The 114036-nt window shown below is 72.4% G+C and carries 99 protein-coding genes and 1 pseudogene (2 of these 100 running past the window's edge); 44 read left to right on the forward strand and 56 right to left on the reverse strand.

Translation table 11 applies throughout. The annotated features are described in order from the left end of the window. Positions 1–11, forward strand: the final stretch of a protein-coding gene (locus ACFY9V_RS19480; RefSeq protein ID WP_391162085.1) for an MFS transporter. It extends 1426 nt beyond the left edge of the window; 11 of the gene's 1437 nt are visible here — the last part of the coding sequence; the start codon falls outside the window, past its left edge; its stop codon occupies positions 9–11. Positions 12–117: 106 nt separating this feature from the next. Here ACFY9V_RS19480 and ACFY9V_RS19485 read toward each other — a convergent pair whose 3' ends face one another. Continuing rightward, positions 118–633, reverse strand: a complete 516-nt coding sequence (locus tag ACFY9V_RS19485; RefSeq protein ID WP_355345675.1) for a hypothetical protein — start codon at positions 631–633, stop codon at positions 118–120. 337 nt (positions 634–970) lie between these two features. Between ACFY9V_RS19485 and ACFY9V_RS19490 the strand changes: the two genes are divergently transcribed. Then, positions 971–2593 (forward strand): hypothetical protein, encoded by a 1623-nt coding sequence (locus ACFY9V_RS19490; protein WP_391162087.1) that lies wholly within the window; start codon positions 971–973, stop codon positions 2591–2593. Positions 2594–2850: 257 nt separating this feature from the next. Then, positions 2851–4848, forward strand: a complete 1998-nt coding sequence (locus ACFY9V_RS19495) for a hypothetical protein (RefSeq protein ID WP_391162089.1) — start codon at positions 2851–2853, stop codon at positions 4846–4848. Positions 4849–4931: 83 nt separating this feature from the next. Here the strand turns inward: ACFY9V_RS19495 and ACFY9V_RS19500 are convergent, their stop codons facing one another. Further along, the gene (locus ACFY9V_RS19500) at positions 4932–5405 is read right to left on the reverse strand and encodes a hypothetical protein (protein WP_391045438.1); all 474 of its coding nucleotides are present in this window, start codon (positions 5403–5405) and stop codon (positions 4932–4934) included. Further along, positions 5402–5965: an ATP-binding protein gene (locus tag ACFY9V_RS19505; protein WP_391162091.1), complete on the reverse strand. Its 564-nt coding sequence runs from the start codon at positions 5963–5965 to the stop codon at positions 5402–5404. Before ACFY9V_RS19505 ends, ACFY9V_RS19500 begins: the two co-directional genes overlap by 4 nt. A gap of 244 nt (positions 5966–6209) precedes the next feature. Between ACFY9V_RS19505 and ACFY9V_RS19510 the strand changes: the two genes are divergently transcribed. From ACFY9V_RS19510 to rpsN, 5 genes are all read left to right on the forward strand, one after another. Then, a complete protein-coding gene (locus ACFY9V_RS19510; RefSeq protein WP_391162093.1) occupies positions 6210–7091 on the forward strand; it encodes a Scr1 family TA system antitoxin-like transcriptional regulator in 882 nt (293 codons plus the stop codon). Position 7092: 1 nt separating this feature from the next. Beyond that, the gene (locus ACFY9V_RS19515) at positions 7093–7332 is read left to right on the forward strand and encodes a DUF397 domain-containing protein (protein WP_317452483.1); all 240 of its coding nucleotides are present in this window, start codon (positions 7093–7095) and stop codon (positions 7330–7332) included. 56 nt (positions 7333–7388) lie between these two features. Beyond that, positions 7389–8204 carry an SAM-dependent methyltransferase gene (locus tag ACFY9V_RS19520; RefSeq protein WP_391162095.1) on the forward strand — a complete coding sequence of 272 codons (816 nt, stop codon included), beginning with the start codon at positions 7389–7391 and terminating at the stop codon, positions 8202–8204. Between the two features lie 269 nt (positions 8205–8473). After that, positions 8474–8710 (forward strand): 50S ribosomal protein L28, encoded by a 237-nt coding sequence (gene rpmB, locus ACFY9V_RS19525; RefSeq protein ID WP_355345697.1) that lies wholly within the window; start codon positions 8474–8476, stop codon positions 8708–8710. Beyond that, complete coding sequence (gene rpsN / locus ACFY9V_RS19530; RefSeq protein WP_391162096.1) at positions 8710–9015, forward strand: 30S ribosomal protein S14; 306 nt, start codon at positions 8710–8712, stop codon at positions 9013–9015. Before rpmB ends, rpsN begins: the two co-directional genes overlap by 1 nt. 23 nt (positions 9016–9038) lie before the next feature. Here the strand turns inward: rpsN and ACFY9V_RS19535 are convergent, their stop codons facing one another. The 6 genes from ACFY9V_RS19535 to ACFY9V_RS19560 all read right to left on the reverse strand — a co-directional run bounded on the left by ACFY9V_RS19535 (position 9039) and on the right by ACFY9V_RS19560 (position 13778). Then, on the reverse strand, positions 9039–9476 hold the full coding sequence (locus ACFY9V_RS19535; protein ID WP_391162097.1) for an NUDIX domain-containing protein: 438 nt from the start codon (positions 9474–9476) through the stop codon (positions 9039–9041). 157 nt (positions 9477–9633) lie between these two features. Continuing rightward, positions 9634–10635 (reverse strand): transporter substrate-binding domain-containing protein, encoded by a 1002-nt coding sequence (locus tag ACFY9V_RS19540; RefSeq protein WP_391162099.1) that lies wholly within the window; start codon positions 10633–10635, stop codon positions 9634–9636. 119 nt (positions 10636–10754) lie between these two features. Then, positions 10755–11507 carry an amino acid ABC transporter ATP-binding protein gene (locus ACFY9V_RS19545; protein WP_355345777.1) on the reverse strand — a complete coding sequence of 251 codons (753 nt, stop codon included), beginning with the start codon at positions 11505–11507 and terminating at the stop codon, positions 10755–10757. A 17-nt stretch (positions 11508–11524) separates the two neighbouring features. Then, a complete protein-coding gene (locus ACFY9V_RS19550; protein WP_391162100.1) occupies positions 11525–12568 on the reverse strand; it encodes an ABC transporter permease subunit in 1044 nt (347 codons plus the stop codon). Between the two features lie 215 nt (positions 12569–12783). Next, positions 12784–12915, reverse strand: coding sequence for a putative leader peptide (locus ACFY9V_RS19555; RefSeq protein ID WP_355345712.1), 132 nt, complete (start codon positions 12913–12915; stop codon positions 12784–12786). Between the two features lie 143 nt (positions 12916–13058). Then, positions 13059–13778 (reverse strand): TetR family transcriptional regulator, encoded by a 720-nt coding sequence (locus ACFY9V_RS19560; protein ID WP_391162101.1) that lies wholly within the window; start codon positions 13776–13778, stop codon positions 13059–13061. An 81-nt stretch (positions 13779–13859) separates the two neighbouring features. Here ACFY9V_RS19560 and ACFY9V_RS19565 point away from each other — a divergent pair, with 81 nt between their 5' ends. After that, complete coding sequence (locus ACFY9V_RS19565; protein ID WP_391162103.1) at positions 13860–14312, forward strand: anthrone oxygenase family protein; 453 nt, start codon at positions 13860–13862, stop codon at positions 14310–14312. A gap of 206 nt (positions 14313–14518) precedes the next feature. Here ACFY9V_RS19565 and ACFY9V_RS19570 read toward each other — a convergent pair. From ACFY9V_RS19570 to ACFY9V_RS19610, 9 genes and pseudogenes are all read right to left on the reverse strand, one after another. Further along, positions 14519–16079: pseudogene (locus tag ACFY9V_RS19570) on the reverse strand (oleate hydratase). A 145-nt stretch (positions 16080–16224) separates the two neighbouring features. Then, positions 16225–16905: a class F sortase gene (locus tag ACFY9V_RS19575; protein WP_391162105.1), complete on the reverse strand. Its 681-nt coding sequence runs from the start codon at positions 16903–16905 to the stop codon at positions 16225–16227. A 263-nt stretch (positions 16906–17168) separates the two neighbouring features. Next, positions 17169–17609, reverse strand: a complete 441-nt coding sequence (locus tag ACFY9V_RS19580) for a hypothetical protein (protein ID WP_188279498.1) — start codon at positions 17607–17609, stop codon at positions 17169–17171. Between the two features lie 338 nt (positions 17610–17947). Then, positions 17948–18250, reverse strand: coding sequence for a hypothetical protein (locus ACFY9V_RS19585; RefSeq protein ID WP_391162106.1), 303 nt, complete (start codon positions 18248–18250; stop codon positions 17948–17950). A gap of 80 nt (positions 18251–18330) precedes the next feature. Then, positions 18331–18474, reverse strand: coding sequence for a hypothetical protein (locus ACFY9V_RS19590; RefSeq protein ID WP_391162107.1), 144 nt, complete (start codon positions 18472–18474; stop codon positions 18331–18333). A gap of 211 nt (positions 18475–18685) precedes the next feature. After that, entirely contained in the window at positions 18686–21145 is a 2460-nt protein-coding gene (locus tag ACFY9V_RS19595) for a glycoside hydrolase family 3 N-terminal domain-containing protein (protein ID WP_391162108.1), read from the reverse strand. Next, positions 21142–21975, reverse strand: coding sequence for an ABC transporter permease subunit (locus tag ACFY9V_RS19600; RefSeq protein WP_391045476.1), 834 nt, complete (start codon positions 21973–21975; stop codon positions 21142–21144). Before ACFY9V_RS19600 ends, ACFY9V_RS19595 begins: the two co-directional genes overlap by 4 nt. Beyond that, on the reverse strand, positions 21975–22916 hold the full coding sequence (locus ACFY9V_RS19605; protein WP_391162227.1) for an ABC transporter permease subunit: 942 nt from the start codon (positions 22914–22916) through the stop codon (positions 21975–21977). The genes ACFY9V_RS19600 and ACFY9V_RS19605 overlap by 1 nt, the downstream gene beginning before the upstream one ends. A 19-nt stretch (positions 22917–22935) precedes the next feature. Further along, positions 22936–24255 (reverse strand): extracellular solute-binding protein, encoded by a 1320-nt coding sequence (locus tag ACFY9V_RS19610; protein WP_355345733.1) that lies wholly within the window; start codon positions 24253–24255, stop codon positions 22936–22938. A 409-nt stretch (positions 24256–24664) separates the two neighbouring features. Here ACFY9V_RS19610 and ACFY9V_RS19615 point away from each other — a divergent pair, with 409 nt between their 5' ends. Beyond that, positions 24665–27256, forward strand: a complete 2592-nt coding sequence (locus tag ACFY9V_RS19615; RefSeq protein ID WP_391162109.1) for an alpha-L-rhamnosidase C-terminal domain-containing protein — start codon at positions 24665–24667, stop codon at positions 27254–27256. Between the two features lie 77 nt (positions 27257–27333). On the opposite strand, the gene ACFY9V_RS19620 is transcribed toward ACFY9V_RS19615, so the two are convergent. From ACFY9V_RS19620 to ACFY9V_RS19635, 4 genes are read right to left on the reverse strand one after another with little or no spacing between them, the layout of a single operon-like run. Continuing rightward, on the reverse strand, positions 27334–28638 hold the full coding sequence (locus tag ACFY9V_RS19620; protein WP_391162110.1) for an alanine racemase: 1305 nt from the start codon (positions 28636–28638) through the stop codon (positions 27334–27336). After that, positions 28635–30458 carry an IucA/IucC family protein gene (locus tag ACFY9V_RS19625; RefSeq protein WP_391162111.1) on the reverse strand — a complete coding sequence of 608 codons (1824 nt, stop codon included), beginning with the start codon at positions 30456–30458 and terminating at the stop codon, positions 28635–28637. The genes ACFY9V_RS19620 and ACFY9V_RS19625 overlap by 4 nt, the downstream gene beginning before the upstream one ends. Beyond that, positions 30458–32296 (reverse strand): IucA/IucC family protein, encoded by a 1839-nt coding sequence (locus tag ACFY9V_RS19630; protein ID WP_391162229.1) that lies wholly within the window; start codon positions 32294–32296, stop codon positions 30458–30460. The genes ACFY9V_RS19625 and ACFY9V_RS19630 overlap by 1 nt, the downstream gene beginning before the upstream one ends. 2 nt (positions 32297–32298) lie before the next feature. Further along, positions 32299–33501, reverse strand: coding sequence for an ATP-grasp domain-containing protein (locus tag ACFY9V_RS19635; protein WP_391162112.1), 1203 nt, complete (start codon positions 33499–33501; stop codon positions 32299–32301). A 473-nt stretch (positions 33502–33974) separates the two neighbouring features. On the opposite strand from ACFY9V_RS19635, the gene ACFY9V_RS19640 reads away from it, so the two are divergent. Together ACFY9V_RS19640 and ACFY9V_RS19645 are read left to right on the forward strand one after the other, a co-directional pair. Then, positions 33975–34178: a hypothetical protein gene (locus ACFY9V_RS19640; RefSeq protein WP_391162114.1), complete on the forward strand. Its 204-nt coding sequence runs from the start codon at positions 33975–33977 to the stop codon at positions 34176–34178. 178 nt (positions 34179–34356) lie between these two features. Then, on the forward strand, positions 34357–35268 hold the full coding sequence (locus tag ACFY9V_RS19645; RefSeq protein WP_391162115.1) for a hypothetical protein: 912 nt from the start codon (positions 34357–34359) through the stop codon (positions 35266–35268). A 126-nt stretch (positions 35269–35394) separates the two neighbouring features. Here ACFY9V_RS19645 and ACFY9V_RS19650 read toward each other — a convergent pair whose 3' ends face one another. The 6 genes from ACFY9V_RS19650 to ACFY9V_RS19675 all read right to left on the reverse strand — a co-directional run bounded on the left by ACFY9V_RS19650 (position 35395) and on the right by ACFY9V_RS19675 (position 42222). Further along, positions 35395–36750 (reverse strand): alpha-glucosidase/alpha-galactosidase, encoded by a 1356-nt coding sequence (locus tag ACFY9V_RS19650; RefSeq protein ID WP_355345756.1) that lies wholly within the window; start codon positions 36748–36750, stop codon positions 35395–35397. Next, positions 36747–37772, reverse strand: coding sequence for a PfkB family carbohydrate kinase (locus ACFY9V_RS19655; RefSeq protein WP_391162117.1), 1026 nt, complete (start codon positions 37770–37772; stop codon positions 36747–36749). The genes ACFY9V_RS19650 and ACFY9V_RS19655 overlap by 4 nt, the downstream gene beginning before the upstream one ends. A 120-nt stretch (positions 37773–37892) precedes the next feature. After that, the gene (locus tag ACFY9V_RS19660; RefSeq protein WP_355345762.1) at positions 37893–38798 is read right to left on the reverse strand and encodes a carbohydrate ABC transporter permease; all 906 of its coding nucleotides are present in this window, start codon (positions 38796–38798) and stop codon (positions 37893–37895) included. Beyond that, positions 38795–39811, reverse strand: coding sequence for a sugar ABC transporter permease (locus ACFY9V_RS19665; RefSeq protein ID WP_355345765.1), 1017 nt, complete (start codon positions 39809–39811; stop codon positions 38795–38797). The genes ACFY9V_RS19660 and ACFY9V_RS19665 overlap by 4 nt, the downstream gene beginning before the upstream one ends. 8 nt (positions 39812–39819) lie before the next feature. Beyond that, positions 39820–41202 (reverse strand): extracellular solute-binding protein, encoded by a 1383-nt coding sequence (locus ACFY9V_RS19670; RefSeq protein WP_391162118.1) that lies wholly within the window; start codon positions 41200–41202, stop codon positions 39820–39822. Positions 41203–41400: 198 nt separating this feature from the next. Continuing rightward, entirely contained in the window at positions 41401–42222 is an 822-nt protein-coding gene (locus ACFY9V_RS19675) for an endo alpha-1,4 polygalactosaminidase (RefSeq protein ID WP_355346065.1), read from the reverse strand. Between the two features lie 234 nt (positions 42223–42456). Here ACFY9V_RS19675 and ACFY9V_RS19680 point away from each other — a divergent pair, with 234 nt between their 5' ends. After that, complete coding sequence (locus ACFY9V_RS19680; protein WP_355346062.1) at positions 42457–43215, forward strand: DeoR/GlpR family DNA-binding transcription regulator; 759 nt, start codon at positions 42457–42459, stop codon at positions 43213–43215. Positions 43216–43329: 114 nt separating this feature from the next. On the opposite strand, the gene ACFY9V_RS19685 is transcribed toward ACFY9V_RS19680, so the two are convergent. The 3 genes from ACFY9V_RS19685 to ACFY9V_RS19695 form a co-directional block, all read right to left on the reverse strand. Continuing rightward, positions 43330–45825, reverse strand: coding sequence for a tetratricopeptide repeat protein (locus tag ACFY9V_RS19685; RefSeq protein WP_391162119.1), 2496 nt, complete (start codon positions 45823–45825; stop codon positions 43330–43332). Between the two features lie 92 nt (positions 45826–45917). Then, positions 45918–46427 carry a hypothetical protein gene (locus tag ACFY9V_RS19690; protein ID WP_391162121.1) on the reverse strand — a complete coding sequence of 170 codons (510 nt, stop codon included), beginning with the start codon at positions 46425–46427 and terminating at the stop codon, positions 45918–45920. 148 nt (positions 46428–46575) lie between these two features. Further along, complete coding sequence (locus ACFY9V_RS19695; protein WP_391162122.1) at positions 46576–47487, reverse strand: aldo/keto reductase; 912 nt, start codon at positions 47485–47487, stop codon at positions 46576–46578. 450 nt (positions 47488–47937) lie between these two features. Between ACFY9V_RS19695 and ACFY9V_RS19700 the strand changes: the two genes are divergently transcribed. The 4 genes from ACFY9V_RS19700 to ACFY9V_RS19715 all read left to right on the forward strand — a co-directional run bounded on the left by ACFY9V_RS19700 (position 47938) and on the right by ACFY9V_RS19715 (position 53568). Beyond that, on the forward strand, positions 47938–49941 hold the full coding sequence (locus ACFY9V_RS19700) for a DNRLRE domain-containing protein (protein ID WP_391162123.1): 2004 nt from the start codon (positions 47938–47940) through the stop codon (positions 49939–49941). Beyond that, entirely contained in the window at positions 49938–50438 is a 501-nt protein-coding gene (locus tag ACFY9V_RS19705; RefSeq protein WP_391162125.1) for a hypothetical protein, read from the forward strand. The genes ACFY9V_RS19700 and ACFY9V_RS19705 overlap by 4 nt, the downstream gene beginning before the upstream one ends. A gap of 236 nt (positions 50439–50674) precedes the next feature. Beyond that, on the forward strand, positions 50675–52279 hold the full coding sequence (locus ACFY9V_RS19710; protein WP_391162127.1) for an amino acid adenylation domain-containing protein: 1605 nt from the start codon (positions 50675–50677) through the stop codon (positions 52277–52279). Then, a complete protein-coding gene (locus ACFY9V_RS19715; protein WP_391162128.1) occupies positions 52279–53568 on the forward strand; it encodes a benzoate/H(+) symporter BenE family transporter in 1290 nt (429 codons plus the stop codon). The genes ACFY9V_RS19710 and ACFY9V_RS19715 overlap by 1 nt, the downstream gene beginning before the upstream one ends. A 74-nt stretch (positions 53569–53642) precedes the next feature. Here ACFY9V_RS19715 and ACFY9V_RS19720 read toward each other — a convergent pair whose 3' ends face one another. Further along, positions 53643–55613 carry a discoidin domain-containing protein gene (locus ACFY9V_RS19720; RefSeq protein ID WP_391162129.1) on the reverse strand — a complete coding sequence of 657 codons (1971 nt, stop codon included), beginning with the start codon at positions 55611–55613 and terminating at the stop codon, positions 53643–53645. 173 nt (positions 55614–55786) lie between these two features. Here ACFY9V_RS19720 and ACFY9V_RS19725 point away from each other — a divergent pair, with 173 nt between their 5' ends. Beyond that, a complete protein-coding gene (locus tag ACFY9V_RS19725; RefSeq protein ID WP_391045528.1) occupies positions 55787–56809 on the forward strand; it encodes a substrate-binding domain-containing protein in 1023 nt (340 codons plus the stop codon). A 57-nt stretch (positions 56810–56866) separates the two neighbouring features. Here ACFY9V_RS19725 and ACFY9V_RS19730 read toward each other — a convergent pair whose 3' ends face one another. Then, entirely contained in the window at positions 56867–57727 is an 861-nt protein-coding gene (locus ACFY9V_RS19730; RefSeq protein WP_391045532.1) for a hypothetical protein, read from the reverse strand. Positions 57728–57929: 202 nt separating this feature from the next. Here ACFY9V_RS19730 and ACFY9V_RS19735 point away from each other — a divergent pair, with 202 nt between their 5' ends. Next, positions 57930–59210, forward strand: a complete 1281-nt coding sequence (locus tag ACFY9V_RS19735) for a VWA domain-containing protein (RefSeq protein ID WP_391162130.1) — start codon at positions 57930–57932, stop codon at positions 59208–59210. Then, positions 59210–60061 carry a hypothetical protein gene (locus ACFY9V_RS19740; RefSeq protein WP_391162131.1) on the forward strand — a complete coding sequence of 284 codons (852 nt, stop codon included), beginning with the start codon at positions 59210–59212 and terminating at the stop codon, positions 60059–60061. The genes ACFY9V_RS19735 and ACFY9V_RS19740 overlap by 1 nt, the downstream gene beginning before the upstream one ends. A 90-nt stretch (positions 60062–60151) precedes the next feature. Here ACFY9V_RS19740 and ACFY9V_RS19745 read toward each other — a convergent pair whose 3' ends face one another. Continuing rightward, the gene (locus ACFY9V_RS19745) at positions 60152–60520 is read right to left on the reverse strand and encodes a DUF427 domain-containing protein (RefSeq protein ID WP_355346023.1); all 369 of its coding nucleotides are present in this window, start codon (positions 60518–60520) and stop codon (positions 60152–60154) included. A 192-nt stretch (positions 60521–60712) separates the two neighbouring features. On the opposite strand from ACFY9V_RS19745, the gene ACFY9V_RS19750 reads away from it, so the two are divergent. Continuing rightward, on the forward strand, positions 60713–60934 hold the full coding sequence (locus tag ACFY9V_RS19750; protein WP_188282053.1) for a hypothetical protein: 222 nt from the start codon (positions 60713–60715) through the stop codon (positions 60932–60934). Positions 60935–60965: 31 nt separating this feature from the next. Here ACFY9V_RS19750 and ACFY9V_RS19755 read toward each other — a convergent pair whose 3' ends face one another. From ACFY9V_RS19755 to ACFY9V_RS19765, 3 genes are read right to left on the reverse strand one after another with little or no spacing between them, the layout of a single operon-like run. Next, positions 60966–61715 carry a succinate dehydrogenase/fumarate reductase iron-sulfur subunit gene (locus tag ACFY9V_RS19755; protein ID WP_355346019.1) on the reverse strand — a complete coding sequence of 250 codons (750 nt, stop codon included), beginning with the start codon at positions 61713–61715 and terminating at the stop codon, positions 60966–60968. Then, positions 61712–63751, reverse strand: coding sequence for a fumarate reductase/succinate dehydrogenase flavoprotein subunit (locus tag ACFY9V_RS19760; RefSeq protein ID WP_391162133.1), 2040 nt, complete (start codon positions 63749–63751; stop codon positions 61712–61714). The genes ACFY9V_RS19755 and ACFY9V_RS19760 overlap by 4 nt, the downstream gene beginning before the upstream one ends. A gap of 5 nt (positions 63752–63756) precedes the next feature. After that, positions 63757–64461 (reverse strand): succinate dehydrogenase cytochrome b subunit, encoded by a 705-nt coding sequence (locus tag ACFY9V_RS19765; protein WP_391162135.1) that lies wholly within the window; start codon positions 64459–64461, stop codon positions 63757–63759. A 96-nt stretch (positions 64462–64557) separates the two neighbouring features. Between ACFY9V_RS19765 and ACFY9V_RS19770 the strand changes: the two genes are divergently transcribed. Beyond that, the gene (locus ACFY9V_RS19770) at positions 64558–65448 is read left to right on the forward strand and encodes a LysR substrate-binding domain-containing protein (RefSeq protein ID WP_355346010.1); all 891 of its coding nucleotides are present in this window, start codon (positions 64558–64560) and stop codon (positions 65446–65448) included. A 16-nt stretch (positions 65449–65464) separates the two neighbouring features. Here the strand turns inward: ACFY9V_RS19770 and ACFY9V_RS19775 are convergent, their stop codons facing one another. Then, positions 65465–65695 carry a cupin domain-containing protein gene (locus tag ACFY9V_RS19775; protein WP_391162230.1) on the reverse strand — a complete coding sequence of 77 codons (231 nt, stop codon included), beginning with the start codon at positions 65693–65695 and terminating at the stop codon, positions 65465–65467. A 63-nt stretch (positions 65696–65758) separates the two neighbouring features. After that, complete coding sequence (locus ACFY9V_RS19780) at positions 65759–67816, reverse strand: phosphocholine-specific phospholipase C (protein WP_355346007.1); 2058 nt, start codon at positions 67814–67816, stop codon at positions 65759–65761. A 291-nt stretch (positions 67817–68107) separates the two neighbouring features. On the opposite strand from ACFY9V_RS19780, the gene ACFY9V_RS19785 reads away from it, so the two are divergent. Beyond that, on the forward strand, positions 68108–69733 hold the full coding sequence (locus ACFY9V_RS19785) for a fibronectin type III domain-containing protein (RefSeq protein WP_391162137.1): 1626 nt from the start codon (positions 68108–68110) through the stop codon (positions 69731–69733). Positions 69734–69851: 118 nt separating this feature from the next. Next, positions 69852–71585 (forward strand): glycoside hydrolase family 9 protein, encoded by a 1734-nt coding sequence (locus tag ACFY9V_RS19790; RefSeq protein WP_391162139.1) that lies wholly within the window; start codon positions 69852–69854, stop codon positions 71583–71585. Positions 71586–71654: 69 nt separating this feature from the next. Here ACFY9V_RS19790 and ACFY9V_RS19795 read toward each other — a convergent pair whose 3' ends face one another. Together ACFY9V_RS19795 and ACFY9V_RS19800 are read right to left on the reverse strand one after the other, a co-directional pair. Beyond that, on the reverse strand, positions 71655–73151 hold the full coding sequence (locus ACFY9V_RS19795; RefSeq protein WP_391162231.1) for an ATP-binding protein: 1497 nt from the start codon (positions 73149–73151) through the stop codon (positions 71655–71657). Positions 73152–73225: 74 nt separating this feature from the next. Further along, positions 73226–73969 (reverse strand): response regulator, encoded by a 744-nt coding sequence (locus ACFY9V_RS19800; RefSeq protein ID WP_391045547.1) that lies wholly within the window; start codon positions 73967–73969, stop codon positions 73226–73228. 280 nt (positions 73970–74249) lie between these two features. Between ACFY9V_RS19800 and ACFY9V_RS19805 the strand changes: the two genes are divergently transcribed. From ACFY9V_RS19805 to ACFY9V_RS19820, 4 genes are all read left to right on the forward strand, one after another. Then, positions 74250–75617 carry a ferredoxin reductase family protein gene (locus ACFY9V_RS19805; RefSeq protein ID WP_355345995.1) on the forward strand — a complete coding sequence of 456 codons (1368 nt, stop codon included), beginning with the start codon at positions 74250–74252 and terminating at the stop codon, positions 75615–75617. Positions 75618–75696: 79 nt separating this feature from the next. Then, a complete protein-coding gene (locus ACFY9V_RS19810) occupies positions 75697–76245 on the forward strand; it encodes an FMN-binding protein (protein WP_391162141.1) in 549 nt (182 codons plus the stop codon). 44 nt (positions 76246–76289) lie between these two features. Then, entirely contained in the window at positions 76290–77015 is a 726-nt protein-coding gene (locus tag ACFY9V_RS19815) for an FAD:protein FMN transferase (protein ID WP_391162232.1), read from the forward strand. A gap of 98 nt (positions 77016–77113) precedes the next feature. Continuing rightward, positions 77114–78016, forward strand: a complete 903-nt coding sequence (locus ACFY9V_RS19820; protein WP_391162143.1) for an alpha/beta fold hydrolase — start codon at positions 77114–77116, stop codon at positions 78014–78016. Positions 78017–78054: 38 nt separating this feature from the next. On the opposite strand, the gene ACFY9V_RS19825 is transcribed toward ACFY9V_RS19820, so the two are convergent. Together ACFY9V_RS19825 and ACFY9V_RS19830 are read right to left on the reverse strand one after the other, a co-directional pair. After that, positions 78055–78705, reverse strand: coding sequence for a 3-oxoacid CoA-transferase subunit B (locus tag ACFY9V_RS19825; protein WP_355345986.1), 651 nt, complete (start codon positions 78703–78705; stop codon positions 78055–78057). A 2-nt stretch (positions 78706–78707) separates the two neighbouring features. Continuing rightward, positions 78708–79481, reverse strand: a complete 774-nt coding sequence (locus tag ACFY9V_RS19830; RefSeq protein ID WP_391045555.1) for a 3-oxoacid CoA-transferase subunit A — start codon at positions 79479–79481, stop codon at positions 78708–78710. Positions 79482–79729: 248 nt separating this feature from the next. On the opposite strand from ACFY9V_RS19830, the gene ACFY9V_RS19835 reads away from it, so the two are divergent. The 5 genes from ACFY9V_RS19835 to ACFY9V_RS19855 are packed head-to-tail and all read left to right on the forward strand — an operon-like array spanning position 79730 to position 84625. Continuing rightward, positions 79730–81040, forward strand: coding sequence for a substrate-binding domain-containing protein (locus ACFY9V_RS19835; protein ID WP_355345980.1), 1311 nt, complete (start codon positions 79730–79732; stop codon positions 81038–81040). Between the two features lie 3 nt (positions 81041–81043). Next, positions 81044–81796, forward strand: a complete 753-nt coding sequence (locus ACFY9V_RS19840) for an ATP-binding cassette domain-containing protein (protein ID WP_391162146.1) — start codon at positions 81044–81046, stop codon at positions 81794–81796. Next, on the forward strand, positions 81793–82644 hold the full coding sequence (locus ACFY9V_RS19845) for an ATP-binding cassette domain-containing protein (protein WP_391162148.1): 852 nt from the start codon (positions 81793–81795) through the stop codon (positions 82642–82644). The genes ACFY9V_RS19840 and ACFY9V_RS19845 overlap by 4 nt, the downstream gene beginning before the upstream one ends. Beyond that, positions 82644–83531: a branched-chain amino acid ABC transporter permease gene (locus ACFY9V_RS19850; protein ID WP_355345971.1), complete on the forward strand. Its 888-nt coding sequence runs from the start codon at positions 82644–82646 to the stop codon at positions 83529–83531. The genes ACFY9V_RS19845 and ACFY9V_RS19850 overlap by 1 nt, the downstream gene beginning before the upstream one ends. Further along, entirely contained in the window at positions 83528–84625 is a 1098-nt protein-coding gene (locus tag ACFY9V_RS19855) for a branched-chain amino acid ABC transporter permease (RefSeq protein WP_391162149.1), read from the forward strand. The genes ACFY9V_RS19850 and ACFY9V_RS19855 overlap by 4 nt, the downstream gene beginning before the upstream one ends. Before the next feature lie 47 nt (positions 84626–84672). Here the strand turns inward: ACFY9V_RS19855 and ACFY9V_RS19860 are convergent, their stop codons facing one another. Together ACFY9V_RS19860 and ACFY9V_RS19865 are read right to left on the reverse strand one after the other, a co-directional pair. Further along, entirely contained in the window at positions 84673–86586 is a 1914-nt protein-coding gene (locus ACFY9V_RS19860; RefSeq protein ID WP_355346077.1) for a GAF domain-containing protein, read from the reverse strand. 389 nt (positions 86587–86975) lie between these two features. Further along, positions 86976–87803: a 3-hydroxybutyrate dehydrogenase gene (locus tag ACFY9V_RS19865; protein ID WP_355345965.1), complete on the reverse strand. Its 828-nt coding sequence runs from the start codon at positions 87801–87803 to the stop codon at positions 86976–86978. A gap of 368 nt (positions 87804–88171) precedes the next feature. On the opposite strand from ACFY9V_RS19865, the gene ACFY9V_RS19870 reads away from it, so the two are divergent. After that, positions 88172–89677: a PHB depolymerase family esterase gene (locus tag ACFY9V_RS19870; protein WP_391162151.1), complete on the forward strand. Its 1506-nt coding sequence runs from the start codon at positions 88172–88174 to the stop codon at positions 89675–89677. Between the two features lie 52 nt (positions 89678–89729). On the opposite strand, the gene ACFY9V_RS19875 is transcribed toward ACFY9V_RS19870, so the two are convergent. Beyond that, positions 89730–90464 carry a methyltransferase domain-containing protein gene (locus ACFY9V_RS19875; RefSeq protein WP_391162153.1) on the reverse strand — a complete coding sequence of 245 codons (735 nt, stop codon included), beginning with the start codon at positions 90462–90464 and terminating at the stop codon, positions 89730–89732. A 258-nt stretch (positions 90465–90722) separates the two neighbouring features. Here ACFY9V_RS19875 and ACFY9V_RS19880 point away from each other — a divergent pair, with 258 nt between their 5' ends. Both ACFY9V_RS19880 and ACFY9V_RS19885 read left to right on the forward strand, forming a co-directional pair. Beyond that, positions 90723–92195: an MFS transporter gene (locus ACFY9V_RS19880; protein ID WP_391045579.1), complete on the forward strand. Its 1473-nt coding sequence runs from the start codon at positions 90723–90725 to the stop codon at positions 92193–92195. A gap of 40 nt (positions 92196–92235) precedes the next feature. Next, entirely contained in the window at positions 92236–92886 is a 651-nt protein-coding gene (locus tag ACFY9V_RS19885) for a helix-turn-helix domain-containing protein (protein ID WP_355345953.1), read from the forward strand. A gap of 81 nt (positions 92887–92967) precedes the next feature. Here the strand turns inward: ACFY9V_RS19885 and ACFY9V_RS19890 are convergent, their stop codons facing one another. Next, entirely contained in the window at positions 92968–93627 is a 660-nt protein-coding gene (locus ACFY9V_RS19890; RefSeq protein ID WP_355345949.1) for a zinc ribbon domain-containing protein, read from the reverse strand. A 267-nt stretch (positions 93628–93894) separates the two neighbouring features. After that, on the reverse strand, positions 93895–94017 hold the full coding sequence (gene ykgO, locus ACFY9V_RS19895) for a type B 50S ribosomal protein L36 (RefSeq protein ID WP_188285404.1): 123 nt from the start codon (positions 94015–94017) through the stop codon (positions 93895–93897). A 118-nt stretch (positions 94018–94135) separates the two neighbouring features. Here ykgO and ACFY9V_RS19900 point away from each other — a divergent pair, with 118 nt between their 5' ends. From ACFY9V_RS19900 to ACFY9V_RS19910, 3 genes are all read left to right on the forward strand, one after another. Then, positions 94136–94474, forward strand: a complete 339-nt coding sequence (locus ACFY9V_RS19900) for a hypothetical protein (protein ID WP_391045585.1) — start codon at positions 94136–94138, stop codon at positions 94472–94474. 88 nt (positions 94475–94562) lie between these two features. Next, a complete protein-coding gene (locus ACFY9V_RS19905; protein WP_391162155.1) occupies positions 94563–95264 on the forward strand; it encodes an excalibur calcium-binding domain-containing protein in 702 nt (233 codons plus the stop codon). Positions 95265–95597: 333 nt separating this feature from the next. Continuing rightward, positions 95598–98444, forward strand: coding sequence for a glycoside hydrolase family 3 C-terminal domain-containing protein (locus ACFY9V_RS19910; protein ID WP_391162156.1), 2847 nt, complete (start codon positions 95598–95600; stop codon positions 98442–98444). An 82-nt stretch (positions 98445–98526) separates the two neighbouring features. Here the strand turns inward: ACFY9V_RS19910 and ACFY9V_RS19915 are convergent, their stop codons facing one another. Then, entirely contained in the window at positions 98527–99495 is a 969-nt protein-coding gene (locus ACFY9V_RS19915; RefSeq protein ID WP_391162158.1) for an ArgP/LysG family DNA-binding transcriptional regulator, read from the reverse strand. A gap of 66 nt (positions 99496–99561) precedes the next feature. Here ACFY9V_RS19915 and ACFY9V_RS19920 point away from each other — a divergent pair, with 66 nt between their 5' ends. Further along, positions 99562–100173, forward strand: a complete 612-nt coding sequence (locus ACFY9V_RS19920) for a LysE family transporter (protein WP_391162159.1) — start codon at positions 99562–99564, stop codon at positions 100171–100173. Between the two features lie 39 nt (positions 100174–100212). On the opposite strand, the gene ACFY9V_RS19925 is transcribed toward ACFY9V_RS19920, so the two are convergent. Both ACFY9V_RS19925 and ACFY9V_RS19930 read right to left on the reverse strand, forming a co-directional pair. Continuing rightward, positions 100213–102297 carry a SpoIIE family protein phosphatase gene (locus tag ACFY9V_RS19925; protein WP_355345930.1) on the reverse strand — a complete coding sequence of 695 codons (2085 nt, stop codon included), beginning with the start codon at positions 102295–102297 and terminating at the stop codon, positions 100213–100215. Between the two features lie 211 nt (positions 102298–102508). Next, a complete protein-coding gene (locus tag ACFY9V_RS19930; RefSeq protein ID WP_391162160.1) occupies positions 102509–102949 on the reverse strand; it encodes a DUF2000 family protein in 441 nt (146 codons plus the stop codon). A gap of 100 nt (positions 102950–103049) precedes the next feature. Here ACFY9V_RS19930 and ACFY9V_RS19935 point away from each other — a divergent pair, with 100 nt between their 5' ends. Beyond that, positions 103050–103523 (forward strand): Lrp/AsnC family transcriptional regulator, encoded by a 474-nt coding sequence (locus ACFY9V_RS19935; protein WP_355345924.1) that lies wholly within the window; start codon positions 103050–103052, stop codon positions 103521–103523. Positions 103524–103568: 45 nt separating this feature from the next. Here ACFY9V_RS19935 and ACFY9V_RS19940 read toward each other — a convergent pair whose 3' ends face one another. Together ACFY9V_RS19940 and ACFY9V_RS19945 are read right to left on the reverse strand one after the other, a co-directional pair. Then, positions 103569–105053 (reverse strand): GH1 family beta-glucosidase, encoded by a 1485-nt coding sequence (locus ACFY9V_RS19940; protein WP_355345921.1) that lies wholly within the window; start codon positions 105051–105053, stop codon positions 103569–103571. Positions 105054–105439: 386 nt separating this feature from the next. Beyond that, the gene (locus tag ACFY9V_RS19945) at positions 105440–106486 is read right to left on the reverse strand and encodes a substrate-binding domain-containing protein (RefSeq protein ID WP_391162161.1); all 1047 of its coding nucleotides are present in this window, start codon (positions 106484–106486) and stop codon (positions 105440–105442) included. Positions 106487–106881: 395 nt separating this feature from the next. On the opposite strand from ACFY9V_RS19945, the gene ACFY9V_RS19950 reads away from it, so the two are divergent. Next, positions 106882–107706 (forward strand): aldo/keto reductase, encoded by an 825-nt coding sequence (locus ACFY9V_RS19950; RefSeq protein WP_391162162.1) that lies wholly within the window; start codon positions 106882–106884, stop codon positions 107704–107706. A 90-nt stretch (positions 107707–107796) separates the two neighbouring features. Here the strand turns inward: ACFY9V_RS19950 and ACFY9V_RS19955 are convergent, their stop codons facing one another. Then, on the reverse strand, positions 107797–108120 hold the full coding sequence (locus ACFY9V_RS19955) for a plasmid stabilization protein (protein ID WP_355345913.1): 324 nt from the start codon (positions 108118–108120) through the stop codon (positions 107797–107799). A 269-nt stretch (positions 108121–108389) separates the two neighbouring features. Here ACFY9V_RS19955 and ACFY9V_RS19960 point away from each other — a divergent pair, with 269 nt between their 5' ends. Beyond that, the gene (locus ACFY9V_RS19960) at positions 108390–109286 is read left to right on the forward strand and encodes a DUF4389 domain-containing protein (protein WP_391162164.1); all 897 of its coding nucleotides are present in this window, start codon (positions 108390–108392) and stop codon (positions 109284–109286) included. A gap of 6 nt (positions 109287–109292) precedes the next feature. Here ACFY9V_RS19960 and ACFY9V_RS19965 read toward each other — a convergent pair whose 3' ends face one another. Together ACFY9V_RS19965 and ACFY9V_RS19970 are read right to left on the reverse strand one after the other, a co-directional pair. Continuing rightward, positions 109293–110492, reverse strand: coding sequence for a beta-1,3-glucanase family protein (locus tag ACFY9V_RS19965; RefSeq protein WP_391162165.1), 1200 nt, complete (start codon positions 110490–110492; stop codon positions 109293–109295). Between the two features lie 158 nt (positions 110493–110650). After that, a complete protein-coding gene (locus tag ACFY9V_RS19970; RefSeq protein WP_391045613.1) occupies positions 110651–111682 on the reverse strand; it encodes a substrate-binding domain-containing protein in 1032 nt (343 codons plus the stop codon). 376 nt (positions 111683–112058) lie between these two features. Between ACFY9V_RS19970 and ACFY9V_RS19975 the strand changes: the two genes are divergently transcribed. Continuing rightward, positions 112059–114036 carry the 5' portion of a GH92 family glycosyl hydrolase gene (locus ACFY9V_RS19975; protein ID WP_391162166.1) on the forward strand. It continues 1169 nt past the right edge of the window, so only the first 1978 of its 3147 coding nucleotides appear in the window; the start codon lies at positions 112059–112061; its stop codon lies off the right edge, out of view.

Consider the following 114036-nt stretch of genomic DNA (forward strand, 5'->3'; position numbering starts at 1 on the left):
CCGGCCACTAGCGGGTCAGGCCGCCGCGAGGACCCCGCTCCCTTGGGGGGCGGGGTCCCGCCGTGCGTGCCGCGTACCGAGTCGCGCCGGGCGAATCCCGTACGACGAGGTGAACCGCTACCAGGTGAACGCGGTGGACTGGGCGCTGGTGGCGATGCAGTAGACGGTGGTCACCGAGGGCGACGTGGTGACGATCTTGACCGACCAGTTGGTGGCGCTCGGCGTGCCGGACAGCACCCAGGAGTCGGTCTTGTCACCGGCGGCGAGCGTGCCGGTGGACTGCGGGAGCGGGCCGAGGGTGACGGCGCCGGTCATCGCGGGGTTCACGGTGCCGGAGAAGTCGACCTCGGTCGAGCCGTTCTTCTTGACCTTGATGGTCGTGGTGATGCTGTTCGGCGGCACCGTGGTGCCGGCCGGGACCGTGATCGTGGAGGAGCTCAGTTTCAGTTTCTTGACGCCGCCGGAGTCGGTGGCGGTCAGCGTGGCCGTCCCGCTGCCCCAGGTGCCGCAGTTGTAGCTGGCGGTGGCGGTGGCCGGGGTGACGGCGACCGCGTGCGGGGCGAGGGTCAGACCGGCGAACAGTGCGCCGCCGCTGAGGACGGCGATCGTCCCCATGCGCTTGGATCTGGACATGGCAAAGCACTCCAATCAAGCAGGGTGAGGGTGCGCCGGGGGACGACCTCGCACAGGCACCCTTGACATCCCGTTGTCGAGTGACTACCCGCTGTCCGGCCCGGCGCGCTGGTCGGGAGTGAAGCCCCATGACCTTGAAGAGTCAAGCGCCACGGGACGACGTGACCCGCGGCTTGACCCGCGGCCGGCGTCGCCCGGTGCGAACGGCGGCCCCACACCGCGAGGTTACCGGCGGGTTCGCATTGACTTCTGCGTCCCGCACTGTCGCAATGCCCTGGAACCAGCACCTGACGCACCGTCATATACACGTATGCGTCCCGGAGTCAGGAGGCACGCGTTGCATCATGCAGGGCAGTTCTCTCTACGGCGCCTCGCGCGGGCGGCGGTGCCGGCTCTGGCCCTGGCCGCGGCCTGCACGCTGGCCGCCCCCGCGGCGCACGCGGACACGGTCACCCCGACCGTGCACTGCGTGCTGCCCGCCGGACAGGGTGAGAACACCGGGCCGCAGTCCGTCTCGGTGACCCTCACCCCGGCCACGGTCGCGCCGGGCGGCAAGGTGCACGCCGAGGTCACCCTCGGACCCTCGCCCGCGACCAGCCCGCTCGCACTGTCCGCCGTACCGACCACGCCGAGCATCTACTTCACCATGTCGGGCGGGGCGACCGGGACGGTCTCGGTGACCGGCCCGACCGTTCCCGTGGACATCCCGGCGGCGCCCGCGCCGATCGTCATCCCGCCCTACGGAGGGGACTTCTTCGTCCCCTCGGACGCGTCGGGACCGGTGACGTTCACGCCGTTGAAGATGAACACGCAGACGGTGGTGCTCGGCAGCACCTTCCAGACGCCCTGTGACATCGTCTCGGGCAGCGGCGGCATCGGCACGGTCACCGTGCAGGGCGGCGGCGGTGGGGCCACCACGCTCACCGCGCCGGCCTCGGCCGTACGTCCCAGCACCTCGGTCGCGCTGAGCGGCAGCGGATTCACCGCGGGGGGCACCCCCGTGGTCTCGCTGTGCGACGCGCAGGGACTGGGCTGCGACCCGTCCCGCTTCACCTCCGATACCCTCGCGATCGACTCGTCCGGCGCCCTCTCGGGGAGCGCGACGCTGGCCGCGTCGTCCGTGATCGCCGACGGCACCTACCAGGTCCAGGTCAGCGACGGCGCCAAGCACGCCACCGCCGACCTCACCGTCAAGGCGTTCGTGCCCACGGGCGCCCGCAGCGTCACGCTCTCGCCCGACCACGGCCCGCTCGGCACCGTGGTGACCGTCAGCGGCCGCAACTTCCACCAGGACCAGTACATCAACGTCTGGGGGGTGGACGCCGACGCCAACCAGACCGCCGACGACGCCGTGTACCCGGTCAGCACACCCGACGGCACCTTCAGCGCCGAGTTCACCGTCAACGACCCCGCCACCACCGCGATCCACACCGACGAGAGCGGTGCGGACGGCTCCGACGTGAACGCGAAGTTCACCGTGGGCGACAGCGGCGGCGCGACGGCCACCCAGAAGATCAGCGCCACCGTCACCGCGGGCAATCTCCAGATGACCCAGTCCGGGGACACCGTCGACTTCGGCACCATCCCCCTGACCGGACGGTCCCAGACCGCCACCAGCGCGCTCAACACCGTCACCGTCGTGGACTCCCGCGGCGTCGACCTCGGCTGGTCCCTGACCGGCACGCTCACCGACCTGACCTCGGGTCAGAACACCATCCCCGCCTCGGCCGTCCGTTGGACACCCGACTGCGTCCGAAGCTCGCAGAGCGTCGGCACGCCCGCACCGGGCACGCCGGGCCCGCTGGGCAGCACCGCGGCGACGCTGTGCCAACTCACCGCGGCCGGCGGCGAGAAGGTCGTCGGCGGAACCGTGAAGGTCAACGCCGACATGGACCTGCGGCTCCCCGCGGTGACGGCGCCCGACGACTACAGCGCGATCCTCACACTCACCCTCACCTGAGCGCCACGTCCCCGTTCCGCACCAACCGACTCCGACGTCCCTCCTCCTGATCCGTTCCTCCCCCGGGCCCATTTCCCGGGCCCATCTCCCGGGGGAGGAACGGCCCGGACCCGACCCCCGCTCCTTCTCCCCCGGGGCCCACCCCCCGCGGACTCATTCCCCGGGACCCCACCCCGCGGACCTTCTCCCTCTTCCCGGACCCCTCCCGTGCCCAGGCTCAGGGAGGGGTCCGCCATGCCCGAAAGGCGGCGCAGCAGATGTTCCCACCCTTCCACCGCAGGCCCGGACGGGGCTGGCGGGCAAGAATCGCCACGGGCGCCGTCGCGGTGCTCGCCCTCGTCGGCGCGGGTCTGACCTCCGCGACGACGGCCCGGGCCGCGACCATCAACCCGACCGTGCACTGCACGCTCCCGGCGGGTCAGGGCGACGCCACCGGGCCGCAGTCGATGACGGTGACCCTCACCCCGGCCGTCGTCACCCCCGGCGGCAAGGTGCACGTCTCCGTCACCCTCGGCGCCAGCCCGGCCATCCCCGGCACCTCGCTGACCAATGTGCCCACCACGCCCTCCATGGACCTGGCGATGTCCGGCGGCGCCACCGGCACCGTGACGGTCACCGGCCCCACGGTGAACATGAACTACCCCTCGGGGCAGCCCGTCGTCGTTCCCCCGTACGAGGGTGACATCTATCTGCCCGCCAACGCCTCGGGGGCCATCACCTTCACGCCGACCCGTACCCTCACCAGCACCGTGGTCCTCGGGGGTACTTACCAGACGCCCTGCGTGATCACCGCGGGCGGCGGACCGGTCGGCACGGTCACCGCGCAGGGAGCGGGCAGCGGCGCCTCGCTGTCCGGGCCCACCGGAGCGGTCCGGCCGCACACCGCGATCGACCTCGCGGGCGGCGGCTGGACGGCCGGCGGCACTCCGACGGTGTCGCTGTGCGACGCCAACGGCGCGGGCTGCAACCCGGCCGACTTCACGTCCAACACCCTCGCCATCGACAGTTCGGGCATCCTCACCGGCACCGCGACGCTCGCCGACGCCAACACCGTGGCCGACGGCTCGTATCAGATCCAGGTCGACGACGGCACGACCCACGCGAACGCGCCACTGACGGTCAAGGCGTTCGCGCCCACCGGTCCGAGAACGATGACGCTGTCCCAGAACAACGGCGTGGTCGGCACGGTGATCACCGTCGTGGGTCACAACTTCCGCCAGGACCAGTGGATCAACATTTGGGGACTCGACGCCGCCGGGAACGCCCTCGACGACGCGGTCTACGTACAGAGCCTGCCCGACGGCACGTTCAGCACCGACTTCACCATCGACAGCGCCGACCTGGTGGCCGTCTACGCCGACGAGAGCGGCACGGCCGGGACCAGCGTCACCGTACCGTTCACCGTCACCACCACCGCCGTGACGCTCAGCGCCACCACCCCGACCGTCCTTCCCGGCCACGCGGCGACGCTCACCGGATCGGGCTGGCCCGCGGGCACCACCCCGACCGCCGCGCTCTGCGCCGCGGACGGCACCGCGTGCTCGACCGCGTCCGTCTCGTCGAGCAGCCTGAGCATCGCCTCCGACGGAAAGCTCTCCGGCTCGGTCACCGTGGCGAAATCCGTCGCCAAGGGCTCCTACCAGGTGCAGGTCACCGCGGGCTCGATCCACGTCCTCGCGCCGCTGTCCGTCGCCACGACGTTCATCACGCTCAGCCCCGCCTCCGGTCCCGCGCACACCAAGGTCACGGTCGTCGGCCAGGGCTGGGCGCCGGTCGCCACGGTGGAGATCGACGGGCTGAAGGCGGACGGTTCCCGTACCTCCGACAGCTACGCCACCAAGATCATCGGCCTGGACGGCACCTGGTCGCAGACCTTCACGGTCAACGACCCGGCCACGGTGGCGCTCTACGCGCACGAGTGGCTGATCAACGGGCACACCGCGACCGCCGCCTTCGCCGTCAACGGCAGCACGGCCCCGCCCGCTCCCGCCTACTCGCTCAGTCCGGCCGCGGGACCGGTCGGCACCTCCGTACTTGTCAGCGGGCGGAACTTCGCCCCCGTCGCCACGGTCGTCGTGTCCGGGCGCCGCGCCAACGGCGCCCAGAGCTCCGACTCCTCGGTGCTGCGCGTCATCGGTCTCGACGGTACCTTCGCGCTCGACTTCACCGTGCGCGACCCGAAGACCGTCGGCATCATGGCCGCCGAAGTGCTGGTGAACGGCAAGACCGTCCAGCTCCCCTTCACGGTCCGCTGAGTTGTCACCCACGGCCTGCCCGGACCGCCCGCGCGGCGGCTCCGGGCAGGCCCCGTGCCGTTCCGGGCCGCCAGTCGGGGCGGCTACTCGACGGTCATGGCGGGCTGCACCCCGGCGATGCAGCAGGCCGCGAAGTACAGCAGGATCGGGTGCGTGTACGGCACGGCCTGGTCCGGCGGGTGGATGACGTCGTGGCCGCCGGACACGTCGGGCAGCGTCTCGTACGCGGGCACCAGCACGGCCGCGTCGACCAGGTAGCGGGTGGAGGACGGCCACTCCACGTCGATGTCGGAGCCGGTCGGCACGATCCACGACCACTGCCGTCCGTTGGTGAGGACGCAGCCGGAGCTGGGCAGACAGCCGAGGATCCGCATGCCGTGCTCCGCGGACGTCTCGACCACGTCGCAGGCCAGTCCCGGCGGGAAGTCTGCGGTGGTCGGGACATGGATCCGTTCCCTGGCGGCCGAAGGCCCGTCCACGCGGGGGGCGAGCCAGTCGAGGCGGGTGCCCCGGGGCGGCAGGGCGGAGCGACGGCCGGCCGGGGGGACACGCTTCATCGGGGGTCCTCCGAGTACATGGCCGACGCGTCGTCGGCCGGGGCGGCGGGCACGGTGAAGGTGGCCCAGGCCGTCCAACCGGCTCCGGGCGAGGGGACGTTGATCCCCCAGGTCGTACTCAGGGCCTCCACGACGACCAGCCCGCGGCCCCCCTCGTCCGGCGGCCGGGCGTCGTGCCGCGACGCGCTGCGCCCCTCGGAGCCGACCTCGACGTAGACCTCGGGACCGCCGCCGCGCAGATGGCAGGTCACGCTGTCGCTGAGGCTGTGCACGATCGCGTTGGTGACCAGCTCGGAGACGACCAGCACGATGTCGTCGCGGACGCCCTCGGGCAGGCCCCAGCGGTCGAGTTCCGCGCGGGCCTCGTGGCGGGCGACGCTCACGGAGGTCCGGCGGGCGGCGAGACGGAAGACGGCGTACACATCGCCGCTCGGGCGCGATGACGTGATCGGTGGGGTTCGGAGACCCGTTAATGCTGCCATGGCCGTCACCTCTCGTGGGGGCCGCGTATGTGGGGTCGCGGTTGCGCGCTCGGCGGCATCACTGCCGGGCTCGACCATCGGCGTCACTGCCTGTGTCGGTGCTTCCGCGATGACGACGGCTGAGGACGACCGGGCGCGTGGCGGTTCCTGACAACGTAGTCATCATGGTGATCGGCTACGCCGTCGACTCCAACTATGGTGCTGCTACCCTCAACTCGCAAGCCACAAAGTGCAATTCGCAGAATGAGCCAGGGCGGCGGGAGACTGCGGGGCAACATGGCACACTGCGGCGAGCACTGAACATTCGCACGGGGAGGTAGCAATGGCGGCCACCGACAATGGGTGGGGCGGCGGCCCTCCTACGGTGCTGCGGATGATACTGGGACGCCAGTTGGAGGAGCTCAGATCCCGCGCCGGCGTCTCATTCGAGCAGGCCGGCGAGGTCATCGGGGTGAGCCATTCGACGATCCGCCGGATGGAACAGGCTAAGGTGGCACGGCTGCGGCTGTCCGACGTCGAGAAGCTGCTGCGCACCTACGGCATCACGGAAACGGCCGAAATCGAGACCTTCCTCGAACTCGCCCGCGAGGCCAACAAGCACGGCTGGTGGCACACCTACCGCGACGTGATGCCCGACTGGTTCGGCGCCTATCTCAGCCTGGAGCAGGCGGCGGTCCACATCCGCGCGTACGAGGCGCAGTTCATCCCCGGCCTGCTCCAGACCGAGGAGTACGCGCACGCGCTGCTCACCGCGGGCGACCCGCAGGCGTCGGCCGAGGACATCGACCGCAGGGTCGCTCTGCGGCTGACCCGGCAGCAGATCCTGACCCGTGCTCAACCCCCGCTGCTATGGGCGGTGATGGACGAGACGGTGCTGCACTGGCCGGTCGGCGGACCGAAGGTGATGCGCGCTCAGATCGACCATCTGCTGGAGATCGGCGAACTGCCGAACGTACGCCTTCAGATGATGCCCTTCACCAACGGGCCGCACCCGGCGACCCGCGCGGGGGCCTTCCAGCTCTTCCGGTTCGAGGCCGCGGAACTGCCCGATGTCGTCTATCTCGGCGGCCTGATCGGGTCGACCTACCTCGACAAGCAGGACGAGGTCGCCGCGTACCGCGAGGCCATGGACCGGCTCGCCGCCCAGGCGCCGCAGGAGAAGAAGACCAAGGCACTGCTGGGTGCCCTACGCAAGGAGCTCTGACGTGGATCACATTCGCAACGGCATGAGTGCCGCCGACCTCGGGCCCCACGGCTGGCACAAGCCGTGGAGCGACGATGCCGGCGGAGCGTGCGTCGAGGCGATGAAGCTGCCCGACGGCCGGGTGGCGCTGCGCCAGTCCACCGATCCGGGCGGCCCCGCGCTGATCTACAACCGCCGGGAGATCGAGAGTTTCATCCGGGGCACCAAGGCGGGCGACGCCGACTTCCTGCTCCAGCAGTGACGCCAGGCCGCGCGAGCGGCACCACCGCACATCGACAAGGAAATCCGGAGGACCGCGTGCCCGAGAACGGCTGGCCGGCCGACCGTATCGACACCAAGAACCCGCACCCGGCACGGGTGTACGACTACATCCTCGGCGGCAAGGACTACTACCCTCCCGACCGCGAGGCGGGCGACGCCATGGTGGAGGTGTGGCCGTCGATCGTGCCGCACATGCTGGAGAACCGGAAGTTCATGCACCGCGCCACGCGCTACCTGGCGCAGGGGGCGGGCATCCGGCAGTTCGTCGACATCGGCACCGGCATACCGACCCGGCCGAACGTGCACGAGGTCGCGCAGTCCATCGCCCCCGAGTCGCGGGTGGTGTACGTGGACAACGACCCGATCGTGCTCACGCTCTCGGCGGGCCTGTCCTCCAGCACCCCCGAGGGGCGGACCGAGTACATCGAGGCGGACATGCGGGACCCCGCCGCGATCCTCGGCTCGCCGCAGTTCCGCGAGACCATCGACCTCGGCAAGCCGGTGGGCCTGACGTTCATCGCGATCGTCCACCTGATCATGGACGAGGACGACCCGCTCGGCATCGTCCACCGCCTGCTGGACCCGCTGCCGTCGGGCAGCTACCTCGCGATGTCGATCGGCACGGACGACTTCGCGCCGGAGGAGGTCGGGCGCGTGAACGCCGAGTACACCGCGCGCGGCATGCCGATGCGGCTGCGGAATCTCAGCGAGGCGCAGGCGTACTTCGAGGGCCTGGAGCTGGTGGAGCCGGGCATCACGCAGGTGCACCGCTGGCGGCCGGACGACTCCGTCGACCCCGCGGTGCGGGACGAGCAGATCGCGATGTACGGAGCGGTCGCCCGTAAGCCCTGATCGCCTCCCGTTCCCCTGTGGCCTGGTCTCCGGTGACGCCGGAGGCCGGGCCGCGACGCGTTTCAGGGGGGCACTGCCGTGTCCCGGACAGGGGTAGTGCGGCAGTGCGGCAGTCCGGGAGGGCGGCAGTCCGGTAGCCGGTAGCCGGTAGCCGGGCGTAATGACATTCGTTTCCATTAAGGTACGGTGGGGCCGGTCGCCGGGGCATCGGCGGCGGTCGTCCGGGCCGTCGCGGGCCCTCGCGAGTCCGCAACCGCCCTGGAGGCACCGTGTCCGCCCACTGCCAGCTCACCGGGCGCAAGCCCGGTTTCGGCAACGCCATCTCCCACTCCCATCGGCGCACACCGCGCCGCTTCGACCCCAATATCCAGCGCAAGCGCTACTGGCTGGCCTCCGAGGGCCGCTTCGTCCGGCTGACGCTCAGCGCGAAGGGCATCAAGACCGTCGACCGGATCGGCGTCGAGGCGGCCGTCGCCCGGCTGCGCGCCCGCGGGGAGAAGGTCTGATGGCCAAGAAGAGCAAGATCGCGAAGAACGAGCAGCGTCAGGCGGTGGTCGCCCGATACGCGGCACGCCGGGCCGAGTTGAAGCGGATCATCGCCTCCCCCGCCACCACGCCCGGCGAACGGGCCTCCGCGCAGGGAGAGTTGGGCCGACAGCCGCGCGACGCGAGCGCCACCCGGGTTCGCAACCGGGACGCGGTGGACGGCCGCCCGCGCGGCTACTTCCGCACCTTCGGCATCTCACGGGTCCGGCTGCGCGAGCAGGCGCACGCGGGGTTCCTGCCGGGCGTGCGCAAATCGAGCTGGTAGCTGTCCCTCCCCCGCGCCTCAGCTCAACTTCGGTGTGTCCAGGCGTAGATGGCGCGCTTGTAGGAGCTGGGCATGTTCAGCTCGGGGATGCTGTCGAGCGGGAAGAGCGCGGATTCCTTGTGCTCCTCGGCCGTCGGCGGCGGCTGGTCGGGCGGCAGCAGCGAACAGCCGTACGTGACGACCAGGACGCGACGGCCGGGCGCGGTCTCGTGGATCCACACCCCGTCGTCGATGAGGCCGTCGGCCTCGACCAGCCAGCCGGTCCTCTCCAGCACCTGGCGTTCGACGGCGGATTCGGGGCTGTCGTCGGCCCGTCGTCCGGTCTGCTCGGCGCCCGACTCCAGGTGCCCGCCGGGGAGTTCCCACTCCTCGCGGTCGTTCCTCGACAGCAGGACACGGCCACGCGCGTCGAGCACCACGGCCTTGACGGACACCGGCCACACAGGCGGCTGATACGGCATGGAAATCCTCATGGGGCGAAGGGACTTCGCGGGACCGTAGCACGCGGAGGTCGGCCGGTGTGATCGTCGTGCGGGGCCGCGCGGCCCGGACCCCGTGCCGCTCGGGCACGGGGTCCGGGCGCCGCCGGAGGCGGGCGCGGTCGGAGGGCGGCGGGGCTCAGAAAGTGGCCGCCGGGTTGACCTCGGACTTGGTGATGCCCGTGCCGGGCACGTCCCACTTCGCGAAGATCTTCGCGTAGGTGCCGTCGGCGATCAGCTTGTTCACGGCGTCGCTGAGCGCCTTGCCGATCGGTGAGCCCTTCGCCGTCACGAATCCGACCGGCGTGGTGCTGATCTGGCCGAGGTACTTCGTGTGGGGCACATGCGTGGCGTCGTACTTCAGGGCCAGCGTCGGGCCGAAGTAGATGTCCACCTTGCCGTTCGCCAGCCCCAGGAAGATGGGGGCGGAGTCGGTGAAGTACTGCACCTTGTACGGCTTCTTCCCGGCGCCCGAGCACTTCGAGGCGCCGTCGGTGAGGATCTGCTGGAAGGTGGAGCCTGGGCTGGTCGCCACGGTCAGCCCGCAGAGGTCGGTGAGCTGGGTGACCGAGTCGACGGGCACGTCCTCGGCGCCGAGGAAGGACTGGCCGTCGTTGAGGTAGGTCGCGAAGTCCACGACCTCCACGCGGGCCTTGGTGACACCGAAGTTGTCCTGGCCGACGTCGTACCGGCCGTTCTGCACACCGGGGATGACGGTCGGGAAGGTGCCGTACTGCACCTTCCACGTGATGCCGAGGACCTTGCCGACGGCGTTGCGCAGGTCGACGTCGAGGCCGATGGGCGTGCCGTCCTCGCTCTCGCCGCCGTGCGGGAGGCCGGTGACGCCCGGCGCGCGGGTGGTGCCCAGGGTGAGCGTGCCGCTGCTCTTCGCCGCGGCGGGCAGCTCCGCCGTCAGCGCGGGGTCGGCCGCGATGCCCGAGACGACGTCCTCGGTCGGGATGGCGGTCGATCCGGCCGGCGCGGACGACGACGAGGTGGCGCCGGCTGCCCGGGACTTCGGCGTGCCCGAGTCGTCGGACGAGTCACCGCAGGCGGTCAGCAGGGCGAGGCCGATGACGGCGGTGAGCGTGGCGGCGGCCGGCCGCGGGAGACGGCGGGCGGGGCGTCTTTCGGTGGTCACGGGGGGTGCCTTTCGCAGCGGGGTCGAGACGAGTGCGGGCAGGTGTGTGCGCGGCCTGGCGTGAACCGCGCGACGGCGAGCGTCAATTGGAGGAGTGCGGGGGCGATGCGGGACCGGCGCTACAGGACGGCCGCGAGGAAGGACCGCGCCCGGGGGTGGCGGGGGTCGGCGAGGACGTCGGCGGGCGGCCCCGACTCGATGATCCGGCCGCCGTCGAGGAAGGCGACGGTGTCGGCGACCTCGCGGGCGAAGCCGATCTCGTGGGTGACGACGATCATCGTCATCCCGCTGACCGCGAGGTCCTTCATCACGGCGAGGACGTCACCGACGAGTTCGGGGTCGAGGGCGCTGGTGGGCTCGTCGAAGAGCAGCAGTCTCGGCTCCATCGCGAGCGCGCGGGCGATGGCGACGCGTTGCTGCTGACCGCCGGACATCTGCCGGGGGTAGGAGTCCTCGCGTCCGCCGAGCCCCACCTGTTCCAGCAGGGCGCGCGCCCGGACCGCCGCCTGTTTGCGCGGCACGCCGCGCACCGCGACCGGCGCCTCGGTGATGTTCTCCAGCACCGTCATGTGCGGAAAGAGGTTGAACTGCTGGAAGACCATGCCGACATGGGCGCGCTGCCGGGTGATCGAGCGGGCGCGCAGTTCGTGCAGTCGGCCGCGGCCCGGCCGGTAGCCGACGATGTCGCCGCCGACCTCGACGAAGCCCGCGTCGGGCCGCTCCAGGTGGTTGACGCAGCGCAGCAGCGTGGATTTCCCGGAGCCGGAGGGGCCGAGCAGGACGGTCACCTCGCCCTCGTGGACATCCATGTCGACGCTGTCGAGGACGAGTTGCGTGCCGAAGCTCTTGCGCAGGCCGCGGATCCTGACCAGCGGGCGTCCGTCGTCGGTCATGACAGACCCGCCAGGTCGGTCCTGGTCCGGCCGAACACCGGGATGTTGGCGCGGGTGACCTCCCAGAAGCCGCGCTTGGGACCACCGCCGCCGCCGCGACCGCTGCCGCGCGCGTAGTACCGCTCGACGTAGAACTGGCCGATCGACAGCAGCGTGGTGAGGATGACGTACCAGACGGTGGCCACCAGCAGCAGCGGCATGATGAGGAAGTTCTGGTTGTAGATCAACTGGGCCGAATACAGCAGGTCCTGGACGGCGATGACGCTCACGATGGAGGTCGCCTTCAGCATGCCGATCAGCAGGTTGCCGGAGGCGGGGATGATCGCGGGCATGGCCTGCGGGAGCACGATCTTGCGGAAGATCCGGCCGTTGCCGAGGCCGAGCGCCTGCGCGGCCTCGCTCTGTCCCGGGTCGACGGACAGGATGCCGCCCCTGACGATCTCGGAGGAGAAGGCGGCCACGTCGAGGGTGAGGCCGACGTAGGCGGCGAGGATGCCGCTGAACAGGTGGGCGGTCTTGACGGTGACGAATTCGTGGCCGAAGGGGATGCCGAGCGATATCCGCGGGTACAGCGAGGCGAGTTCGTACCAGAAGAAGAGTTGCACCAGCGGCGGCACGGAGCGCAGCAGCCAGACGTAGCCGAAGCTCAGGGCGCGCAGGACGGGGTTGCGGGACAGGCGCATCGCGGCGATGCCGATGCCGAGGAGGTAGCCGCTGGCCATGACGGCGCCCGTGAGCCACAGCGTGAGTTCCAGGCCGTGCAGGATCGATCCGCGCAGGAAGTAGTCGCCGACGGTGCCCCATTGGAACCGCTTGTTGGTCAGCAGGGTGTGCACCAGCATGGCGAACAGCACCAACAGGACCAGCGCGGAGACCCATTGGCCCGGCCTGCGCAGTGGTACGAGCCTGGCGGCGAGCAGTTCGTCGTCCGTGGGGCGGCGGTCGAGGGCGCGCGGCGCGCGGGTCTTCCCCGGTTCGGCCGGTGGTGGAGGATCTTCGGGCACAGCGCGTAGGCGCTGGAAGGTGTCCTGGTGCTCCATGGTCGGTGCTTCCCGTCTGGATGTGCGGTCGCGGCAGCGCGCGTACGGCGTCAACGGCCCCGTGCGGCAGGCGGGTTGACGTCGGGAAACGGCGGCGGGGGGGGGCGAGCGCGCGGGGGTGTGCGGGCGCGCGTCGGCGAACGGCTACGCGCCGCCGTGCGGGAAGCGGGGTCGACGTCCCGACGGGACGTGCGGACCTGCGGGCTCCTGGACGGTCAGCGGGCCGGGAGGGTTTCCGGACACAGGGCGCTGCTCACGCGCAGCAGGTCGACGTGGCGCCTGGCCACGTGGAGCTGGAAGGACCCGCCGGGGCGGGGTGTGCCGCCGCTGTCGTGTGCGCCGCGCATGCCCGTCCCCTCACTCGCGTCGGTCCTGCCGGAAAACAGCAATCACGGTAACCGGCCCGTGCCGTGGGGACAATGCCCGCGCGAGTGACGGAGATCGCACGCGGGACACGCATGAAGCGCCGTCCCGTACGGCCGACCCGGCGTTATCCGGCGTCCGGCGCCCCGAACGTCCGCAGTCCGGCGTCGATGAGGTTCGCGGCACGGTGCACGTCGACGGTGACCGCGTCCCGCACCTGGCCGGGCGTGCGGGTCCCGTCGAGGTGGCGGCCGAGGCTGCGGAACTGCACGGGCCACAGCCCGAGCAGTGCGGTGGCCGTGATCTGCGGCTCCGGCTCGCCGGGCTCCGCGCCGGTCCTGCGGGCGAGCAGTCCTGCGGTGACGGCGACGAGTTCGTCGCGGATCTCCCGTTGCTGGGCGCGCAGCGAGGGGGTCGAGTGGATGAGCGCGCCGAATCGACGGAAGTCCGCGGCGGCGCCGGCCCGGTCGTCCTGGGCGGCGAGCCAGGAGGTGACGCTCGCCAACTCGTCGGCCAGGACCCGCAGCGCCGCCGCGACCGGTGAGAAGTCGGGCGCGGGGTCGGAGAGCGCCACTTCCAGGGAGGCCGCGGTCGCCTGCGGCAGGTCCAGGATCAGCGATTCCTTGGTCGGGAAGTAGTTGAAGACCGTCTTCTCCGACACCCCGCACGCCTCGGCGATCTCGGCGACCCGTACGGCGTCGAAGCCGCGCTCCACGAACATCCGCGTCGCCGCGTCGGAGAGCTGCTGCCGCATCAGGCGCTTCTTGCGCTCGCGCAGCCCCTCACCCTCGGGCTCCCCCGCGGCGGGCGCGCGCAGCACCGTCCAGTTCACCGTGCCCCTGCTCATGCGCACAGCATAGTGCGGGAGCATAATTTATTCTGCTACTGTAAATTTACAGTGACAGTAACCACGGGGAGGCGCATCACCATGAAGACCTGGCAGCTGGTCAACATCCTTCTGTCGGCCGCGGTCTCGGGGATGTTCTGGGGTCCCTGGCTCGCCCTCACCCGGTCCATGCCGCGCTTCGAGCCGGACTTCATGCTGCCGCTCGTGCGGAGGCTGAGCCGGAACATGGCCCAGGTGATGACCGTGCTCATGCCCGCGGCGCTGCTGTCCGCGGTTCCCGTCCTGGTGCTGTCCTACGACGGGCACCGCCGTACGTTCTTCCTCACATTGGCGGCACTCGCGCTGTTCGTCGTCGCCCTGGTGGTGACGGCAGCCGTCGAGGTCCCGATCGTCACGCGCATCGGGAGCTGGACGGTCGACACCCTTCCCGACGACTGGCAGGAGCTCCGGGACCGCTGGGGCCGCTTCCACCTCGTACGCATAGGCGCGTCGGTGACCGGGGTCGCTCTCGTACTGGTCGCCGCGGTCTACTGAGCGCTCGTTCTCGGTACGGCACGCCGGTTCTGGCCGAGCGCCGCCGGTCGAGTGTCGAGGTCTTCGCCCGACTCATCGACCGGCTGCCCCCGACGAGGCGGCGGCGCTGGCCGCCGCCGTCCCCGCGCTCGAACACCTCCGCGCCCTGGACGACGCGCAGCGCGAGCCCGGCCCCCCCCTGACCGGCGTCAGCGGCGTCAGCGGCGTCAGCGGCGGTGGAGCGTCTGCACCGCCTCGATCAGCACCTTCGGGTCGTGGCCGCCCTTGTGGACCGGCGGGGGGCTCGAGGCCGAGCAGTCCCGCCACGGCGGTCCACGCGGTGCGCACCGAGTACTCCACGGTGAAGACGACGTCGTCGGGCACTTCCGCGTACTGCCCGATGAAGGCCAGGTTGGTGGAGCCCTCGGGGACGACCTGGGGGCGGTCGCCCGCGGAGCGGACCAGGAACTGGCTGGTGATGTACGGCATCATCGCCGGGATCACGATCGAGTCGTCCAGGATGCGCGGGCGCTCGGCGAACCGCAGGTGCTGAAGGACCTCGTCCAGGATCTCGCGGCCGGTGCACCGCGCCATCGGCTTGCCGACGAAGTCGCCCTCCCGGTCGGGGAAGAGCGCGTAACCCCACCAGACGTACGTGTCCTCGGGCTGCTCACGGAAGTGCGGCTGGTGGTTGAGGACGATGGTCAGCAGCCACGAGGAGTCCTTGAACGTGATCAGGCCGCCCTTGCCCGCCTCGCTGCCGCTGAACTCCTCCATCAGCTTGAAGAAGAGCGGGTCCTTGGTCGTGACCGTGAACGACTCCCAGGTGGAGTCCTTGACGGAGGAGTCGAACACCTTCGGGTCGCCGAGCCCGCGGCGCTTGGCGGCCAGCGTCTCCCACAGCGCCCAGGACCCGGCGGTCCTCGTGGTGTCCAGGACGGGCACGGTGTCGGTGCCGCCGAGGGTGGAGTTCGCGGTCATCGAACCGTTGGTGACCATCACCAGGTCGTCGGGGCCGACCGCCGTCTCCTCGGTCGCGCCGCCGCGCACCCAGGTGATGGCCTCCACGGTGAGCTCGTCGCCCGGCGCGAGCCGCAGATCGGTGACGCGGGTGCCCAACTGCACGACGACGCCCTGGTCGGCGAGCCACTTCATCAGCGGGCGCACGATCGAGTCGAACTGGTTGAACCGCGTGCGGTAGATCCCCGACATGCTGTCGAAGGTCTTGAACAGGTGCACGAAGCGGTTCAGATAGCGGCGGAACTCGATCGCGCTGTGCCAGGGCTCGAAGGCGAAGGTGGTGCACCACATCGCCCAGAAGTTGGTGTGGAAGAACTCCTCGTGGAAGCAGTCCGCGATGCGCTTGCCGTCCAGCAGCTTCTCCGGGGTCGCCACGCACGCCACCAACTCCAGCCGGTCGCGCTCGGAGAAGGTCATCGAGTGCGCGTCGATCACCTTCCCTTCCGCGTCCACCAGCCGGGCGTGGTCGTTCCAGGCGAAGTCCTCGTGGAAGGCGAAGGTGTCCTCGGTGACGGACTTGGTGGGGTCGTCGAGGGAGGGGACGGAGGACAGCAGGTCGTAGGTGCAGTCGAAGTGCACCTCGAACATCCGGCCGCCGCGCATGGTGTAGCCGCTCTCGGGCGTGCCCGCCGCGTCCAGGCTGCCGCCCTCGCGGTCCTGCTCCTCCAGGATCACGATGTCGGAGCCCGTGAATCCGCCCTCGCGGATCAGGAACGCCGCCGCCGAGAGCGACGCGATTCCGCTTCCCACCAGATATGCCTTGGCCACAGCCACTCCTCGATCGGTGTCGTTCGGTACGTCGGAACGTTCGGTACGTCGGAACGTTCGGTGCGTCGGTGTCGGTCAGTGCGTCGCGCAGGTACGTCGGTGTCGGCCGGTACGTCGGAGCAGGTACGCCGGGCACGTCACGGCCTCAGAGACGGGCCCCGGTCAGGTGGGCGTAGACGACGACATTGCCCAGGTACTGCTGCCGCTTCTTGTCGAATCCGCCGCCGCACGTGATCAGGCGCAGCTCCGGCCGGGAGGCGGGGCCGTAGACCTTGTTGTTCGGGAAGTCCTTGGCCGCGTACACCTCGATGGCGTCGATCGTGAACAGGGCGGTACGGCCGTCCTGGCGGTCCACCTCGACGGCGGCGCCCTTCTTGAGGGCGCCGAGGTTGTAGAAGACGGCGGAGCCCTGCCGGGTGTCGACGTGACCGGCGAGGATCGCGGTGCCGACGGCTCCGGGCGCCGTACCGCCCCGGTACCAGCCCGCCAGATTCCGGTCGTCGTCCGGCGGCGCGTCGAGGTGGCCGTCCTGTCGCAGGTCGAGGCCGGTCACCGGGGCGTCGAGGCGGATGGAGGGAATCCGGACCTCGGTCGGCGCCGAGGGCGGCAGCACCGTGATCGCCGGGACGCCGGGCCGCGTCGGCGTGGGGCTCGGCGTGTCGTCCTGCGCCGCGAACGCCTGGGCGGCGCCCGGCTGCGGCGGGGGCGTCTGCGACTGGGCGCCGTTGCTGATCAGGGTGATCCCGACGGACACCGCGACCGTCGTCAGCACGGTCAGCGCGATACGGCGGAGCAGGCCGCTGCCTGCGGGGGCGTTGTGGTCCACGGGGTCTGCCTGTCTGATGTCACGTAGGGGGGAGGCGGCTCGGGCTGCCGAAAGACGCGGCCTGCCGGGGGACGCGGCCAATCGGATGACGCGGCGAGAAGGCGCCGGGGCGCGGCCCCGCACCGCGCGGTAGGACCACGGGGTACGGGGCACGGGTGCGACCGCGGCGGGGCGGTGAGGCCGTGACGGCCGGTGACCAGGACCGCGTTAGGGCTGCGTCAGGGCTGCGCGCCCCGCGTCGGCGACCTCGCGTCGGACCTTCGTCAGACCTGGCCACCGGCGCGGCGGCGGCGCAGTACGAGGGTGCCCGCGCCGACGACACCGAGCAGACCGGCGCCGAGCGCGATCTCGGTGGTGTTGCCGCCCTCGCTCGTGCTGCCAATGCCGGTGTGCACGGTGCCGGACGGGACCTTGGCGTCCGGGCAGACGCGCGAGGCGTCGGAGGCCGTGACGTTGACCTGGTTCTCCAGCGCGGAGAGGTTGTCCTGCTCGGCGGTGCCGGGGTGGCCGCCCGCCGCGACCTGCTTCTTGTAGTCCGCCAGCGCGGCGTCGTAGTCGGCCTGCGCCTTGTCGGCGGCGGCCACCGCCTTGGTGCACTCGGCCGTGGTCTGCGGCAGCGCGGCGGCGGCGTGAGCGGCCGGAGCGGCCAGCGCGATGCTCGCACCGAGAACGGCGGTGCCCAGAAGCGTGTTGATCGAACGCATGAGTGATCCTCCAGCGAGTCCGGACGCGGATGCCGGTGCACCGCAACGGGGGAAATCCGTGCTCGCGCTTCCGAGGCAACCCGGCGGCCGGGCACCGCGCCTGCTGACAACCCGTCACTTCTGGCGGCATCCGGCAGCGTGTCGCGCTCGGCATGCGGCAATTCCACAGGTCAGCGTGGTATGGCGGCTCCGCCCGACGCTCCGTCACTCGGATCGCCGAATGGGTGAGTCCGCGCGGGCACGCGTCCGGCCTCGTATCCAGGCGGCATCCGACCCCGTACCCGACCCCGCACCCGGCCGTGAGCCCGGCCTCCGCTCCCGGCGCATGCGACCGCCGGTCAGATCCAGCCGCGCCGGGTCGCGACCACCCCGGCCTGGAAGCGGTTGGTGACCCCGAGACGTCCGTCCAGGCCGCTCATCCGGCGGCGCATCGTATGGATGGACCAGCCGAGCTGACGGGCGATGGCCTCGACCTTCAGGCCGCCGACCAGCAGCGACAGCATCAGCCGGTCCTCCCCGGCCGGCGGGTCCTCGGCCGGGGCGTTCAGCGGGGCGGCCCGCTGCCAGCACAGCTGCCAGTAGTCGGCTACCAGCGGCTGGACTCCGTCGGCGGCTGGACCACCACCGACGGCGGCGGGCACTGGAAAGGGGTGCGCAAGGACGACGTCTACCGCGCCGTCGTGGCCGATCCGAACCGGCGCGGCCGGATCCGGCGCGGCGACTACGGCGGCGTCTTCTCCTCCGACGACCTCGGCGTCACGCTCACCAAGGCGGCGGGCAGCGAGGCGCGGAAGGCGTCGCGCAGGGCCGCGAGGCGGTCCCACGGCAGCCCGGCGCAGGCGAAGAAGGCGTGGCCAAGGTCCATCACGTCGCTCAGCGCGTGCAGGGCGTCCAGCCGCGGGCCGGGGAGCGGGGTTCAACATCTCGGCGATGTCGCGGTACCTGGAGGCGCGGGCGCTACGGGAGGGACCCGCCGCTCCCCCGTCGGCGCCGGTTCCATAACGCCGACAGCCGCGCCTCCGCCCGGGGCGGGGCACGGCTGTCGGTCCGTCAGGTCACCGCTACAGAAGTGGCGTTCAGGACACGGAGTCCCGCTCGCGATCCGTCCTGAAGTCGGCGTGCAGCCTGCGAGTGTGGTCCACCGTGCGGGCCGGGCCGGTCAGGGCGCAGACGACGGTGAGCCGCAGATCGGTGGAGGAGGCGCCGAGCCGCAGCTCCAACTCCCCCGGTTCCACGACGCGTCGGCCGTCGCGGCCGGTGAACGCGGCCAGGTCGGCGGGCACGGTGACCTCGACGCGGGCGGACTCGCCGGGCGCGAGGGCGACCCGGTGGTAGCCGACCAGCCGCTGCACGGGCTGCACGACCGAGGCGACCGGGTCGTGGAGGTAGAGCTGGACGACCTCGGTGCCGTCCCGACGACCGGTGTTGCGCACGGTGAAGGCGAGCGCGATCTCCCCGTCCGTCCCGGTGTGCAGGCGCGGCACGTCCAGGTCCGTCCACTGGAATCGGGTGTACGTCAGCCCGTGACCGAAGGCGAAGGCCGCCGTAGGGTCGATGCTGGAGACCTCGCTGGCCTTGCCGAGGCGCGCCGCCAGATACGTGGACGGCTGAACGCCGGGGCGGCGCGGGACGCTGACGGGCAGTCGGCCGGAGGGCTCGACCCGGCCGCTGAGGATTCCGGCGACGGCGGCGGTGCCCTCCTCGCCGGGGAAGAAGGACTGCACGACGGCGGCGGCCTCGGTGGCGGCGCGGCCGAGCGCGTAGGGCCGCCCGGCCAGCAGGGTGACGATCAGCGGGGTGCCGGTGCCCGCGAGCGTGTCCAGCAGCGTGTCGAGGAGCTGCTGCTGCACGCCGGGCAGCGTCAGCGACTCCGCGTCGCAGCCCTCTCCGCTGGTGCCGCGTCCGAACAGGCCCGCCCGGTCGCCGAGGGCGAGGACGACGGCGTCCGCGCCGCGTGCCACCCGTACCGCCTCGGCGAAGCCGTCGGTGTCGGCGCCGTCGATGCTTGCGCCGAGCGCCGAGACGATCCGCGCGCCGGGGAATTCGGCGACCAACGCCTCGCGCAGGGTGGGCAGTTCGATGCCGAGCGGGGTGTCGGGGTGCTGTCCGCCGACGTGTACGGGGAAGGCGTAGCAGCCCAGCACGGCGGTGGGGGTGTGGGCGTTGGGGCCGATGACGGCGATGGTCGCGGGGCGGTCCAGCGGCAGGGTGTCGCCGTCGTTGCGCAGCAGGACGACGCTCTGCTCGGCGACCTGCCGGGCGATGGCGCGGTTGGCGGGCGGGTCGAGGTCGACCCGGCCGCGCAGCGCCTCGGTGTCGATCCCGGCGTCGGTGAGGTCGGCCGTGCCGTCTGCGGGGGCCGTACCGTCGGCGGAGGCCGTGCCAAGGCCCTTGAGGGCGGCGGGAGTCGGGTCCCAGTCGGCGTCGAGGAGTCCGAGCTGTGCCTTCTGGATCAGCACCCGGCGTACCGCGCGGTCGACGAGGGCTTCGGGCACCTTCCCGTCGGCGACGGCCTTGAGCAGGGGTTCGCCGTACGCCTTCACGGTGGGCAGTTCGACGTCCACGCCGGCCGCGAGGGCGGCGCCCGCCGCTTCGCCGAGGGTGCCCGCCACGCCGTGCAGGGTCTGGAGGAAGGCGATGCCGAAGTAGTCGGCGACGACGGTGCCGGTGAACCCCCAGGTGTCCCGCAGGAGTCCGGTCAGCAGGTGTTCGTCGGCGGCGGAGGGGACGCCGTCGGTGTCGGTGTAGGCGTGCATGACCGAGCGCACCCCGCTCTCCCGGATCGCCATCTCGAACGGCGGCAGGATCACGTCGGCGCGCTCCCGTACGCCCATACCGACCGGGGCGAGATTGCGGCCCGCGGTGGAGGCGGAGTAGCCCGCGAAGTGCTTGAGGGTGGCGACGACTCCGGCGGACTCCAGGCCCTGGACGTAGGCGGTGCCGAGGGTCCCGACGAGGTACGGGTCCTCTCCGATCGTCTCCTCGACGCGGCCCCAGCGGGCGTCGCGCACCACGTCGAGGACCGGGGCCAGGCCCTGGTGCACGCCGACCGAGCGCATGTCGTCGCCGATGGCGCGGGCCATGCGGCGGATCAGCGCGCGGTCGAAGGTGGCGCCCCAGGCCAGCGGTACGGGGTAGGCGGTGGCGCCCCAGGCGGCGAAACCGGCCAGGCACTCCTCGTGGGCGAGCGCGGGGATGCCGAAGCGGTTGGCCCCGGCGATGGCGCGCTGGGTGCGCAGCAGCGACAGCGCGCCGAGCGCGGGGTCGACCGGCGCGGTCCCGAACGACCGGGTGAGCTGCCCGAGTCCTTGCGGCAACAGCGCCTCCAGGTCGACCGGCGCTTCCATCTCGTGCTGGAACGGGGCGACTTCGCCGCCGTCGTCGGACGCTCCGACCCAGACGCCGACGAGTTGCGCGGCCTTCTCCCGCAAGGTCATCGCGGAGATCAGCGCGTCGGCCCGCAGTTCGGGGGCCAGGTCGGGGTCGCGCCAGGGTTCGGTGACGGGTTCTGTCTCTTCGACCACGGTGTCGGTCACTTTCCTCCGACGCCCATGAGGCCCTGGACCAGGGCGCGCCGGGCGAACAGGTAGACGATGAAGATGGGCAGCATCGACAGCACCACCGCGGCCAGCAGGCCGGGGACGTCGATGCCGTGCTCTGTCTGGAAGTTGTAGAGGCCGAGGGTGATGACCTTGGACGAGTCGGACTGCGTCAGGACCAGCGGGAACAGGAAGCCGTTCCAGGACTGGAGCGCGGAGAAGACCACGATGGTGGACAGGCCGCCCTTGGACAGCGGCAGCACGAGCTGGAAGAAGACCCGCCAGGGCGCGGCGCCGTCCATCGCCATGGCCTCGTAGAGGTCGGGGGTAATGTCGCGCATGACGCCGGACAGGATCAGCGCGCACACCGGCATGGAGAACGCGGCGGTCGGCAGGATGACGCCGATGAGGTTGTCGTAGAGACCGGCCTTGGTGATGACGTAGAACATCGGCACGATCACGGCCTGCGCGGGGATGGCCAGGCCCAGCAGGAAGACCCGGAAGACGCCGGTGGTGAGGCGCCCTCGGCCGCGGACGATCGCGTACGCCAGCGGCGGCACGAGCAGCAGCACGATGGCGACGACGGCGAGGGTGACCAGCACCGTGTTGAGGAAGTACTGGCCGAAGCCGTTGTGGAAGTCCTGCGTGTAGTTCTTCAGCGTGAAGTGCCGGGGGAAGCCCAGCGGGCCGCTCTTGAAGTAGTCGCTGCGGCTCTGGAGGGTCGCGGCGAGCATCACGTACAGCGGCAGGCCCACAAGGAAGAGCCAGACCAGGGAGCCGAGCCCGGCCAGGTAGTTGGGGCGGTGGCGGTTGGTTCGGCGTGTCATCACAGGCCCTCCGCCGAGCTGCGCATCTTGTCGTATCCGGAGACCTTGACGACGATCAGCGAGACGATCGTGGCGATCACGACGAGGACCAGGGCGATGGCGGAACCGCCGCCGAAGTCGAAGCTCTTGAACGCCTTTTGGTACATGTAGTAGGCGCTGATGGTGGTGTCGGTGCCGGGGCCGCCCTGGGTGAGGATCAGCACGGTGTCGAAGGTGGTGAGGCCGCCGACGACCATCAGGATCATCGAGGTGATCATGGTGTTGCGCAGTTGCGGCAGGGTGATGTGCCAGAACTGCCGGATGGTTCCCGCGCCGTCGATGGCCGCCGCCTGGTAGAGCACGGGCGGGACGGCGCGCGCGGCGCCCTGGTAGATCAGGGTGTGGAACGGGGTGTACTGCCACGCGCCGACGAAGACGAGCACGCCGATGGCGCCGGACCGCATGCCGAGCAGATTTCCGTCCCCGAAGAGCCATCTGGCCTGTGCGGGCACACCGAAGTTGGGGTCGAGCATCGCCCGCCACAGGACCGAGATCGCGGTGGCCGACAGCAGCAGCGGGATGAAGTAGACCGCCGAGAGGATCGCGCGGTTGCGCTGGTGGCCCGCGGCCCAGACGCCGAGCAGCAGGCTCAGCGGTGTCTGGATCACGACGCCGAGCACCGTGATCAGCGCGCTGAGCCACAGGCTCTGGATCATGGTGTGGTCGTGGATCAGCGCCTTCCAGTTGGCCACGCCCGCCCACTGGGGTGAGCCGAGGCCGTCCCAGCTCGTGAAGGACAGCACGGCGACCAGCAGCAGCGGAACGACGGCGAAGCAGACGAAGAACAAGGTGGCGGGAACCGCCCAGGCCAGACCTGGGCGGGTCACCGCGGAGCCGGAGCGGCGGCTCATCCCGGCCCGGTGGGCCGTGCCGCTCCGTGCCGCAGGGGGCGATGTGGTGATCATGTGGAGGGTTCCCTGGTCAGGACGACGGCAGGGCCTGCATGGCCTTGATGAACCCGTCGGCGTCGAGCTTGCCGTCGAAGAACTGCTGGACCGCCGTGTGCATCGCGGTGCTCGCCGACTGCGGGTACGCCTGGTCCCAGGAGAGCTGGAAGGACTTCGCGTCCTTGACCAGGTTGTACTGGTACTTGGAGTAGGCGGGATCGGCCGAGGTGTCGAGGAACTTCTCGGTGTTCCTCGTCGTCGGCAGATTGCCGATGCCGAGCTGTGCCTGCACGAATTCGTCGCTGTACTGGAGCTTGAGGAATTCGGCTATCGCGTCCGGGTACTTGGTCTTCTTCAGCACCGAGTAGAAGTTGTTGGTGTTGCCCACCACGTCGGTCGGGTCGCCGACGCCGCCGGTCACGGTCGGGAAGGTGCTGAAGCCGAGGTCGTTCTTGGCGAAGTCGGCGTTGGCGTCCTGCTGGGTGGAGTAGTACCAGGAGCCCATCAGCTCGAACCCGGCCTTGCCGGTGGCGACCAGGGCCGCGGAGCCGTTGTCGGTGAACTTCACCGAGTCGTAGTTGGTGCCGAAGGCACCGGCGTCGACCAGCTCCTTGAGCATCGACAGCGCCTTCTTGCTGTCGGCGCTGGCCCAGGCGCTCTTGTCGCCCGCGAGCGCCTTCTCGAACAGGCCGGGGCCCGCGACGCGGTCGTAGACGTACTCGTACCACATCAGGGTCGGCCACTGGTCGCCGCCGCCGAGCGCGATCGGGGTGATGTGCTTGGACTTCAGGACCTTGACCGCGTTGAGCAGGTCGTCCCACGTCTTGGGCTCGGTCAGGCCCGCGTCGGCCAGCACCTTCTTGTTGTTGAAGAGCAGGACGGGCTGGGTGCCGCGCATCGGGATGCCGTAGGGCTTGCCGTCCACCTTGGCGCTGTCGAACACCGACGTCAGGAAGTTGTTCTTGAGCCCCGGGTCCTTGGCGATCATCTCGTCCAGCGGCAGCAGAAGCCCCTTCTTGACGAAGGGGGCGATGCTGCCGCCACCCCAGTTGAAGAAGACGTCGGGCGCCTGCTTGGTGCTGATGAGCGTCTGCAGCTTCTGCTGGTAGTCCGCGCCGGGGATCGTGTCGAGGACCGCCTTGACCTTGGACGTCTTGTTGAACGTCGCGACGATCTGCTTCTCGACCTTGTTGGTCGCGTCCCCGTAGACCAGCACGTGGAACGAGCCGGCGCCGCCCGAGTCGCCGCCGCTGCTGCCGCCACAGGCGGCCAGGGACATTCCGAGCACGAGCGCCACGCCGCCGGCCAGGGCTCTGGCGGTCGCGGCGCGGGAGAGCAATGCGCGCTTCTTCATCGGTCCAGCCTTTCGAAAGATTCGGCATCATCGCCGAAATTTGCTGCGCGCTGTGACGGTAAAGTGCACCCGGAGAGGGGGTCAAGGCTCGCGTCACGGGTTACCAAAGCGTGACCCAACACCCGATCGGGCCACCGAACTGACGCGGTGTCGGCTTCGACAGTTTCGAGAAAGATGTCGGAACACGGGACGAGACCGGCGAGCGGGGCCGACGGCGGGCCGGACGCGGGGGCGGCCCTGCCTTACCGTTTCAATGACGTTTCAATTCCGCGCCGCGACAATGCGAAGCCTTGGCCGAAGGATGTATTGACCCCCAGCTCAATCGCGCCATAGGTTCAGCGGCGCCGAATTGAATCGTTCTTAGTGGTGCGGGCTGCGGGACGCGGCTCGTGGAACACCTGGAGCCCTCTTGTCCTCTGCGCATCCCCTCCGTGGCACGCTCTCCCGACGGTCGGTCCGCATCGCGCAGGCCGTCGCCGTCGTCGGCGCGCTCACCGCGACCATGGCCCTGTCGGGGCCGGCCTCCGCCAACTCCCCCCACTCCGCCTCCTGGCGGAAGTACGTACGGGCACCGTCGAGCCGCGAGGTGCGGCCGGTCGCCGTGACGGCCACCACCGGCGACGTCGCCCACCCTCAGGGCGTCCTCGGCAAGGGCACCGCCACCCTCAACAGGCCCGCCCCCAAGCCCAAGCCGACGTGGCCGGCCGACACCACGGCCACCGCCTCCTCGTACCACGACGGCAACAACGGCAACGACGGCAAGCCCCGTACCTACGTGCCGGGCAACGCGGTCGACGGCGACACCGACACGTTCTGGAACGACGCGAACGCGGCCACGTATCCCGCCTGGCTGGAGATCACCAGCCCGACCCCGGTCACGCTCCCCGGCATCACGGTGCTGTCCAACAGCGACGGCGTCCCGCAGGACTTCACCGTCGAGACCTGGGACGGCTCTGCCTGGACCACCCGCGCCACCGTCACCGGCAACTCCGACGTGCGGCGCGCGGTCGCCTTCTCCTCGTCCGTGACCACCGCGCGGGTGCGGATCACCGTGACCAAGGACCAGTCCTCGGGCAAGGGCGAGTACACCAGGATCAACGAGGTGTGGCCGGGGCTGGTCGCCGCCGAGCCGGTGCCCAGCGTCACGCTCGACTTCGGCAAGGTCGTCTCCGGCTACCCCCGGATCAGCTTCGCGGGCGCCTCGGACAACAGCCCCGGCGTGCGGGTGGCCTTCTCCGAGACGCTCGACTATCTCACCGACCGCTCCGACTACACGCGCTCCGACGTCTCCGGCGGCCCCGGCACCGATCAGTACGCGGTCCCCCGGCAGGGCGGCATCTGGACCGACCACAAGAGCTGCCTGAGCGGTACGAAGGTGTGCGCCGACGGCCTGCACGGCTTCCGCTACATGAGGATCAGCCTGGACGCGCTCCCCTCCGACGCGCCGCTCGCGCAGCCGTCGGGCACCGTGCGGATCGACGGTGTTTCGCTCGACTTCACCCCGTTCCTCGGCACCCCGGACTCCTACACCGGCTGGTTCGAGTCCTCGGACGCCGAGCTGAACCAGTACTGGTACGACGCCTCGTACACCAACGAACTGGTCACCGACACCTTCCGGTCGGACGATGTCGACCCGCGCAACGCCGACAGCCCGACGCTGGACGGCAAGCTCGTGCTGCACGACGGCGCCAAGCGCGACCGCGACCCGTACGTGGGCGATGTCGCGGTCTCCGGCCGCACCACGTATCTGACCCATGACGCGGCGGTCGCCGCCAAGAACGTGCTGGCCGACCTCGCCGACCACCAGCGCGGCGACGGCTGGATACCGCCCGCCTCGATCAACACCTACACGCTCCCGCTGTTCGACTACCCGCTGTGGTGGGTGACCAGTAGCTGGGACTACGTGCTGTACACCGGCGACACGGCCTACGCCCGCGACTACTACGCCAACCTCGTCAAGACGCTGGACAGTTGGTACCCGAGCGTCACCGACGCCAACGGCCTGCTGTCCAAGGGCCTGAACGGCACCGGCGGTTACGGCGACTACGCCTTCCTGCCCCGCAGCGGCGAGGTCACCTACTACAACACCCTCTACGTCCAGGCGCTCAAGGACGCGGCGGCGCTGGCGACGTCACTGGGCCACGGCGCGGACGCCGACCGCTGGCAGAAGCGCGCCGCCACCGTGAGCACGGCGATCAACACCCGTCTGTGGGACAGCGCGGCGGGCGCCTATCTCGACTCGGCGACCGGCGCGGTACGGCACGGGCAGGACGGCAACGGCCTGGCCGTGGTCGCCGGGGTCGCCGACCCGACGCGCGCCGCCTCGGCGCTCGACCACCTGTCCCGGACCACCGCCCAGCCGTACGGCAACGCCTTCATGGACAACAACACCCTGGTCCCGGACGGCTCCCAGCGGGTCTACGCCTTCACCTCGTACCCCGAGATCCAGGCCCGTTTCCTGGCGGGCAAGGCCGACTCCGCCATCGACGAGATCAAGCGGCTGTACGGCTGGATGGCTGGTCACGGGCCCGGCATCACCGACTGGGAGGGCATCGGCCCGGGCGGTTCGATGTACGAGGGCGGCTTCACCTCGGCGGCGCACGGCTGGTCGACCGGGGTGGTCCCGGCACTGACCAACGACCTGCTCGGCGCGACGCCCGTCACTCCCGGCTTCGCCACTTGGAGCGTCGCACCGCACCCGGGCTCCGTCACCTGGGCGCGCGGTCAACTTCCCACGCTGCACGGTCCGTTGACCGTCGGCTGGAAGCGCGGCGGCGATGACCGGCAGTTCACGCTCGACCTGACGGCGCCCAAGGGGACGTCCGGTGTCGTCGACCTGCCCGCGGCGGGCACGCGCGTCACCGTCAAGGTCGACGGCCGGGTCGCCTGGGACGGCGCGGGGGCGCACGCCTTCCAGGCCACGCTCAAGGACGGCCGGGTGACGCTGCGCGGCATCCCGGCGGGCAGCCACACGATCACGGTGACCGGCAAGGCGTCCTGAACCGTCCGCCGCACACGCCCTCTCCCGGACCGGCGCCTCGGCCGGTCCGGGAGCGGCCGGTCCGGGAGAGGCCGGTCTCAGGAACGGGCCGTGGATTCCGGGAGAGCCGTGGGTTCCGGGAGAGCCGTGGAATCCGGGACATCCGTGGAATCGACGTAGTGGACGGTCGGCCGGGGGTGCATCAGGAAGTCGTGGTGCGAGATGTTCCAGGCGTACGCCCCGGCGAGCGCGAACAGCACCCGGTCGCCCGCGCGGAGTCCCGCCGCCGGGACCCGCCGGGCGAGCACGTCCTTGGGTGTGCACAACTGGCCCGCCAGCGTGACCAGTTCGCCGTCGGCCGCCGAGCGCGGCCACGGGTGCGGCCAGTCGTCGACCGGCAGCAGCGCGCAGGGCTGGTCGTGGCCCTTGGCCGCCGGGGTCCGCAGATGGTGGGTGCCGCCGCGCAGCACCGCGAACTCCTCGCCGTGGCTGGGCTTCACGTCCAGCACGTCGGTGGCGTACCAGCCGCAGTACGCGGTCAGGGCGCGGCCCGGTTCGATGCGCAGCAGCGGTCCGGGGTGGGCGTCGAGCAGCCGGGCGAGCCCCTCGCCGTACGCGGTCCAGTCGAAGCGCTCCGCCGGGCGGGTGTAGTCGACGGCCATGCCGCCGCCGACGTTGACCTCCCGGAGCGGGACGCCGTGCCGCGCCGTGAGGTCACTCGCCCAGGTGACCACGGCCTCGGCGACGGCGAGCAATCGCGGCGCCGGGAGGCCGCTGGCCAAATGGGCGTGCACACCCCGCAGTTCGAGGTGCGGATGGCTGCCGTCGGTGAGCGCGCGGACGGCCGCGTCGGCCTGCGCCGGATCGAGGCCGAAGGGCGAGGGTCCGCCGCCCATGGCCAGCACTCCCGTCGCCAACTCCCCCGGTGCGACAGCGAGGTTGAAGCGCAGCAGCACGCCGACGCGGGTCCCGCGCGCGGCCACGAGATGCGCGAGCACGCGCAGTTCGTACGCGCTCTCCACGTGGAAGCGGTCCACGCCGAGGTCGAGCGCGGCCGTGATCTCGGCGGGGGTCTTCCCCGGTCCGCCGAAGGCCAGCGGGCGGCCCGGCACCGCCGCCGCCACATGGGCGGCCTCGCCGCCGGACGAGACCTCGTAGCCGGTCACGTACGGGCCGAGCGCCGCCAGGATCTCCGGCTCCGGGTTGGCCTTCGCCGCGTAGTACAGCTCCGCCCGCTCGGGCAGCGCCGCCCGCACGGCCGCCGCGTGCGCGCGCAGCGCCGCCAGGTCGTAGAGGTAGGCGGGCAGTTGGGCGGTCGGAAGGGCGAGAGCCGTGGTCCGTACGGACTCGGGAACGGCGACAGGTGCGGGGGCGGGTGCGGGTGCAGGTGCGGGTGCGGTCATGACTGCGTCCTCGCGTCGTCGGGATCGCGGTCGGCGCCGCGCACGGGGTGTCCGGGGCCGCCGTCCGGTACCGGCAGGACATGCTCGGCGAGCGGTGCCGGCAGGACGTCCTCGGCGAGCGGCGACGGCAGGCGTACGTATCCCGCGAACCGGTCGGCCGCGCGTTCCCAGCGGGTGAGGAGATTGGCCTTGGCGGGCAGCGGCGCTCCGGCGAGCAGGGCGTCGAGCCGGGGGTGATGGCCGTGCTCGTCCGCGTGGTCGCGGATGGTGCGGCGGACCTCGGCCCACAGGGCGGGTTCGGTGTCCGGGTGGAGGTCGGCGAGGGCGGCCAGCATCTCGGCGACGTGGTTGACCAGCAGGCAGTAGACCACCCGGTCCCAGCCCCGGTCGGCGTCGTAGCGCAGGGGCTCCGCGACCTCGGGCGGCAGCGCGGCGAGGGCGTCGGCGCAGGGGCCCGAGAGCAGTTCGGGGACCAGTTTGGTGCCCTCCAGGTCGCGGAAGAGCACCTGGACGGGGTCGCCGTCGGTGTCGACGCAGACCAGCACGTTCTGAAGGTGGGGTTCGAGCACGACGCCGTGGTCGAAGTAGGCGGCAAGCACCGGGGGTACGAGCAGCCGCAGGTAGGCGCGCCACCAGCGCAGGGCCGCCGCCGGGCCGCCGTCCGCGACCAGCCGGGAGATGTGCCCCGGACCTGTCGGGTACTCGTCGGCGACGGCGGCGGCCAGCAGCGCGGTGCCGCCGGGCCCGAGCCGCCGGTCGAGCCCTTCCCTGACGATCACGCCGAAGCCTTCGAGCAGCGACTGGTCGGGGCGGCCGTCGCGGCCGGGCAGGGCCAGGCTGCGGTAGGCGGGCTCGCGCAGTACGTCGGCGCCGGGGAAGCGGGCGGCGAGGTCGGCGAAGGCGGGCCGCAGCATCCGGGTCAGGGCGACGGCCCCGGCCAGTTCGTAACTGGCGTTCTTGCGCAGGCAGTTGGTGATCCGCACATTGAGGCTGAATTTGAGGAAGGTGTCGCCGTCGTAGAGGGTGCGGACGGAGGCGGTGGCGGCGAAACGGGTCCTGCCGGGGCCCAGGTCCAGCACGTCGCGGCGGTCCAGGGCGGCGCGCAGCGCGGGGTGGCGGCGCAGCAGGTCGTACTGCCAGGGGTGGGCGGGCAGCAGCCGGTAACCCGTGGGCACGGCCGCGAGCCGGTCCAGCGGGTCGGCGGCACCGGGCTCGGCGCACTCCTGGACGGTCAGATCCTCGCGCACGGCGAGCAGCCGCAGCGGGAAGGACGCCGAGGTCTCCGGTGCGTAGGCGGCCCATGAACCGGGGTCGCCGCCACGGGACTTGGGGGCCGGGTGGAAGCGGTGGCCGTAGACGAGCGACTGTTCGGAGGCGAGGTATCCGGCGAGCGGGAGACCGGCCGCGACGGGGCGCGGGGCGCGCAGCGCGGTGGCGACTCCGTGGTGGCTGGACTCCACCTGGTCGAGGAATTCGTCGTTGGGCACGCCGGTGAGCGAGGTCAGCTCGGCGTGGGTGTGTTCGGCCAGCCGTCGCCAGTCGATCTCGGTCCAGTCGTCGTGGCCGGTCTGTTCCGTGACCGGTCCCGCGAAGCGGTGCGCGCCGAGCAGTGAGGTGCGGCGCAGCGCGACCCGCAGCCGTACTCCGGTGCGGGGCAGCCGTACCAGCAGGCGGCCGTCGATGACGGCGGTCTGGTGCTCGGGCCCCGACACCTCGCGGAGCAGGCAGTTCAGCAGGGTGTGGGCCACGGCCCGGTCCGCGTCGGGCAGTCCCGCGTGCCGGGCGCGGTCGGCGGGTCCGGTGATGGTGGGCAGCGTCATCAACGGCTCCGCAGAAGGTAGTTGGGTCCGGTGGTGTAGTGCTTGTTGATGTCGGTGGCTCCTGAGCGGTCCTTGGTGAGCAGCGTGCCCGCGCTCACCATCGCTTTGACGGGCAGGCGCGGTGCGTCGAGCACACGTGCGCGCAGGGTCTCGCCCGCTTCGCCCGGCCCGGTGCCGAGCCGCCGCGCGGCCCGGTCGAGCAGGTCGCGTACGCGGTCGAGCAGGTCTTCCAGCGGGGCGCGGCCGAGCCGCGCGAGGGCGAACGCGTAGGCGCCCGCGCACAGATGGACGGTGATCGTGGTGAACAGGTCGGCCACCGGGCCGTCGTCGTCCACCAGGATGCGAGGGTCGTCGAAGGCGGCGCGCTCCGGCGCGTCGGGGCCGAGGGCCGCGCGCAGCCGCACGCGGTTGACGCGCAGGCCGTCGTCGTCCTTGAGGAGCAGGCGCAGCCGAGTGCGGCCTTCGGGGTCGTCCAGCAGCAGCGAGATGTTCTGCTGGTGGGACTCCAGGGCGATGCCGTATCCGAAGAGCGTGGTCTGCCAGTCGAGGAGCAGGGTGAGGACCGCGTCGAGCAGGGCGAGCGGGTCACCGCCGTAGTAGCGGTCGGCGAGGTGGTCGACGACCGGCCGGCCGTCGGGGGCCTCGGCGAGCAGCGCGGCCATGGGCAGGACGGCGCAGCCGTCGAGGCCGGGCGGGTGGCGGCGGACGAGCACGGCGAGGAGTTCGTGGCCCGCGTGCGCGAACCGGGTCTCGTCGGCGTGCAGCACGCTGTCGCGGAAGCGCGGTTCGCGCGCGGTCACCGCCTCCAGCAGCCGCTGCCCGGCCGCGCCGTCGATCAGGCTGCCCGGTTTGATCGTGCGCCGGTTGAGCAGCCCCAACGTCGAGGTGGCCAGGGGCAGTTTGAGGTGGGTGCCGGGGTCGGCGAGGACCGCGACGGTGCGGGTCGACAGTGTGGGCGCCACGTCCAGGTACGTACGGTCGGCCAGTACGGACCTGCCGTCGAGGCCGGTGGCGCGCAGCGCGTCCCGCAGCGGGCCGTCCGCCGTGAGGGGGTGGACGGGGAAAGCGACATGGGTGCCGTCCAGCTCCTGCGGCAGGCCGAGGGTGAGGGCGGACGGCCGCAGATCGCCGAGGCCCATGCCGTCGGGTGCCCGATCGCCGTCCGCGCCCTGCACGGTGACGGCCTCCCTGGGCAGGGCGAGCCAGCGCAGGGCGAAGCGTGGCGCGAATTCGGGCGCGTGGGCGAGGAGTTGACGTTCCGTCAGTCCGCTGCGGGCGGCGGAGGTCGGGTGCACCGGGTGGCCGTACCGGGCGGCCAGGGTGTCGTACGCGAGGGCGCCGGTGAGTCCGGTCCACCCGGCGGGGTCGCCGCCGTGGCGTGCGGTGAGCCGGGCCACGGTGTCGGCGCGGGTCGCGGTCCGCAGCCGCAGGGCGGTCAGCGCGTCCCGGTACTCGTCCGCGAAGGCGGTGAAGCCCGCGCGGTCCTCGGGCGCCGCGAGAGTGCGCAGCGCCGCCAGGACGTCCTCGCCGGTCGTCAACTCCCGCCCGCCGGGCTCCTGGAGCAGCAGCGGGAGCCGGGCGGCGTACTCGCTCTGGAAGCCGTCCGCCGTGACCGGCAGCAGGAGCGCCGACTCCTCCCCTGTCGGGTCGGTCACGGGCGGCGGCAGCGGCAGCACGTCCGCATCGGCCTCGGGGACCGGCAGTCGCAGCCAGTCGCCGTCGGGGCGGCGTACGAGGGCGCTGCCGGTGCACAGGCGCACGACGTCCTCGCGCAGCAGCGTGCTCAACACGTCGATCAGCAGGGCGCGTTCTTCGTCTCCGGCGGCCCGGCCGGTCACCGTCACGGCGTGATCTCCCAGCGGTGCTCGGCGAGGAAGCCGGTGACGGCCTGCTCCACGGCGTCCTCGTCGGGTCCGATGGCCCGGACGACGCCCAGCAGGTCGCGGTTGGTGCGGTGCAGCGGATGCCGTTCGCCGACCGTCCGCAACGGCCGGTAGGTCAGGCGCACGCCGTCGGCCGTCAGGTCGGCCGGGCCGGGGGCGGCGGTGAGGGTGCCCGCCTGCCGCGCGTAGGGGTAGTCGAGCCGGGCGGCGCGGCCGGTCGCGGTACGCAGGTCGGCCGGGAGGGGTTCGCCCAGATGGGTGCGGAGGATGTGTTCGAAGAGCGGCAGGTCGAGCAGTTCGGCCAGCAGCAGGTCGCACTGGTCGCCGATGGCGCGGTAGTTGACCTCGATCAGGCGCGCGCGCCCTTCGTGCAGCACGAATTCGGTGTGGCAGGCGCCGAATCCGACGCCGAGGGCGTCGAGTTGGGCGAGGACCTGGTCGACGACGGGCGCGGGGTGCGCGGGGACGAAGGTCAGCCGCTCCTCGATGAAGTACGGCGGCGGGGACAGCGTGGTGCGGAAGCCGCCCAGCACATGGCGGGTCGTACCGTCGCCGAGGGTTTCCAGGGTGAGCAGTTCGCCGGGCAGGAACTCCTCCACGACCAGTGCGGCGCCCGGCCGGTCGGCCTGGATCCGCCGGACACGGCGCTCCAGGTCCGCCGGGTCCTCGGCGCGTACGACGTCCTCGCTCGCCACGCCCTCGCGCGGTTTGACGACGCAGGGGTACGGCACGTCGAGTCCGGCGAGGCAGGCCGCCGGGTCCTGGCCCGCGGGCACCTGCGCCGACCACACCGTGTCGACGCCCGAGGCGGCCAGGACCCGGCGCGTCTCGGCCTTGTCCTTGGTGCGCAGCGCGGCCTGCCAGCTCTTGGCGGGCAGGCCGAAGTAGTCGGCGGCCAGGGCGGCTTGGACCTGGAGGTGGTCGCTGTTGGTGAAGACGGCGTCCGGCGGCCGATAGGCGGAGACGCGGGTGATGACGGCGCGGAAGTCGCGTACGTCGCACTCCAGGACGCCGACCGCCGGATCGTCTCCGTACGCGGCCCGGTGCGCGGCGGGCTGGTCGGTGAGGACCGTGACGTCCAGGCCGAGGCGGCGGGCGGCCGGGAGGAATCCCTCGGTGACCGAGTCGGTCGGGTTCAGAGCCAACACATAGAGCCGCATGGGGGTCCACTTCCGGGCGCGCAGTCGTTCGGGCCGACGGTCGTGGGACGACCGGTGACCAGGGGCGCGACGAGCCTAGGTTAGGCATGCCTAACTCTGTCAATTCGCCCCGGCGCGGCGCCGGTTGACGGCCGTGGGCACCGGCGCGTCGGTGCGATTCTCATGCTGTCCGCTGATCCGATCATGTCCATCGACCGGCGCGCGCGACACCGATTTCCGCCGTGCCCGGAGGTCCGCCGCCGCCCCGGCTCGCACGCCGTCCGTCCACCGTCCGACCCGAGCGCGGACGGGCGGTGGACGGACCTTGGACAGCAGGTGAAGCGGGCCGAACCGCCCTACGCCATACGGGGGTTCGGGTGGCGCCGGGCCGCGGCGGCGTCGTTAGCATGTCCGGAGATCCGCGATCTCCCCTGGCTCTCCGTGCGATCGGGGCCAGGGCGGAGGGCGGCCGATGACGTCGGATGGAGGTCCGGGTGGACGGTTTCGCCGAGGCGATGCTGGAGCGGGTGCGCGTGGCTCGGGAGGCGGTGGCCGCCGCGGGGCGGGCGGGGGACGCGTACGCGTTGGCCGTGGCCTGCGACGAGTTGGACGACGCGCTCCGGATCGCCCGCGCGAACGGGGTCGAGGCGGACCTCCCGGAGGACGGGGACAACGGCGGCGCGGAGACCGGCGGCTGACCGCGGCCCGACGCCCGGCCCGCACTCCCCCGGCACCGCACCCGTCCGGCCCCGATCCCCCCTGGCGCGAACCCGCCTGTTACCCGCCGCCGCCCACGGGCAGCCTGGGAGCAGGGGTCCCGATGCGGCGTCCGCCCCGCCGTACAGTGTCCGGCACACCGCGACGAGGGGATTCGGCATGATCACCGAGCCGGAGATGGTCGAGGAGCCGGAGCCCGACCGCCCCGCCCCCGACATCCTGAGCGGCGCGGGCCACGCGCCGCCGTCGCTGCGCTCCGCGCTCTCCCGGCTGCGCACCCGCCTCCCGCCGCCGCGCTCCCCCGCGGACCCGTACCGCGTCCGCGACACGGGCGGCGGTCACGGCGGCGAGGACAGAGGACCGACCCTCAAACCCTGGCGGCCACGGCCCGAGGGACGCCGGGGCCGCGTGCTGTGGGCGCTCGGCGGCGTCGTCACGGCGTCGGCGGTCTGGCTCGCGGTCCTCCAGTTCACCGGGTACGGCGGCCCGCGGCCGGACCTGCACGGCTATCACCTCGCGGACAACCCGTGCACCAGCGACAATCTCCAGCCGCTGTCCGACGCCTTCGGCACCGAATTCCTCCAGGGCATCCCCGTGATCACCAAGGGTCCCGCCCTCGACCACGCCGCCTGCACCCTGACCACGTCGGTGACCGGGAGCGGCGACTGGGAGACGACGTACACGGTCACCGTCACCGTCGACCTGCACAAGAAGTCCGACGTGCACGCCGAATTCGCGGACCTCTCGCATGTGATCGTCCCCGACCCCACGACCGCGGGTTCCGGCGACTTCCTGTTCATGACCGACTCGCCCGAGGTCACCAAGGCGCTGCGCGGCCTCGGCGACCAGGCGTTCACGATCTACGGCACCGCGCGGCAGGCCGTCACCGTCCGGCACGGCGGCGCCGTCTTCTCGCTCAGCGTGGACGGCATCAAGCAGTGGAACGGCGTGGCCGCCCGCCCGCTGAACGCCGACGGCTCCCCCATCGAGGCGACCCCCGCCGACACCATCGCGCTGCGCCCGGCGCTCATCCGGGCCATGCGCCACCTGATGAGCGCCCTCGCGCACTGAGCCGAGCCCTGTCGAACCGAACCGAGTGCCGAGCCGGGCCGAGCTGAGCCGAGTGGAGCCGGGCCGAGTGGAGCCGGGCCGAGCCGGGCCGACTCAGCCCACCGGCCCGGCGCGCGGCCCGCCGCCTCACGTGCCCAGGACGGCCCGCAACTCCGGCTGGAGCGCGTCACCGTGGGCGCGCACCATGTCGTCGCACAGCTCCCAGATCCGTTCGACGGGGAGCGAGGCGGCCGTCGCCGGGTCGGTCATGGCGGCGTGCCGGATATGGCGGGGGTCGCCCTCGATCGCGGCGCGGACGACGAGGTCGGTGGTGCTGAGGTAGGTGCGGTTCAGCGCGGCGCACTGCGGCGGCAGCGCGCCGATCCGGGTGGGTTGGACGCCCAACGCGTCGACCAGGCACGGCACTTCGACCGTACCGGCGGCCGGGAGGTCGTCGATGAGGCCGTGGTTGGGCACATTGCCGTAGATGGTGCGCGGGGTGCCGGTGGTGATGCTGTGGATCACCTGCGGCGCGTACTCCATCGTGCCCTCGACCGGCAGCGGGAGTCCGGCGGCGAGTGCGGCGCGGGTCTTCTCGTACGCGGCGACGTTCTCGTCCACGATGCCGAGGTACGCGCCGACGGGCAGCCGCAGCCGCTCGATCTCGCTGTCGTGGTGCAGGTACCAGGGCACGTACTCGGAGGAGTGCTCGCTGGTCTCGGTCGGGTAGTAGCCGAGCCGCCGGTACATGTCGACGCGGACCCTGCGGCGCAGTTGCGGGTCCTGCGCGATGAGCGCGTCGAGCCGCGGGTAGACGTCCTCGCCCTGGTACTCGAAGCGCAGCACCCACGCCTGGTGGTTGACGCCCGCCGCGTGGTAGGTGACCTCTTCCAGCGGGATGCGCAGCAGTTCCGCGAGGTCGTGCATCGTCCAGTACACCGAGTGGCACAGGCCGACGACCCGGGTCAGTCCGGTGGCCTCGGCGAGGTACTGCACGTTCATCGCCATCGGGTTGGTGTAGTTGAGCAGCCAGGCGTCGGGGCAGACCTCCGCGATGTCCCGGCCGAGTTCCCGCAGGACGGGGAAGGTGCGCAGCGCGCGGAAGATGCCGCCGACGCCGAGGGTGTCGCCGATGGTCTGGCGCAGGCCGTGGCGGGCGGGGACGTCGAAGTCGGTACGGGTCGCCTCGCCCATGCCGACCTGGATGATGTTGATGACGAAGTCGGCGCCTTCCAGGGCCGCGCGGCGCTCGGCGTGCGCGGTGATCAGCGGCGCCGCGCCGCGCTCGGCCGCGATGTGCCGTGCGGCCCCGTCGGCGGTGGCCAGCCGCTCGGCGTCGATGTCGTGCAGCGCGATGTGCACGTCCTTGAGCTCGGGGAAGGCGAAGAGGTCGGCGAGCAGGCCCTGGGTGAAGACGACGCTTCCGGCACCGATGAAGGCGATCTTGGTCGTACGGGTGGCGCCGCTGGTCGTCGTACGGGGTGTGGTGCTGGCTGTGCTCATGACGGGTTCTTTCCGTTGCGGGTGGTGGCGGCGCGGGAGGCGCCGAGCGCCTCGTCCCAGGTGGGTTGGGCGGTGGTGCCGCCGTGCGCTCGGGTGGACAGGGCGCCGCAGGCGGCGGCCAGGGCGAGGGCGGCTGCCAGGGGCAGGCCCGCCAGGGTGGCGGCGACGAAGCCGGCGTCGAAGCTGTCGCCCGCGCCGACGGTGTCGAGCGGCCGTACGGGGACGGCGGGGGCGCGCAGCGGGCCGCGGCCGTCGTGGGCCAGGGCGCCGTCCGCGCCGTTCTTCACCACCACCAGCGGACCGCGCGCGGCGAGCAGGGCCGCGGCCCGCTCGACGTCGGCGGGCTCGGGGTCCCCCGACGGGATCTTCCCGTGCGCCTCGGGGTCACCGGACGCGGTCTCCCCGCCGGCCGCCAGGGCGCACGCCTCCCTGGCGTTCGGCAGCAGGATGTCGGTGACGGGGAGCAGCGCGGCGATTCCGGCCGGGTCCCAGTCGCCCGCCGGGTCGTCGTTGGTGTCGAGCGAGGTGGTGGCGCCGTGCGCGCGGGCGGTGCGGAAGAGGTCGGGCAGCGCGGTCGCGAGTCCCGGCAGCAGGAAGTACGAGGCGGCGTGCACATGGCGGCTGTGCGCGAGCAGCGCCTGGGGCACGTCGGCGCCGACGGTGGCCGTGAGGGTGCCGGTCGCGGTGAGGATGGCGCGGTCGTCGCCGCGGGTGAGCACGGTGGTCAGCGGCGTCGGCAGGTCCGGGTCCACCCGCAGCGCCGCGGTGTCGACGCCGCGCTCGGCCAGGGCGGTACGGACGTACCGGCCGGTGTCGTCGTCGCCGATCCGGCCGGCGATGGCGACCTTCAGGCCGAGCCGGGCGGCGCCGCACGCCATGATCGCGGCGGAGCCGCCGAGGGTCAGCAGGCCGGTGGGGACGAGCTGTTCGCGCTGGCCGAAGGCGAGCGGGGCGTCCAGCGGCCCCAGGACGATGTCGGGATTGGCGTCCCCGATGACGAGCAGGTCGAACGTGTCCGGCATGAGCTGGCTTTCTGTGGTGGTGGGGCGGAAGTCCGGCGGCGGGAGTCCGGGCGGTGTCCCGTCGTCCCTTCGGGCGACGGAGCGGGTCCGTCCGTCCTGGGGCGACGGGGCGGTGTCCCGTCAGCCTTTCAGGCCGCTGGAGGTGATCGACTGGATGAACTGCTTCTGCGCCGCGAGGAAGGCGAGCAGCACCGGCAGGACGGTCAGGACGTTGCCCGCCATCACCGCGGACCAGCGAGTGTGGTGCAGGCCCTGGAAGGTGGTCAGGCCGAGTTGCAGCGTGTACTGCGTGTCGTGGTTGATGGCGATCAGCGGCCAGGTCAGGTCGTTCCAGGTGCTGAGGAAGGTCAGCACCGCGACCGTGCTCAGCGCGGGCCGCGACAGCGGCAGCACGATGAGCAGCAGCACGCGCAGCCGTGAGCAGCCGTCGATCCACGCGGCCTCCTCCAGCTCCCTGGGCAGCGAGAGGAAGAACTGCCGCAGCAGGAAGACCGCGAAGGGCGTGACCAGCGACGGCACGATGAGCGCGCCGAGGGTGTCGATCAGGCCGAGCCGCTTCATCACCAGGAAGGTCGGGATCATGGTGAGCTGGAACGGGATCGCCATGGTGGCCAGCATCAGCACCAGCAGGGTGCGCGAGCCGGCGAACCGCATCCGGGCGAAGGCGTATCCGCCGAGCGCGCCGAAGACGAGGTTGGAGACGACCGCGACGACGGAGACGATCAGCGAGTTGGCGAACCAGCGCGGGAACAGCGCGTTGCCGAGCACGTAGCGGTAGCCGCCGAGGTCGATGTGGGAGGGCCACAGCGCGGGCGGGAAGCGGTTGATCTCGGCGTTGCTCATCACCGAGCTGACCAGCAGCCAGATCAGCGGGACCGCGAAGAGCAGGGCGAGCGGGGCGAGCAGCAGGTGCCAGCCGCTGAAGGGCAGCCGCGAGCGCCGGGGGCGGGGCGCGCTCGGCCGCGGGGCGTCGGCGTTCCCGGCGCCGGGCGGCGCCGCGTCGGGCAGGGCTGAGGTGACGGTCATCGCGGGGCTCCTTCGAGGCGTACGGGCTCGCGGCGGCGCAGGGCCCGCGTGCCGACCGCGATCACCAACAGGGCGAGCGCGAGCACGTAGGCGGCGGCTGCCCCGTAACCGGCGGTGAAGTTCTTGAACGCCTGCTCCCAGATGAAGTAGACGATCACGGTGGTGGAGCCGAGCGGTCCGCCCTTGGTGGTGACGTAGACGAGGTCGAAGACCTGGAGGGAGTTGATGGTCTGCCACAGCAGCAGGAAGACGTTGACCGGGGTGAGCGTCGGCAGCACGACGTGGCGCAGCAGTTGGCGGCGTCCCGCCCCGTCGAGTCTGGCGGCCTCGATGAGGGACTGCGGCACGTCCTGGAGCGCGGCGAGGTAGACCACGACGCAGAAGCCGGTGCCGCTCCACAGGGAGATCGCGACGAGGACGAGGAGGGCCTGCGACGGATCGGTGAGGAACCCCTGCGGGGAGACGCCGATGGAGTGCAGTACGGAGTTGGCGGCGCCGAACTGCGGGTCGAGGATGAAGGAGAACAGCACGCCCTGCGCGGTGGCCGAGATGACGAACGGTACGAAGATCAGGGTGCGGTAGACGCCGACGAGCCGGATGCGCCGGTTGAGCGCGAGGGCGAGCGCCAGGCCCAGCAGCATGCTCAGCGGGACGTACAGCGCGGTGTACTCCAGGGTGTTGCGCACCGCCTGGCTGAAGTGCGGGTCCTTGGACAGGGCCCGGTAGTTGGCCAGGCCCACCCAGCGGCTGGGGGTGACCAGGTCGTCCGCGCGGAAGGACAGCAGCAGCGACCAGACCACGGGGACGACGCTGAGGCCGAGGATGACCACGATCGAGGGCGCGATGAAGGTCCACGCGGTCGCGGACTCGCCGCGCAGCCTGCGGCGCCGGGCGCGCAGTTGCTGTGCGTGCTCGCGGTCGCGGTCCTGGTCGGACAGGGTGAGCGGGGCGGGGCGGCGCTGCGCGGGGCCCGGCCTGTGCCGGGGCAGCAGCCGCGGCGTGGTTCTCGACATGGGTCTCCTCAACGCGGGATGAGCAGTGCGGCGTTGGCTTCGTGCGCACAGTCGCGCAGTGCCTTGGCGGGGGTGCTGCGGCCGAGCAGCACCGCGGTGATCGCCTGGCCGAGCGCCTCGGAGATCTGCGGGTAGGCGGGGTGGGCGGGGCGTACCCGCGCGGTCTCCAGGGCCTTGGTGAAGACCGACAGACCCTCCGTGCGGGAGCTGCGGTCCTGCCACGCGGGCAGCGCCTGGGTGCTGCGGCTGAGCGGGAGGCTGCCGGCCCGGATGTCCCACCGCACGTCCTGCGGTGGCTGGATCAGCCACTCGACGAAGGTGCGGGCGGCGGCGACGCGCGCCGAGCCGTTGTCGAAGACCGTCCAGGTGTCGGGCCCGGAGATGGTGACCTCTTTCCCGCTGTAGCTGGGCAGCGGGACGACGTGGTAGTCGATCTTGGCCTGGATGACGTCGGGCAGTTGCCAGGGGCCGGTGGGGACCATGCCCATCCGGCCGGAGAGGAAGACCTGGTACATCTGCTCGCTGCCGGGCTTGGGGTCGATGTAGACGCTCTTGTCGGAGGCGAGGGTGGCGATGGTCTCCAGGGCGCGGACGCCGGTGTCCTCGAAGCCGATGCCGTGGCCGTCGGCGGAGATGACCTCGCCGCCGAGGTCCCAGATCATCGGCCAGATCCGCCAGACGGTGTCCTCGTCGCCGACGCCCGGCCAGCCGGTGCCGAAGGTGCCGTCGGCGTGGCTGGTGAGCTTCTTCGCGGTGGCCGTGAACTCGTCCCAGGTCCAGCCGGGCTCGGGCAGCGGCACTCCGGCGCGGGCGAAGAGCTTCTTGTTGCAGACGACGGCGAGCGAGTCGATGAGCGCGGGCGCGGCGCGTACCCGCTTGTTGACGGTGACGGCCTCGCGGGCCGGGGTCCAGAAGTCGTTCCAGGGGGTGGGGCCGTGGGCCATCGTCGCCGTGAGGTCCACGACCTTGGGGCTGCGGGCGATGCTGGCCAGGTCCGAGCCGAAGATGTAGGCGATGTCGGGGTACGAGCCGGAGGCGAGCGCGGCGGTGACCTTCTGGAGCATGGCGTCGGACAGGACGCCGCCGCCGGGGTCGACCCTGATCTTCGGGTGGGTGCGGTTGAACTCGGCCACCAGTTGCTGGATCGCGGCGCGGCCGGTGTCGGTCTGGCCGTGCCACAGCTCGACGGTGACCCGACCGTCCGCGCCCACGCCGTCGCTCTCGCCGGTGCCGCAGCCCGCGAGCAGCGCGCCCGCGGCGGCGCCGGAGAGCAGTCCTGTGCCGCGGCGCAGGACGTCACGGCGGGAGAGTCCGGTGTCCCGGCGCGGGTGCCCGGCGGGCGGCGGGTCGCCGGGGAGCGGGCTGCGGGGCAGGACGGGGCCTGCGGTCATCGGTGCCTCCAGAAGGCGGAAGTGCGAGTGCGGGTGCCGGGCGGCGGCTGGGGGGCGGGGCCGTTGCCCGTGCCGGGCGGCGGGGGCCCGGTGCGCCGACGGGGGCGGCGCACCGGGCCGGCCGCGGCCGGCCGGCGGTACCGACGGCCGGCGTGGTCGGCCGGGCGGGCGGAACAGCCGGTCGGCGGGTTCAGCGGGTCAGCAGGTCTGGCGGACGTATCCGCTGGTGCCCAGCGGTACGACGTCCACGTCGCGGCGGACGACGCTGAGCTTCGTGCCGTAACCCGAGCACGCCTTCTGGAGGCCCTTGGCGGTGTACTCGATGACGATCACGTTGTTGCCGAAGCCGGAGGTGTAGTCGCCGCACTCGTTGTACGTGGCGCATTCCTCGGCGACGGCGAAGTCCAGGCCGTTGGCGACCCGGTCGCCGGACAGTTGCGGGGTGTTCTTCTGCGCGATCGCCATGTTCTTGGAGTGCGCGTGGGCGGAGAGGAGCTTGATGTACGACTCGGCCTCGGCCTTGGTCAGGTAGCCGGAGAAGCGGTCGTAGGTGTCGAAGTTGTCGGGTTCGACGCCCTGGAAGCCCTTGGCCGCGCACTGGTCGACCCAGCCGTTGACCTTGGCGGCGATCCGCTGCCGCTTGTCGGCGGTGCGGATGTCGAGGATCGCCTCGTTCCAGTCCTTGTCCTTGACGACGGCGCCCTTGGAGTCCCGCAGCAGCAGGTCGGCGTCCCACTGGCCCTCGGCGCCCTCCTGGGCCTGGAAGGCGTTGACGTAACAGATGTTGTAGACCCCGGCGGCGGCCGGAGCGGTGTAGTCGCGGCTGACCACGGAGACACCGGCGGGCGGGGTGTAGGGGCCCCCGATCTGGTAGTCGAATCCGGCGTGCGCCGGAGGCGGGGAGACGGACTGGGGCGCGGCCCCTGCGGAATCGGGAGCGAGTGAGGGGACAGCCACGACTGCGGCGACGGCCGCGAGGGCGGCCAGACTCCGACGGGACCGGACACGATTCATGCGCATCATCGAGCTCCTGATGATGGGGGGTACGTCCCCGCCTCGGACGCTGACAGCGATCCTGGCGACTTTGTCCGGGCTTGCGGCGCACGGCCGCCCACCGGCTAGGCGTACCTCTGACGTCGGTGCTCAACTCCGACGTTCGCCAGGAGTTAACCGCGCAGAATTCGTCATGTCAACCGCCCTCTTCTGCGCAAATCATGCTCACTTACGCATCGGAGTGCGCATTATGCTGCACGCATGCTGAGAACTGAGCGTCATGCGCGCATACTTGAGCATGTCTCCGCCAGGGGCGGCATCGACGTCCACGAGCTGTCCCGGCTGCTCGGCGTCTCCACGGCCACCGTCCGCCGCGACCTCCAGCACCTGAGCGAACTCCACCTGCTGCGCCGCACCCACGGCGGGGCGGCGGTCGGCCCGGTCGACCTGGAGGTCCCGCTCCAGCACCGCGCGGGCCGCAGCCGACCGGAGAAGCAGGCCATCGCGAGGGCGGCGGCGGCCCTGGTGCCGGACGGCGCGGTGGTCGGCATGAACGGCGGCAGTACGGTGACGGAGGTGGCCCGGCTGCTGGCCGCCCGAGGACCGCTCACCGTCGTCACCAACGCCGTGAACATCGCGGCCGAGTTGGTTTTGCACAAGCACGTGACGCTCGTCGTGATCGGCGGCAACGCCAGGAACGCCAGTTATGAGCTGGTGGGCCCGATCGCCGAGAAGACCCTGGCCAGCTACCACACCGACATCGCCTTCCTCGGCGTCGACGGCATCAGCGCGGCCCACGGCTGCACCACGCACGACCAGTTGGAGGGCGGCACCGACCGCGCCTTCGCCGACAACAGCGACCGTACGGTCGTGGTCGCCGACCACACGAAGATCGGCCGGGCCACGCTCGCCAAGATCTGCCCGCTCGCCGAGATCCACGACCTGGTGACCGACGGCGCGGCGCCGGACGCCGAGCTGGCCCGTATCGCGGGCGCGGGCGTACGGGTGACGGTCGGCTGAGCGCTTCTCCCGCCACGGTCGGCCGCGTGCTGCGCGGGGGCGCGCCGACCGCTGTTCAGCGGTACCGGGAAGCGGCGACCGTCGTTCACGGCGCCGGGAAGCGGCGACCGTCGTTCACGGCGCCGGGGCGCGCCTGACGCGCAGGGTCAGCACCTCCGACTCCTCACGCCAGTAGGCGATGTTGTGCCGGGTGATGACCGTGTCGCCGTGCTCGGGACCGAGCACCCGCTCCATGTCGACCAGCAGCTCCTCGAAGGCGCGCGCCGCGCCTGCCGCGTCCCCCGCCCGCCCCCGCAGCCGCGCGACATTGTGCCGGGTGGTGAGCGTGTGCGGATGGTCCGGGCCGAGCACGCGGAGCCGGTCCGCCAGCAGCTCCTCGAAGGCGCGCGCCGCGCCGCTGACGTCCCCGGCCCGGCCGCGCAGCCGCGCGATGTTGTGCCGGGTGGTGAGCGTGTCCGGATGGTCCGGGCCCAGCACCCGCGCCGCGTCGGCCAGCAGCTCCTCGAAGGCGCGCGCCGCGCCCTCGGCGTCCCCCGCGCGCCCCTGCCAGTAGGCCAGGTCGTGCCGGGTGGTCAGGGTGTCGGGGTGGTCCTGGCCCAGCACCCGCACCATGTCGACCAGCAACTCCCGTAGCCCCTCGGCCGCTTCGGCCGTCTCCCCCGCGCGACCGCGCAGCCGGGCCATGTTGTGCCGCGTGCTGAGTGTGTCCGGATGGTCGGGGCCCAGCACCCGCAGCCGGTCCGCCAGCAGCTCCTCCAGCGCGGTGGCGGCGTCCTCCGCGTCCTGCGCGTACTCCGCCTCGCCGCTCCAGTAGGCGATGTTTCCGCGGGTGGTGAGCGTGTGCGGGTGGTCGGGGCCGAGCACCCGCAGCCGGTCCGCGAACAGTTCGCGGAAGGCACTGATCGCGCCCTGCGCGTCGCCCGCCGCGCCCCGCCAGTACGCCAGGTCGTGCCGGGCGGCGAGGGTGTCGGGGTGGTCGGGGCCCAGGTGCTGGTGGGTGGTCCTGGCCAGCAGCCTGAAGTGCCCGGCCGCGGCGGCCACCTGGCCCGCGACGCCCAGGCTCTCGCCGACCCGGTAGAGCAGCGCGTGCGCGTGCGGGCGGTGCAGGGCGCTCTCCGCCTTGCCGGTCAGCGCCGTGGTGTTGGCGCGCAGCGCCTGCGCGAGGTCGGTGTCGCGCTCGACCTCCGGCCAGACCGCGGTCAGTGCGTCGGCCGCGGTACGGGCCAGCGCGTCGTGGTCCGCCTCGCCGAGCGTGTCCCGGACGGCCCGCTGGATGAGCTGGTGGACACGGACCGCCCGGTGCCCGGTCTTCGGAGTGTGGTCGATCAGATTGAGCCCGTGCAGATCGCGCAGGGCCCGTACGGTCTGCTGCTCGGTGATCCCGCGCGCCGGGCACTGCTCGGGGGCGGCCCGGCGCACGACGCGGGTGAGGTGGTCGCGGACCGGCCCGCTGGTGAGCACCGGCTGCGGGATGCCGTTCGGGTCGAGCAGCGCGGCCAGCTCCAGCAGGGACCTGGCCAGACCCCGGGGACCGCGGGCGTCGGCGCGGTCCACCGACAGCGACCAGACGGCGGCCACGCCCGCGGTCTGGTCGTCGGGCAGGGTCGGCGGCCTGAGGTCGGCCAGCCGGGCCCGGTTCGCCAGCAGCGCGCGGTAGTCGTGGCAGCCGATGTCGGCGTCGATGAGATACGCGGCGGCCTGGGACAGGGCCAGCGGCAGTCTGCCCAGGTCCTCGGCGAGCAGCGCGACCTCCTCGGGCGCCTCCACCCGGCCGCGCGCGGCGAGCGCCTCCGTCAGATAGCCGGTCGCCTCCCGCGGGGTGAACAGGCCGACGGTCACCATGCGGCGGCCCGCGCCGGTCAGGGCGGCGTCCCGGCTGCGGGTGGTGACGACCGTACGGCCGAGGGGGTGGTCCGGCGGCCACAGGCCGGTGAGGTCGGCGGGGTCCGTCACATTGTCGAGGACCAGCAGCCAGCGGCAGTGTCCGGCCGCCGCGCCGGGGCCGGGCTCCAGCCAGGCCAGGAACTCCTGCGCGGCGCGCGCCGGTTCGTCCCGCTCGATGTGCAGCACCCGCGCGGCGGCGTCGGCGTACGCGTCGATGACGGCCTGCCGCGTCGAGGCCGTGACCCACATCAGCAGGTCGACCTCGCCCGCCCGCCAGGCGTGGTGGGCGCGCCGGGCGGCGAGCTGCGTCTTGCCGACGCCGCCCATGCCGGTGAGCACCTGGCAGACCACGGCGGTGCCGGGGCCGGTCAGCGCGGTGTCCAGGGCGTGGATCACGTCCCGGTGCTGGAACCAGTCGGCCGACCGGGGCACCACGCCGACCCTGACCGGCCAGTTGACCGGCGAGCGCGGCACGACATGCCAGTGGTGGTGCTGGTGGATGTCGCCCGCGACGCCCGCCGCGACACCGCCGCCGGCCGCGGTGACAGCGGAAGGGGCCGGGGCAGGGACCGGGGCAGGGACCGGGGCCGCCTGGGACCGGGCCTCGGCGTCGGTACGGGGCCGGGCCTCGGCCTCCGTGCGGCTCCGGCCCTCGGCGCGGACCCGCGACGGGGTGGCCGCGGGCAGCATCGGCAGCGTCGGGACGGTGTCCGAAGGCTCCGGCACGCGCGGCGGCGCCACCGGCGCGGGTGCGTACGGCGGCGCGGGCGGTGCGTACGGCGGTGCGGGCAAAGGGGCGGGGACGGCTCCGGGTGCGCTCAGCCCTGGGGCGGACCCGGCAGAGGAGGGTTTTCCATCCGTACGTCCCCCATCCGTAACGACGCCGCGGACCCGTCCCGGGCTCGTACGTCGACGTCGCCGCCGACCGCGATCCCGTCACCGGTGGCCGCCGTCGTCCCGGCGGGCGGGCCGCCCGGCGGTCCGCCGCCGTAGGGACGGTCCCGCAGCCGGTCCACCGCCTGCCGCAGCGCCGTGGCCAGCGCCGCGTCCCGCTCGACGGCCTCGTCCAGCGCGTCGGTCAGGCGGCGCCTGGTCCGCTCGGTGACCGCGCCGTCAGGGGCGGCGCACTCCTCGGTGGCCAGCCGCAGCGCGGGGTCCTCGCCGAGCAGCACACGGACCAGCGAGTACAGCCGGTCGAGTTCGCCGACCTGGACCTCGTCCAGGTCGTGCCGCCGCTGCTCGGCACCGCTCGCTCGCCACGTGAGCCACACGCAGACATGGCCGACCGCGGCCTCGACACCCGTCACCCCGTACCCCCATGCGCTCACTCGTCTCCACCGACGGTAGCCAGCCGCGCGCGGCCCGGCATCCGATCTCGGCAAGCCGTCGCGAATTGGCACCGCGGGCACACGATTCCACAGACGACCCACGGTGCACACGCGTCAACTCCGGCCCCGGCCGGGGTACCTCGGCTCCTCAGGCGCCCCCGTGGTGCAGCGCGTCCAGGGCGGCCAGTTCGTCGGCGGTGAACCGCAGCGCGCCAGCGGCCACGTTCTCCACCAGGTGGTCGGGGTTGCCGGTGCCGGGGATGGCCAGGACGTGCGCGCCGCGCTGGAGGGTCCAGGCCGTCCTGATCTGGGCGGCGGTCACACCGTGGGCGCGGGCCGCGGCCAGCACCTGCTCGCTCTCCGCTGCGCCCGCCCCCGACTCGCGGCCCGCGCCCGCGATGGCGAAGAACGGCACGAAGGCGACGCCCTGTTCACCGCACAGGTCCAGGAAGTCGTCGTCCTCGCCGGGCAGTCCGAGCGCGTACTTGTTCTGTACGCACACCACCGGCGCGATGGCGCGGGCCTCGGCGAGGTGGCGCGGCCCGACGTTGGAGATCCCGAGGTGGCGGATCAGCCCGCGCTCGCGCAGTTCGGCGAGCGCGCCGAAGTGCTCGGCGATGGAGTCCGCGCCCTGATTGCGGTAGTTGACCACGTCGAGGTGGTCCCGGCCGAGCTGCCGCAGATTCTCCTCGACCTGTCCGCGCAACTGCGCGGGCGTCGCGGCGGGCAGCCAGGCGCCCGAAGGGTCGCGCCCCGGGCCGACCTTGGTGGTGATGACGAGGTCGTCGGGGTACGGCGCCAGCGCCCGGTTGATCAGCTCGTTGGCCGAGCGCAGGGCGGAGAAGTAGAAGGCGGCGGTGTCGATGTGGTTCACACCGAGTTCGACCGCGCGCCGCAGCACGCCGATCGCGCGCTCGCGGTCGCTGGAGCCGCTGTCGGGCGCGAACGCCCTGCCGTCCTGCGGCAGCCGCATCGCCCCGAAGCCCATCCGGTTGACGGTCAGATCGCCGAGCGTCCACGTGCCCGCGGCGTCCGCGGTGATCGTCGTCCCAGAAGTCATCGGAGGATTCTCCCACGGCGGCCCACAGTCGCCCCCGAGGGACGTCGAGGTGACATTCAGGCCACATCCGGAGTCCAGCGGGAGTGTCGCGCATCACCGTCGCGACCGGGACCGCGCGGGCCGCTCGGCCTTGTGCCCGCAGGTCATGGCGGGTCATAGTCGTTCTTGGCACCGCACCGAAACATTTCGGGACCGCCCGGTGGGGACCGGATCCGGCCGAAGCGGAATCGGCGCGGCGCCGCTGCGTGCCCGCCGTGTCCCCCTCCCCGGCCGCTGGGCTACAGGAGTGCAACAGTCGTTACGGGGAGGCTGACCCCAAAGCGGACCAAACGTTAACCTTGTCGCATCTTGCGGCCGTTTGGGACCGCTGGGGGAACAGCACAGAGCTCAGGGGGGCTCATGCGAAGAGCTGGGGCAATAACCGCTGCCTTCTCACTGGCGGCGGCTTCGATGATCGGATTCACCGCCGCGCAGTCCGCGTCCGCGCTCACCGCGCCGGTCGCGATGACCGCGGACGACCTGCCGACCTGGCAGACCAACGGCGTCGTGTGGGCGCTGGCCCAGGCGCACGGTGTGGTCTTCGCGGGCGGCACCTTCTCCACCGTCCGGCCGCCGGGCGCCGCCGCGGGCACCGGCGAGCAGCAGGCGCTCAACTTCCAGGCGTTCGACGCCGCCACGGGCGCGCCGACGTCCTGCAAGCTGTCCTTCACGGTCGGCTCGGGCACGGCGACGATTCGGGCGCTGGCCGTCTCACCGGACGAGTCGACGCTGTACGCGGGGGGCACCTTCGGTTCGGTGAACGGCGTTCCGTCGAGCAGCCTGGCGGCGATCGACATCGCCACCTGCACCGTGAGGACCACGTTCAAGGTGTCGGTCTCGGCGCAGGTCCGCAGCATCGTGGCGACGAACGACACGGTGTACATCGGCGGTAATTTCCTCACCGTCGCCGGGCAGCCCCGGCAGCGCTTCGCCGCGCTGACGACCACGGGCGCGCTCAAGCCGTTCACGGCCAACGCCGACAAGGCGGGCAAGGCCATGGTGCTCAGCCCGGACGGCACCAGGCTCGTCATCGGCGGCGACTTCAACACCGTCAACGGGGTCAATTCGCACGCGCTGGCCGTGGTCAACGCCACGACCGGCGCCAATGTGAAGACCTATCCGGGCTTCATCTCGGCGACCTCCACCGTGCAGGACCTCACGAGGGACGCCACCGGCTTCTTCACCGCCAACGAGGGCACGGGCGGCGGTGTCTTCGACGGCCGCATCGCGCTCAACTTCAGCGACCTCAACCAGCGCTGGCGCGACACCTGCCTGGGCGCGACCCAGGCCGTCACCGTCTACAAGGGCGTGCTGTACAGCGGCTCGCACGCGCACGACTGCTCCAGCATGCAGCAGTTCCCGCAGCTCAACAACGACCGGCAGCACCTGCTCGCGGAGTCCGTCGACAACCCGAGGCCGCTGCTGGGCTGGTTCCCCGACACCGACGACGGCCCGGCAGGCACCGAGAAGATCGGCCCGCGCGCCCTCACCACCGCCTCCAGCGGCGGCACGGACTACCTGTGGGTGGGCGGCGAGTTCACCCGGATCGCCAGCAACGGCAACCGGCTCCAGCAGGGCCTGGTCCGCTTCCCGAGCGGCCCCGACACGCGCGCGCCGTCCGTACCGCTCCAGGTGACCGCGGCGAACGTGTCCGGCGGGGTACGGGTGAGCTGGCAGGCCAGCCTCGACCTCGACGACTCGACGCTGACGTACAGGATCTACCGCGACGGCACGCAGGTCGGCACGGTCACCGGTGACTCCAAGTTCTGGATCCGCCCGACGCTGACCTTCACCGACACCGCCGCCTCACCCGGCACCACGTACGCGTACCAGGTCACGGCGGGTGACGCGCCCGGCAACACCAGTGCCAAGTCGGCCGCGGCGGCCGTCACGACGCCGGGCGCGCCGACGTCCTCGACGGTGACGCTCAACGCGACGGCGGACAGTTACGTCAACGCGGGCGCGCCCTCGGCGAATTACGGCCCGGACCAGCAGCTCGCGGTGCGCGGCACGTCCGCATACCACACGTACCTGCGGTTCGACCTGCCCGCCGCGCCCGGCGGCATGGTGCTCACGAGCGCGCGACTGACCCTGCGCACCAGCTCCGACGCCATCGCGAACTCGGTCGACACGCTCAATGTGCAGCGTGTGACGGGGAGCTGGACGGAGACCGGGGTGACCTGGAACACCCGTCCCACGCTCGACCCGACGGTGCTCGGCACGGTGCCCGCGCCGACCGCGCTCCAGACCGACTACACCGCGACGCTCACCGCGGCGGCGCTGACGCCGGGGCTCGGCGGTCCGTACGACCTCGCGGTGACGTCCACCGGCACGGACTCGGCCTGGTTCTGGTCGAAGGACGCGCCCGGCACGTCGGGACATCCGCAGCTCGTCCTGACCTTCGCGAAGCCGTGACCGCGACCAGAGGCCGGTTCGCCACGGCCGTCGTCATCGTGACGACGGCCGCGGCCGTCCTGGCCGGATGCGGCGGCGGACACGCGGACGCGGCGCGGGACCGCGCCGCCCCCACCAGCGAGCGCCCGGCCTCCTCCGCGCCCGCCATCGGCCCCGACGGCACCGCGGAGCCGTCCGCCTCGGCCTCGACCGGTCCGGGCGGCGACGGCGGTGCGAACGGCGCCGACGCCAAGGAGTCGACCCTGCCCGAATCCCAGCTCACCCCGGCCACCGGCACGTTCACCGACCAGCAGAAGAGCTATCTGGTCGGAAAGGTGCCCAAGGGCATGGACCCGGCCGCCGTTCTCCAGACCGGCCAGGAGTCCTGCGACCGGATCGCCAACACCGCGGACGCGAGTCCGAAGCTGGCGAAGGAGGCCATCGCGGACGGCGAGATCGCGGACGCGAAGGACGCGATCACGTATCTCTGCCCGAAGTACAAGAGCCTGCTCCGGTAGCGGATCGACCGGCCCGCCCGCGCGGCGGGCCGGTCGGCGCCGGGGACGGTCCGGGTATCGGAATTGGCGCGCGCTCCTTCGGGGCCGCGGATTACGATGCCCGAGCCGTCCCCTTCGCCGTTGTCACCTGCCACGGCGCGCGGGCCCGGTGGTCAAGCAAACGCCGAGCCTGGGAAAGCGCGGGACGTGATGGTTCGTCGAGCACACCGCCGACGGCACGCCGTATCCGTCCGGAGGTGTCGGCGCTGCGCCGGGTGACCGCGTCCGAGGCGGCCCTGGCCGCGCACCGGCAGATCAACGCCACGGCGGTCGGCTATCCGCGCGACAGTGGTGTGCCCGCCCTGTTCGAGGAGCGCGCGCGGCTGCGGCCCGAAGCGCCCGCGGTCGAACAGGGCGCGCGCACGGTCGGCTACGGGCAGCTCGACCGCCTCGCCAACGGCCTCGCCCGTGACCTGCTGGCGCGCGGACTCCCGCCGGGCGCGACCGTCGGCGTGTGCCTCGACCGCTCTCCCGAACTGGTCGTCGCACTGCTCGCCGTCCTCAAATGCGGCGGCTGCTACCTGCCGTTCGACGCGTCCTGGCCGGACGAGCGGCTGCGCGCGCTGCTGTCGGACGCCGACTGCCGGTGGGTGCTCACCGACCGGCCGGCGGAGCTGGCCGACCGGCTCGACGGCTGCCGGACCGTCCCGGTGACGCGGGGCGGTGTCGCGGAGAGCGAGCGCGGCCCGGAGGTCGAGGTCGCGGGCGACGCCGTCGCGTACGTCAACTTCACCTCGGGTTCTACCGGCCGCCCCAAGGGGGTGCCGGTCCGGCACCGCGGTGTGGTCCGGCTGGTGTCCGGCGCCCGCTACGCCCGGCTCGGCGAGGGCGGCAGGCTGCTGCAACTGGCGCCGGTGACCTTCGACGCGGCGACCTTCGAGATCTGGGGCGCGCTGCTGACCGGCGGCACCTGCGTGCTCTACCCCGACGCGCGGCTGAGCCTGTCGAAGCTGGGGCGGGTGCTGCGCGAGAGCCGGGTCAATGTGCTGTTCCTGACCACGGCGCTGTTCAACTCCGTGCTGGACGAGGCGCCCGAAGCCCTCGACACGGTGGCCACCGTGCTGACCGGCGGCGAGCGCGCCTCGGTGCCGCGGCTGGCGCAGGCCGTACGCCGCTACGGCCCCGGCCGCCTGGTGCACGTCTACGGACCGACCGAGTCGACCACCTTCGCCACGTACCACCGGGTCGACGCGCTCCCCGCCGACGCGGCGGAACTGCCCATCGGCCGGCCGATCCAGAACACCCGGCTGTACGTGATCGACACGGACGGCGACGACGGCGGTGAGCTGTGCGAGCCGGGGCGCGCGGGCGAGATCTGGCTGGCGGGGGACGGTCTGTCGCCCGGATATCTGGGGATGCCGGAGCTGACCGCCCGGCTGTTCGTGGAGCGCGAGGTCGACGGCGTACGCGAACGGCTGTACCGGACGGGCGACTACGGGCATCTGCGGGCGGACGGAGCGGCGGTGTTCCACGGCCGCAGGGACGACCAGGTGAAGGTGAACGGCTACCGCATCGAACTGGGCGAGATCGCCCACCATCTGGACCGGCACCCGGCCGTCCGGCGCAGCTTCGTCACCGCGAGCGCCCGCGGCGAGAAGCCGGTGTGGGCGTTCGTCGTCACCGACGACCCGGCCTGCACCCCGCAGGCGCTCCGCGCCCATCTGCGCGCGCTGCTGCCCGGCTTCATGGTCCCGGCCCGCATCCAGCTCTGTGACACCCTGCCGTTGACCGCCAGCGGCAAGATCGACCGCACGGCCCTGCTCGCCGCCCACGCGCGCCGGCCGGCCCCGGAGGAGACCTGATGCCCGTCCGCACCACCGCCCCGGAGCCCGTCCGGGACGAGCCCGGCGGTGACTCCGCGCGCTCCGGCCTCTTCCGGGCCTCGACGGCGGGCCTGATCGCCGCCTTCGTCGGCTTCTCCAGCTCCTTCGCGGTGGTGCTCGAAGGGCTCAGCAAGGTCGGCGCGTCGCACGCCGAGGCCGCGTCGGGACTGATGGCGCTGTGCGTGGCGATGGGCCTGTGCGCGATCTACCTGAGCCTGCGCTCCCGGCTGCCGATCAGCATCGCCTGGTCGACGCCGGGCGCGGCGCTGCTGGCGGGCTCCGCGGGTACGCACGGCGGATTCGCGGCGGCCGTGGGCGCGTTCCTGCTCACGGGGGTGCTCGTCGTGATCTCCGGGCTGTGGAAGCCCCTGGGCCGGTGGGTCTCGGCGATCCCGAAGCCGCTGGCGAACGCGATGCTCGCGGGCATCCTGCTGCCGCTGTGCCTGGCTCCGGCGCACGCGGTCAAGTCCGACCCGGCGGTGGGCCTCGGTGTGATCCTCGCCTGGGCGGTCGTCGGCAGTGTCCGGAAGCTGTACGCGGTGCCCGCCGCGGTGGTCGTGGCCGTCGTCCTGATCGCCGCCACCACGCACATCGACACGGCCGCGCTCGGCCCGCTGTGGCCGCACCCGGTGCTGGTCACCCCGCACTTCACCGCCTCCGCGGTGATCGGCATCGCGCTGCCGCTGTACGTGGTGACGATGGCGTCGCAGAACATCCCCGGCATCGCGGTGCTCAATGTCAACGGCTACCACCCGGAGCCGGGGCCGCTGTTCGGCTGGACCGGCGTCTTCAGCCTGCTGTCGGCGCCCTTCGGCGGGCACGCGGTCAACCTGGCGGCGATCACCGCCGCGCTGTGCGCGGGCGAGGAGGCGGGGCCCGACCCGCGCAAGCGGTACCGGGCCGCGGTCGTCGCCGGCGGCGCGTACATCCTGCTGGGCCTGGGCGCGGCGGCGGCGGTCGCCTTCGTCAACGCCTCACCGCCCAATGTCATCGAGGCCGTCGCGGGACTCGCGCTGCTCGGCGCCCTCGGCAATTCCCTGACCGGCGCGATGGCCGACGCCGACAACCGCGAGTCGGCGGTCGTCACGCTCGTCGTCACCGTCTCGGGCGTGACCTTCTTCGGCGTCAGTGGCGCCTTCTGGGGCCTGGGCGCGGGCGGCGCGCTGTACGCGACGCGGCAGTGGCGGGCGCGCCGGACGGAGCGGGCGGCAGCGGCGGACGCCGGGCCGGAAGCGGCGGCGCGTCCCGTACCGGAGGCGGACGCGTGACACGCGGCGGCAGCCGCGACCTCCTGGAGGTCGCGGCTGCCCCGGGGTGACGCGTCGGGTCGGAACGCCTCGGCTCAGCGGTAGAGCCGCAGATCGGCCAGGCTCCACCAGTTGGCCGCCGTGCCCGTCGATGTGACGCGCACATAGCGTGCCGTGGTCGTACGGGGCAGGTCGGCGACGGTGAGCTGCCCGGTTCCCGTACCGGCGGCGGCCGTCCGCCAGGTGACGCCGTCGTCGCTGGTCGAGATCTGCCAGCCGCGGGCGTAGTCGCCGAGGTTGTCGCCGCTGTCGACGGCGACGCGGGAGAACGCGGTGCGCTTCTTGAGGTCGATCTGCACGTACTGACCGGGGGTCTGGGCCGCGCCGCTGGACCAGCGGGTCGAGCCGTCGGCGTCGATCGCGAGGTCGGGGGCGCCCTGCCCGGCGGGCTGGGAGGTGGCGCTCGCGCCGTTCAGCGGCACCGCGTGCGACCGGCTGGTCAGATCAGCCGATCTGGGCCATGTGAAGGTCGCCAGCGCACCGCCGGGCAGGGAGTATGCGAAGGTCCGGTCGCCGACGGCGACGGCGAAGGAGCGCGGGTCGTCGTTCTCGTTGTGCACGACGAGCGCGGTGGAGCCGTCGGGGTTGCGGAAGGCGACATCGGTGAGCTGGCCGTTCCAGCCGGTCGTGCCGTAGTTGGTGCTGCCGATCCGTACCGCGCCCGGCCGGACGAACTTCGACAGGTGGCCGATGGTGAAGAACTCGGCGCTGGGGGTGACCGTGCCGTCCGGCTGGACGGTCAGCAGGGCGGTGCAGGTGTCGCAGCCGCCGTTGTGCGGGCCGCCGTCGGCGTCCAGCGCGAGGTTCCAGTCGGCGACGGACTTCGCCCAGTTGCGCGTGGTGCCGACGGTGATCGTGCGCGCGTGCCAGGTCAGCGTGCCGCGGAAGATCTGCGCGGGCGTGTCGGTCGCGCCGTGCGAGCCGGAGCACTCCGTGAACCAGATGCCCTTGTCGGGGTGCGCGTCGTGCAGCGCGCTCTGCGCGCTGGGGTCGCCCGAGTAGCAGTGGTAGGCGGTGCCCGCGATCCACCGGGCGGCCGGGCTGTCCAGCACCTCGTACGGGTAGTCGGTCTGCGGGTCCTCGCCCATCTGCTCGGCGGTCTTGATGTCGTCGGGGTGCGTGGTCCAGTTGTGGTCGTACGCGAGGATCTTGGTGCGCGGGCTGGCCCGGTGCAGCAGCGGTCCCAGCGCCTCGATCACCTTGACCTGCGCCTGCACGGGCAGGTCGGTGCCGGGGTACGCGGAGGGCTTACGGTTCTGCGGCTCGTTCTGCACCGTCAGGTAGTCGACGGGCACGCCCGCCGCCGCGTACGCCTGGACGAATTTCACCAGGTAGCGGGCGTAGGCGTCGTAGACCTTCGGGTCGTCCTTGAGGTGGCCGCCGACCAGCGAGTCGCCGTCCTTCATCCACGCGGGGGGGCTCCAGGGCGTGGCCATGACGGTGAGCCGGGGGTTGAGCCGCTTCGCCTGGCGCAGCAGCGGCAGGATCTGCCGCTGGTCGTGCGCGATGCTGAAGTGGCGCAGCGCGAAGTCGGTCTGCCCCGCGGGCATGTCGTCGTAGGTGTAGTGGGCGGCGGCGGCCGTGAAGTCGGAGGAGCCGATGGGCTGGCGCAGGAAGCTGACGCCGATGCCCCGGGCGGGGTCGAAGAGCTGCCGCAACGCGGAGTCCCGCGTCGTGCGCGGCAGTCGGCTCAGGACGGCGGCCGAGGAGTCGGTGAGCGCGCCGCCGAAGCCGTCCACGCTCTGGTAGCTCTGGTTCGGGTCGACGGTGATGGTGGTGAGGTCGGACGGTCCCCGGCCGAAGTCGACCGGCGCCTGCTGCCGTAGTTCCTGGGCGCCGTCGGCCGTGGTCAGCCACACCTGGGCGCGGGGTGGCGGCGCCGGGCGGGAGGGGGAGGCCGCGGTGGCTGCCGTCGGGGTGACGGCGGCCGTCTGGGCGGCCGGTACGCAGGCCAGGCAGAGTGCGGCGGCTGTGGCAGCGGCGGCACCTACGGCGCGTCTCCTCATCGTTCTCCTCGGGCAGCACTCACTCTGAAACGGAATGAAACGTTTTCTGGAACCGTGGCGAAAATCAGGTAAGCGGTCGGCGGCGTGTGCTGTCAATGCCTTGTACCGATCCTGCCGTGACCCTGATGGGTCGGGGCGCTAAGCTGCACATATGAAACGAACGGGTGTAACAGTTGGCTAGGTCACCGGGCACCCGCGTGACGGTCCGCGCCATCGCGGCGGAGGCGGGCGTCTCGATCGCCACCGTGTCGCGGGTCATGACAGGACAGGCCAACGTGGCCCCCGACACCCAGGCGCTGGTCCGCCGGGCGGTCGAACGGCTGGGGGCCCCGGCCCCCGTCCGGCGCGGCGCGGCGGACGGCGCGATCTACGTGCGCTGCCCGTATGTCCTCACCGACTACTTCGGTGTGATCGTCTCGTCGATCGCCGAGACGCTGGACCTGCACGGCAGGCGCGTGGTGCTCAGCGCGGGCGACGCGGCGCGCGAGGTCCAGGTGCTGCCGGGGCTGCCGGGCGACCCGGGCATCGCTGGCGCGATCCTCATCGTCCCGCCCGAGCCGGAAAGGGAGTTGGAGGTCCTGCGGGCCCAGGACTTCCCCTTCGTGGTCGTCGACCCGCGCACCCCGCTCCCCCGCGACATCGCCTCGGTCTCGGCCGCCAACCTCGCCGCGGCCCGCAGCGTCACCGCGCACCTGGTGGAGTTCGGCCACCGCCGGATCGGCGTCATCGGCGGACCGGGCGACTGGCTCGCCAGCAAGTCCCGTCTCGCGGGCCACACTTCGGCCCTCGCCGACGCCGGGGTGCTGCCCTCCCCCGAACTCCTGCGCAGCATCGAGCCGACCGCCGACTGGGGCTACGGGGCCGCCTGCGAACTCCTCGACCTCCCCCAACCCCCCACCGCGCTCGTCGCGTTCAACGACAAGGCCGCCGTCGGCGCGCTGCGCGCCGCCTACGAACGCGGCCTGCGCGTCCCCGAGGACCTCTCCATCACCGGCTTCGACGACATCGACCTCAGCCGCAGCACCGTGCCCCGCCTCACCACCGTCCGCCAGCCGCTCGAAGAGATGGGCCGGATGGCGGTCTCCCTGCTGATGCGGCTCCTGGACCGCCACACGGTCGACACCCTCCACGTCGAACTGGCCACCCACCTGGTGGTCCGCGGCTCGACGGGCCCGGCCCCGGCGCCTCCCCGCTGACGCGGGGGGGGCGGGCGTCCGGGGCCGGTGGGCCGCTCGGAGTCGGCGACAGGTGCGTCAGCGCTTGGGGCCGGTCGCGAAGACGCCCTCGGGGAAGGCGCCCGCGGCCAGCGCGCGCATGGTGAGGCCCTGGGCGATCTCGGTCAGACGGGCGGTGCCGGCCTCGCCGAGGTGCTCGTAGGGGGCGCGGCCGAGACGGTCGGTCTCGGACTCGATGTGGCGGCGCAGTTCGACACCCTGGTCGGTGAGCGAGCCGTCGGCGTCGAGAAGGCCGCGGTCGCGCAGCCGGGCGACGGCCGCGTCCCACTCCTGCTCGCTCCAGCCGCGGTGGGTCCTGGCGAAGCCCGGCAGGAAGCCCTTGCCGGTCGCGGTGTGGGTGACGAGGGCTTCCAGGCCGTCGAGTTCGGCGCAGAGCAGGACGGCGAGGTGTCCGTCGCCGCGGTACTCGCGCAGCAGCGTGGTGGCGTGCCAGAAGGCCAGGTGCGGCTCCTTCGGCGACGGCAGGGCCGCGTGGGCGGCGTAGAGGATACGGTCGCCGCCGGTGCACGCCTCGGCGGCCCGCTGGGCGAGTTCGGCGGCCTCGGCCATCTCCGGGGAGTCGACGGCGTCGCCGAGCAGACGGCGCTGTACGGCGTCGACCGCGCGCAGCCGCGCCGCGGTGATGTCCTCGGGGGCGGCCAGGGTCCAGGCGAGCGGGATGTGCCGGGCCACCAGGGACGGGCTGAAGTTGTAGAAGGTGCTCGTCACGACGGCGGGGCCGACCGGGCCGAGGGCGGCGGCGCGGCCCGCGAAGTAGCACATGCGGTTGTTCTCCAGCCCGGCCGCGACCAGCGCCGCCTGCGTCTCGGGCGCGAAGTACACCATCGAGTGCAGCGGTTCGAGCACCCGGAAACATTTCCTACCGGCCAGTAGCGTCATATCCGCCACTTTACTGAGATCGCCGCGCACGTCCACCCCCGGCGCACCACCTGCCGGCGCGCGGCCCCGGCGGCTCCCCGGCCCGGCGCGCGCGTCGTCCCCGCCCGTGGTCCGTCCCCGTCCGTCCGCTTTGGCACGGTCCCGCACCGGCCACCGACCGGCCGACTTCAGGTTTTGACACTACCTTCACTACGATCCGGCGATGATCATAAGAAGGTTACTGACGGCCGGAGTTGGCTGCGGCCTGCTGGTCGTCCTGGCTTGCGGTCTGCTGCCCGCGAGCGCGGTCGCCGACGAACCCACGACACCGGCGACGCCGACGGCGCAAGCCGCCCCGAAGGTGGAACTGCTGCTCGATGTCAGCGGCTCCATGCGGGCGAAGGACATCGACGGGCAGTCGCGGATGGCCGCCGCGAAGCAGGCGTTCGACGACGTGCTGGACTCGGTGCCGGAGAACGTGGAGCTGGGCATCAGGACGCTCGGCGCCGACTATCCGGGCAACGACCGCAAGACCGGGTGCAAGGACACCCGGCAGCTCTACCCGGTCGGCCCGCTGAACCGCACCGAGGCCAAGGCCGCGGTGGCGACGCTGGCGCCCACCGGCTGGACGCCGATCGGCCCCGCGCTGCTCAAGGCGGCCGACGATCTCCAGGGCGGCGACGGCACCCGCCGCCTGGTGCTGATCACCGACGGCGAGGACACCTGCGCGCCGCTCAACCCGTGCGACGTCGCGCGGGACATCGCCGCCAAGGGCATCCATCTGGTCATCGACACGCTGGGCCTGATCCCGGACTCCTCGACCCGTAACCAGTTGACATGCATCGCGGAGGCGACCGGCGGCACGTACACCGCCGTCCAGCACCGGCAGCAGCTCACCACCAAGGTGAAGCAGTTGGTGGGCCGCAGCACCGACGCCGTGGTGGCCCCGGTGGCCGCCCGGGGCGCCGCGCGGTGCGCGGACGCGCCGCAGCTCAAGGCGGGGATCTACACCGACCGCGAGCTGTTCTCGGAGAACCGCTGGTACCGGGTGGACGTGCCGGCGGGACAGGAGCTGCGCGCCTCGGTGAGCGTCTCCGCCGACCGCGCGGTGAACGCGAACTACGGCGTCCTGCTGCGTGGCGTGACCACGCACGGCCGGGAGATCGTCAGGGACGACGAGGGCGGCACCGGCCGTACCGACGTCGTGTCCGCCGGTATCCGCTACCCCAAGCCGCACGCGGACTCCGACACCCCGCCGGAGACGGTCTGCCTCCAGGTCGGCAACTCCTTCTCGGCCGCGCCGTCGGTCAAGACCACCCCCGGTCTGCCGGTGGAGCTCTCCATCGACCTGGTGGACTCCCCCGACCAGCCCTCCGACGTGGCCTTCTTCGGCCTCGGGCGCGGCTGGTGGCTGCTGGGCACGCTGGCCGCGGCCGGCGCGGTCCTCGGCCTGCTGTCGGGCTGGGTGTCCCGCTGGCGTCTGAACACGGGGAGGACCGTCTGATGCGTACGTCACCACGTAAGGCCGTACGGCTGCTGACGGTCACCGCGGCGGGGCTGCTGGCCGCCGCGGCGCTGGCCCTGAGCGCGGGCGGCGCGGTCGCCGACGACCCGTCGGCCGACGCGAGCGCGAGCACGGGTACGGCCGCTCCCGGCGACGGCGACACCGCGCCGACGGAGGCGGGGACGAGTTTCCGTACCGCCGCCGTCGTCCGGCAGGGGCAGGAGGCGACCGCGGACGCGTCGGCGGGCGACTATCTGTACTGGACGTTCCCCGCCGACAGCGGGCAGAACGTGACGGTGAAGGCCACCGTCACCTTCCCCGAGACCGCGGCCCGGCACGGCGCGTCCACCTGGCAGCTCGATGTGTACGACGGGCTGCGGCGCCGCCAGCCGTGCAGATACGGCGCGCAGAGCAGGTCCGTGGCGGCCGACGCGGGCTCGGTCGAGCTGGTCTGCCACCTGCGGGCGATCCGCTCGTGGGCCGACACCTGGTCCAACGATCCGCTGCGCGGCGGCTACTTCCTGCGGCTGACCGTGCTCGACCTGCCCGCGGCCGACCTCGGCCAGCCGGTCAAGGCAGCCGTGAAGGCCACGTCGGAGGGCACGGCGGGGCAGCAGGCGGTCGACGGCTCGGTGACGCCCGTGGTGTCGGCGTACGCGCCGCATGTGGCGCCGGGCGACGGCTGGGCGGGCACCTGGTGGTCGCCGCGCTGGCTGTGGACCGGCGGCGGCGGTCTGCTGGCCGCTCTGGCCGGTCTGGGCGCGCACCGACTCGCCCGGGGTCCGATCCGGTCTGGGCGGGACCCGCGCACCCCTGAGCGGCCCCGCGAGCCCGTGGGATACCGGGACTGAGGCAGCGGCACGCGAGGAGGGCCCGTCCGACCGGACGGGCCCTCCTTTCTCGCGTGCGACGGCTGCCACGCGGCCACTGCCACGCGAGCGCTACCGCGCGGCGACCTCGACGTGCTGCGGGTAGAAGGCGACGTGTCCGGCGATCGTGCCGACCGCGTCGTACGGCTTCTCGTACGTCCACACCGCGTCGGTGATCTCGCCGTCCGCGGTCACGAGGGAGTAGTAGGAGGCGTCGCCCTTGTAGGGGCAGTACGTCTGGGACTCGGTCGGGCGCAGGGCGTCGGCCTCGACGTCGGCGAGCGGGATGTACTGCACCGGCGGGTAGTCGGCCTCGCGCAGGGTCAGGGCGTGGGTGGTGTCGGCGATGACCTTGCCCGCGGCCCTGACCACGATGCGCTCCGGGTTCGGCTCGACCGTGATGGGGTGGTCGGGACCGGGTGTCTTGACCGTGCGTGCCATGGGGGGCTCCATGAGTAGAACCTGGATGGACCCGAGGTGACCTGGGGGGATCTGCCGCGGTCCGCCTGTCCTGGGCGATACCCACCGAGGGTAGACAGACAGGTCTATACGGGTCAAGGATGGCTGGCGGGTAGTCGCAGATGCGTCGTCCGACGGGACAATCGGACCGCCGACTGGCGCATACTGGTGACAATGACAAAGCCTGATGCAGCGAAGCGCTTTTTGCCCACCAGTCCCTTCAAAGCCCCGGTGGCGCCGCCACCGAAGGAGTTCGCCGTGGGCAATCGGGTCACCCACGATGTGTACGGCCTCGGCCGGGTCACCGGAGTCGAGGAAGGCGTCGCGGTGATCGTCGACTTCGGCTCGCTCCAGAAGCGCATCATGAGCCCGTACACCAAGCTCACCAACCTCTGAGGTTCCAACGGCGTGGGGACCCCGAAGGTTCCTAACGGCGTGGGACCTTGCGGGCCGCCCGCAGCCACTCCTTGTTCATCGCGGTGATCGAGGTCAGCGGGATGCCCTTGGGGCAGGCGGTGGCGCACTCCCCCGTGAGCGTGCAGCCGCCGAATCCCTCCTCGTCCATCCGCGCGACCATGTCGAGGACACGGGTCTCGCGCTCCGGCGCGCCCTGCGGCAGCACGTTGAGGTGGTTGACCTTCGCGGAGGTGAAGAGCATCGCGGAGCCGTTGGGGCAGGCGGCGACGCAGGCGCCGCAGCCGATGCACTCGGCGTGTTCGAACGCGGAGTCGGCGGCGGCCTTGGGTACGGGCGTGGCGTGTGCTTCGGGCGCCGCGCCGGTGGGCACGCTGACGTAGCCGCCGGACTGGATGATCCGGTCGAACGACGAGCGGTCCACGACCAGGTCGCGGACGACGGGGAAGGCGGCGGCCCGCCACGGCTCGACGTCGATGGTGTCGCCGTCCCGGAAGGACCGCATGTGGAGCTGGCAGCTCGTGGTGCGCTCCGGGCCGTGCGCGTCGCCGTTGATCACCAGGCTGCACGCGCCGCAGATGCCCTCACGGCAGTCGTGGTCGAAGGCGACCGGGTCCTCGCCCTCGACGGTGAGCCGTTCGTTGAGCGTGTCGAGCATTTCCAGGAACGACATGTCGGGTGAGACGTCGTCGACCTGGTAGGTGGCCATGGCGCCGGGCGCTTCGGTGTTCTTCTGGCGCCAGACGCGCAGGGTGAGCTTCATGCGTAGCTCCGCTGGGTGGGGTGGACGTAGTCGAAGACGAGGTCTTCCTTGTGCAGGACGGGCGCGCCGCCGGTCCGGGTGAACTCCCACGCGGCGGCGTAGGAGAACTCCTCGTCCCGGCGGGCGGCCTCGCCGTCCGGGGTCTGGGACTCCTCGCGGAAGTGGCCGCCGCAGGACTCGGCGCGGTGCAGCGCGTCGAGGCACATCAGCTCGGCCAGCTCCAGGTAGTCCACGACGCGGTTGGCGCGCTCCAGCGACTGGTTGAACTCCGCGCCGCTGCCCGGCACCTTGATCCGGCGCCAGAATTCGTCCCGGATCTGCGGAATCCGGTCCAGCGCCTTGCGCAGCCCCTCCTCCGTCCTGGCCATCCCGCAGAACTCCCACATCAGCTCGCCGATCTCGCGGTGGAAGGAGTCGGCGGTGCGGTCGCCGTCGACGGCGAGGAGCAGATTGAGCCGGTCCTCGGTCTCCGCGAGGACTTCCTGGACGACGGGGTGTTCGGCGCCGATCTCCTCGCGCCCCGGGTGGCGGGCCAGGTAGTCGTTGATGGTGGCCGGCAGCACGAAGTAGCCGTCGGCCAGGCCCTGCATCAGCGCGGAGGCGCCGAGCCGGTTGGCGCCGTGGTCGGAGAAGTTGGCCTCGCCGATCGCGAAGAGGCCGGGCACGGTGGTCTGGAGGTCGTAGTCCACCCACAGGCCGCCCATCGTGTAGTGCACGGCCGGGTAGATCCGCATCGGGACCTCGTACGGGTCCTCGGCGGTGATCCGCGCGTACATCTCGAAGAGGTTGCCGTACTTCTCCTCGACCGCCCTGCGGCCCATCCGCGCGATGGCGTCGGCGAAGTCCAGGTAGACGCCCTGGCCGCCGGGGCCGACGCCGCGGCCCTCGTCGCAGACGTTCTTCGCGGCGCGGGAGGCGATGTCGCGCGGTACGAGGTTGCCGAAGGAGGGGTAGATCCGCTCCAGGTAGTAGTCGCGCTCGTCCTCGGGGATCTCGCCGGGCGGGCGGGTGTCGCCCTTGGTGCGCGGCACCCAGATCCGGCCGTCGTTGCGCAGCGACTCGCTCATCAGCGTGAGCTTGGACTGGTGGTCGCCGGTGCGCGGGATGCAGGTGGGGTGGATCTGGGTGAAGCAGGGGTTGGCGAAGTACGCGCCGCGCCGGTGCGCCCGCCAGACGGCGGTCGCGTTGGAGTTCATGGCGTTGGTCGACAGGTAGAAGACGTTGCCGTAGCCGCCGGAGGCCAGCACCACGGCGTCCGCGAAGTGGCTGCGGATCTCGCCGGTGATCAGGTCGCGGGCGACGATGCCGCGGGCCCTGCCGTCGATGACGATCAGGTCGAGCATTTCGGTCCGCGGGTGCATCTCGACATTGCCCGCGGCGATCTGCCGGGAGAGCGCCTGGTAGGCGCCGAGCAGCAGTTGCTGGCCGGTCTGGCCGCGGGCGTAGAAGGTGCGGGAGACCTGGACGCCGCCGAAGGAGCGGGTGTCGAGCAGGCCGCCGTACTCACGGGCGAAGGGCACGCCCTGCGCGACGCACTGGTCGATGATCTCCACCGAGATCTGGGCAAGGCGGCGGACGTTGGACTCGCGGGCCCTGAAGTCGCCGCCCTTGACGGTGTCGTAGAAGAGCCGGTGGACGGAGTCGCCGTCGTTGCGGTAGTTCTTCGCGGCGTTGATGCCGCCCTGCGCGGCGATCGAGTGGGCGCGGCGCGGGGAGTCCTGGTAGCAGAACTGCACGACGTGGTAGCCCTGTTCGGCGAGCGTGGCGCCCGCGGAGCCGCCCGCGAGCCCGGTGCCGACGACGATCACGGTGTGCTTGCGGCGGTTGGCGGGGTTGACCAGCTTCGCGGTGAAGCGGCGGGTGTCCCAGCGGTCCTCGATCGGGCCTTCGGGTGCCTTGGTGTCGGCGAGGGGCTCGCCGGTCGCGTACCGCGCGTAGTCGGACGGCGCGGAGCCGGACGGCGCGGGCGCGGCGTCGGTCGCGGCAGTCGTCGCGGAAAGCTCGGGGCTGTCGGGGGTCTCGGAGGTCTCGGGCATGTCAGTCAGCTCACGATTCCGGTCATGACGCCGACGGGTACGGCGATGAAGCCGGCCGTCAGCACCAGTGCGAGTGCGTTCGCGGTGGCCTTGAGCACCCGGTCACGGGTGGCACTGCCCGCGCCGAGGGTCTGGGCCGCGCTCCAGAAGCCGTGCCTGATGTGCAGGCCGAGGGCGAGCATCGCCACGATGTAGACGACGTTGTTCCACCAGTCGTGGAAGGCGGCCACGACGTTCTGGTACGGGTGGCCGGGCACGAAGCCGCGCTGCACGGTGCCGGTGGTCAGGTCGAGGATGTGCCAGACGATGAACAGCAGCAGGATCACGCCGCCCCAGCGCATGGTGCGGGTGGCGTAGCTGGCGCGCGGTCGCGGATGGGCGTAGGCGACCGGCCGGGCGCGCCGGTCGAGGCGGCTGAGCTGGTACGCGCACACGCCGTGCAGCACGACGGCGGCGACCAGCACGACGCGGATGATCCACAGCGCCCACTCGTAGTGCAGGAACGGCTCTCCGATGGTGCGCAGCCAGTGCGCGTACTCGTTGAAGCTGCCGGACCCGAAGAAGATCTTGAGGTTGCCGAACATGTGGACGACCAGGTACAGCAGCATGATCAGGCCGCTCACCGCCATGATCGTCTTCTTGCCGACGGTCGAGCCCCAGACCGTGCGCGCCATCGACGGACGTCGGTCCGTCCGCGTTGCCAGTGCCATGTCCACAGACGTTACGGTCACCGGAGTCGAGTGGTCCAAGACATGATCCGGCTCGTGTCCATAGCCTGGGCCTATCGCCGGGTTATCGTGGGACCCATGCAGTTCCAGCAGCTCGCGTACTTCGTGGCCGTCGCCGACGCCCGGCACTTCACCCGCGCCGCCGAGCGGGTGCATGTCTCTCAGCCGTCGCTGTCGCAGCAGATCCGCGCGCTGGAGACGGAGCTGGGCGCGCCCCTGTTCAGCCGGGCGCGCGGCAACATCGCGCTCACCGACGCCGGGGAGGCGCTGCTGCCGCTGGCCCGGCGGATCCTCGCCGACGCCGAAACCGCCCGCCACGAGGTGCTGGAGCTGGCTCAGCTGCGGCGCGGCCGGGTCCGGCTCGGCGCCACCCCGAGCCTGTGCACCGGCCTGCTCCCCGACGTGCTGCGCGTCTTCCACGACCGGCACCCCGGGGTGCGGCTGCTGATCGAGGAGAGCGGGTCGCACGATCTCGTACGGGAGCTGGCGCGCGGCGGCCTCGACCTGGCGCTGGTGGTGCTGCCGCTGCCGAACCCGTCGCCCGCCCTGACCACCGTCGAGCTCTTCCAGGAGGATCTGGTCGTCATCTCCTCCGCCGCGGCCGAGCCGCCGCGCTCACCGGTCAGGATCGCCGACCTCGAAGGCCGCCCGATGGTGATGTTCCGGCACGGCTACGACCTGCGCGACCTGACCCTCGCCGCCTGCCGCTCCGCGGGCTTCGAGCCCTACCTCACCGTCGAGGGCGGCGAGATGGACGCCGTGCTCGGCTTCGTGCGGGCCGGGCTCGGTCTGGGCGTCGTCCCCAGCATGGTCGCCGCCCGCGCGGGTCACGACCTGCGGGTCACACCGCTGGCCCGGCCGGGGCTGCGCCGCACCATCGCCCTGGCCCACCGCAGTGACGTGGCTCCGCCACGGGCCGCCCGGGTCCTCCAGGAAGTCCTTCTGACCGCGGCCCACCGGGAGACCTGAAGCCGCGCGGGAGACCTCAGTCCAGCGGGACGGCCGCCAGGGTCAGCGGGCCGCCCGCGCTGCCGGTGTTGAGGGTGCCCGCGGGCTCCAGCATGCCCGCGGGCTCCAGCAGGAGGATGGCGGTCTCCTCGTCGGCGCGGGGGCAGTGCTCGACGCCCTCGGGGACGACGTACAGCTCACCGGGGCCGAGGACGACGTCGCCGTCGCGGAGCTGGATGGTGAGACGGCCGCCGACGACCAGGAACAGCTCGTCGGTGTCCTCGGGGACGGCTGTCGGAACCGCTGCCCGGGTCCGCTGCCCAGGTCGCCGTCAGTGCGTCCTGATCGCCGGGTCGCTCACGCCGGGGCGGCCCGTCTCGACGTGTCCCGCGAAGCGCCGCAGGAACGCGGCGTCGTGGTCGGCGACCACCGTGAGGTCGTACCAGCGCTTGCCCGCGCGGACGTCGACCGAGTGCGTCTCCCGGCGCCCGGCGCGGACCACGTACGTGTGGTGGCGGCCGTCGTAGGAGTTGGTGACCGTGAGCCGGACGTCGCGGCGGCCGGAGTTGCTCATGGTCAGCTCCACCCTTTCGCTCGCGGCGTCGTGACGGGCCGTCACCTCCGCGCCGGATGTGGCGACCGCGCCGCGGAAGGCGCGCAGGAAGCCGTTGGGGCCGTGCACGGTGAGGTCGTAGCCGCCGCCGGTCGCGGCCGTCTCCCAGGCGCCGGAGAGCTTCTTGCCCGCCTCGGTGGTGTACGTCCACGGGCCGTCGGCGCGGTCCGCGGCGGTGACGTGGAAGCAGACGCCCGCGGCGACACCGCCGCCGAAGGTGAGGGTGACCAGGCCGGTGGACGGCGTGACGGCCGCGTCGACCAGCGGCGCGTACGGCAGCGGGCGGGTCGGCCGGGCGCCGCGCTCCTGCGTGGGCACGGCCTGGCGGGCGGGCGGCACCGGGACGTAGCTGTCGTGCCGGTCGCCGTCCGGCGGCCGGTAGCCGTCGGTGCCGGGCAGGTGCGGGGGCCGGTCCCGCGTGAGCTTGAAGTCGAAGGCGGAGGTCAGATCGCCGCAGACGGTACGCCGCCAGGGCGAGATGTTGGGCTCGTGCACGCCGAAGCGGCGCTCCATGAAGCGGATGATCGAGGTGTGGTCGAAGACCTCGGAGCAGACGTAGCCGCCGGTGCTCCAGGGCGAGACCACCAGCATCGGGACGCGCTGGCCGAGCCCGTACGCGCCGGCCGCGTAGGTGCCGTTGCCCGGGAAGATCTCACCCCGCGTGCTGACGGTGGAGGCGCCGCCGTCCGCGGTGAGCGGGGCGAAGGGCGGGACGACGTGGTCGAAGTACCCGTCGTTCTCGTCGTAGGTGATGAACAGCGCGGTCCTGCTCCACACCTCGGGGTTGGAGGTGAGCGCGTCCAGGACCTGCGAGATGTACCAGGCGCCGTAGTTCGCGGGCCAGTTGGGGTGCTCCGAGAACGCCTCGGGCGCGGCGATCCAGGAGATCTGCGGCAGCCTGCCCGCCGTGACGTCGGCCTTGAGCACGTCGAAGAAGCCGTCGCCCGCCTTGGCGTCGGTTCCGGTGCGGGCCTTCTCGTAGAGCGCGTCGCCGGGCTTGGCGTTGCGGTAATTGTCGAAGTAGAGCAGGGAGTTGTCTCCGTAGTTGCCGCGGTAGGCGTCCGGGATCCAGCCCCAGGAGTGGTCACCGTCCAGGCCGTCGCCGATGTCCTGGTAGACCTTCCAGGAGATCTTCGCCTTCTCCAGCCGCTCCGGGTAGGTCGTCCAGTCGTACCCGGCCTCGGAGTTGTCGAGCACGGGGCCGTTGCCCCTGCCGTCGTTGCCCGTGTATCCCGACCACATGTAGTAGCGGTTGGGGTCGGTGCCGCCGGTGAACGAGCAGTGGTACGCGTCGCAGACGGTGAAGGCGTCGGCGAGCGCGTAGTGGAACGGGATGTCGCCGCGCGTCAGGTGCGCCATCGTGCCGGTGCCCTTGGCGGGGATCCACTGGTCGTACTTGCCGTCGTTGACAGCCGCGTGGCTGCCGATCCACTCGTGGTTGAGGCCCTCGATGAACTGGAGGCCGAGGTCGTCCACGTCCGGGTGGAAGGGCAGCACCTCCTTGTCGCCGTCCGGCTGGTGGAACACCGACTTGCCGTTGGGCAGGGACACCGGGCGCGGGTCGCCGAAGCCGCGGACCCCCTTCATCGCGCCGAAGTAGTGGTCGAAGGACCGGTTCTCCTGCATCAGGACGACGATGTGGTCGATGTCCTTGAGGGTGCCGGTCCTGCGGCTGGCCGGGATCGCGGCGGCGCGGGCGATGCTGCTGGACAGGGCGGTGAAGCCCGCGGTGGCACCGGCTATCTGGAGGAACCGCCGCCGGTTGAGTTCAGACATGGATCCGAGGACCTCTTCGCGGTAGGGGGATGCGCGCAGTGCAGGGTCCTCCCACAGCAGCGACCACAGGCGACCTGCCGGTGTCCGGCGCGTGACAGCGGGCGGTACGCGTCACGAACAGGCCCGGCGCACACGGCCGTTCGCCCGACGGGGGGCGGGTTCTCGCCGCGCCCGGCGGGTCACAGGATTCCGCCGCGTGTGCGACAGGCGGCGTTCAACTGGCCGTCGCCGACGGGCGGGAGCCTTCGGAGGTTCGTGTCGCGAGACCCCGCACCGCACCAAGGAGCAACGATGGTCGCACAGATGGAGACACCGGGTCCGTCAGGAGACCGCCTCAGCCGCCGTACGGCCGTCGGCCTGCTCGGCACCGCGGGTGTCGGCGCGGTCGCGGCGCCGCTGCTGACCGCGGGCCCCGCGTCCGCCGCCGCGCCGTCCCCGTCCGGCACACCCGCGAGCGCCGCCCCCGCCTTCCACCCCACGCCCGACGCGAGCGGCGCGTCCCCGGTGCAGGGGCTGCACCTCACCTTCGGCAAGGACCCCGGCAGCCAGATGGTGGTGTCCTGGCTGACCGACGGCCCGGTCAAGCGCCCGCGGGTGCGGTACGGCACGATCGGCCACGGTCTGGGATCGGTCGCCTCGGCGCGGACCCGCTCCTACAGCGACGGCAAGTCCGGCCGGGTCGTGTACGTGCACCACGCCGCGATCGACCGGCTCTCGCCCGGCACCGAGTACCTGTACCTGGTGTCGCACGACGGCGCCGCGCCGGACAGCGGCACCTTCAGGACCGCGCCGCGCGGCCGTCAGCCGCTGACCTTCACCAGCTTCGGCGACCAGTCGGCGCCGCAAGTCACCTGGACCAGCACCGGCGCGGTGGGCCTCGACGCCAACTCCACGCCCGCCACCAAGGACATCGTCACCGGCATCGAGCAGGTCGCGCCGCTGTTCCACCTGCTCAACGGCGACCTGTGCTACGCGAATCTGGACGTCGACCGGGTCCGCACCTGGAACAACTTCTTCACCAACAACAGCCGTTCGGCGCGCTTCCGGCCGTGGATGCCCGCCGCGGGCAACCACGAGATCGAGTCCGCGAACGGCCCGCTCGGCCTCGGCGCGTACCAGACGTACTTCCAGCTCCCGTCGACCGAGAGCGACCGCGAACTGGCCAACCTCTGGTACGCGTTCACCGCCGGTTCGGTGCGGGTGATCGTGCTCCAGAACGACGACAACTGCCTCCAGGACGGCGGCGACGTCTACATCAACGGCTACTCCGGCGGCCGTCAACTCGCCTTCCTGGAGAAGGAGTTGCGGACGGCGCGGGCCGACCGCGACATCGACTGGGTGGTCGTCGCCATGCACCAGGTGATGGTCAGCTCGACGGACGCCAACGGCGCCGACCTGGGCCTGCGCGAGAAGTACGGGCCGCTGTTCGACCGCTACGGCGTCGACCTGGTGGTCTGCGGCCACGAGCACAACTACGAGCGGTCGCTGGCCGTCCGCGGTGTGGTCGGCGGCAGCGAGACGCTGACGCCGAACCCGGTGTCGCACGCCACCGACGACATCGACACCGGTCTCGGCACCGTGCACATGGTGCTCGGCGGCGGCGGGGTCTCGGGCACGACCAACCAGTCGTTCTTCAAGGACGGCACCGGCAAGGTCATCACCGCGGTCTCCTCGACGCCCGGCTCCAACGGCAAGCGGACGGCCACGTACGTGCGGGAGCAGGCGGTCTGGGCGGGCGTGCGCGATGTCGACCACCCCTACGGTTTCGCGGCGTTCACCGTCGATCCGGGCCGTCACGCGGGCGACACCACGCGGATGCACGTCACGTACTACAACGTGAACAAGCCGAACGGCGAACTGTCGGTCTTCGAGACGTTCACGCTGCACCGCAAGCGGTCGGACGGCGGCCGGCACTGAGGTCGCGCGCTGTTCCCGGGCGGCCGGGCGCGTGCCCGGCCGCCCCGACGATCACTGTTGACCAATAGCAGTCCACTGCATACCTTTGCGGGCACGAGAGAAGGGACGGTGCCCGCAGGTGCCCATCGAAACCGGCTTGGAGACCTCGGCGGTACGCGTAGCGCACCTCGGTTACGGACTCGGCGGCGCACCCGCGGTCGTGGCGGTCCTGCCCGACGGAAGGGCCCCGCGGCGCGTGCAGTTGCTCGGCGCCGACGGCGGCTCGCTGCACGAGCTGGAACCCGGCCCGCTGGAGTCCGTGCCCGGCTGGCACGGCGGTCCCTTCGCCAAGGTGCCGCTGCCCACCGGCCTCGCGCCCGGCCGGTACGCGGTCCGCCTGGTCGACGGCCGCGGCCGTACCTGTGTCTCGGACGACTTCGAGGTGGCCGCCGACCGGCTCCAGCGGCAGACGATGTCCGACGTGCTGGCGTACTTCAAGGCGATGCGCTCCAGCGGCGAGATCGACCGCAAGGACCGGCGCGCCGCCCTGTGGGGCGACGACAGCGGCCGGGAGGTCGACGCGCGCGGCGGCTGGCTCGACGCGAGCGGCGACACCAGCAAATTCCTCAGCCACCTCACGTACACCCGCACCATGAGTCCGCAGCAGATCCCGCTGTGCGCGTGGGCCATGATGGCCGCGCGGGACGCGGTCGCCGAGCGACACCCGCTGCTGGTCCGCTCGTTGAGCGCGCGGCTGCGCGACGAGGCGCTGTGGGGCGCCGACTTCCTGGTCCGCTTCCGCTCCCCCGAGGGCTACTTCTACACCGGAATCTTCGACGCGCTCACCAAGCGGCTCGAAGAACGCGTCGTGACGGCGCCGCTCCCGGAGTGCGTGCGCACCGACCGCTACCAGGCCGCGTACCGGCACGGCGGCGGCCTGGCCATCGCGGCTCTCGCCCGCGCCTCGGCCCTGGACGACCACGGCGACTTCACCGGACCCGAGTACCTGGCGGCGGCCGTCGAGGGCTTCACGCACCTCGAGGCGCACAACACCGAATACGTCGTCGGCGGGGCCGAGACGGTCCTCGACGACTACACGGCGCTGCTGGCCGCCTGCGAGCTGGTCGCGGCGGGCGGCGGTACGGTCCCGGCCGCGGCGCGGGACGCGGCCCGGCTGCGCGTACGGTCCCTGCTGGCGCGGTACGTACGGCCCGCGCACGGCCCCGGCTGGTTCGGAGCGGACGCCGAGGGGCGGCCGTTCTTCCACGCCGCCGAGGCCGGGCTGCCCGCGCTCGCCCTCGCCCGCTTCGCCGCCGTGCTGCCGGACGCGCCCGAGGCCGGGGCCGCGAGCGCGCTCGCCCTGGAGGCCGTGCTCGACACCGTGGCCAGGACCCGTTCGGTGCCGAATCCCTTCGGCTATCCCCGGCAGCGCGTGCAGCCCGCGGGGGGCACACCGCGCGACGCCTTCTTCTTCCCGCACGACAACGAGACCGGCTACTGGTGGCAGGGCGAGAACGCCACCATCGCCTCACTGGCCGCCGCCGCGAACACCTGCGCCGACCTGCCCGGCACGGCGGAGGCCGACCGCGACCTGCTGCTCGGCTTCGCCGACGACCAGCTCGCCTGGATCACCGGCCGCAACCCCTTCGACGTCTCGATGCTGCACGGCCGCGGCCGTCACAATGTCGACTACGAGTCGGACTTCCCCAACATTCCCGGCGGCATCGTCAACGGCATCACCTCCGGCTGGACCGACGAGGACGACATCGCCTTCCTTCCCGCCGACGCCCCCGAGGCCGAGGTCTGGCGCTGGGCCGAGCAGTGGATCCCGCACACCGGCTGGTTCCTGCTGGCGGTGGCGTCGGCCCGCTGAGGAAACGGCCGGGGCGGCGGTGTCCGGACCGGCGCGGCGGCCTCGCGGGAAGCCTCGCGGAACCCCGCGTCAGACCGCCGACGCTCCCGGCCGCTCGGGCGGCGCGTCCGGGAGCGTCACCGTGAAAGAGGTGTCGCCCGGCTCGCTGGTGAGGGTGACCGTGCCGCCGTGGGCCGCGGCGACCGCCGTGACGATGGCCAGGCCCAGACCGGCGCCGTGGCCGGCGGCGGGGTCGGCGCGCCGGTCGTCGGCGCGGTGGTGGTCGGCGCGGTGGTGGTCGGCGCGGTGGTGGTCGGCGCGGGCGAAGCGTTCGAAGACGGTGCGCTGGATGGCGGGCGGGACACCGCCGCCGTTGTCCGCGACGGTGAGGACGGTCGCGGCGCCGTCGTGGCGCAGCCGTACGGTGACGCGGGTCCCCTCGCGGGTGTGCACACGGGCGTTGGTCAGCAGATTCCCGGTGATCTGCTGGAGCCGGGCGGCGTCGCCGGTGACGGTGACCGGTTCGGCGGGCAGGTCCAGCAGCCAGCGGTGGCCGGGGCCCGCGGCCCTGGCGTCGTCGGCCGCGTCGAGGACGAGGCGCGTCAGGTCGACCGGCTCACGGGCCAGCGGGCGGCCCGCGTCGAGCCGGGCGAGCAGCAGCAGGTCGTCGACCATGCCGCCCATCCGCGCGGACTCCGCCGCGATCCGGTCCAGTGCCCGCGTCACACCGGGCGGCACCGGGCCGGGGTGCCGCTGCGCCAGCTCCGCGTGGCCGCGGATCGCGGCGACCGGGGTGCGCAGTTCGTGGCTGGCGTCGGCGGCGAAGCGCCGCAGCCGTTCCTCGCTGGCGTGCCGGGTGGTCAGCGCGCCCTCGACATGTCCGAGCATGCGGTTGAAGGCCGCGCCGACCTGCCCGACCTCGGTCCCGGGGTCGGTGTCGGGCACCCGGTCGGGCAGCGCCACCTCTCCGCTGTCCAGCGGCAGCGCGGTCACCGAGGCGGCGGTCGCGGCCACCCGGCGCAGCGGTCGCAGCGACCAGCGCACCCAGAAGGCGCCCGCGGCCCCCGCCACGACCAGCGCGCCGCCGAAGACGGCCGCCTCCACCGCGATCAGCCGCGTCTCGGCGTCCTCGATGCCCTGCCGGGGCAGCCCGGTGATCAGGACGTCCCCGTCGTCGCCCGCCACCGCTTTGACCTGGTAGTCGCCGAGCGAGGACAGATCGACCCGGTGGCAGTGGCCGTCGACGGGGACCGCCGCGAGCGCGGTCCGGTCGTCGGGGGTCAGCCGTACCGTGGTGTCCGTGCCCGCGCGGACCACGGCGGCGGCCGTGACCCGGCCTTGGAGCAGCCGCGCCCCGAAAGTGCCGCGCGCCTGGCGGCGGGTGTCCACATGGACGTTGTCCGCGTCCGGCTCCCCCGCGCCGTGCGCGTGTTCCAGGCTGGCGGGGAACGCGCCCCCGGCCTCCGAGAGCTGCTGGTCGAGCCGTTCGCCGAGGAAGGACCGCAGTGCGACGACCGCCGCGATGCCCACGGCGGCGCAGCTCAGCGCGAGCAGCACCACGAGGCCGCAGGTGAGCCGGGCGCGCAGCGTGCGCGGTACGAGGACCCGCGACGCGAGAGCGAGCGGCGTGGAGCGACGGCCGGTGCGCGGCGACGGCCGCCTCACCACGGCGGCGCCTTCAGCAGGTAGCCCGCGCCGCGCACCGTGTGGATCATCGGCTCGCGCCCGCTGTCGATCTTGCGGCGCAGGTAGCTGATGTACAGCTCGACCACATGCGCCTGGCCGCCGAAGTCGTACGACCACACGCGGTCGAGGATCTGCGCCTTGCTCAGCACCCGGCGCGGATTGCGCATCAGGTACCGCAGCAGCTCGAACTCGGTCGGGGACAGCTCGACGACCGCCCCGCCGCGCGTCACCTCCCGCGCGTCCTCGTCCATGACGAGATCGCCGACGGTGAGGACGGCCGCGTCGCCGCGCGCCCTGGTCATGCCCGCCCGGCGCAGCAGTCCGCGCAGCCTGGCCAGCAGTTCCTCCAGGCTGAACGGCTTGGTGACGTAGTCGTCGCCGCCCGCCGTGATGCCCGCGATGCGGTCCTCGACGGAGTCGCGCGCGGTGAGGAACAGCACGCACACCTCGGGCTGGCTCGCGCGGAGTTGGCGCAGTACGGACAGGCCGTCGCCGTCGGGAAGCATCACGTCGAGCACGACCGCGTCGGGACGGAAGGCCCGCGCCTCGGCGACCGCGGAGGCGACGTCACCGGCGGTGCGCACCTGCCAGCCCTCGTAGGCGAGGACACCGGACAGCACTTCGGCGAGGTCGGGTTCGTCGTCCACGACGAGGACCCGGACCGGGGAGCCGTCCGGGTGGGCGAGGGGGTGCGGTGCCGCGCTGTCTGTGATGTCCATGGTCCTTCCAGCATCGCCCGGCGGGCGGTCGCGCGGCGAGGGCGGGCGCCTCTGCGTTCCCTGTGAGTCCTGTGGGTCGTGGGGGTCGTATGAGTCCTGTCGCCGATCGGTGAGCGAGCCGCCCGCCCGGCGCCGTCACCACGGGTCCCGCGGGCCGCCGTGAGCCTCTGGATCACCTGTGAGTCCGCGGCCGGGGCGCCGATTCAGAGCTGGCTCAGAGGTTCCGCCCGCACAGTGGCAAGCGTACGACCAGGAAGGGAACCACCGTGAGCGGCACAACATGAGCGGCACCCACAGCCCCCGCACCACCGCGCGGCACGCGGTGACGTATCCCGGCAGGCGGTCACCGGCCGTCGTGGTGCTGGCCCTGGGCTGGGCAGGCGCGGCGGCGGTGATCGCGCTGTGGTGGCAGGACACGTCGTCGGTCGTCGGCCCCGCGGGCTGGCTGATCGGCGCGGGCCGGATCGCCGGGCTGCTGACCGGTTACTGCTGCGCGCTGCTGGTCGGCCTGATGGCCCGGATTCCCGCACTTGAGCAGGGGGTGGGCAGCGACCGGGTGGCGCGCTGGCACGCGATGGCCGGGCGCTACACCGTCTGCCTGCTGATCGCGCACATCACGCTGATCCTGTGGGGTTACGCGGCGCAGGCGCACGCCTCGGTGCTCGGCGAGACATGGACGGTGGTGTTCACCTATCCGGACATGCTCAAGGGCACGATCGGCGGTCTGCTCCTGCTGGTCGTCGGCGCGGTGTCGGTACGCGCGGTACGCCGCAAGGTCCGCTACGAGACCTGGTACTACCTGCACCTGCTGACGTATCTGGCGATCTTCCTGGCCTTCTGGCACCAGCTCGCGCTCGGCGCGGACTTCGCGGGCGGCACGGTCGCGCGCGGGCTCTGGTACGCGCTGTACCTCGGTGTCGCGGCGGCGGCGCTCTGGTACCGGGTGCTGGTGCCGCAGCGGCTGAATCTGCGGCACCGGCTGCGGGTGGCGTCGGTGGTACGGGAGGCGCCGGGGGTGGTGTCGGTGCTCATACGCGGCCGGCGGCTGCCCGAACTGGCGGCGCGGCCGGGGCAGTTCCTGCGCTGGCGGTTCCTGACGCCCGGCCTGTGGTGGACGGCCAGCCCGTACTCGCTGTCCGCCGCGCCGCGTCCCGACCTGCTGCGGATCACCGTGAAGGCGGTGGGCGAGCACAGTACGGCGCTGGCCGGGCTGCGGCCCGGCACCCGCATCTGGGCCGAGGGACCGTACGGCGCGCTGACCGCGGAGCGCAGGACCCGGCAGAAGGTGCTGCTGCTCGCGGGCGGGGTCGGGGTGACCCCGCTGCGGGCGCTGTTCGAGTCGCTGCCCGCGGGGCCCGGCGACCTGACGCTGGTCTACCGGGCGCGCACCGAGGCCGATCTGGCGCTGCGCGGCGAACTGGAGCGGATCGCCGCCGTGCGCGGCGCCCGTCTGCACTTCGCGGTCAACGCGCCCGACGGCCGGCGGCCCGTCCTCAGCGCGGACACCCTGCGCGCCACGCTGCCGGACATCGCGCGGCACGACGTGTTCCTGTGCGGGCCGCCCGGAATGGCGCGGGCGTCGTACGAGGCGCTGCGCGCGGCGGGTGTCCCGGCCCGCCACATCCATCACGAGTCCTTCGAACTGTGAGCCGTGCCGTGAACCATGCCGTGAACCATGCCGCGAGCCGTGCCGTGAGCCAGATGGTGAACCGAGGTGAGAGCCGTCCATGAGCGCCTTTCCCGCCCGCCCTTTGCGGCGCGTCCTGTTGAGCACCCTGGCCACCGTCGCCGGTGTGGTGCTGCTGCTGACCCTCAAGCCGCACACGACGGCGAGCGCGGGTGACGTGGCCGCGGGCTCCGCGGCCCCCGCACCGGCGCCGTCCGCGACGTCGGGGACGTCCGGCTCCTCCAACGGCCCGTCCAACGGCCCGTCCAACGGTTCCTCCAATGGCTCGTCCAACGGCTCGTCCAACGGCTCGTCCTCGAAGGGGACTTCGGGCACCAGGACGGTCGACGGCGACACCGCGCAGACCCGCTACGGTCCCGTCCAGCTCCGGCTCACCCTCACCGGCGGCAGGATCACCGCGGTGAAGGCCGTCCAGTTGCCGAACGACAACCCCAGGGACGGTGAGATCTCCGGCTTCGCGATCCCGCAGCTCACCCAGGAGACGCTGGCCGCGCAGAGCGCGAAGGTCGACACCGTGTCCGGGGCGACGTACACCAGCGAGGGGTATGTGCGGTCGCTCCAGAGCGCGTTGGACAAGGCGGGGGTCTGACCGTGTCCGACACGCGGGCCCGGCCGCGCCGGGTGGAACACACGATGGGCACGGTCTTCTCCTTCGACGTGCGGGGCGGCGGCGACCGCGTGGCGGCGGCGCTGCACGCGGCGGCGGCCTGGCTGCACCATGTCGACGAGGTCTTCTCCACCTACCGCCCCGACAGCCAGATCAGCCGGCTCGCCGCCGGCACGCTCACACTGTCGGCCTGCTCCCCCGACGTGCGGGAGGTACTGGCGCTGTGCGAGACGGCCGGACGGCTCAGTCACGGCTGGTTCAGTACCGGGTACGCGGGCGGCTTCGACCCGACCGGGCTGGTGAAGGGGTGGGCGGTGGAGCGGGCCGTCGCCATGCTGGCCTCCGCGGGCGCCGACGCGGTGTGCCTCAACGGCGGGGGCGACGTACAGGTGTACGGCGGCCCCTGGCGGATCGGTGTCGCCGACCCGCTGCGGCCGGGCGCGCTGGTCCGCGTGGTGCACACCGACGGCGAACTGGCCGTCGCCACCTCGGGTCCCGCCGAGCGCGGCTGCCACATCCTGGACCCCTTCACCCATCAGCCGCCCGCCCCCGCGCTCGCCTCCCTCACCGTGGTCTGCCGCGGCCTGACCGACGCGGACGCCCGCGCCACCGCCGGCTACGCGATGGGTCCCGCCCGCGCCCGCCGCTGGCTCGAATCCCTCCCCGACACCGAGGGCTTCGCGGTCGCGGCGGACGGCGCCACATGGCAGACCGCCGGTTACAGCGTGACCACCGCCGCCCACACACCCTGAACCCCCGCTGTGTGGGCCGCGCCCATGCCCGGCAGCCGGATCGGCCCCTATCCTGCTCGGGCCGTACGGGACGGCGCGAGCGGATCGCGGGAGCGCGCATGCGGATATTCGAGGATGTCGGCGTCGAGGTGCCGGGCGGACGGCTGGCGGTACGGCGCTGGCCGGGCCCGGCGGGCGGCCCTGTGGTGCTGGCGCTGCACGGGATCGCCAGCAACGGCCTGGCCTGGGCGCAGGTCGCCGAAGCGCTCGACGGGGTCGAGATCCTGGCGCCCGACCTGCGCGGGCGCGGGCTCAGCCGGGAGGTGGCGGGCGCCTGTTCGATGGCCCGGCACGCCGACGACATGCTCGCCGTGCTCGACCGCTTCGGCGTCGAACGGGCGGTCCTGGCCGGGCACTCCATGGGCGGCTACGCGGCGTGCGTCGCCGCGCGCCGCGATCCGGGGCGCTATTGCGAACTCGTGCTGGTCGACGGCGGCTTGGGCTTCCCCGTACCCGCGGGCGTGGACATCGACGCGGTGCTGCACGCCGTGGTCGGACCCGCGATGCGCAAGCTGGAGATAGAGTTCGCCGACCGGGCCGCTTACCACGCCTTCTGGGCGGAGCACCCGGCGTTCAGCACGCTCGGTGGGCCGCTGCTCGCCGCGTATCTCGACCGCGATCTCACCGGCGAGGCACCGCACTTGAGGTCGGCCTGCCGGGCGGACGCGATCCGCGAGGACGCGGCGGACGAGTTGCGCAACCCGGACGTCTTCGCCGCGATCCACGAAATCACCGTCCCCACCCGGCTGTTGTGGGCCGAGCGGGGGCTGTCGGACGAGCCGACCGGGCTGTACACGCCCGAGGTGATCGCGGCGAGCGGCCTGGTGGCGGAGGGGATCGCCCTGCACTTCGTCCCGGGCGTCAACCACTACTCGGTGCTGCTCGGCGAGCCCGGCGCCCGCCTGGTGGCCGGGCACCTGACGGACGCGGTACGGCGCACGGCGGCAGCGGCCCGGAGCTGATCCTCCGGGCCGCGGCCCGTACGGCGCAGGGCGGTCAGTCAGCCCCGCGCCACCGCGTCCGGCACCAGCAGGTCCGCCCCGGTCGCCGCCCGTACCTCCTCCACGCCGACGCCGGGGGCCAGTTCGGCCAGCCGCAGTCCCTCGGGGGTGACGTCGAGGACCGCGAGGTCGGTGATCACGCGGTGCACGACGCGGCGGCCGGTGGCGGGCAGGGTAAGTTCCCCGACGATCTTCGGGGAGCCGTCCTTGGCGGTGTGTTCCATGACCACCACGATCCGGCGGGCGCCGTGCACGAGGTCCATGGCCCCGCCCATGCCCTTGACCATCTTGCCGGGAATCATCCAGTTCGCCAGGTCGCCGCGGGCGGAGACCTGCATGGCGCCGAGCACCGACACGTCGATCCGGCCGGAGCGCACCATGCCGAAGGAGGCGGCGGAGTCGAAGTACGCGGCGCCGGGTGCCACGGTGACCGTCTCCTTGCCCGCGTTGATCAGGTCGGGGTGCTCGTCGCCGTCGTACGGGTAGGGGCCGACGCCCAGGACGCCGTTCTCCGAGTGCAGCACCACCTGGGTCCCGGCGGGCAGGTGGCCGGGGACGAGCGTGGGCAGGCCGATGCCGAGGTTCACGTACTGGCCGTCACGCAGTTCGCGGGCGGCGCGGGCGGCGAGTCGGTCGCGGTCGAGTGGCACGGTCAGTTCTCCCGGTCGGAGGTGGCGTGGGCGGTACGGACGGTGCGTCGCTCGACGCGTTTGTCGGTCGGATCGGCGGCCACGACGCGGTCGACGTACACACCGGGCAGATGGACGGCGTCCGGCGGCAACTCGCCCGGTTCCACGATGCGTTCGGCCTCCACCAGGGTGATCCGGCCGGCCATCGCGCACAGCGGGTTGAAGTTGCGGGCGGCGGCGTGGAAGGCGCAGTTGCCGTGCCGGTCGGCGACGGCCGCCCGGACCAGCGCGAAGTCGGCGGTGATGGCCTCCTCCAGCAGATGGCGTACGCCGCCGAAGTCCCGTACCTCCTTGGGCGGCGAGGCGACCGCGACCGTGCCGTCCGCCGCGTACCGCCAGGGCAGGCCGCCCTCCTCGACCTGGGTGCCGGCGCCCGCCGGGGTGTAGAAGGCCGGGATGCCGCAGCCGCCCGCGCGCAGCCGTTCCGCGAGGGTGCCCTGCGGGGTGAGTTCCACCTCCAGCTCGCCCGTCAGATAGCGCCGGGCGAACTCCTTGTTCTCGCCGACGTACGAGGAGGTCGCCCGCGAGATCCGGCCGAGTCCGAGCAGCAGGCCGAGCCCCCAGTCGTCCACTCCGCAGTTGTTGGAGACGACCCGCAGATCCGTCGGGCCCGCCGCGGCGAGCGCCGCGATCAGCGCCGACGGGATGCCGCACAGGCCGAATCCGCCGACGGCGAGTGTCGCGCCGTCCGGGATGTCCGCCACCGCGCGGGCGGCCGAGGCCACCACCTTGTCCATGCGTCCGCCTTCCCCGCAGGGGTCATCGAGGGTGTGTCGAGCGTGAGTTGAGGGTGCGCCGGGCCGCCGTGCCGGGCGTGGCCCGGCCCCTGGCGCCCGCCCTGTCACCTTTGCGACGGCGCCGCGGCGCCGCCATGGTCCCTGTCGACATGGCTCGCGGGGAAGGAGCGTGTGCCGCCCACATGTCCGGTTCGGCGGGGCGCTTCTACGGTTTGCGCAACAATCCACCTCCCCGGGAGCCGGTCGCCATGCGTCGCAGCACATCGAGCACCAACAGATCGAGCCGAGCGAGCCGTTCGAGCGAGCCGGCCGCGTCCCGTCGGCCGCGCCCGACGAACGGGCCGGGCGCCTTCCGTACGCGGACTGTACCGGCGCTGGCCGTGCTGACCGCGGGTGTGCTGCTCGCCGGATGCAGCGCCGCGGGGACGGCGGGCAGCGCCAAGTCCTCCGACGGCACGAGCGACTCGGCGGTCAAGGTGGGCCTGGTCTACTCGCGCAGCGGGCCGCTGGCCGCCTACGGCAAGCAGTATCTGGACGGCTTCAACGCCGGTCTGGCGTACGCCACTCACGGCAAGGGCACGGCGGGCGGCCACCGGATCGAGGTGGTCGAGCAGGACGACGCGGGCGACCCCGCGAAGGCCGTCGCCGCGGCCAAGACCCTGATCGGCAAGGGCACGCACATCATCGCGGGCACCACCGACTCGGGCGTGGCGCTCCAACTGGCCCCGCTGGCCGCCCAGAACAAGGTGCTGTACATCGCGGGACCCGCCGCCACCGACGCGTTGACCGGCGTGAACGCGTACACCTTCCGCTCCGGCAGGCAGTCGTACCAGGACATCCTCACCGCCGGGTCGCTGCTGGGCGACTCCAAGGGCAAGAGGGTCACCGTGCTGACCCAGAACTCCGCCTTCGGGCAGGCGAATGTCACGGCCGTGAAGGAGGTGCTGGGCGGGCAGGGCGCGACCGTGGACTCGGTGCTGGCGCCGCCGAGCGCGGGCGATCTGACGCCGTTCGCGCAGCAGGTCAAGTCGAAGAAGCCGGATCTGGTCTTCGTCGCCTGGGCCGGGGCCAGCGCGCCCGCGCTGTGGACGGCGCTCGACCAGCAGGGCGTGGTGACCTCGACCAAGGTCGTGACGGGCCTGGCGGGCACCGCCTCGTACCCGCTGTTCGGCGCGGCCGGGTCCAAGATCTCCTTCCTCGCGCACTACTTCCCCGGCGCCGCGCACAACGCGGTGGAGACGGCGATGCTCGACGGCGTCACCAAGGCGGGCGGCACGCCCGACCTGTTCAGCCCGGACGGCTTCACCGCCGCGCAGATGATCGTGCACGCGGTGGAGGCGGGCGGCGCGGACAGCCCGACCGCGATGGCGAAGGCGCTGGAGGGCTGGTCGTTCGAGGGCCCCAAGGGCGACGAGCAGATCAGGGCGGTGGACCACGCGCTGCTCCAGCCGATGTTCACGGCGAAGCTGAACGGCACGGGCGCCGCCGCGAAGCCGGAGCTGATCAGCAGGCTGCCCAAGGACGCGGTGAACCCGCCCTCGAAGCAGATGGCGGGCTGACCGGTGACGAGCACGGCCCCGGTACTCCGGCTGCGTGACGTGGGCTGGTCGGTCGGCGGCGCGACCATCGTGGACGAGGTGTCCTTCGAGGTGCGCGAGGGCGAGTTCCTGGCCTTCATCGGTCCCAACGGCGCGGGAAAGACGTCCCTGTTCAACCTGATCAGCGGTCTCGTACCGGCCAGTCGGGGGTCCATCGGGCTCGACGGCGCGGACATCACCGCCGAGAGCGTCCCGGCCAGGGCGCGGCGCGGGCTGGGGCGGACGTTCCAGACGTCCAGTCTGTGGCCCGGCATGACGGTCGCCGACCATGTGCGGCTGGCCGCCCAGGCGGCGGGCGGCGGCTCGTACCGGATCTGGCGGCGCGCCGCGGGATACGCGCGGCAGGTCGGGCAGGTGCTGGAGCGCACGGGGCTCGGGCACCGCGCCGAGGCGCTGTCGAGCGCGCTGTCGCACGGCGAGAAACGGAAGCTGGAGCTGGCGGTGCTGCTGGTCGGCGAGCCGCGCGTGATGCTGCTCGACGAGCCGATGGCCGGGGTCAGCGCCGAGGAGGTGCCGGCCCTGACCGCGCTGATCCGCTCGCTGCACCGCGACGAGGGCCGCACGGTCCTGATGGTCGAGCACCACATGGACGTGCTGCTCGGCCTGGCCGACCGGCTCGCGGTGATGCACCACGGCACCCTGCTCGCGCTCGACACCCCGCAGGCCGTCACGGCCGACGCCACCGTGCAGCGGGCCTATCTCGGGGAGGCGCTGTGACCGTCGAACCCCTGTTGGCCGTACGGGACTTGAAGGTCGTCATCGGCGGCCGTCACATCCTGCACGGCGTGGACCTCGACGTCGCCGCGAGCGGGGTGACCGCGCTGCTCGGCCGCAACGGCGCGGGCAAGACCACGACGGTGCGCGGCGTGCTGGGCCTGATGCCGCGCACCGGCAGCGTGCGCTTCGCCGGTCAGGAGACGGTACGGCTCGCCACGCACGCCCTGGTGCGGCGCGGGATCGGCTACGCGCCGGAGGACCGCGGGGTCTTCGCGGCACTGACCGTCGCGGAGAATCTGCGGCTGGCCGAGCGGCGCGGCGCGGGCGAGCCCGCCTACGCGCTAGTGCACGAACTGTTCCCCGAGCTGCGGCAGCGGGCGGCGCAGCGCGCGGGAACGCTGTCCGGCGGGCAGCAGCAGATGGTCGCGATCGGCCGCACCCTGCTCAACGGCAACCGGCTGATCATCGCCGACGAGCCCACCAAGGGCCTGGCGCCGAAGGTCGTCACCGAGGTGGCGCGGGTGCTGGAGCGGGCCGCGCAGGCGGTGCCGGTGCTGCTGGTCGAGCAGAATCTGGCGATGGTACGGCGGCTCGCCGAGCACTGCGTGGTGCTGGCGGACGGCAGGACCGCGCACCGCGGCCCCGCCGCCGACCTGCTCGCCGATCCCGAGGCGACCCGCAGGCTGCTGGGCGTCGGACGCAAGGGCGCGGACGCGCACGTGAGAGAGGCAGAGGCCGTGTCACCCGATCCCGCCAGGGAATCCGCCACCGACGCCGCCGGGACGCACGTCCAGGCCGCGGCCGGGTCGTACCCACCGCCGTCCGCGGCACGGGAGGCGGGCGCCTGATGTCGACCGTCGTGCTGCTCACGGCCACCGGTCTCGGCCTCGGCGCCCTGTACTTCCTGGTGGCCTCCGGCCTCTCCCTGATCTTCGGCCTGATGGACGTGCTGAACTTCGCGCACGGCGCGCTGCTGTCCATCGGCGCGTACGGCACCTGGTGGGCCGCCTCCGGGCATCTGCCGGGCGCGGGCTCCGGCGGATTCGGCTTCGTCCTCGCCGTCGCCTTCGGCACCGCTGTGGGCACCGTCGCCGCGATGGTGCTCGAACTCGCCCTGATCCGCCCGTTGTACGAACGGCCGCGCGAGCAGGTCCTCGCCACCGTCGGGGTGGGGCTCGCGGTGCCCGCGCTGCTGTCGGCGATCTGGGGCGCCGACGCGCGCACCTTCCCCGGACCCGCGGCCCTGTCCGGCACCTTCGGACTGTTCGGCGCGCGCGTCCCCGTCAACCGGCTGGTGCTGATCGGCGCCGCGGTGCTCGTCCTGCTGGCGCTGCGGCTGTTCCTCGGCCGCACCCGGCACGGCCTCGTCGTCAGGGCCGGGGTCGAGGACCGGGCGATGGTCACCGCGCTCGGCATCGACGTCCGGCGCGCCTTCACCCTGGTCTTCGCGATCGGCGGGGCCGCGGCGGCGCTCGGCGGCGCGCTGGGCGGGCTGTACTACGGCTCGGTCGACCCGGGCCAGGGCACCTCGCTGCTGATCTTCGCCTTCGTCGTGGTCGTCATGGGCGGCATGGGGTCGGTGTCGGGCGCCGCGCTCGCGGCCGTCGGCGTGGGCCTCGTCCAGCAGTTCGCCAACTACTACACCGCGTCGGGGCTCGGCGATCTCGCGGTCGTCGTCCTGCTCGCGGCGCTGCTGCTGCTCCGGCCGCACGGCGCCACCGGGAGGCTCGCATGACCACCGCAACCCCGACCCGCGAGGGGCCGCGCGTCCAGGCGGCGCCCGCGCCGGCCGGACAACTGCGCCGGGTCACCCGCTGGTGGCCCGCCGCCGCCCTGGCCGCGCTGCTCGCGGCCCCGTACAGCTCGCTGCCGCTGCCGGGCCTGCTCGACGGGCCGATCGGCAGCGCGGGCAGCCTTCAACTCCTCGCGCTGTGCCTGGTGTTCGGCGCGCTCGCGACCGGATACGACCTGCTGCTCGGCCGTACGGGCCTGCTCTCGTTCGGCCACGCGCTGTACTTCGCCGCGGGCTCGTACGCCACCGACGTCATCATGATCGAGGCCGGGCTGCCGTTCGCCGCCGCCGCCGTGCTGGGGCTGCTCTTCGGGATCGCGCTGGCCGCGCTGCTGGGCTCGGTGTCGCTGCGGGTGAGCGGGATCGCCTTCTCGATGGTCACACTCGCCTTCGCGCAGGCCGGTTCGATCCTGGTGGAGCGCGACCCGGGCGGGGTGACCGGCGGCGAGGAGGGCCGGGCGGTGCCCGCGGACAGGCTGCCCGCGTCACTCGTCGGCATCGAGCACACCGTCAATCTCTACTGGATCGCGCTCGCCTACCTCGTGGTGACCGTCGCCGTCGTGCACTGGGCGGTCCGCTCCCCCACCGGGCGGGTCTGGGAGGGCATCAAGGAGAACGAGCGCCGGGTGGAGGTGCTGGGCCTGCGGCCGTACGGTTTCAAGCTGACGGCCTTCGTGCTGGCGGGCGCGCTGGCCGCGGTCGGCGGCATCGTCCATCTGCTGCTGACCGGCGGCGCCACCCCGCAGACCACCACCTCCGACTTCACCTTGTCGCTGCTGGTGATGGTCGTCCTCGGCGGCTCCGGCTCGCGCTGGGGCCCGCTGATCGGCGGGGTCCTCTACACCTGGGCCGACCACCGGCTCGGCGACCTCGCGGGCTCCGGCTCGGTCGCCGGTCTGCCCTCGGTCCTGCGGGTCCCGCTCTCCCAGCCCCTGTTCCTGCTCGGCACGTTGTTCGTCGTGGTCGTCTACGTGCTGCCCGGCGGCGTGGCCCGCCTGCCGCAACGGCTGCGCGCGGCGGCGCGGAAGAGGAGCTGACCGGGAGGCGGTCGCGGCCGGGAGGCGGTCCCGGCCGGGCGCCGCCCCTAGCCGCGAGGTGTGGACAACAGGTGCAGACGGAGGGCGAGTTGGAGCTCCAGCGCCCGGTCGGGGGCGTTCCAGTCGGGGCCGAGGAGGGCCTGGACGCGGTCGAGGCGCTGGACGACGGTGTTGACGTGCAGGTGGAGTTCGTCCTTGGTACGGGTGAGGGTGCCGCCGCAGGCGAAGTAGGCGCCGAGGGTACGGACCAGTTCCGTGCCGCGTCGCGCGTCGTAGTCGAGGAGCGGTCCGAGCGTCGCGGTGACGTAGGAGTCGACGTCCCGTTCGTTGCCCAACAGCACGCCGAGGAAGCCGAGTTCGTCGGCGCTCGCGCCGTCGCCGACGCGGCCGAGCGACTGGAGGGCGCGCAGGCAGCGCAGCGCCTCGGCGTGGGCGTCGGCCAGGGCCCGCGGTCCCGCGGCCGGTCCGCCCGCGGCGACCGTGACGGGCGCGCCCACCAGGTGGCCGAGCTGGGCGACGGCGGCCCTGGCGGCCTCGCCGGGCGGTGCGCCGTCGTACGGGAGGAGCAGGACGACGGTGCCGGACTGCTCGGCGCTGATGCCGTCGCCGCCGAAGAGGTACTGGACGGCGGCGCCCGGCAGTTTGTCGTGGCAGGCGGTGACGGTCTCGGCGACGAGCAGCAGGCACGGCCGGTCGAGGTCGACACCGAGCCTGTGGCCGCGCACGACGAGACCGGCCGGGTCGCGCCCCGCCGCGGTCAGCAGGTCGGTGATCAGCTCGCCGCGCACCCGGTTCTCGGTCTCCGCGACGGAGCGGCTGAGCAGCAGCAGGAGCGCGGTGACGACCCCGGCGCGCTCGAACAGCCGCCGGTCGGAGTCGTCGAGCCGTTCGCGCCCGTACAGCACGAGGCTGCCGAGGAGTTCCTGTCCCGCGAGCACGGCGCAGGTCCAGCGGCCGTCGCGGAACACCGCGCGGGCCGCGGCGTGCGAGTCGGCGGCGTGCCTGACCAGGGCCGCCGGCTGCGGGGGCAGACCGTCGAAGTCGCCGCCGCCGCGCCCGACGGCGGCCAGTTGTCGGCCCTCCGGGTCGTGGATGGTGAGGGCGCCGTCCAGCAGTCCCGCGACGGCGGCGGCCACTTCCGACAGGTCGCCGCCGCGCAGCACCAGGTCGGTGAGCCGGTCGTGCGCCTCCTCGGCGCGCTGCATCGCGGCGGCGTGCTCGCGGATCACGGCGCCCGCCTCGGCGAGGTCGGTGATGGCCTTGGCGGTGTCGATGGCGATGGCGGCGTGCGCGGCCAGCGAGCACAGCAGCGCGACCTCGTCGGGCGAGAAGGGGCGGGGGGTACGGTCGGCGGCGAAGAGCACCCCGATCACGTCGCTGCCGACGGCGCCGCCCGCGTGACCGCCCGCGCCGCGCGATCCGAGCAGCAGCGGCACCCCCAGGATGCCGACCAGGCCCTCGTCCAGCACACCCTCGTCGATGGAGCCGGTGTGCCGGAAGCGCTCGTCGGTGCGGTAGTCGGGGGTCGCGTACGGGCGGGCGGTGAGCGCGACCAGACCGCCGAGACCGTCGCCGTACGACAGCCGGAGGTTCTGGAAGAGCGGTGAGACCGAGCCGTCGGTGACCCGCATGTACGTGTCGCCCGCCTCCTCGTCACGCAGCGTCAGATACGCGGTGTCCGTGCCGAGCAGCATCCTGGCCCTGCGCACGATGGACTGGAGGACGGCGTCGAGGTCGCGGAGCGCGGCCAGGTCGCTCGCGGTGTCGAAGAGCGCGGCGAGTTCGGTCTCGCGGCGGCGGTGCTGCCGCAGCACCCGGCGGACCCGCAGCGCGATCCCGGTGGCCTGTTCCAGCTCCGACAGGTCGGACGCGCCCGCCCCGTTGATCCTCGCCTGCGCGGCGACCGCCCCGAAGTCCTCCGCGGGCGCGTCGGCCGCGACCATTTCGAGCAGCCGACGCATATGCCGGGCGATGGGCGCAGGCTCGGCCGCGGGCCCGAGGGCGGGTGCCGGTGCCGGTGCCGGTGCCGCTACGGACTCGGGCGCCGGTACGGCTGCGGGATCTGCGGATTCTGCGGACATCAGGGGTCACCGTGCCGGAGGGACGAAGAACGGTCCGTGCGGCGCGGCGGTCGGGACCGTCGCGCCGCACGGCTGGTGCGACGGACGCGCGGTGGGGCTCGCCGCCCCGCCGGGACGGGACGACGGCCGCCGCAGACGCCGACCCTATCGACCGGCCGCCGTAAAAGGCGAGGTCAGTGGCCGGATCAGTAGCCGGATCGACGGCCGGATCAGTGGGCCGCCCGGTGTCCGGCTCGTGGTCGGCTCGCGGTCGGCCCGGTGCGCGCGGGTCAGTGGGCGGTCCACCCGCCGTCCAGCGGCAGCGAGGCACCGGTGATGTAGCCGGTGTGCGGGGAGCAGAACCACAGGGCCGCCGCCGCGACCTCCACCGGCTCGATCAGCCGCTTGATCGCGGTGCGCTCCAGCATCACCCGGGTCACCACCTCCGCCTCGGGGATGCCGTGCGCGACGGCCTGGGTGGCGATCTGGTCCTCGACGAGCGGGGTGCGGACATAGCCGGGGTTGATGCAGTTGCTGGTCACGCCGTGCGGCGCGGCTTCGAGCGCGACGGTCTTGCTGAGCCCTTCGAGCGCGTGCTTGGCGACGACGTACGCGGACTTGTACGGGCTGGCGCGCAGGCCGTGCACCGACGAGATGTTGACCACCCGGCCCCAGCCGCCCGCGTACATGTGCGGCAGGGTGCGGCGCAGGATCCGGAACGGCGCCTCGACCATCACCCGCTGGATCAACGCGAAGCGCTCCGGGGGGAATTCGTGGACGGGCGCGATGTGCTGAAGGCCCGCGTTGTTGACGACGATGTCGGCGTCGTCGGGCAGCGCGTCCACGGCGGCGGGGTCGGCGAGGTCGGTGACGCAGCAGGTGCCGCCGATCTCCGCCGCCACTTCCTTGGCCGCGTCCGCCGCGATGTCCACCACGTAGACGGCGGCGCCCGCCTCGGCGAGGGCCACCGCGCAGGCCCGTCCGATACCGCTGGCGGCTCCGGTGACCAGGGCGGTCCGCCCGGCCAGGAACCGCGCGCCGGGCGGGTCGTCGGGGGTGACTGCGGCGGGCGGCGCAGCGGGCGGCCCCTCGGCGCCGGGGCTCTGAGTGCTCTCCATGGCCGCCACGCTAGAAACGATGCGGGGGCCCGCACACGTGGCCGGTGACCATACTTCCCCGTCCCGAGGTGGCGTCCGCAGCCATGTCGCGCGGGCCCTCCAGGGCCCATGCCGGTACGGCCGCGCGGCGCGGGCGGCGGCCGGCCGGCCGCGCCGCCGGGCGCACCGCGGCGCGGCGGACGCAATGGCGGCGGCCCCCACTTCCGCCGCGCAGGGGTGGCGGTCCTTCACGTGTCTGGGGCCGCCGCGGCGGTTCTACCGTCCAGCCGACACGTGGTCCCCGTCACATCAGGAACGCCCCCTACCGCTGTCGTCCGACGTGACGGTGTCCGCCGACCGTGAGCCGCCCCCCGTCCCGAGGAGTCCGCATGCCCCCCAACCCGCCGCCCGGCAGCGCCCGTTCGCCCCTCCCCCGTACCGCCCGCGCCGCGACCACCGCGCTCCTCGGTGTCCTCGCCCTGCTCACCGCCTGCCTCGGCGCGGTCGTCACCGCAGGTCCGGCCGCCGCGGCCGGTCTCACCCAGGTCTCGTCCTTCGGCTCCAACCCCGGCAATCTGGCGATGTACGAGTACGCACCCGCCGGTCTGCCCGCGAACGCGCCCGTCGTGGTCGCGCTGCACGGCTGCGGGCAGAGCGCGAGCGACTACTTCGCCAACTCCGGCTGGCAGAAGTACGCCGACCTGTGGGGCTTCGCGCTCGTGCTGCCGCAGACCAGCTCGGCCAACAACTCGCTGTCCTGCTTCAGTTGGTTCGACCCCGCGAAGGACACCCGCGGCAAGGGCGAGGCGGCGTCCGTCGTGTCGATGGTCGGCCACGCCGTCACGCAGTACGGCTCGGACAGCCGTCGCGTGTACGTCACCGGCCTGTCGGCGGGCGGCGGCATGACCGCCGACCTGCTGGCGGACTACCCGGACGTCTTCGCGGGCGGCTCGGTGGACTCGGGGCTGCCCGCGCAGTGCGCCACCAGTCAGACGGCGGCCTCCGGTTGCCAGTACGGCAGCCTCAATCTCACCCCGGCGCAGTGGGGCGACAAGGTCCGCGCCTCCTACCCCGGTTACACCGGGCCATGGCCGCGGGTGGCGATCTGGCAGGGCGCCTCCGACTACACGGTCTACCCGGTCAACGCCACCGAGCTGCGCGACCAGTGGACCAATGTGTGGGGCATCGGCCAGACCCCGTCGAGCACCCAGAGCCTGCCCGGCAACACCACGCTGACCACGTACAACGACGCTTCCGGCAAGCCCGCCGTGCAGATGTACTCGATCGCCGGCATGGGACACGGCCTGGCCGTCGACCCCGGCTCGGGCACCGAGCAGTGCGGCGCGACCGGCGCGTACTACCTCGACACGATCTGCTCCAGCTACTACACCGCCCGTTTCTGGGGCCTGGACTCCGGTTCCGGCGGCGGCACGGGCGCGCTGCCCGCGCCCACCGGGCTGAAGGTCACCGGCACCACCGACACGACGGCGAGCCTGAGTTGGGCGGCGGTGACCGGGGCCGCCTCGTACACCGTCTACCGCGCCGGGACCAAGGTCGGCACCAGCACCTCGGCCGCGTACACCGACAGCGGTCTGACGGCGGGGACTTCGTACGCCTACACCGTCGCCGCGGTCGACTCTGCCGGGACGGTCGGCGCCGCGTCCGGCGCGGTCACGGCGACCACCACCGGGTCGGGCGGCGGCGGTTCCGGGCAGTGCTTCACCGCCACCAACTACGCCCAGGTGGCGGCGGGCCGCGCGCATCAGAGCGGCGGATACGCGTACGCCAACGGCTCCAACCAGAACATGGGGCTGTGGAATGTCTTCGTCACGCACACCTTGAAGGAGACCGCGGCCGGTTACTACGTGATCGCCGACAGCGGCTGCTCGGCCTGACCCCGGCCGCGCCCCGGCCCGCGGCACCGACCGGGTACGGACCCCGTACCGGTCAGGTGCTGCGGGCCAGCACCAGCCGACAGCGCGGGCTGCCGTCCGGGCGGCGGCCGAACTCCTCAAGTGCCGTGTGGGTCACGGTGAATCCGGCCCCCGCGAGGTCGTCGAGCACCCCGCCCAGCGGGAACGTCCGGTAGTACATGACGAATTGCGGGCGCCAGACCAGATTGCGCACCCGCATCCCGGCGTCGAAGCCCCACAGCGCCCAGTACAGGGCCGAGTCGACGGGCGGCGGCGCGGTGACCGGGAAGGCGAAGAGCCCGCCGGGGCGCAGCGCGCGGCGCACCTCGGCGAACAGCCGGGGGCGTTCGGCGGGCAGGAAGTGCCCGAAGGCGCCGAAGCTGACGGCGAGGTCGAACTCCGCGTCGAAGGGCAGCGCGCGGACGTCGGCGCGTACCCACTCGGGCTCCGGTCCTTCGGCGGTGTCCCGGCCGGTGTACGCGGCGCGCGCGGCGGCCAGCATCCCCGCGCTGAAGTCCACGCCGGTGACGCGTTTCCCGCACAGCGACCGCAGCGTCCCGACGCCCGCGCCCGTACCGCAGCAGACGTCGAGTCCCGCGTCGAAGGGCCCGAGGGGCGCGAGAGCGCCCGCCACCGCGTCGAGGAAGACATCGGGCGTGCGGAACGGTGTGTGGTCGAACTTCGGCGCGAGCAGGTCGTAGCCGCGGTCGACGGAGGAGAGCGCCTGCACCGCCAACTCGCGGAGGCTCGGCCCCTGATCGGAGAACATCCGGCCACCTTAGGCCGTGCGAAGCCGTGCGACGCCGTGTCGCGGCGAACGCCCGGCCCGCCGCCCGGGTTGATCGGGGAGGCGGCGGCAGGCCGGCGCGGACGGGCCCTCGGGGCGGCGTTCCCGCCGTTTATTCCCGGCGGGGGCGAAGTGAGGTGTGCATTACACCTCACCTCCACGAAACGGAAGCGACATTCCTGATGCGATATTCTGCTGGCTTAACGGAATGTTCGTTCCGGTTCAAGCTTGAGGAGTTCCATGGCGTCCGAGACCCGGCGACCGCACCACCAGGTCACGTTCGCGGTCCTGGCGGCGGGTGTCGCCGCCTACGCGCTGTTGCAGTCCCTGGTCACCCCCGTCCTGCCGACGATCCAGGAGAGCCTGCACACCAACCAGAACACCGTCACCTGGGTGCTGACCGCCTACCTTCTGTCGGCGTCGATATTCACCCCGATCATGGGCCGCGTCGGCGACATGATCGGCAAGGAACGCGTCTTCGTGGCGACGATGTCCGCCCTCGCGGTCGGCTCGCTGCTGGCCGCGCTCGCGTCCAACGTGCAGGTGATGATCATCGCCCGCGTGATCCAGGGCATCGGCGGCGGTGTGCTGCCGCTGGCCTTCGGCATCATCCGCGACGAGTTCCCGCGCGAGAAGCTGAACGGCGCGGTCGGCGCCATCGCCTCGCTGATCGCGGTCGGCTCCGGCCTCGGCATCGTCCTCGCGGGACCCATCGTCAGCGTGCTGGACTACCACTGGCTGTTCTGGCTGCCGATGATCATGACGATCCTCGCGGCCGTGGCCGCGCACTTCTTCGTCCCCGAGTCCCCGATCCGCACACCGGGACGCATCAGTTGGCTGCCCGCCGTGCTGCTCTCCGGCTGGCTGGTCGCCCTGCTGGTCGCGCTGAGCCAGGCGTCGGTGTGGGGCTGGGCCTCCGGCAAGGTGATCGGCCTGCTGATCGCCGCCGTCGTCCTGGCCGTCGCCTGGGTGCAGGTCGAACTGCGCTCCGCCGTACCGCTGATCGACATGAAGATGATGCGGCTGCCCGCGGTGTGGACCAACAACCTGGTCGCGCTGCTCTTCGGTGTCGGTATGTACGCGACCTTCGCCTTCCTCACCGAATTCGTGCAGACCCCGAAGTCCACCGGCTACGGCTTCGGATCGAGCATCACCGAGTCCGGCCTGATCCTGCTGCCGATGTCGGTGACCATGTTCGCCGTCGGCCTGGGCGCGAGCCGTCTCGCCCAGCGGATCGGCGGCAAGATCGTCGTCCTGCTCGGCTCGCTGATCGGCACCGTCTCGCTGGCGATGATCGCCTTCGCGCACGGCGCGACCTGGGAGCTGTACATCGCCACCGGCGTGATGGGCGTCGGTTTCGGCCTGGCCTTCTCGGCCATGTCGAGCCTGATCGTCGCCGCGGTGCCGCCGGAGCAGACCGGCGTGGCCAGCGGCATGAACGCCAACATCCGCACCATCGGCGGCTCGATCGGCGCGGCGTTGATGGCCAGCATCGTCACCTCGAACCCGGCCGCCGACGGCCTGCCGCGCGAGTCGGGGTACACCAACGGCTTCGCGATGCTCGGTGTCGCGCTGCTGATCGCGGCCTTCGCCGCGATGCTGATCCCGGTCACCCGGCAGCAGACCAGGCTGGTGGATTTCGCGGACGAGCCCGCGCATCCGGAGTTGGCGGTGGTACCCGGCGGTACGGTCGTGGGTGACAAGCCGGAGTGAGCTCCGGCGTACGAACGGCCGCACCCACCGGGAGTGACGGATGACAGCGCGCGACACACAGGACCGGCCGATGCGGCGCGATGCCGTACGCAACCAGCAGTTGGTCATCGAGGCCGCGCGTGAGGTCGTCTCCGAATTCGGCACGGAGGCGAGCGTGGAGCTGATCGCCTCGCGCGCGGGGGTGGGCGTCGGCACGGTCTACCGGCGCTTCCCCAATAAGGAGGCGCTGGTCGAGGAGATCGTCGGGCAGATGCTCAGCGAGCTGGTCGCCGAGGCGCGCCGTGCGCTCGCGCTCGGCGACGGCACCGGGCTCGAGGTCTATCTGCGGGCCATGGGCCAGTCGCTGAGCACCCACCGGGGCTACGCGGTCAAGGCGGTCGGCCACTCCAAGGCGGCCTGCGTCGAGCAGTTGCGCGACCTGATCACCGAACTCCTGTCCCAGGCGCAGGAGTTCGGGCGGATCGGTCCCGACATCGTGCTCGGCGACATCATGGCGATCTCGTGGGCGCTGCGCGGCATCGTGGAGACCGCGGGCCCGGTCGCGCCGGAGGCGTGGCAGCGGCATCTGGACATCCACCTCGCGGGGCTGCGCGCCCACGGCACGCCCGCGATCCACGCCCCGGCCACGCGCGAGCAATTGACGCTCATCAGCAGTGGTGCGGGGCGCGCGAGCTGCGCGCGGGACGCGTAAGCGCCCCTGGCGCGGCCCTCACCTGATGGCGCCGCTCCCCCTCACGCGTCGGCCGACGCGAGGGGGTGGCGGCGCGCGTCGTCAGCGGCGGGTGCCGCACCCCGGGCAGAAGGCGGCGCCCTCGGGGATCGGGGCGCTGCACGAGGCGCAGTTGTCGGGCTGCGCGAGCCGGTGGCCGCAGCCGGAGCAGAAGGCGGCGCCCCGCGTCTCCGTGCCGCACTGCGGGCAGACGAGCTGGCGCGCGGCGGTCACGTCGAACGCCTGGCCGCTCTGCTGGCCCACGGTGTAGGCGCGCTCGGAGACCATGTCGTTGAGGCCGCGCTGCTGGGCGGCGAGGGCCTCGGCGGCGGTGTCCGGGGCGCAGGTCAGGCAGATGCCCTGAGCGGCGTTCCAGCAGCGGTTGCAGACGTAGTCGGTGCAGCGCGGGCAGCGGTTGAAGTGGCCCTCGGCGTTGGTGATCGCCCGCTGGAAGGACTTGTCGCGCGCGCTGCCGAAGCCCGCGCCCGCCAGGCCGTCGGCGGCGCTGGACATGCCGTAGCCGCCACGGCCGAGCACGCCGTAGGCCGCGCTGACGCCCTTGCCGAGCCAGCCCGCGACCCGCCCGCTGGTGTACGGCTCGAAGGCCGAGCGCCAGGTGTCCTGGCAGCGCCGGCACGAGAACTCGAACTGGAAGCCCGCTCCCGTGCCGTGCTCCTGGCACAGATCCCGGTAGTTGTTGCTGAAGTAGATCTCGGAACTCATTCCCACGCCTCCACCGCGCGCGCACCTCCGGTCGGGCCCCCTGACCCGCCGGTACCCCCACCAGCACGGACGCCCCGCACCCCACGCCGGTTTCCGAACGCGCCGTCCGGTTCTCACCGGGCCTGTTCGGCGCGCCCTGTACTGCCGCCCGATCCCGGGCAAGGGATACTGTCGCACACCCTGTTCGGTGCACGACACGCTCAACCGGCTCATGCCCGATACAGGGGAGTTGGGGCGGATCCCGGCATTCCGCCCCGGTCGCGGGGGTCAGCCCTGACGGGCCTTGAAGCGGGGGTCCTTGCGGTTGATCACATAGACCTTGCCGCGCCGGCGGACGATCTGGGCGCCCGGACGGCTCTTGAGCGAGCGCAGCGAATTACGGACCTTCATGGGACACCTTCCTGCTCGTACAGTCTCGTACTGTTCGTTGTGTGCATGGCAACGGTGATGCGGCCGGGTTCATTCCGTTCCGCGGACAGGCGGTGCGGACCGCCGTGAGGGGACCGAGATGAGCGACGAACAGCACGGCGGCGGAAGCGGCGACGCGGGCGGTAAGGACGCGGACGCGCCGGACTTCTCCAGCCCCGGTTTCTCCAGTCCGGACTTCTCCAGTCCCGACTTCACGGGCCCCGACGCGCCCGAGATCCACGACTACACCCCGCCCGACTACGTCGTCCCGCCCTTCGAGGGCCCCGACTACGAGGCCGACTCCGCCGACGACCTCGTCCCCCAGGAGGTCGGCATCTCCCCTCACGGCTTCTCCAGCCCCGACTTCTCCAGCCCCGGCTCCATGGCCGAGGACACCCCCGACACCCCACCGACCCCCGACGAGGACCGCACCCGCTGAGGCGCGCGTCCGTCCTTGATCGGCGAGCGGTACCGGCCGGGGCGGCGCACTCTGGGACAAGGGGACAGCCACCCGCGAGGTGAGTCCCATGGCCCGTGTACGACTCCTGCCCGCCACGCTGCTGGTCGCCGTCACGGCGGCCACAGCCGCGGCCTGCGGCAGCACGGACGGCAACTCGTCGGCGGGCGTCACCGTCGCTCCGAGCGCGCCCGGAGCGACGGTGACGACCACCGTGACGACGCCGAATCCGCCGCCTGCGACACCCACGCCCACCCCGACCGCTCCGACGACGACCACGACAGCGACGGCCACCGCCACCGCCACCGCCACCGCCACGGACCCGACGACGGTCGTCAGCGACTACTTCGCCGCGATCAACGCCCGCGACTTCGGCCGGGCGTGGGCTCTCGGCGGCAAGAACGTCAGCTCCTCCTACTCGGCCTTCGTCAACGGCTTCTCGTCCACCTCAGAAGACGTCGTGACCGTCCTCGCCAGCACCCCCACCACTGTCACCGTCCGCTTGGACGCCACCCAGACCGACGGCACCGTCAAGTCCTTCGAGGGCACGTACTCCGTCGACGGCGGGCGGATCACCGGGGCCAGTGTCCACGCGGTGCCGGGCTCGGGAGCAGAGACGACCGGTGCGCCCGCGACCACGTACAAGGACTGCACGGACGCGCACGACCACGGCGCGAGCGACATTCCGAGCGGCGATCCGCGCTATCGGCCGAAGCTCGACCGCGATCACGACGGCCTGGCCTGCGAGCCGTCCGAGGGCGCCGCTCCCTGACCTCGCCAGGCCGCCGGGCGCGCTTTCCCGCACGGCTCGTCACGCAACCCCCACCGGCAGCGGGAGAGCGCTCTCTGTCAGTCTTGACACGGGGTCTGCGGGGGACGATCGTCGCTTGCGCAGTCCGCTGTCGGCGCCCCCACGCGTCGTGCGGGCTGTGCGTTCCGTCGCTCTCCCACGCGCTGTCGAGCCGCACACAGGAGTCCCCCCATGCGTCGAACACGTCCTTGGATACGAACGGCGCTGCCCATAGCGGCAGCGCTCTTACTTGTGACCGGAGCAAGCGCTGTCTCCGCGAGCCGAAGTCCCGCGCAGGCCGCGACGCAGCCGTGGATGAACACGGCGCAGACGCCCGCGCAGCGGGCCGACGAGCTGCTGGCGGCGATGACGCAGGCGGAGAAGCTGACGATGCTGCACGGCGGGGCGTCGTGCGGGTACGTCGGGTGCGTGGACGGGAACACGCGCCTGGGCATTCCGCCGCTGCACCTTCAGGACGGCCCGGTCGGTGCGGGTGACGGCTTCAACGACGTGACGCAGATGGCCGCCCCGGTCGCGGGCGCGGCGAGCTGGGACCCCGCGCTGATGCAGAACTACGGCAAGGTGCTGGGCTCGGAGCAGTGGGGCAAGGGCACCAATGTGGTGCTGGCGCCGACGATCAACATCGTGCGCGACCCGCGCTGGGGCCGCGCCTTCGAGTCGATGGGCGAAGACCCGTATCTGGCGGGCCAGTTGGGTGCCGCCGACATCCAGGGCATCCAGAGCCAGGGCCCGATGGCCCAGGTCAAGCACTATGTGGTCTACAACCAGGAGACCAACCGCAACAACGCCTCGGACAACGCGATCGTCTCCGACCGCGCCATCCGCGAGATCTACACCCCGGCGTTCGAGACGTCGGTCAAGCAGGGCCAGGCCGACTCGGTGATGTGCTCCTACTCGGCGATCAACGGCCCCTTCGCCTGCGAGAACGGCCCGTTGCAGAACGGCCTGCTCAAGGGCGACCTCGGCTTCACCGGCTTCATCACCTCCGACTGGGGCGGCACCCACTCCACGGTCGCCTCGGCCAACAACGGCCTGGACATGGAGATGCCGGGCAAGGACTACTACGGCACCGCGCTGACCAACGCGGTGAACAACGGCCAGGTCTCGCAGGCCACGATCGACGACCATGTGCGCCGCATCCTGCTGTCGATGTTCCGCCAGGGCCTGTTCGACAACCCCAACAACGGCTCCACGAACGCGGTCGTGACCTCCCCCGCGCACGCGGCGATCTCGCAGCAGGTCGCCGAGGAGGGCAGCGTCCTGCTGAAGAACGGCTCCTCGGTGCTGCCGGTCGCCTCGTCGGTCAAGTCCATGGCCGTGATCGGTGACGACGCGGGCACCGGCGCGATGACGCAGGGCGGCGGCAGCGCGGGCGTGAACGCGCCGCATGTGATCACGCCGTACCAGGGCCTCAAGTCCCGTGCGGGCAGCGGCACCACGGTGACGTACGCGCAGGGCGTCGCGTCGGCGAACGGTTCGCTGTCGCCGGTCGGCAGTACGTATCTCAAGCCGTCGCAGGGCACCGGCAGCGGCCTGTACGGCGAGTACCACAACAGCAAGGACCTGTCGGGCGCGGTGGTGGCGAGCCGGGTGGACTCGACCGTCGACAACGTGTGGGGCGGCCAGTCCCCGGCCCCCGGGGTCAACACCACCAACTGGTCGGCGAAGTGGACCGGCACGCTGACCCCGCCGACCACCGGCACGTACACCTTCTCGCTCAACAGCGACGACGGCAGCAGGCTGTTCGTCAACGGCCAGCAGATCATCAACAACTGGTTCGACCAGGGTCCGACCACCCGGACGGGCACGATCAGTCTGACGGCCAATCAGCCGGTGAGCATCGAGGTGGACTACTACCAGGCGGGCGGCGGCAGCAACGCCACGCTCGGCTGGCAGATTCCGGGCCTGTCGCTGCACGACCAGGCGGTCGCGACGGCGCGCTCCTCGGACCTCGCGGTGGTCTTCGTGAGCAACTTCGAGTCCGAGGGCGGCGACCTGTCGTCCATCGACCTGTCCTCCGCGCAGAATCAGCTCGTCACCGATGTGGCGGCGGCCAACCCCAACACGGTCGTGGTCGTCAACAGCGGTTCGGCGGTGACGATGCCGTGGGCCAACGCGGTGCGGGGCATCGTCGAGAACTGGTATCCGGGCCAGGAGGACGGCACGGCCATCGCCCGGCTGCTGTACGGCGACACGAATTTCTCCGGCAAGCTGCCGGTGACCTTCCCCGCCTCGATCGCCGACGTCCCGGCGCACACCACCGCGCAGTGGCCCGGCCAGAACAACACGGTGCAGTACAGCGAGGGCGTGAACGTCGGCTACCGCTGGTACGACTCGCAGAACAAGACGCCCGCGTACCCGTTCGGCTTCGGCCTGTCGTACACGACCTTCGGCTACTCGGGTCTGACGGTCGGCGCTCCTGACGCGAACGGCAACGTCGCGGTCGGCTTCGACGTCACCAACACCGGTACGCGAGCGGGCGCCGAGGTCGCCCAGGTCTACGTCGGACAGCCCGCCACGACGGGTGAACCGCCCAAGAGTCTGCGGGGCTTCCAGCGGGTCAGCCTCAACCCCGGCCAGAGCCAGCACGTCTCGGTCACCCTGGACGCGCGCAGCTTCCAGTACTGGACGAACGCCTGGACCAACGCGGCCGGCACCAACGCCGTCTACGTCGGTTCGTCGTCCCGCGACATCCGCCTCACCGGCCAGACCACCATCCCCGCGGGCAACGGCGGCGGCGGTCACTCCCTGCTGTCGCGTACGGGGTGGACAGCGTCCGCCTCGGCGACCGGCGGCGGTGACGTGGCCGCGCGGATGCTGGACGGGGACTCGTCGACGCGCTGGAGCACCGGCACGCCGATGGCCAACGGCCAGACGGTGACCGTCGACATGGGCGCGTCGCACACCGTCGACCAGATCACGATGGACTCGGCGGGCAGCGCGAGCGACTATGCCCGCGGCTATCAGGTCGCGCTGTCGGCCAACGGCACCACCTGGAGCGCCCCGGTGGCCACCGGCACGGGTTCCGCCGCGCTGGTCACGGCGTCGTTCCCCGCGCAGGCCGCCCGCTACATCCGGGTGACGCAGACCGGCAGCGCCACGTCCTGGTGGTCGATCGCGGAGTTCAACGCGTACGGGTAGCCGACGCGTACGAGTGACTCGCCGGTGGGCATCCGGCGGTGACCGGCCGGGGCGTGCGCACACACGCCCCGGCCGGTCCGCGTCAGCCCGCCGCCCGCGCGCCGTCGGCGTCCTTGAGCGCGACCGCCGCCGTCCGCACCACGGCGTCGGCGACGGCGGCCAGCGCCGGGGAGTCGAGCTTCCACTGCTGCCAGTAGAGGGGGACGTCGACGGGCCGTTCGAAGGCGAGGTCGACCAGCGTCCCGTCCCTGCGGTGCCCCACGGCCTGCACCTCGGGGATCATGCCCCAGCCGAGCCCCGCCGCGACGGCCGTCACGAAGGAGTCGGAGGAGGGGACGTAGTGCCGGGCGCGCCGGGTGACCTGGGTGTTCGCGGCGCGGCCCGCGACCGGGGTGTTCGCGGCGCGGCGCGGCGCGAGGGCGCGCAGGAAGCGGTCCTGGAGGTCGTCCTTGCGGTCGAAGTCCACCAGCGGCGCGTCCGGCAGCGCCTCCCGCAGCGGCGCCCCCGACAGCCACCGCGTGTGGAAGGCGGGCGCGGCCATGGCGCGGTACCGCATGCGGCCGAGCGCGCGGACCGTACAGCCCTGCACGGGCTCCGGCGAAGAGGTGACCGCCGCCATCACCAGCCCCTGCCGCAGCCACCCGGCGGTGTGGTCCTGGTCGTCGCAGCGCAGGTCGAAGCAGACCGGCAGCCCCGCCGGGACCTCGGCGAGGGCGGGCAGGAACCAGGTGGCGAGCGAGTCGGCGTTGACCGCGATCGGCAGCGCCGTCGTGCCGGCGGTCTCGTCGGACAGCCCCAGTTCGGCGCTGGCGTCCCGCTCCAGCCGGGTCAGCTGGCGTGCGAATCGGACGACGATCTCGCCGGACTCGGTCAGCCGTACCGGCTTGGTGCGCAGCAGCAGGACGCGTCCGGTGCGCTGTTCCAGCGCCTTGACGCGCTGGCTGACCGCGGACGGCGTGACGTGCAGGGTCTGCGCCGCGGCCTCGAAGGTGCCCTCGTCGACGGCGGCGAGCAGCGTGCGGACCTGGTCCAGCGGGAGATCCATCATCACGATCCCTTATGCTACCTAAGAATCATTAGCTGGATTGATGACAGGGGCTCTCCTAGCCTCGTCACCATGCACGCAGCCCTTCTCGCGGCTCTGGCGGGTCTCGGTACCGGCCTGTCGCTCATCGTCGCCATCGGCGCCCAGAACGCCTTCGTCCTCCGGCAGGGCATCCGCCGGGAGCACGTCGCCGCGGTCGTCGCGATCTGCGCGCTGTCGGACGCGGCACTGATCACCCTCGGCGTGAGCGGGATCGGCGCCCTGGTGCACGCCTGGCCCTCGGCCGTCACGGTCGCGGCCTGGGTCGGCGGCGCCTTCCTGGTCGGCTACGGCGTGCTCGCCGCCCGGCGCGCGCTGCGCCCGGAACACCTCGACCCGGCGGGCGCGAGCGGCGGCACCCTGCGCGCGGCCGTCCTCACCTGCCTCGCCATGACCTGGCTCAATCCGCATGTGTACCTGGACACCGTGCTCCTGCTGGGGTCGGTGGCCAACGGGTACGGCGGTGGCCGCTGGCCGTTCGCCGTCGGCGCCGCGTCCGGCAGCGTCCTGTGGTTCGGCGCGCTCGGCTTCGGCGCCCGGCTGCTGCGGCGGCCGTTCTCCCGGCCCGGCTCCTGGCGGGTCCTCGACGGGGTCATCGCCGTCACGATGGTGACGCTGGGCGTGGTGATGGTGGTGCGGCTCTGAGGAACCGCCGGTGACCGCGGCCGATGCCCCGGCCCGTCCTCAGCCCCACATCCCCTCCCACACCCGCCCCTGCGCGGTCGGCCGGAAGCCGATCACGGCCGCGTCGTCGCGCCGCGAGTCGGCGGCGGCCAGCAGCCTGGCGCAGAGCGCGGCCAGCGGCACCCCGTCGGACTGCGCCTCCTCCGCGTGCGCGGCCAGATGCGCCATGCCCTCGGTGAGGTCGGTGCCCGGCACCTCGATCAGCCCGTCGGTGTAGAGCAACAGCGTGTCGCCCAGGCGCAGTTCGTGGTGCCAGGTGGCGCGCGGCAGCGCCGGGTCGACGCACAGCGGCAGGTCGGGCCCTTCGCCCTGGAGGAAGCGCGGCGCCCCTGAGACCGGGAGCAGCAGCGGCGGCGGGTGGCCCGCGTTGGACCAGGCCGCGTGCCAGCCGCCGCCCGGCCCCGGCGTGAGCTGTGCGTGGACGGCGGTGACCAGCGGCGCGATGCCCAGGCCGTCGGCGACGCGGTCGAGCCGGGCGAGGCTGTCGGCGGGCGTGCCGGGGTGGACCTGGTCGTAGGCGATGACGCGGAGCATGCTGCGCAGCTGGCTCATCGACGTGGCCGCCTCCAGGTCGTGGCCCGCGATGTCGCCGATGGTGAGGGCGACGGAGCCGTCGGGGAGCAGCAGCGCGTCGTACCAGTCGCCGCCGATCTCGGCGGTCTTGCTGGCGGGCTGGTAGTGCGCGGCCAGTTCGGCGCCCGGCACGCGCGGGGTGGGGGTGAGCAGGGCCCGCTGGAGGGTGAGGGCGGTGTGCCGGGTGCGCTGGAGCTCCAGCGCCTGCCGCAGCGGGTCGCGCACCTCGTGCAGGATCTCGCCGAGCAGCGCGAGGTCGGCGGGGCCCGGCGGCGGGCTGTCGGCGCAGGCCGCCGCGACGGCGAAGGCGACCACGGCCGCGTCGATGACGATCGGCACGATGGTGAGGCTGGTGGCCCTGACCTTGCGCAGCCAGGCGGTGGACGCGTCAGGGACGATGCCGGGCGGCGGTTCGCCGCTGGGGAAGGTCACCAGCCGGGGCCTGCGGCTCTCGATCACCTGCTGGACGACCGGGCCGACCTGGTACGGCTGGTCGTTCAGCGGCGGCAGGTCGGGCAGTCCCGCCCTGGCCGTCTCGGCGATCCGGGTGGCGGTGGCCGCCCCGCCGGGACCGGGAGGCAGCCCCACGGCGGGCAGCAGGAACACCACGCAGGCGTCGGTCAGCTCCGGTACGACCGCCGAGGCCGTCGCGGCGAACGCCTGGGCCACGTCCTGCGCGGCGGTGACGGTGGCGACCCGGGCCAGCAGCCGCTCGCGCAGCCGGTTGCGCCACTGGTCCTCGACGTCGGAGGTGGTGCCGATCCACTCGACGGTCTCGCCGTCGCGCACGACCGGCACCGCCCGCGACTGCACGCGCCGGTACGCGCCGGTCGCCGTACGCATCCGGAAGGTGCACACGAACATCGTGGCCGGCCCGGTCGCCGCCTCCTGGAAGGTCTGGAGGAGCCCGGCGCGGTCGTGCGGGTGCACCGACTCCAGCCACACCTCGTCGATCCTGGACCGCCACGGCAGCCCCGTGAACTCCTCGAAGCCGCCGACCAGCTCGGTGATCGCGCCGTCGGGCCGCATCAGCCAGACGATCTGCGAGACGGCCGACATCAGCGCCTCGTAGCGCTGCAACGCCTGGTGGCGCTCCTCCGACAGCTCCTCGGCCCGCTCGGCGGCCTCGATGTGCGCGGTGGTGTCGATCGCGACGGTCAGCACGCCGGGGCCGTGCCGGGACACCACGGGCGAGAGGCTGTAGACGAAATGCCGCCGCCCGGGCGCGCCGGGCGTGCTGCCCCGCGTGGTGCGCGGGGTGGTCACCTGGCGCGGCGCCTTGTCGGTGTAGACGACGTCGAGCAGGTCGAGGTACGGCGACTCGTGCGGCTCGTCGAACACCTCGCCCGCCGGGACGCCGAGCGGGCGCGGTCCGAACAGGTCGTGGAAGGCGTCGTTGTAGTACACCAGCCGGTGCTCGGGCCCCGACGTCAGGGCCACGGACACGATGGCACGGTCGAACACCTCGGGCTCCAGCTCGGGGACGCCCATCTCGCGACCGGTACGCCTCATCCCTCGATCATCGCTCGACTGGCGCCGACGGGCGCGTCGGGAGCGCCGGGAGCGCCGGGAGCGCCGGGAGCGCCGGGAGCGCCGGGAGCGCCGGGACGAGTACGTACCGGCGGGTACGGGACGCACACCGCGGGTACGGGGCGCACGCGCGGACACCTACCGGCGGATACGCGGCAGCCGGTGCGTACGCGCCCGCGGCCCGTACTCGCGCTCAGCGCAGCAGCGGGAGCCTGCCGACCAGCCGGTCCACCGCGTTGCGCGGGCCCACCAGGCTGATCGCGCTGTACGCCACGTCCTCGCCCTTGGTGCCCGCGAGCTGGTCCAGATACTGGTCGTAGACCCGTGAGGTCTGGGCCGCCTCGGGCATGTCGACCACCAGGACACCGTCCTTGGCCGCCGCCTTGCCGCGCAGCTCACGCAGCGTGCCGGCGTCCGCGGCGAGGACGGAGCAGCCCGCCCAGGGCAGGCCGGGGTGCCCGGCGCCCGAGGCGTCCTCGCCGCCGCGCCCCACCAGGTCGGGCAGTTCCTTGCCGACCGAGGCGGCCATGCAGGCGGCGGCGTTCACCAGCCGCCCGGCGGGCAGCTCCTCGTCCACGACGATGACCCATTTGAGTTTCGCCTGCCGGGTCGACAGGTCCGTGCGCACGTCCATGCGGCGCCCTCCATTCGATCGGGAATCCGCCGCCTAGACTAGGCACACATGCCGTCTTCTCTTAGAGCCACCGAACTTCATCAGGCAGATAGGGACTCTCGTGGAATTTGATGCGCTGGACCAGGCTCTGCTGGGGGAATTGCAGCACGACGCACGGCAGACCAACCGCGATCTCGCCGCAAAGACCGGCGTCTCCCCCTCCACCTCGCTCGAACGCGTCAAGCAGCTGCGCGACCGCGGGGTGATCACCGGCTACCACGCGACCCTGGACCTCGAAGCGATCGGCCGCCCGGTGCAGGCGCTGATCGCGGTACGGGTCAGGCCGCCCGCCCGGCCGGTCATCGAGGGCTTCCGCGAGTGGGCCGCCACGCTGCCCGAGGTGATCGGCCTGTTCGTCACCTCGGGCCCGCACGACTTCCTGATCCACATCGCGGTCCCCGACGTGAACGGCGTCTACGCCTTCGTCATCGACCGGCTCACCGAGCGCCGCGAGATCGCCGATGTGCAGACGACGATGGCGTACGAGCACGTACAGCGGCACCGCGTCGACCCGGCCGGGCCAGCCGCGCGCTGACCGGGCCCGGCGCGCACGGCCGGACCGCGACACGCCCCGCCCGCCTCACACCGCGCGGACTCCGGCACGGCGGCGGTGCGGGTGGCGCGGTCCCGGCGCGCCGGGCGCGGCGCGGTTGGCCGCGATCAGGTCGGCGTACCACCGGGCGCTGTCCTTGAGGGTGCGGCGCTGGCTGGCGAAGTCGACGTGCACGATGCCGAAGCGCTTGCTGTAGCCGTAGGACCACTCGAAGTTGTCGAGCAGCGACCAGAGGAAGTAGCCGCGGACGTCCACGCCCGATCGCACCGCCTCCAGCACGGCGGCCAGATGGCCGGCCAGGTAGGCGATCCGCTCGGGGTCGTGGACGGCGCCCGACGGGTCGGCGTAGTCGTGGTACGCGGCGCCGTTCTCGGTGATCATCAGCGGCACGCGGGGCAGTTCCCTGCCCAGGCGGCGCAGCAGTCCGGTCAGGCCCTCGGCGTCGACCGGCCAGCCCATCGCGGTGCGCGGGCCCTCCGCGGGCAGGAAGCGGACGACGCCGTCGGTGCCCGGCCACGGCGAGGGCTCCGCCGGGGAGGGGCGGCCGGGCACGGCGGAGGGCGAGGCCGCCGCGGCGGCGACCACGGTGGGGCTGTAGTAATTGAGGCCGAGAACGTCGATCGGCCGGGAGATCTCGGCGAGGTCGCCGTCCCGTACGAACGACCAGTCGGTGAGCGCCGCCGTGTCCTCCATCAGGTCGCGCGGGTAGCGCGCGTGGAAGACCGGGTCGAGGAAGATCCGGTTGGCCAGCGCCTCGATCCTGCGCACCGCGTCCCGGTCGGCCGCGGAGTCGGAACGGCCGCGCACCGCCGCCAGGTTGAGCACCAGCGAGACCGCGGCCGTGTCGGGGAGCAGTGCGCGCAGGGCGCCGACGGCCATGCCGTGCCCGAGGTTGAGGTGGTGCGCCGCGCGCAGCGCGGCGGCCGGGTCGGTCCTGCCGGGCGCGTGCGCGCCGGAGCCGTAGCCCAGAAAGGCGCTGCACCAGGGCTCGTTGAGGGTCGTCCACAGCGGGATGCGGTCCCCCAGCGCCTCGCCGACGAGCTCCGCGTAGTCCGCGAACCGCGCCGCCGTGTCGCGCTCGGGCCAGCCGCCCGCGTCCTCCAGCTCCTGCGGCAGATCCCAGTGGTAGAGCGTGACCACCGGCCGGATTCCCGCCTCCAGCAGCCGGTCGGTGAGCTGCCGGTAGAAGTCCAGGCCGCGCTGCACCGCGGGGCCCCGGCCGGTCGGCTGGACGCGGGGCCAGGACACCGAGAACCGGTAGTCCGTGACGCCGAGTTCGCGCATCAGCTCGACGTCCTCGGGCATCCGGTGCCGGTGGTCGGCGGCGATGTCGCCGGTGTCCCCGTTGCGCACCCGCCCCGGCGTGCTGCTGAAGGTGTCCCAGATCGACGGTGTCCGCCCGTCCTCCGTCGCGCCTCCTTCGATCTGATACGCGGCCGTGGCCGTCCCCCACCGGAATCCGGCCGGGAACCGCAGCTCCTCGGCAGTGGCGTGGTCGTCGACAGCGGTCATCTGGAAGCGCTCCCATAGCGGGTGGGTCGCGGATACGCGACGGTCGGGCGGAACGGGCGGGTTCGGTGCGCCGAGAGTCGGGGGGCCGCTCCGTCTGAGAGCGCTCTCAGGCCACCAGAAGGAGCGTGCCCGCTCCGGCGACCCCTCGTCAAGAGCCGTCGCACGACGAATACGGGAGGAGTGCCGCAATTCGGCCCGCGCGGTGGAGTGGTGACGGTCCGTCGGATCCGGCCCCGGCCGAGCGGGACCAGTCCGTCCGACGCGTCTGATCCGGCCGATCCGGTCCGTCGGGTCCGGCCCGGCCGTGCGGGCCCGACTGGTCCGGCCCGTCTGATCCGGTCCGGCCGATCCGGTCCGGCCGATCCGGTCCGGCCGGTCCGGCGGCCTCAGGCGGAGGCGCGGACGACCAGCCGGGTCGGGGTGACGATGGACGACAGCGCCGGAACGGCCTCGGCGGCCAGCGCGGGCTCCAGGGTGCGCAGGAGGAGGCGGGCCATGAGGCGGCCCATTTCCTCGATGTCCTGGCGGACGGTGGTCAGGGGCGGGTCGGTCCATTCGGCGACGGAGACCATGTCGTCGAAGCCGACGACGGCGATGTCGTCGGGGACGCGGTGTCCTGAGGTGCGCAGGACGCGCAGGGCGCCGGAGGCCATGACGTCGGAGGCGGCGAAGACGGCGTCCAGGTCGGGGCAGCGCTGGAGGAGTTCGGCCATGGCGCGGGCGCCGCCTTCCGGGGTGAAGTCGCCCTCGGCGATCATCCGCGGATCGGTCTCCGGCAGCACGTCACGGAACCCGTCCAGCCGGTCCACCGACGCCAGTTGGTCGAGCGGTCCCGCGATGTGGGCGATCCGGCGGCGGCCGATGCCCAGCAGGTGACGTACCGCGTCCCGCGCGCCGCCCCGGTTGTCGCAGTCCACGTACAGGGCGCGGCGGCCGGACTCCTGATCGGACCAGGTGGGACGGCCGCCGATGACGATCGGCACGTCTCCCCTACTGGAGAGCACGGGCAGCGAGTCGTCGGTGTGCAGCGAGAAGATCAGCGCGCCGTCCACGTGACCGCCCGCCAGATAGCGGCCCACCCGCTCGTAATCCGCGGCCCCTTCGGTCAGCAGCAGCACCAACTGATTGTCCCGCGCGGTGAGTTCCTTGCTGATACCGCGCACCTGCTGCGCGAAGAACGGGTCGGTGAAGAACCGCGTCTCCGGCTCGGCCACCACCACCGCGATGGCGTCATTGCGCCGCGTCACCAACGTACGCGCCGCTTGATTCGGCACATACCCCAGCTCGTCCACGGCCTTGCGCACCCGCTCCACCAGCGGTCCCCGTACTCCCGCTCCCCCGTTGACCACCCGTGAGGCGGTGGCACGCGACACCCCGGCCCGCGCGGCGACGGCCTCCAGCGTAGGACGCGGCGCGAAGCTCGGGTCGGACAAGGGACGTCTCCTTCACGCGGGGCGGCGTGGCACGGAACAGGCACAGCGTAACGGGTTACACCCCTCCCGAGAGAGCGCTCTCCGAAGCGAATTCGGCACGCTCCCGGATTCGGGGTGTTTGGCGGTGCGGGACCCGGGCACCCGAACCTTTGAGGCACCCCCCCGCCTCACAAGCCGATACGGCCGGCGGCATCCCCCCCGTCGTCCGGTCGTATCGGCTGGGCGCCCCTCATGACCCGCTCAGGGTCCGCGCGCCGGGGTCTGCCGTCGGCAGGCCGGATACGTCGGCAGAAGTTACGGTGGGTGAAGGCCGCCCTGTCACTCCGGGCTCGTCGCCGCAGGTCAGGCGGCTCCACCGGGAATCATCCGCCGAGACACGCAAGGAAGTCGCGCACATGTCTGCTGTGCCCGCTCTCACGCTCAACAACGGCGTCGCCATCCCCCAGCTCGGCTTCGGGACGTTCCAGATCCCGCCGAAGGACACCCGGGAGGCGGTCACCACCGCCCTGGAGATCGGCTACCGCCACATCGACACCGCCGAGATGTACGGCAACGAGAAGGAAGTCGGCCAGGCCGTCGGCGCATCGGGCCTGCCGCGCGAGGAGGTCTTCGTCACCAGCAAGCTCGACAACTCCTACCACGCGTACGGCGACGCCCTCACGGCCTTCGCGCGCTCGCTCGACGACCTGGACACGCCGTATCTGGACCTCTTCCTGATCCACTGGCCGAGGCCCGCGGTGGGCGACTTCACCGAGACCTGGCGGGCGCTGGAGGAGATCTACGCCTCGGGCCGCGCCAAGGCCATCGGGGTGTCCAACTTCCAGCCGCCGCACATCAGCCGCCTGCTCCAGAAGTGCACGGTCGTCCCCGCGGTCAACCAGATCGAGGTGCACCCGTACCTGGTGCAGGACGACGTACGGGCCTTCAACGCCGAGCACGAGATCGCGACCGAGGCGTGGTCCCCGATCGCCAAGGGAAACGTGCTCACGGACCCGGTGCTGGTGGCCGCCGCGGAACGACTGGGCCGCACACCCGCCCAGGTCACGCTCCGCTGGCACATCCAGCGCGGCGACATCGTCTTCCCGAAGTCGGTCACCCGCGCCCGCGTCGAGGAGAACTTCCGGCTCTTCGACTTCGAACTGCCCGAGGCCGACATGGCCGCCATCACCGCACTCGACCGCGGTGAGCGCACGGGCCCCGACCCGGACACCTTCAACTGAGCCCGAGCCTGAGCCCGGACCTGGACCGGGACCTAGACCTAGACCTGGACCCGAGTCGTCCGACGCCCGGTGGGCGTCAGCGGACGGGCGTCAGCGGCCGAGCGCCTTGGACAGCTCCGCCTTCGTCATCGACGAGCGGCCCTTGATGTTCCGCTGCCTGGCCTCGTTGTAGAGCTGTTCCTTCGTCGGGCCCTGCGCGCCGGAGTGCGAGCGCAGGCCGCCGCGGCGGCCCGACGACATGTCGTGGGTGGAACTGCGGCTCGCGGTGCGCGCCTCGCCGGAGCGGGCGCGCTCCTTGTTGACGGTGCGCGCCGCGATCTCCTTCGCCCGCTTCTCGGACCCGCCGCGGTCCTCGACGCTCTCCTTGATGTGCTCGTACTGGCGCTCGCGCTTGGCACTCGATCCCCTGGGCATGGCTCGCACCTCTCGGTCGTCGTCATCGCTGCGGCGGCGCCCGCGGGTCACGCGCGGCGCCCCTGTTCCCGCGCCTGCCCGGCACGTGCGGGCCTACACGGAAGCCCCCCTTCGCGCTCCATGGTCACCGCCCGCGGGAGCGCCCGCACGGCGGTGCGGCCCGTCCGGGCGTCACCCGGCCGCCCTGCTGGACATGCGAGGGGTGCTCCGTACTGCGAGGTTCGTCCACGAGGGCGTCTTCGTGGACGCCCCGGGACGGAGCGCCGGGCATGACGCAACCGATGTGGGCGAGGCCCGAGGGGGCCGAGCCGGTGGAGTGGCTGCCGGAACTGGACATGCCGGACCCGGGCCGCCAGCGGCGGCTGACGGTGCTGCTGCGCTGGCTGCTGCTGATCCCGCAGTTCATCGTGGTGTTCGTGCTCGGCGTCGGCGCGTTCTTCACCGTCATCGTCGGCTGGTTCGCCGCGCTGTTCACCGGGCACCTGCCCGAGGGCGTGGCCCGCTACCTCGGCGCGTTCCTGGCGTACGAGACGCGTGTGCACGCCAGTGCGATGCTGCTGGTCGACCGGTATCCGCCGTTCGCGCTGCGGCCCGCCGAGCACTATCCGGTGCGGATCGAGCTGCGGCCGGGGCCGCTGAACCGGCTCGCGGTGTTCTTCCGCATCATCTTGATGATCCCGGCCGGCATCGTGCAGGGCCTGGTGACCTCCGGCTGGTACGCGCTCGCCTTCATCATCTGGCTGATCACGCTGGTGCTCGGCCGCATGCCCCGGCCGCTGTTCGAGGCGAGCGCCGCGACGCTGCGCTACAGCATGCGGTTCAGCGCCTACGTGCTCCTGCTGACCTCCGCCTACCCCAAGCGGCTCTTCGGCGACGGCGACGCGCCTGGGGCCGTACCGGGCGCGGTGCGGCCGGGCATGCCGGGCGCCGTGCCGGGCGACACCTACGGGGCGGTGCCCGGAGCCGTTCCCGGCGCCCTCGCCTCCGCCACCCGGCCGCTGCTGATGAGCACCGCGGCGAAGGTCCTCGTCGGGGTCTTCCTGGCGGTCGGTCTCGCGGGCCACATCGTCGGCGACACCGTGACCGACTGGAACGGGAACAACGACGACAACGCCGCGGCAGCACCCGCCGCCGCGGCCGTCGTCGTCACCCCACCGGGCCGCTGACGCGGCTCAGTCGAACGGGTCGAGCGTGATCGACGCCTCCTGCGGGTCGCCGTCGTGGACCAGCGACTCGTGGTTGCCGACGTCGTCGAAGGCGAAGGCGTACGCGCTCCCGTCGGCCATCTGCTCGTGGATCTCGCGGGCGTACTGGTTGGTGTCCGCGTCCTGGTAGAAGCCGGACGCGTCCGCATCGGGCTGCTCGGAATTGGTCAGCAGCGTCGTGCGGTTGTAACCGGCGCACAGCGTACGGGAGATGGGGCCGCGCACCTGGTCGTTCGGCGCGTCCAACAGCTTGTAGCAGCCGAAGACGCTGTCGGAGTCCGGCTTCTGGAAGCTGGTGACGACCGCGCCCGAGGAGTCGGTGAAGTTCATGACGTCACCGGAGACCCGGCCGAAGTACTTGGTGTCCGGCTGGTCGCCGAAGGGCGTGACCGTCAGGGTCGAGGAACTGTACTTGTCCCAGACCCGGTTGATGTAGTCGTCCATCACCGAGGCGGGCAGCGCGCCGGACTCGATGCCGTGGCCGGGCGCGAGCGCGCGCAGGACGCTGCCGTCGGGCGCGGTCTCGACCAGGCCCGCCCAGCCGCCGGGCCGCGCCTTGAGGCCGTCGAAGAACCCGTTGTAGCCGCCGGGCTTGAGGTGTCCCGTGGTCTTCGTCGTCCCGTCCGCGGTCTTCACGCCGACCGCGTAGGGGGCGGAGAACATGTCGACCTGCGTGCTGTTGATCCACAGGCCCGAGTCGTTGAGCGTGTACTCGGTCCAGTTGAACAGGATGTCGTGGTTCGGGTCGTCCGGATTCTGCACGGCGGGCTGGACGAGGCCGCCGGTGGTCAGCTTGAAGACCAGCTTCTGGCCGTAGGAGAAGTACACCCGTCCGGAGAACTTGGGGAGCTTCAGGGTGAGCGACTGGCCGTCGGCGGGGCCCGCGATGGACGCGTCGGGCGCCTCGGTGGGGGGATTGCCGCCGGCCGGCCACGCGTGGAAGGCGCCGTCCGCGTCGGCCCAGCCCTGTTCTCCGGTGGCGAGGTTGGTACCGATGTCGTAGACGTAGACCTGGTCGCCGCGGCCGGAGTTGTTGGTGAAGGTGAGCGGAATGGTGTCCGGCACCGAGGCCGAGGCGGTCGACGCGAGCCCCGCGGCGGTCAGTCCGCCGCCGATCAGCGTGGCCGCGGCCAGCGGTACGAACAGTTTCCGTTTGGTGATGTACACGCTCTGTACTCCTCATCAGTTGGGGCACCGCGGAGGACAGACGTCGCCGGACATCGCGGAATCCGTTCCTCCGCAGCGGTTCTGAGAGCGCTCTCACCCTGATGGGGAATGGTGTGCATGTCAATGACGCGACAGTGGACTTCCGCTGCTGACGGTAATCACCGCTGATCCGGGGCGGGTTGGGGAGGCCGGAGGCCGCGGAATTCGCCGGAGCCGCGGATCACGAGACGGGTCAGCAGCACCACGGAGCGGGGTGCGGAGCGGTCGCCGCCGATCCGGGCGAAGAGCAGATTGGCCGCCGTGCCGCCGATGGCCACCGGGTCCTGGCTGACCACGGTCAGCGGCGGGCTGAGCCGTTCGGCGAGCGGCAGGTCGTCGAAGCCGACGATGGCCACCGGGGCCGGGTGGTCGAGGCCGTCGAGCACGCCCATGGTGATCAGGTCGTTGCTGGCGAACAGCGCGGTCGGCGGGTCCGGCAGGGCGCGCAGCCCGGCGAGCGCGCCGCGCGCCTCGCGGTGGGAGCGCAGTTCGTGCCGGACGAGGTCGGGGTCCTCCGGTATGCCGTGCGCGGCCAGCGCGTCGAGGTAGCCGAGGTGGCGCTCCCGCTGGGTCCAGATGCCGTAGCGGTCGCCCAGGTAGGCGATACGGGTGTGGCCGTGGCCGAGCAGGTGGCTGACCGCGCGTTCGGCGCCCGCGCGGTTGTCGACGGTGACGGTGTCCACGGCGAGGCCCTTGGCGGGCCGGTCCACGCAGACCACCTGGGTGCCGCCCTCCATGGGCTGCTTGAGGAAACCGTGGCCGCCGCTGGTCGGCACGATGATCAGGCCGTCCACCTGACGGGCGGTGAAGGCGGCGATGACCTCGCGTTCACGCCGCGGTTCGTCGTTGGTACTGCCGACGAGCACGACGTAGCCGCGGCGGTGCGCCTCGTCCTCGACCGAGCGGGCCATCAGCGCGTAGAAGGGGTTGGCGAGGTCGTCGACGACGAGCGCGATGGTGGAGGTGCCGAGGTTCTTCTGGCGCAGATTGCGCGCGTTGTCGTTGCGCTGGTAACCGAGCTTCCTGACCGCCCGCTCGACCCTGGCGGCGGTGTCCGGCGAGACGCCCGGCTCGCCCGAGACGACGCGGGAGACCGTCATGGGGCTCACCCCCGCGGTCCGGGCCACGTCCTTCATCGTCGGGCGCTTCACGGGCCTCCTCCTCGGCGTGCTTCGGGCCGACCGCCGTACGGGCTTGTGCCGATGATGTCAGGCCACGACGCGGACAACCATCGTCCGTGGTGGAGTGCTTGGTAACGTTCACAAAATGTCAGGCCCTCGCGCGTTCGACCCGACGCATCGTCACGCCGCTTTCGCGTGGACCTCGTCGGCGGCTCCGCACAGGCCTCGTACGGCCGGAAACACCCGATGTCCCGGCCTGGTCCGCACCCTTGACATTCAGTCAGGTACACCTCAACAATTCGGTTCTGCTTGGTAACGTTCACATGCACTTCGCGCAGCCCCCCGTGCCCCGAGGCGGCCCGCAAGGACGACGGCGCGCCGCCTCCGCGAGAAGGTGGTCTCCTCCGTGCCCCCCACTCCGTTCCGCATCAGAACCGTCGGCGCCGCGAGCGCCCTGTTACTGGCCGCCTTCGGCGTCGGCGGCCTGGCCGCGGCTCCCGCGCACGCCGCGACGCTGCCGCTGACGCAGTACGCCGACCCGTTCGTCGGCACCGACGACAGCTCGGCCCCCAACCCCGTGCCGGGCGGCGCGGGCGGCAGTACGTATCCGGGCGCGGTGGTGCCCTTCGGCGGTGTGCAGTTCAGCCCCGACACCCCGACGGCCTCGCCCTCCGGCTACCGCTACTCCGACACCTCGATCGAGGACTTCAGCCTCACGCACTTCGACGGCGCGGGCTGCCCGAACAACGAGGACCTGCCGCTGATGCCGGTCACTGGCGCGGTCAGCACCTCACCGGGCACCAACTGGGCGAGTTACGCGTCCGGTTACACCAAGGCGAACGAGTCGGCCGCTCCCGGCTACTACAAGAACCGGCTGGACAAGTACGCGACCAATGTCGAGCTGACGGCCACCACCCGTACCGGCATGGGGAAGCTGACCTACCCCTCGTCCACGGCTTCCCGGCTGCTGATCAACACCAGTCGCAGCGCGACGGGAAACCGCAGCGGCACGGTGAACGTCAACGGTTCCGAAGTGACCGGCAGCGTCACCGCGGGCGGCTTCTGCGGCTCCACGAAGACCTTCCAGATCTACTTCGACATCCGCTTCGACCGCGCCCCGACCGGGCACGGCACCTGGTCGGGCGGCACGGTCACCGACGGCTCGTCCAGCGCGAGCGGCACCAACACCGGCGCGTACGTCACCTTCGACACGACCGGCAACGCGGCCGTGCAGTTCAAGGTCGGGCTGAGCTACGTGAGCGTGGCGAACGCGCAGGCCAACGTGGTGGCGGAGAACAACGGCTGGGACTTCGGCGCGGTGCGCACGGCCGCCGACACCTCGTGGAACCAGATCCTCAACCGGGCGCAGGTCACCGGCGGCGCGACCGCCGACCTGAAGAAGTTCTACACCTCGCTCTACCACGTCTTCCAGAGCCCCAACGTCTCCAGTGACGTCAACGGCGACTACCGGGGCTTCGACGGCGCGGTGCACAATTCGACCCGGCCGGTCTACCAGAACTACTCGGGCTGGGACATCTACCGGTCCTGGGCGGCGCTGGTCGCGCTGATCGCGCCGACCGAGGCGAGCGACATCGCCAAGTCGATGGTCCTGGACGGGCAGCAGGGCGGTCTGCTGCCGAAGTGGTCGCAGCAGACCAACGAGGACTTCGTGATGACGGGCGATCCGGGTCCGATCATCGTGAGCAGTCTCTACGCCTTCGGGGCCAGGGACTTCGACACCGCGAGCGCGCTGTCGCTGATGGAGAAGGCGTCCAACGGCGGCACGATGCAGGGCTCGCCGATCCGCGGCAATCAGGGCACGTACACCAACCTGCACTATCTGCCCGGCGCGCCCTCGGACTCCCTCGAGTACTCCGCGTCGGACTTCGCGGTCGCGCAGTTCGCCAAGGCGCTGGGGAACACGTCCAGTTACTCCACGCACATGACGCGCGCGCAGTGGTGGCGCAACACGTACAGCACCGAGTCCGGCTACACGCAGCCGCGCAACTCCGACGGGAGCTGGGCGTGGCCGCTGAATCCGGCCAGCCAGAACAACTTCACCGAGGGCAACGCGTCGCAGTACACCTGGATGGTGCCGTACGACTTCTCCGACCTGATCAACGACATGGGCGGCCGGCAGACCGCGGTGCAGCGCCTCGACCACCACTTCACGCAGGTCAACGCGGGCCAGAGCCTGCCGTACTACTACATCGGCAACGAGCCGGAGCACGGTGTGCCGTGGGCGTACAACTACGCGCGGGACCCCGCGGGCGCCTCGGACGCGGTACGCAAGGTGATGACCGAGTCGTACACCACCGGTCCCGGTGGCCTGCCGGGCAACGACGACCTGGGCGCGACCTCGGCCTGGTACGTGTGGGCCGCGC

This window comes from Streptomyces sp. NPDC008317 (assembly GCF_042955955.1).
In the GTDB taxonomy this organism is placed as follows: Bacteria; Actinomycetota; Actinomycetes; order Streptomycetales; family Streptomycetaceae; genus Actinacidiphila.

Bases quoted from the DNA above. Each gene is read 5' to 3' on its own strand.
- ACFY9V_RS19865 (WP_355345965.1), bottom strand. From the start codon at position 87,803: ATGGAGAGCACTCAGAGCCCCGGCGCCGAGGGGCCGCCCGCTGCGCCG.
- ACFY9V_RS19805 (WP_355345995.1), top strand. From the start codon at position 74,250: ATGAGCGGCACCCACAGCCCCCGCACCACCGCGCGGCACGCGGTGACG.
- ACFY9V_RS19485 (WP_355345675.1), bottom strand. From the start codon at position 633: ATGTCCAGATCCAAGCGCATGGGGACGATCGCCGTCCTCAGCGGCGGC.
- ykgO (WP_188285404.1), bottom strand. From the start codon at position 94,017: ATGAAGGTCCGTAATTCGCTGCGCTCGCTCAAGAGCCGTCCGGGCGCC.
- ACFY9V_RS19635 (WP_391162112.1), bottom strand. From the start codon at position 33,501: ATGCGGCTCTATGTGTTGGCTCTGAACCCGACCGACTCGGTCACCGAG.
- ACFY9V_RS19880 (WP_391045579.1), top strand. From the start codon at position 90,723: ATGGCGTCCGAGACCCGGCGACCGCACCACCAGGTCACGTTCGCGGTC.
- ACFY9V_RS19745 (WP_355346023.1), bottom strand. From the start codon at position 60,520: ATGGCACGCACGGTCAAGACACCCGGTCCCGACCACCCCATCACGGTC.
- ACFY9V_RS19835 (WP_355345980.1), top strand. From the start codon at position 79,730: ATGCGTCGCAGCACATCGAGCACCAACAGATCGAGCCGAGCGAGCCGT.
- ACFY9V_RS19930 (WP_391162160.1), bottom strand. From the start codon at position 102,949: ATGGACGTGCGCACGGACCTGTCGACCCGGCAGGCGAAACTCAAATGG.
- ACFY9V_RS19610 (WP_355345733.1), bottom strand. From the start codon at position 24,255: ATGAAGAAGCGCGCATTGCTCTCCCGCGCCGCGACCGCCAGAGCCCTG.
- ACFY9V_RS19645 (WP_391162115.1), top strand. From the start codon at position 34,357: ATGATCACCGAGCCGGAGATGGTCGAGGAGCCGGAGCCCGACCGCCCC.
- ACFY9V_RS19500 (WP_391045438.1), bottom strand. From the start codon at position 5,405: ATGAAGCGTGTCCCCCCGGCCGGCCGTCGCTCCGCCCTGCCGCCCCGG.
- ACFY9V_RS19535 (WP_391162097.1), bottom strand. From the start codon at position 9,476: ATGCCGTATCAGCCGCCTGTGTGGCCGGTGTCCGTCAAGGCCGTGGTG.
- ACFY9V_RS19600 (WP_391045476.1), bottom strand. From the start codon at position 21,975: ATGACACGCCGAACCAACCGCCACCGCCCCAACTACCTGGCCGGGCTC.
- ACFY9V_RS19955 (WP_355345913.1), bottom strand. From the start codon at position 108,120: ATGCCCAGGGGATCGAGTGCCAAGCGCGAGCGCCAGTACGAGCACATC.
- ACFY9V_RS19940 (WP_355345921.1), bottom strand. From the start codon at position 105,053: ATGACCGCTGTCGACGACCACGCCACTGCCGAGGAGCTGCGGTTCCCG.
- ACFY9V_RS19565 (WP_391162103.1), top strand. From the start codon at position 13,860: ATGAAGACCTGGCAGCTGGTCAACATCCTTCTGTCGGCCGCGGTCTCG.
- ACFY9V_RS19740 (WP_391162131.1), top strand. From the start codon at position 59,210: ATGCGTACGTCACCACGTAAGGCCGTACGGCTGCTGACGGTCACCGCG.
- ACFY9V_RS19820 (WP_391162143.1), top strand. From the start codon at position 77,114: ATGCGGATATTCGAGGATGTCGGCGTCGAGGTGCCGGGCGGACGGCTG.
- ACFY9V_RS19555 (WP_355345712.1), bottom strand. From the start codon at position 12,915: ATGCGCGGCGCACACGACAGCGGCGGCACACCCCGCCCCGGCGGGTCC.
- ACFY9V_RS19780 (WP_355346007.1), bottom strand. From the start codon at position 67,816: ATGTCTGAACTCAACCGGCGGCGGTTCCTCCAGATAGCCGGTGCCACC.
- ACFY9V_RS19660 (WP_355345762.1), bottom strand. From the start codon at position 38,798: ATGACCGTCACCTCAGCCCTGCCCGACGCGGCGCCGCCCGGCGCCGGG.
- ACFY9V_RS19655 (WP_391162117.1), bottom strand. From the start codon at position 37,772: ATGCCGGACACGTTCGACCTGCTCGTCATCGGGGACGCCAATCCCGAC.
- ACFY9V_RS19925 (WP_355345930.1), bottom strand. From the start codon at position 102,297: ATGAGGCGTACCGGTCGCGAGATGGGCGTCCCCGAGCTGGAGCCCGAG.
- ACFY9V_RS19580 (WP_188279498.1), bottom strand. From the start codon at position 17,609: ATGCGTTCGATCAACACGCTTCTGGGCACCGCCGTTCTCGGTGCGAGC.
- ACFY9V_RS19830 (WP_391045555.1), bottom strand. From the start codon at position 79,481: ATGGACAAGGTGGTGGCCTCGGCCGCCCGCGCGGTGGCGGACATCCCG.
- ACFY9V_RS19870 (WP_391162151.1), top strand. From the start codon at position 88,172: ATGCCCCCCAACCCGCCGCCCGGCAGCGCCCGTTCGCCCCTCCCCCGT.
- ACFY9V_RS19850 (WP_355345971.1), top strand. From the start codon at position 82,644: ATGTCGACCGTCGTGCTGCTCACGGCCACCGGTCTCGGCCTCGGCGCC.
- ACFY9V_RS19670 (WP_391162118.1), bottom strand. From the start codon at position 41,202: ATGACCGCAGGCCCCGTCCTGCCCCGCAGCCCGCTCCCCGGCGACCCG.
- ACFY9V_RS19855 (WP_391162149.1), top strand. From the start codon at position 83,528: ATGACCACCGCAACCCCGACCCGCGAGGGGCCGCGCGTCCAGGCGGCG.
- ACFY9V_RS19730 (WP_391045532.1), bottom strand. From the start codon at position 57,727: ATGACGCTACTGGCCGGTAGGAAATGTTTCCGGGTGCTCGAACCGCTG.
- ACFY9V_RS19920 (WP_391162159.1), top strand. From the start codon at position 99,562: ATGCACGCAGCCCTTCTCGCGGCTCTGGCGGGTCTCGGTACCGGCCTG.
- ACFY9V_RS19910 (WP_391162156.1), top strand. From the start codon at position 95,598: ATGAACACGGCGCAGACGCCCGCGCAGCGGGCCGACGAGCTGCTGGCG.
- rpsN (WP_391162096.1), top strand. From the start codon at position 8,710: ATGGCCAAGAAGAGCAAGATCGCGAAGAACGAGCAGCGTCAGGCGGTG.
- ACFY9V_RS19625 (WP_391162111.1), bottom strand. From the start codon at position 30,458: ATGACGCTGCCCACCATCACCGGACCCGCCGACCGCGCCCGGCACGCG.
- ACFY9V_RS19815 (WP_391162232.1), top strand. From the start codon at position 76,290: ATGGGCACGGTCTTCTCCTTCGACGTGCGGGGCGGCGGCGACCGCGTG.
- ACFY9V_RS19755 (WP_355346019.1), bottom strand. From the start codon at position 61,715: ATGAAGCTCACCCTGCGCGTCTGGCGCCAGAAGAACACCGAAGCGCCC.
- ACFY9V_RS19860 (WP_355346077.1), bottom strand. From the start codon at position 86,586: ATGCGTCGGCTGCTCGAAATGGTCGCGGCCGACGCGCCCGCGGAGGAC.
- ACFY9V_RS19560 (WP_391162101.1), bottom strand. From the start codon at position 13,778: ATGAGCAGGGGCACGGTGAACTGGACGGTGCTGCGCGCGCCCGCCGCG.
- ACFY9V_RS19675 (WP_355346065.1), bottom strand. From the start codon at position 42,222: ATGCGCATGAATCGTGTCCGGTCCCGTCGGAGTCTGGCCGCCCTCGCG.
- ACFY9V_RS19960 (WP_391162164.1), top strand. From the start codon at position 108,390: ATGACGCAACCGATGTGGGCGAGGCCCGAGGGGGCCGAGCCGGTGGAG.
- ACFY9V_RS19905 (WP_391162155.1), top strand. From the start codon at position 94,563: ATGGCCCGTGTACGACTCCTGCCCGCCACGCTGCTGGTCGCCGTCACG.
- ACFY9V_RS19505 (WP_391162091.1), bottom strand. From the start codon at position 5,965: ATGGTCGAGCCCGGCAGTGATGCCGCCGAGCGCGCAACCGCGACCCCA.
- ACFY9V_RS19510 (WP_391162093.1), top strand. From the start codon at position 6,210: ATGGCGGCCACCGACAATGGGTGGGGCGGCGGCCCTCCTACGGTGCTG.
- ACFY9V_RS19665 (WP_355345765.1), bottom strand. From the start codon at position 39,811: ATGTCGAGAACCACGCCGCGGCTGCTGCCCCGGCACAGGCCGGGCCCC.
- ACFY9V_RS19760 (WP_391162133.1), bottom strand. From the start codon at position 63,751: ATGCCCGAGACCTCCGAGACCCCCGACAGCCCCGAGCTTTCCGCGACG.
- ACFY9V_RS19495 (WP_391162089.1), top strand. From the start codon at position 2,851: ATGTTCCCACCCTTCCACCGCAGGCCCGGACGGGGCTGGCGGGCAAGA.
- ACFY9V_RS19875 (WP_391162153.1), bottom strand. From the start codon at position 90,464: ATGTTCTCCGATCAGGGGCCGAGCCTCCGCGAGTTGGCGGTGCAGGCG.
- ACFY9V_RS19550 (WP_391162100.1), bottom strand. From the start codon at position 12,568: ATGGAGCACCAGGACACCTTCCAGCGCCTACGCGCTGTGCCCGAAGAT.
- ACFY9V_RS19700 (WP_391162123.1), top strand. From the start codon at position 47,938: ATGATCGGATTCACCGCCGCGCAGTCCGCGTCCGCGCTCACCGCGCCG.
- ACFY9V_RS19720 (WP_391162129.1), bottom strand. From the start codon at position 55,613: ATGAGGAGACGCGCCGTAGGTGCCGCCGCTGCCACAGCCGCCGCACTC.
- ACFY9V_RS19810 (WP_391162141.1), top strand. From the start codon at position 75,697: ATGAGCGCCTTTCCCGCCCGCCCTTTGCGGCGCGTCCTGTTGAGCACC.
- ACFY9V_RS19890 (WP_355345949.1), bottom strand. From the start codon at position 93,627: ATGAGTTCCGAGATCTACTTCAGCAACAACTACCGGGATCTGTGCCAG.
- ACFY9V_RS19695 (WP_391162122.1), bottom strand. From the start codon at position 47,487: ATGACTTCTGGGACGACGATCACCGCGGACGCCGCGGGCACGTGGACG.
- ACFY9V_RS19900 (WP_391045585.1), top strand. From the start codon at position 94,136: ATGAGCGACGAACAGCACGGCGGCGGAAGCGGCGACGCGGGCGGTAAG.
- ACFY9V_RS19950 (WP_391162162.1), top strand. From the start codon at position 106,882: ATGTCTGCTGTGCCCGCTCTCACGCTCAACAACGGCGTCGCCATCCCC.
- ACFY9V_RS19735 (WP_391162130.1), top strand. From the start codon at position 57,930: ATGATCATAAGAAGGTTACTGACGGCCGGAGTTGGCTGCGGCCTGCTG.
- ACFY9V_RS19750 (WP_188282053.1), top strand. From the start codon at position 60,713: ATGACAAAGCCTGATGCAGCGAAGCGCTTTTTGCCCACCAGTCCCTTC.
- ACFY9V_RS19650 (WP_355345756.1), bottom strand. From the start codon at position 36,750: ATGAGCACAGCCAGCACCACACCCCGTACGACGACCAGCGGCGCCACC.
- ACFY9V_RS19785 (WP_391162137.1), top strand. From the start codon at position 68,108: ATGGTCGCACAGATGGAGACACCGGGTCCGTCAGGAGACCGCCTCAGC.
- ACFY9V_RS19680 (WP_355346062.1), top strand. From the start codon at position 42,457: ATGCTGAGAACTGAGCGTCATGCGCGCATACTTGAGCATGTCTCCGCC.
- ACFY9V_RS19715 (WP_391162128.1), top strand. From the start codon at position 52,279: ATGCCCGTCCGCACCACCGCCCCGGAGCCCGTCCGGGACGAGCCCGGC.
- ACFY9V_RS19800 (WP_391045547.1), bottom strand. From the start codon at position 73,969: ATGGACATCACAGACAGCGCGGCACCGCACCCCCTCGCCCACCCGGAC.
- ACFY9V_RS19765 (WP_391162135.1), bottom strand. From the start codon at position 64,461: ATGGCACTGGCAACGCGGACGGACCGACGTCCGTCGATGGCGCGCACG.
- ACFY9V_RS19620 (WP_391162110.1), bottom strand. From the start codon at position 28,638: ATGACCGCACCCGCACCTGCACCCGCACCCGCCCCCGCACCTGTCGCC.
- ACFY9V_RS19590 (WP_391162107.1), bottom strand. From the start codon at position 18,474: ATGGACCTTGGCCACGCCTTCTTCGCCTGCGCCGGGCTGCCGTGGGAC.
- ACFY9V_RS19885 (WP_355345953.1), top strand. From the start codon at position 92,236: ATGACAGCGCGCGACACACAGGACCGGCCGATGCGGCGCGATGCCGTA.
- ACFY9V_RS19770 (WP_355346010.1), top strand. From the start codon at position 64,558: ATGCAGTTCCAGCAGCTCGCGTACTTCGTGGCCGTCGCCGACGCCCGG.